106 protein-coding genes, 1 tRNA gene and 1 other RNA gene (2 of these 108 cut by a window edge) are annotated in these 114,285 nt (G+C 60.6%); 78 read left to right on the top strand and 30 right to left on the bottom strand.

Annotated elements, in window-relative coordinates:
* The 3 genes from D3870_RS02265 to ilvA all read right to left on the bottom strand — a co-directional run.
* Positions 1–304, bottom strand: partial view of a PTS sugar transporter subunit IIA gene (locus D3870_RS02265; protein WP_119736317.1) — the 5' portion only. 164 nt of this gene lie to the left of the window's left edge; the window shows 304 of its 468 coding nt (coding positions 1–304); it begins with the start codon at positions 302–304; the stop codon falls past the left edge of the window.
* 288 nt (positions 305–592) lie between these two features.
* Positions 593–1,432: an NADPH-dependent 7-cyano-7-deazaguanine reductase QueF gene (gene queF, locus D3870_RS02270; RefSeq protein ID WP_119736318.1), complete on the bottom strand. Its 840-nt coding sequence runs from the start codon at positions 1,430–1,432 to the stop codon at positions 593–595.
* Positions 1,433–1,574: 142 nt separating this feature from the next.
* The gene (gene ilvA / locus D3870_RS02275; RefSeq protein WP_119736320.1) at positions 1,575–3,098 is read right to left on the bottom strand and encodes a threonine ammonia-lyase, biosynthetic; all 1,524 of its coding nucleotides are present in this window, start codon (positions 3,096–3,098) and stop codon (positions 1,575–1,577) included.
* Positions 3,099–3,233: 135 nt separating this feature from the next.
* On the opposite strand from ilvA, the gene D3870_RS02280 reads away from it, so the two are divergent.
* The 17 genes from D3870_RS02280 (at position 3,234) to D3870_RS02360 (ending at position 22,798) form a co-directional block, all read left to right on the top strand.
* Positions 3,234–3,743 (top strand): YqaA family protein, encoded by a 510-nt coding sequence (locus D3870_RS02280; RefSeq protein ID WP_119736322.1) that lies wholly within the window; start codon positions 3,234–3,236, stop codon positions 3,741–3,743.
* 191 nt (positions 3,744–3,934) lie between these two features.
* Positions 3,935–7,936, top strand: a complete 4,002-nt coding sequence (locus tag D3870_RS02285; RefSeq protein ID WP_119736324.1) for a DUF3683 domain-containing protein — start codon at positions 3,935–3,937, stop codon at positions 7,934–7,936.
* A 6-nt stretch (positions 7,937–7,942) separates the two neighbouring features.
* Entirely contained in the window at positions 7,943–8,389 is a 447-nt protein-coding gene (locus tag D3870_RS02290) for an HIT family protein (protein WP_119736325.1), read from the top strand.
* A gap of 18 nt (positions 8,390–8,407) precedes the next feature.
* The gene (locus D3870_RS02295; RefSeq protein ID WP_119736327.1) at positions 8,408–8,842 is read left to right on the top strand and encodes a gamma-butyrobetaine hydroxylase family protein; all 435 of its coding nucleotides are present in this window, start codon (positions 8,408–8,410) and stop codon (positions 8,840–8,842) included.
* Between the two features lie 131 nt (positions 8,843–8,973).
* On the top strand, positions 8,974–9,708 hold the full coding sequence (ubiE, locus tag D3870_RS02300; protein ID WP_119736329.1) for a bifunctional demethylmenaquinone methyltransferase/2-methoxy-6-polyprenyl-1,4-benzoquinol methylase UbiE: 735 nt from the start codon (positions 8,974–8,976) through the stop codon (positions 9,706–9,708).
* An 8-nt stretch (positions 9,709–9,716) separates the two neighbouring features.
* Positions 9,717–10,655, top strand: coding sequence for a Tim44 domain-containing protein (locus D3870_RS02305; RefSeq protein ID WP_119736331.1), 939 nt, complete (start codon positions 9,717–9,719; stop codon positions 10,653–10,655).
* A 109-nt stretch (positions 10,656–10,764) separates the two neighbouring features.
* Positions 10,765–11,361, top strand: a complete 597-nt coding sequence (locus tag D3870_RS02310) for a ubiquinone biosynthesis accessory factor UbiJ (protein WP_242489835.1) — start codon at positions 10,765–10,767, stop codon at positions 11,359–11,361.
* Positions 11,362–12,927 (top strand): ubiquinone biosynthesis regulatory protein kinase UbiB, encoded by a 1,566-nt coding sequence (gene ubiB, locus D3870_RS02315; protein WP_119736332.1) that lies wholly within the window; start codon positions 11,362–11,364, stop codon positions 12,925–12,927.
* Between the two features lie 27 nt (positions 12,928–12,954).
* The gene (locus tag D3870_RS02320; protein WP_119736334.1) at positions 12,955–13,551 is read left to right on the top strand and encodes a methyltransferase domain-containing protein; all 597 of its coding nucleotides are present in this window, start codon (positions 12,955–12,957) and stop codon (positions 13,549–13,551) included.
* 103 nt (positions 13,552–13,654) lie between these two features.
* Complete coding sequence (locus D3870_RS02325) at positions 13,655–15,085, top strand: high affinity choline transporter 1 (RefSeq protein WP_119736336.1); 1,431 nt, start codon at positions 13,655–13,657, stop codon at positions 15,083–15,085.
* A 164-nt stretch (positions 15,086–15,249) separates the two neighbouring features.
* Positions 15,250–15,540, top strand: a complete 291-nt coding sequence (locus D3870_RS02330; protein ID WP_119736338.1) for an FmdB family zinc ribbon protein — start codon at positions 15,250–15,252, stop codon at positions 15,538–15,540.
* Between the two features lie 49 nt (positions 15,541–15,589).
* Positions 15,590–16,231, top strand: a complete 642-nt coding sequence (locus tag D3870_RS02335; RefSeq protein WP_119736340.1) for a DUF502 domain-containing protein — start codon at positions 15,590–15,592, stop codon at positions 16,229–16,231.
* Positions 16,232–16,315: 84 nt separating this feature from the next.
* On the top strand, positions 16,316–18,133 hold the full coding sequence (gene aspS / locus D3870_RS02340; RefSeq protein WP_119736341.1) for an aspartate--tRNA ligase: 1,818 nt from the start codon (positions 16,316–16,318) through the stop codon (positions 18,131–18,133).
* A gap of 173 nt (positions 18,134–18,306) precedes the next feature.
* A complete protein-coding gene (locus tag D3870_RS02345; protein WP_158590361.1) occupies positions 18,307–19,974 on the top strand; it encodes an Ig-like domain-containing protein in 1,668 nt (555 codons plus the stop codon).
* A gap of 193 nt (positions 19,975–20,167) precedes the next feature.
* Positions 20,168–20,659, top strand: coding sequence for a dihydroneopterin triphosphate diphosphatase (gene nudB / locus D3870_RS02350; RefSeq protein WP_422879633.1), 492 nt, complete (start codon positions 20,168–20,170; stop codon positions 20,657–20,659).
* Between the two features lie 72 nt (positions 20,660–20,731).
* A complete protein-coding gene (locus D3870_RS02355) occupies positions 20,732–21,529 on the top strand; it encodes an endonuclease/exonuclease/phosphatase family protein (RefSeq protein WP_119736347.1) in 798 nt (265 codons plus the stop codon).
* A 102-nt stretch (positions 21,530–21,631) separates the two neighbouring features.
* Entirely contained in the window at positions 21,632–22,798 is a 1,167-nt protein-coding gene (locus D3870_RS02360) for a phospholipase D-like domain-containing protein (protein WP_119736349.1), read from the top strand.
* A 127-nt stretch (positions 22,799–22,925) separates the two neighbouring features.
* On the opposite strand, the gene D3870_RS02365 is transcribed toward D3870_RS02360, so the two are convergent.
* Positions 22,926–24,227, bottom strand: a complete 1,302-nt coding sequence (locus tag D3870_RS02365; protein ID WP_119736351.1) for an NCS2 family permease — start codon at positions 24,225–24,227, stop codon at positions 22,926–22,928.
* A 327-nt stretch (positions 24,228–24,554) separates the two neighbouring features.
* Between D3870_RS02365 and D3870_RS02370 the strand changes: the two genes are divergently transcribed.
* The gene (locus tag D3870_RS02370; protein WP_119736353.1) at positions 24,555–25,067 is read left to right on the top strand and encodes a GNAT family N-acetyltransferase; all 513 of its coding nucleotides are present in this window, start codon (positions 24,555–24,557) and stop codon (positions 25,065–25,067) included.
* A gap of 68 nt (positions 25,068–25,135) precedes the next feature.
* Here D3870_RS02370 and gcvA read toward each other — a convergent pair whose 3' ends face one another.
* Positions 25,136–26,077 (bottom strand): transcriptional regulator GcvA, encoded by a 942-nt coding sequence (gcvA, locus tag D3870_RS02375; protein WP_119736354.1) that lies wholly within the window; start codon positions 26,075–26,077, stop codon positions 25,136–25,138.
* A gap of 138 nt (positions 26,078–26,215) precedes the next feature.
* Here gcvA and D3870_RS02380 point away from each other — a divergent pair, with 138 nt between their 5' ends.
* The 16 genes from D3870_RS02380 (at position 26,216) to D3870_RS02455 (ending at position 43,643) form a co-directional block, all read left to right on the top strand.
* Entirely contained in the window at positions 26,216–27,121 is a 906-nt protein-coding gene (locus tag D3870_RS02380; protein ID WP_119736356.1) for a DMT family transporter, read from the top strand.
* 30 nt (positions 27,122–27,151) lie between these two features.
* Positions 27,152–27,661 carry a GNAT family N-acetyltransferase gene (locus D3870_RS02385; RefSeq protein WP_199710488.1) on the top strand — a complete coding sequence of 170 codons (510 nt, stop codon included), beginning with the start codon at positions 27,152–27,154 and terminating at the stop codon, positions 27,659–27,661.
* A gap of 315 nt (positions 27,662–27,976) precedes the next feature.
* The gene (locus D3870_RS02390; protein WP_119736358.1) at positions 27,977–28,939 is read left to right on the top strand and encodes a LysR family transcriptional regulator; all 963 of its coding nucleotides are present in this window, start codon (positions 27,977–27,979) and stop codon (positions 28,937–28,939) included.
* A 21-nt stretch (positions 28,940–28,960) separates the two neighbouring features.
* A complete protein-coding gene (locus D3870_RS02395; RefSeq protein ID WP_119736360.1) occupies positions 28,961–29,956 on the top strand; it encodes an ABC transporter substrate-binding protein in 996 nt (331 codons plus the stop codon).
* Between the two features lie 76 nt (positions 29,957–30,032).
* Complete coding sequence (locus D3870_RS02400; protein ID WP_422879658.1) at positions 30,033–30,806, top strand: ABC transporter permease; 774 nt, start codon at positions 30,033–30,035, stop codon at positions 30,804–30,806.
* A 23-nt stretch (positions 30,807–30,829) separates the two neighbouring features.
* Positions 30,830–31,600, top strand: a complete 771-nt coding sequence (locus D3870_RS02405) for an ABC transporter ATP-binding protein (protein ID WP_119741565.1) — start codon at positions 30,830–30,832, stop codon at positions 31,598–31,600.
* 27 nt (positions 31,601–31,627) lie between these two features.
* A complete protein-coding gene (locus tag D3870_RS02410) occupies positions 31,628–32,959 on the top strand; it encodes an NAD(P)/FAD-dependent oxidoreductase (protein WP_119736362.1) in 1,332 nt (443 codons plus the stop codon).
* Between the two features lie 78 nt (positions 32,960–33,037).
* A complete protein-coding gene (locus D3870_RS02415; protein ID WP_119736364.1) occupies positions 33,038–33,406 on the top strand; it encodes a RidA family protein in 369 nt (122 codons plus the stop codon).
* A gap of 253 nt (positions 33,407–33,659) precedes the next feature.
* The gene (locus D3870_RS02420; protein WP_147375686.1) at positions 33,660–34,901 is read left to right on the top strand and encodes an MFS transporter; all 1,242 of its coding nucleotides are present in this window, start codon (positions 33,660–33,662) and stop codon (positions 34,899–34,901) included.
* 84 nt (positions 34,902–34,985) lie between these two features.
* Complete coding sequence (locus D3870_RS02425; RefSeq protein WP_119736367.1) at positions 34,986–35,363, top strand: RNA-binding S4 domain-containing protein; 378 nt, start codon at positions 34,986–34,988, stop codon at positions 35,361–35,363.
* A 232-nt stretch (positions 35,364–35,595) separates the two neighbouring features.
* Positions 35,596–36,252, top strand: a complete 657-nt coding sequence (locus tag D3870_RS02430) for a TetR/AcrR family transcriptional regulator (protein ID WP_119736369.1) — start codon at positions 35,596–35,598, stop codon at positions 36,250–36,252.
* A gap of 51 nt (positions 36,253–36,303) precedes the next feature.
* The gene (locus D3870_RS02435) at positions 36,304–38,094 is read left to right on the top strand and encodes an acyl-CoA dehydrogenase C-terminal domain-containing protein (RefSeq protein WP_119736371.1); all 1,791 of its coding nucleotides are present in this window, start codon (positions 36,304–36,306) and stop codon (positions 38,092–38,094) included.
* Between the two features lie 156 nt (positions 38,095–38,250).
* Positions 38,251–40,638, top strand: coding sequence for a 3-hydroxyacyl-CoA dehydrogenase/enoyl-CoA hydratase family protein (locus D3870_RS02440; RefSeq protein ID WP_119736373.1), 2,388 nt, complete (start codon positions 38,251–38,253; stop codon positions 40,636–40,638).
* Between the two features lie 18 nt (positions 40,639–40,656).
* The gene (locus tag D3870_RS02445) at positions 40,657–41,853 is read left to right on the top strand and encodes an acetyl-CoA C-acyltransferase (protein ID WP_119736375.1); all 1,197 of its coding nucleotides are present in this window, start codon (positions 40,657–40,659) and stop codon (positions 41,851–41,853) included.
* A gap of 77 nt (positions 41,854–41,930) precedes the next feature.
* Positions 41,931–42,845: an alpha/beta hydrolase family protein gene (locus tag D3870_RS02450; protein ID WP_119736377.1), complete on the top strand. Its 915-nt coding sequence runs from the start codon at positions 41,931–41,933 to the stop codon at positions 42,843–42,845.
* A 30-nt stretch (positions 42,846–42,875) separates the two neighbouring features.
* Complete coding sequence (locus tag D3870_RS02455) at positions 42,876–43,643, top strand: enoyl-CoA hydratase (protein ID WP_119736379.1); 768 nt, start codon at positions 42,876–42,878, stop codon at positions 43,641–43,643.
* Positions 43,644–43,702: 59 nt separating this feature from the next.
* Here the strand turns inward: D3870_RS02455 and D3870_RS02460 are convergent, their stop codons facing one another.
* Positions 43,703–44,731: a hypothetical protein gene (locus D3870_RS02460; protein WP_147375687.1), complete on the bottom strand. Its 1,029-nt coding sequence runs from the start codon at positions 44,729–44,731 to the stop codon at positions 43,703–43,705.
* Positions 44,732–44,743: 12 nt separating this feature from the next.
* On the opposite strand from D3870_RS02460, the gene D3870_RS22645 reads away from it, so the two are divergent.
* On the top strand, positions 44,744–45,145 hold the full coding sequence (locus D3870_RS22645) for a hypothetical protein (protein ID WP_119736384.1): 402 nt from the start codon (positions 44,744–44,746) through the stop codon (positions 45,143–45,145).
* Positions 45,146–45,222: 77 nt separating this feature from the next.
* Here D3870_RS22645 and D3870_RS22475 read toward each other — a convergent pair whose 3' ends face one another.
* Genes D3870_RS22475 through D3870_RS02485 form a run of 3 tightly spaced genes read right to left on the bottom strand, consistent with a single transcriptional unit; the run spans position 45,223 to position 47,508 of the window.
* Positions 45,223–45,390, bottom strand: coding sequence for a hypothetical protein (locus tag D3870_RS22475; protein ID WP_199710490.1), 168 nt, complete (start codon positions 45,388–45,390; stop codon positions 45,223–45,225).
* A gap of 11 nt (positions 45,391–45,401) precedes the next feature.
* A complete protein-coding gene (locus D3870_RS02480) occupies positions 45,402–46,517 on the bottom strand; it encodes a YeeE/YedE family protein (RefSeq protein WP_119736388.1) in 1,116 nt (371 codons plus the stop codon).
* Between the two features lie 10 nt (positions 46,518–46,527).
* Entirely contained in the window at positions 46,528–47,508 is a 981-nt protein-coding gene (locus D3870_RS02485) for a sulfurtransferase (RefSeq protein WP_119741566.1), read from the bottom strand.
* Between the two features lie 278 nt (positions 47,509–47,786).
* Between D3870_RS02485 and D3870_RS02490 the strand changes: the two genes are divergently transcribed.
* The 3 genes from D3870_RS02490 (at position 47,787) to D3870_RS02500 (ending at position 49,989) form a co-directional block, all read left to right on the top strand.
* On the top strand, positions 47,787–49,121 hold the full coding sequence (locus D3870_RS02490) for a hypothetical protein (RefSeq protein ID WP_147375688.1): 1,335 nt from the start codon (positions 47,787–47,789) through the stop codon (positions 49,119–49,121).
* A gap of 107 nt (positions 49,122–49,228) precedes the next feature.
* A complete protein-coding gene (locus D3870_RS02495; protein ID WP_119736391.1) occupies positions 49,229–49,777 on the top strand; it encodes a hypothetical protein in 549 nt (182 codons plus the stop codon).
* Entirely contained in the window at positions 49,777–49,989 is a 213-nt protein-coding gene (locus D3870_RS02500) for a hypothetical protein (protein ID WP_119736393.1), read from the top strand. Before D3870_RS02495 ends, D3870_RS02500 begins: the two co-directional genes overlap by 1 nt.
* Here the strand turns inward: D3870_RS02500 and D3870_RS02505 are convergent.
* From D3870_RS02505 to D3870_RS02510, 3 genes are read right to left on the bottom strand one after another with little or no spacing between them, the layout of a single operon-like run.
* Positions 49,986–50,372: a hypothetical protein gene (locus D3870_RS02505; protein ID WP_119736395.1), complete on the bottom strand. Its 387-nt coding sequence runs from the start codon at positions 50,370–50,372 to the stop codon at positions 49,986–49,988. The genes D3870_RS02500 and D3870_RS02505 overlap by 4 nt on opposite strands.
* Positions 50,369–50,494, bottom strand: coding sequence for a hypothetical protein (locus D3870_RS23010; protein WP_277986324.1), 126 nt, complete (start codon positions 50,492–50,494; stop codon positions 50,369–50,371). The genes D3870_RS02505 and D3870_RS23010 overlap by 4 nt, the downstream gene beginning before the upstream one ends.
* Positions 50,494–52,221: a thiamine pyrophosphate-binding protein gene (locus tag D3870_RS02510; RefSeq protein WP_119736397.1), complete on the bottom strand. Its 1,728-nt coding sequence runs from the start codon at positions 52,219–52,221 to the stop codon at positions 50,494–50,496. Before D3870_RS02510 ends, D3870_RS23010 begins: the two co-directional genes overlap by 1 nt.
* A gap of 86 nt (positions 52,222–52,307) precedes the next feature.
* Here D3870_RS02510 and rnpB point away from each other — a divergent pair.
* The 3 genes from rnpB (at position 52,308) to hmpA (ending at position 54,902) form a co-directional block, all read left to right on the top strand.
* An RNA gene (gene rnpB, locus D3870_RS02515) (RNase P RNA component class A) lies at positions 52,308–52,639 on the top strand.
* Between the two features lie 515 nt (positions 52,640–53,154).
* Positions 53,155–53,631 (top strand): RrF2 family transcriptional regulator, encoded by a 477-nt coding sequence (locus tag D3870_RS02520; RefSeq protein ID WP_119736399.1) that lies wholly within the window; start codon positions 53,155–53,157, stop codon positions 53,629–53,631.
* Between the two features lie 71 nt (positions 53,632–53,702).
* A complete protein-coding gene (gene hmpA / locus D3870_RS02525; protein ID WP_119736401.1) occupies positions 53,703–54,902 on the top strand; it encodes an NO-inducible flavohemoprotein in 1,200 nt (399 codons plus the stop codon).
* A 208-nt stretch (positions 54,903–55,110) separates the two neighbouring features.
* On the opposite strand, the gene D3870_RS02530 is transcribed toward hmpA, so the two are convergent.
* Positions 55,111–55,389 carry a DUF4148 domain-containing protein gene (locus D3870_RS02530; RefSeq protein WP_119736403.1) on the bottom strand — a complete coding sequence of 93 codons (279 nt, stop codon included), beginning with the start codon at positions 55,387–55,389 and terminating at the stop codon, positions 55,111–55,113.
* Between the two features lie 691 nt (positions 55,390–56,080).
* Here D3870_RS02530 and mraZ point away from each other — a divergent pair.
* The 24 genes from mraZ to D3870_RS02650 all read left to right on the top strand — a co-directional run bounded on the left by mraZ (position 56,081) and on the right by D3870_RS02650 (position 81,055).
* Complete coding sequence (gene mraZ / locus D3870_RS02535; RefSeq protein WP_119736405.1) at positions 56,081–56,509, top strand: division/cell wall cluster transcriptional repressor MraZ; 429 nt, start codon at positions 56,081–56,083, stop codon at positions 56,507–56,509.
* 9 nt (positions 56,510–56,518) lie between these two features.
* Entirely contained in the window at positions 56,519–57,490 is a 972-nt protein-coding gene (gene rsmH, locus D3870_RS02540; protein WP_119736407.1) for a 16S rRNA (cytosine(1402)-N(4))-methyltransferase RsmH, read from the top strand.
* Complete coding sequence (ftsL, locus tag D3870_RS02545; RefSeq protein WP_119736408.1) at positions 57,487–57,759, top strand: cell division protein FtsL; 273 nt, start codon at positions 57,487–57,489, stop codon at positions 57,757–57,759. Before rsmH ends, ftsL begins: the two co-directional genes overlap by 4 nt.
* Positions 57,759–59,513: a peptidoglycan D,D-transpeptidase FtsI family protein gene (locus D3870_RS02550; RefSeq protein WP_119736410.1), complete on the top strand. Its 1,755-nt coding sequence runs from the start codon at positions 57,759–57,761 to the stop codon at positions 59,511–59,513. Before ftsL ends, D3870_RS02550 begins: the two co-directional genes overlap by 1 nt.
* On the top strand, positions 59,513–61,048 hold the full coding sequence (locus D3870_RS02555) for a UDP-N-acetylmuramoyl-L-alanyl-D-glutamate--2,6-diaminopimelate ligase (RefSeq protein WP_119736412.1): 1,536 nt from the start codon (positions 59,513–59,515) through the stop codon (positions 61,046–61,048). The genes D3870_RS02550 and D3870_RS02555 overlap by 1 nt, the downstream gene beginning before the upstream one ends.
* Positions 61,048–62,442, top strand: a complete 1,395-nt coding sequence (locus D3870_RS02560) for a UDP-N-acetylmuramoyl-tripeptide--D-alanyl-D-alanine ligase (protein WP_119736414.1) — start codon at positions 61,048–61,050, stop codon at positions 62,440–62,442. Before D3870_RS02555 ends, D3870_RS02560 begins: the two co-directional genes overlap by 1 nt.
* Before the next feature lies 1 nt (position 62,443).
* Positions 62,444–63,613, top strand: a complete 1,170-nt coding sequence (gene mraY / locus D3870_RS02565; RefSeq protein ID WP_119736416.1) for a phospho-N-acetylmuramoyl-pentapeptide-transferase — start codon at positions 62,444–62,446, stop codon at positions 63,611–63,613.
* Positions 63,613–65,127, top strand: coding sequence for a UDP-N-acetylmuramoyl-L-alanine--D-glutamate ligase (gene murD / locus D3870_RS02570; RefSeq protein WP_119736418.1), 1,515 nt, complete (start codon positions 63,613–63,615; stop codon positions 65,125–65,127). Before mraY ends, murD begins: the two co-directional genes overlap by 1 nt.
* Entirely contained in the window at positions 65,124–66,332 is a 1,209-nt protein-coding gene (gene ftsW / locus D3870_RS02575) for a putative lipid II flippase FtsW (RefSeq protein ID WP_119736419.1), read from the top strand. The genes murD and ftsW overlap by 4 nt, the downstream gene beginning before the upstream one ends.
* Complete coding sequence (gene murG, locus D3870_RS02580) at positions 66,329–67,405, top strand: undecaprenyldiphospho-muramoylpentapeptide beta-N-acetylglucosaminyltransferase (protein ID WP_119736421.1); 1,077 nt, start codon at positions 66,329–66,331, stop codon at positions 67,403–67,405. Before ftsW ends, murG begins: the two co-directional genes overlap by 4 nt.
* Positions 67,402–68,787: a UDP-N-acetylmuramate--L-alanine ligase gene (gene murC / locus D3870_RS02585; protein ID WP_119736423.1), complete on the top strand. Its 1,386-nt coding sequence runs from the start codon at positions 67,402–67,404 to the stop codon at positions 68,785–68,787. The genes murG and murC overlap by 4 nt, the downstream gene beginning before the upstream one ends.
* A gap of 32 nt (positions 68,788–68,819) precedes the next feature.
* Complete coding sequence (locus tag D3870_RS02590) at positions 68,820–69,791, top strand: D-alanine--D-alanine ligase (protein WP_119736425.1); 972 nt, start codon at positions 68,820–68,822, stop codon at positions 69,789–69,791.
* A gap of 19 nt (positions 69,792–69,810) precedes the next feature.
* Positions 69,811–70,602, top strand: a complete 792-nt coding sequence (locus D3870_RS02595; RefSeq protein WP_119736427.1) for a cell division protein FtsQ/DivIB — start codon at positions 69,811–69,813, stop codon at positions 70,600–70,602.
* A 159-nt stretch (positions 70,603–70,761) separates the two neighbouring features.
* The gene (gene ftsA, locus D3870_RS02600) at positions 70,762–71,994 is read left to right on the top strand and encodes a cell division protein FtsA (RefSeq protein WP_119736429.1); all 1,233 of its coding nucleotides are present in this window, start codon (positions 70,762–70,764) and stop codon (positions 71,992–71,994) included.
* Positions 71,995–72,117: 123 nt separating this feature from the next.
* The gene (gene ftsZ, locus D3870_RS02605; RefSeq protein ID WP_119736431.1) at positions 72,118–73,305 is read left to right on the top strand and encodes a cell division protein FtsZ; all 1,188 of its coding nucleotides are present in this window, start codon (positions 72,118–72,120) and stop codon (positions 73,303–73,305) included.
* Positions 73,306–73,449: 144 nt separating this feature from the next.
* Positions 73,450–73,956, top strand: a complete 507-nt coding sequence (locus D3870_RS02610; protein WP_119741568.1) for a peroxiredoxin — start codon at positions 73,450–73,452, stop codon at positions 73,954–73,956.
* A 247-nt stretch (positions 73,957–74,203) separates the two neighbouring features.
* On the top strand, positions 74,204–74,650 hold the full coding sequence (locus D3870_RS02615; protein ID WP_119736433.1) for a hypothetical protein: 447 nt from the start codon (positions 74,204–74,206) through the stop codon (positions 74,648–74,650).
* 103 nt (positions 74,651–74,753) lie between these two features.
* The gene (locus tag D3870_RS02620) at positions 74,754–75,083 is read left to right on the top strand and encodes a hypothetical protein (protein ID WP_147375689.1); all 330 of its coding nucleotides are present in this window, start codon (positions 74,754–74,756) and stop codon (positions 75,081–75,083) included.
* Positions 75,080–76,498 carry a TolC family protein gene (locus tag D3870_RS02625; protein ID WP_242489837.1) on the top strand — a complete coding sequence of 473 codons (1,419 nt, stop codon included), beginning with the start codon at positions 75,080–75,082 and terminating at the stop codon, positions 76,496–76,498. The genes D3870_RS02620 and D3870_RS02625 overlap by 4 nt, the downstream gene beginning before the upstream one ends.
* 11 nt (positions 76,499–76,509) lie before the next feature.
* Entirely contained in the window at positions 76,510–77,907 is a 1,398-nt protein-coding gene (locus tag D3870_RS02630; protein ID WP_119736437.1) for a multicopper oxidase family protein, read from the top strand.
* A gap of 50 nt (positions 77,908–77,957) precedes the next feature.
* Positions 77,958–78,470: a cupredoxin domain-containing protein gene (locus D3870_RS02635; protein ID WP_242489838.1), complete on the top strand. Its 513-nt coding sequence runs from the start codon at positions 77,958–77,960 to the stop codon at positions 78,468–78,470.
* A gap of 55 nt (positions 78,471–78,525) precedes the next feature.
* Positions 78,526–78,867: a copper-binding protein gene (locus tag D3870_RS02640; RefSeq protein WP_119736439.1), complete on the top strand. Its 342-nt coding sequence runs from the start codon at positions 78,526–78,528 to the stop codon at positions 78,865–78,867.
* A 218-nt stretch (positions 78,868–79,085) separates the two neighbouring features.
* Positions 79,086–79,385, top strand: coding sequence for a hypothetical protein (locus D3870_RS02645; RefSeq protein WP_147375690.1), 300 nt, complete (start codon positions 79,086–79,088; stop codon positions 79,383–79,385).
* A gap of 146 nt (positions 79,386–79,531) precedes the next feature.
* Positions 79,532–81,055, top strand: a complete 1,524-nt coding sequence (locus D3870_RS02650) for an IS1182 family transposase (protein WP_119736442.1) — start codon at positions 79,532–79,534, stop codon at positions 81,053–81,055.
* Between the two features lie 1,222 nt (positions 81,056–82,277).
* Here the strand turns inward: D3870_RS02650 and D3870_RS02655 are convergent.
* The 3 genes from D3870_RS02655 to D3870_RS21920 form a co-directional block, all read right to left on the bottom strand.
* Positions 82,278–84,221, bottom strand: a complete 1,944-nt coding sequence (locus D3870_RS02655) for an acyltransferase family protein (protein ID WP_158590363.1) — start codon at positions 84,219–84,221, stop codon at positions 82,278–82,280.
* A 555-nt stretch (positions 84,222–84,776) separates the two neighbouring features.
* Positions 84,777–85,916 carry an ABC transporter substrate-binding protein gene (locus D3870_RS02660; RefSeq protein ID WP_119736446.1) on the bottom strand — a complete coding sequence of 380 codons (1,140 nt, stop codon included), beginning with the start codon at positions 85,914–85,916 and terminating at the stop codon, positions 84,777–84,779.
* Between the two features lie 316 nt (positions 85,917–86,232).
* On the bottom strand, positions 86,233–86,412 hold the full coding sequence (locus D3870_RS21920; protein ID WP_147375691.1) for a hypothetical protein: 180 nt from the start codon (positions 86,410–86,412) through the stop codon (positions 86,233–86,235).
* On the opposite strand from D3870_RS21920, the gene glpK reads away from it, so the two are divergent.
* Together glpK and lpxC are read left to right on the top strand one after the other, a co-directional pair.
* Positions 86,411–87,907 (top strand): glycerol kinase GlpK, encoded by a 1,497-nt coding sequence (glpK, locus tag D3870_RS02665; protein WP_119736447.1) that lies wholly within the window; start codon positions 86,411–86,413, stop codon positions 87,905–87,907. The two genes, D3870_RS21920 and glpK, sit on opposite strands and share 2 nt — an antisense overlap.
* 118 nt (positions 87,908–88,025) lie before the next feature.
* The gene (lpxC, locus tag D3870_RS02670; protein WP_119736449.1) at positions 88,026–88,964 is read left to right on the top strand and encodes a UDP-3-O-acyl-N-acetylglucosamine deacetylase; all 939 of its coding nucleotides are present in this window, start codon (positions 88,026–88,028) and stop codon (positions 88,962–88,964) included.
* 60 nt (positions 88,965–89,024) lie between these two features.
* Here lpxC and D3870_RS02675 read toward each other — a convergent pair whose 3' ends face one another.
* The gene (locus D3870_RS02675; RefSeq protein WP_242489839.1) at positions 89,025–89,525 is read right to left on the bottom strand and encodes a DciA family protein; all 501 of its coding nucleotides are present in this window, start codon (positions 89,523–89,525) and stop codon (positions 89,025–89,027) included.
* A gap of 51 nt (positions 89,526–89,576) precedes the next feature.
* Here D3870_RS02675 and D3870_RS02680 point away from each other — a divergent pair, with 51 nt between their 5' ends.
* A complete protein-coding gene (locus D3870_RS02680) occupies positions 89,577–90,527 on the top strand; it encodes a M23 family metallopeptidase (protein WP_119736451.1) in 951 nt (316 codons plus the stop codon).
* 138 nt (positions 90,528–90,665) lie between these two features.
* Here the strand turns inward: D3870_RS02680 and D3870_RS02685 are convergent, their stop codons facing one another.
* Complete coding sequence (locus tag D3870_RS02685; RefSeq protein ID WP_119736453.1) at positions 90,666–90,848, bottom strand: hypothetical protein; 183 nt, start codon at positions 90,846–90,848, stop codon at positions 90,666–90,668.
* A gap of 2 nt (positions 90,849–90,850) precedes the next feature.
* Here D3870_RS02685 and secA point away from each other — a divergent pair, with 2 nt between their 5' ends.
* The 4 genes from secA (at position 90,851) to D3870_RS02705 (ending at position 96,515) form a co-directional block, all read left to right on the top strand.
* Positions 90,851–93,616 (top strand): preprotein translocase subunit SecA, encoded by a 2,766-nt coding sequence (gene secA, locus D3870_RS02690; protein ID WP_119736455.1) that lies wholly within the window; start codon positions 90,851–90,853, stop codon positions 93,614–93,616.
* A gap of 256 nt (positions 93,617–93,872) precedes the next feature.
* On the top strand, positions 93,873–95,111 hold the full coding sequence (argJ, locus tag D3870_RS02695) for a bifunctional glutamate N-acetyltransferase/amino-acid acetyltransferase ArgJ (RefSeq protein ID WP_119736457.1): 1,239 nt from the start codon (positions 93,873–93,875) through the stop codon (positions 95,109–95,111).
* Positions 95,112–95,201: 90 nt separating this feature from the next.
* A complete protein-coding gene (locus D3870_RS02700) occupies positions 95,202–96,083 on the top strand; it encodes an ATP-binding protein (RefSeq protein WP_119736459.1) in 882 nt (293 codons plus the stop codon).
* A gap of 21 nt (positions 96,084–96,104) precedes the next feature.
* Positions 96,105–96,515 (top strand): NUDIX domain-containing protein, encoded by a 411-nt coding sequence (locus D3870_RS02705; protein WP_119741576.1) that lies wholly within the window; start codon positions 96,105–96,107, stop codon positions 96,513–96,515.
* Between the two features lie 160 nt (positions 96,516–96,675).
* Here D3870_RS02705 and yacG read toward each other — a convergent pair whose 3' ends face one another.
* From yacG to ispB, 9 genes are all read right to left on the bottom strand, one after another.
* A complete protein-coding gene (gene yacG / locus D3870_RS02710; protein ID WP_119736460.1) occupies positions 96,676–96,864 on the bottom strand; it encodes a DNA gyrase inhibitor YacG in 189 nt (62 codons plus the stop codon).
* Between the two features lie 124 nt (positions 96,865–96,988).
* Entirely contained in the window at positions 96,989–97,744 is a 756-nt protein-coding gene (gene zapD / locus D3870_RS02715) for a cell division protein ZapD (RefSeq protein ID WP_119736462.1), read from the bottom strand.
* A 104-nt stretch (positions 97,745–97,848) separates the two neighbouring features.
* Positions 97,849–98,481, bottom strand: a complete 633-nt coding sequence (gene coaE, locus D3870_RS02720; RefSeq protein ID WP_119736463.1) for a dephospho-CoA kinase — start codon at positions 98,479–98,481, stop codon at positions 97,849–97,851.
* Positions 98,482–98,495: 14 nt separating this feature from the next.
* Positions 98,496–99,362, bottom strand: coding sequence for a prepilin peptidase (locus D3870_RS02725; RefSeq protein ID WP_119736465.1), 867 nt, complete (start codon positions 99,360–99,362; stop codon positions 98,496–98,498).
* A complete protein-coding gene (locus tag D3870_RS02730; RefSeq protein ID WP_119736466.1) occupies positions 99,362–100,594 on the bottom strand; it encodes a type II secretion system F family protein in 1,233 nt (410 codons plus the stop codon). The genes D3870_RS02725 and D3870_RS02730 overlap by 1 nt, the downstream gene beginning before the upstream one ends.
* 15 nt (positions 100,595–100,609) lie before the next feature.
* A complete protein-coding gene (pilB, locus tag D3870_RS02735; protein WP_119736468.1) occupies positions 100,610–102,334 on the bottom strand; it encodes a type IV-A pilus assembly ATPase PilB in 1,725 nt (574 codons plus the stop codon).
* Positions 102,335–102,463: 129 nt separating this feature from the next.
* The gene (locus tag D3870_RS02740) at positions 102,464–105,355 is read right to left on the bottom strand and encodes an EAL domain-containing protein (protein ID WP_119736470.1); all 2,892 of its coding nucleotides are present in this window, start codon (positions 105,353–105,355) and stop codon (positions 102,464–102,466) included.
* A 338-nt stretch (positions 105,356–105,693) separates the two neighbouring features.
* A tRNA-Pro gene (locus D3870_RS02745) sits at positions 105,694–105,770 on the bottom strand.
* Positions 105,771–105,802: 32 nt separating this feature from the next.
* The gene (ispB, locus tag D3870_RS02750) at positions 105,803–106,792 is read right to left on the bottom strand and encodes an octaprenyl diphosphate synthase (RefSeq protein WP_119741578.1); all 990 of its coding nucleotides are present in this window, start codon (positions 106,790–106,792) and stop codon (positions 105,803–105,805) included.
* Between the two features lie 223 nt (positions 106,793–107,015).
* On the opposite strand from ispB, the gene rplU reads away from it, so the two are divergent.
* From rplU to proB, 4 genes are all read left to right on the top strand, one after another.
* Entirely contained in the window at positions 107,016–107,327 is a 312-nt protein-coding gene (rplU, locus tag D3870_RS02755) for a 50S ribosomal protein L21 (RefSeq protein ID WP_057290114.1), read from the top strand.
* Positions 107,328–107,362: 35 nt separating this feature from the next.
* A complete protein-coding gene (rpmA, locus tag D3870_RS02760; RefSeq protein WP_119736472.1) occupies positions 107,363–107,620 on the top strand; it encodes a 50S ribosomal protein L27 in 258 nt (85 codons plus the stop codon).
* Positions 107,621–107,721: 101 nt separating this feature from the next.
* Positions 107,722–108,831 (top strand): GTPase ObgE, encoded by a 1,110-nt coding sequence (gene obgE / locus D3870_RS02765; protein WP_119736474.1) that lies wholly within the window; start codon positions 107,722–107,724, stop codon positions 108,829–108,831.
* 124 nt (positions 108,832–108,955) lie between these two features.
* Positions 108,956–110,074, top strand: a complete 1,119-nt coding sequence (gene proB / locus D3870_RS02770) for a glutamate 5-kinase (protein WP_119736475.1) — start codon at positions 108,956–108,958, stop codon at positions 110,072–110,074.
* 48 nt (positions 110,075–110,122) lie between these two features.
* On the opposite strand, the gene D3870_RS02775 is transcribed toward proB, so the two are convergent.
* Positions 110,123–110,650 carry a CNP1-like family protein gene (locus D3870_RS02775; RefSeq protein WP_119741580.1) on the bottom strand — a complete coding sequence of 176 codons (528 nt, stop codon included), beginning with the start codon at positions 110,648–110,650 and terminating at the stop codon, positions 110,123–110,125.
* A 69-nt stretch (positions 110,651–110,719) separates the two neighbouring features.
* A complete protein-coding gene (locus tag D3870_RS02780; RefSeq protein WP_119736477.1) occupies positions 110,720–111,301 on the bottom strand; it encodes an RNA pyrophosphohydrolase in 582 nt (193 codons plus the stop codon).
* Between the two features lie 194 nt (positions 111,302–111,495).
* Between D3870_RS02780 and D3870_RS02785 the strand changes: the two genes are divergently transcribed.
* Together D3870_RS02785 and D3870_RS02790 are read left to right on the top strand one after the other, a co-directional pair.
* A complete protein-coding gene (locus D3870_RS02785) occupies positions 111,496–113,229 on the top strand; it encodes a proline--tRNA ligase (protein ID WP_119736479.1) in 1,734 nt (577 codons plus the stop codon).
* A gap of 26 nt (positions 113,230–113,255) precedes the next feature.
* Positions 113,256–113,861, top strand: coding sequence for a lytic transglycosylase domain-containing protein (locus tag D3870_RS02790; RefSeq protein WP_422879659.1), 606 nt, complete (start codon positions 113,256–113,258; stop codon positions 113,859–113,861).
* An 88-nt stretch (positions 113,862–113,949) separates the two neighbouring features.
* On the opposite strand, the gene D3870_RS02795 is transcribed toward D3870_RS02790, so the two are convergent.
* On the bottom strand, positions 113,950–114,285 hold the 3' portion of the coding sequence (locus D3870_RS02795) for an SWIB/MDM2 domain-containing protein (protein ID WP_119736481.1). Its footprint extends 180 nt past the window's final position; 336 of the gene's 516 nt are visible here — the last part of the coding sequence; its start codon lies off the right edge, out of view; the stop codon is at positions 113,950–113,952.

A 114,285-nucleotide genomic window follows, 5' to 3' on the forward strand; every position in this document is an offset into this window, starting at 1 on the left:
AGATCAGCAGGCTGACCGGCTGGGCGTCGGGCGACTCGAACGGGATCGGATCCTTCAAGCGCACGAAGGCGGCGAGCGGTGCCTTCAATCCCTTGATGCGGCCATGCGGTACTGCGACCCCATGACCGAGTCCGGTGGAACCCAGACGCTCGCGCGCGAACAAGTTATCCGATACGACGGAACGCGCGATGCCGCAGTTGTTTTCAAAGATCAATCCCGCCTGCTCGAATGCGCGTTTCTTGCTCGAGACCTCGAGATCGAGAACGACATTCTCGCGCAGCAGGATTTTAGCGAGGTTAGTCATGTTGCAAAGGGTATGGTGCGCCGCACAAAATGTGGTGTCGAGACGAATTATAGGCCTCTTTCCGCGTTGTGCAATGACCGGCCATGTGATGGATGTCAGGAAAGGCTAGTGATGAATATCAAGATAATGGACAAGACGACTGCCAAGGAGCTTGCTGCCGTGTTGGGTCATCCATTACATCCATTAAATGGACGTTGAGGGCCGGTTTTTCAATATCTCCGTTCAGTCGCGTGTCCGCGGCGATCGTGTTTCCGTAGTGCAATTAATCGCGAGCCGGCTGCATGTTTCCTATTGACGCGCATTGCGCAGATTCGATGGCCGCTGTCCGGTGGTGAAGTTGCTGCGCCACGGATTGATGTCCAGCCCGCCGCGTCGCGTATACCGTGCATACACCGAGAGCTTTTCCGGCCGGCACTGACGCAGAATGTCGATGAAAATCCGTTCCACGCACTGCTCGTGAAACTCATTGTGGTTGCGGAATCCGATCAGGTATTTCAACAAGCCTTCCTGGTCGATCTGCGCGCCGACATAGCGGATTTGCACCGTTCCCCAATCCGGCTGGCCCGTCACCAGGCAATTCGACTTCAACAGATGCGATACCAGCGTTTCCTCGACGACCGCTTCTTCGTGGTTGGCGCCGAGCAGCGATGCATTCGGCACGTATTCTTCCACTTCGATATCGAGCCGGTCGAGCAGCAAGCCTTCCAGTTCGCCCATCTGCAGCGACGAAAACGCGTCAGGCGTGGTCAGCTTGACGTGCACGGATGCGCCGAAACCGGCGGACAAGTCCGCGCGCAGCAGTTCGGTCAGCGCTTCGGGGCCAGCCAGTCGGGTTTGATTGAAGGAATTCAGATAGAGCTTGAAGGATTTCGATTCGATGATGCAGGGCGAATCGGCCGGCACGGTAATGCTGGCAATTGCGACCTGCGGCTTGCCGCGCAGGTTCAGCCACGACACTTCGTAGGCGTTCCAGATGTCAATGCCGAAGAAGGGCAGCGTGCCGCTGATGCCGATTTCATCGCGCTTGGGCTGGCGCGCGATCGGAAACAGCAGCGACGGCTCGTATTCGGATTGATAAGTTGTCGGTTTGCCGAGCGGTGATGCGTCCGGCGTGTCGGATGTAGTCATGCTGATATGGTTGAGATGTTGCAACCTTGACGCGGCCGGTTTTGAACCCGGTGCGCGCCACGGTTTGACAGCTTGTTCAGCCGGAGGTTTGTGTTCAGACTCCGGCTTGAATGGATTGAGGCCTGTTTCGAACGGCGCGCGATTACAGGAACAGCTTGTAGGCCGGATTCTCGCTCTCGTCCCAGTAACGGTGGCCCAGCGTGGCAAGGAAGGCGCGGAAGGACTTCATTTCCTTTTTCGGCACTTGCAAGCCGACCAGGATGCGGCCGACGTCGCCACCCTGATTGCGGTAATGGAACAGGCTGATATTCCAGTTCGGTGCCATGCTGTCAAGGAAGCGCATCAGTGCGCCAGGGCGCTCCGGGAATTCGAAGCGATACAGCAGCTCATCGTGCGCCAGCGGACTCTTGCCGCCGACGAGGTGGCGGATGTGCAGCTTGGCCAGTTCGTCGTGCGTCAGGTCGAGCGTCTTGAAACCGTGCTTCTCGAAATTCTTCGTGATCTTGCCGGACTCTTCGCGGCTGGTGATCTGGACGCCGACAAAGACGTGGGCGACTTTTTCGTCGCTGATGCGGTAGATGAATTCGGTCACGTTGCGCGGCCCGACCAGTTCGCAGAAACGCTTGAAGCTGCCGCGCTCCTCCGGGATCGTGACCGCGAACACTGCTTCGCGCGCTTCGCCCACTTCGGCGCGATCGGCGACGAAGCCGAGGCGATCGAAATTCATGTTGGCGCCGCTGGCGATCGTGACCAGGGTTTCGTTGCGGAGGGGTTTCTTCGCCAGCGCTGCGCGCTCGACATAGGCTTTTGCACCTGCGATCGCCAGCGCGCCGGACGGCTCGAGGATGCTGCGCGTATCCTGGAACACGTCCTTCAGCGCCGCGCATACCTCGTCGGTGTCGACCACCACGACTTCGTCCACGTACAGTTTCGCGAGGCGGAAGGTTTCCTCGCCCACCAGCTTGACCGCGGTGCCGTCGGCGAACAGGCCGACATCGTTCAGCGTCACGCGCCGGCCGGCCTTGAGGCTGCGCGCCATCGCGTCGGAATCGACGGTTTGCACGCCGATGACCTTGATGTCCGGTCGTACCGCCTTGACGTAGGCGCCCACGCCCGCGATCAGGCCGCCGCCGCCGATGGGAACGAAGATCGCGTGGATCGGGCCGGGATGCTGCCGAAGGATTTCCATGCCGACCGTGCCTGCGCCGGCAATGACGTAGGGATCGTCGAACGGGTGGACGAAGGTCAGCTTCTGTTTCTTTTCCAGCGTCAGCGCATGGTTGTAGGCGTCGGTATAGGAATCGCCGAACAGCACAACCTCGCCGCCGCGTGCCTTCACCGCATTGACCTTGACCTGCGGGGTCGTGGTCGGCATCACGATCACTGCGCGACAGCCCATTTTGGCTGCCGCCAGCGCCACACCCTGCGCATGGTTGCCGGCGGACGCGCAGATGACGCCGCGCTTGAGTTCGGTAGGCGACAGGTGCGCCATCTTGTTGTACGATCCGCGCAGCTTGTAGCTGAACACGCTCTGAACGTCTTCACGCTTGAAGTAAATCCTGTTGTCCATGCGCTGCGACAGCGTGGGTGCGAGTTCGAGCGGGGATTCAACGGCGACGTCGTAGACGCGGGCGGTCAGGATTTTCTGGAGGTAGTCGGTACTCATGAATTCGATGTTTTGAGCCTGTCGCAAGGCGGGCGAGGAAGCCGCTCATTATAATGGACGCCCCATTGATGTTTCTTCGTTGTCTTGTTTTCAAGTGCGTCGCGGCTTCAGCGCGCTAAATTCTCCGTCCCGCTCATGATCGAATCCGCAATCAGTTGGCTGCTGGGTGTGCTGGCAGTGCCGCAGGTCGGCCTGACATCAGTATTCCTGATCAGCCTCGTATCGGCCACCTTGCTGCCGCTCGGCTCCGAGCCGGCGGTGTTCGCGGTGGTCAAGGTCAACGGCGCATTGTTCTGGCCGGTGATCGGCGTGGCGACGGTAGGCAATACGCTGGGCGGCATGATCAACTACTGGATGGGCTACTGCGCCAAGCGGACGTTTGCGCGGGAGCGCGAAACCCGCTGGTTCGGCTGGCTGCAGCGATTCGGCGCCAGGACCATGCTGCTGGCCTGGCTGCCGGCGATCGGCGATCCGCTCTGCGCCCTGGCCGGCTGGCTCAAATTGCCATTCTGGGCATGCGTGGTCTACATGGCGATCGGCAAATTCCTGCGCTATGTGACCATGACCGCGATCCTGCTGCACGTGCCGGACGGCTTCTGGCACGAAATCGCCGTCTGGATGTCGCTGGGCGTCGATTTGCCGTGATGGTCGCCGGTGGCGAAGGACTGGCAACACGGATTTTCAAAAAGGCAACATCGCTGTTCCATGCCTGTCCGTGCCGGATCGGGTTGTGTTGCAAGGCCACCGGTTTTGGCCTCATCGGAAACAAGGCTGTTCCCGCTTGGTGCATCGCAATACGCTAAAATGCTCCTTTAGGGTCAGTCCGACTACTTCTGATGAACGCCCCCGCACAAATCCAAGCTCTTCTTTCCGACGCGCCCGCCGGTGCGCTCCCTGCGCGTTTGCGTGAAATCCCGTACAACTACACCTCCTTTTCCGACCGCGAAATCGTGATTCGCCTGCTGGGCGAAGAGGCATGGCGCCTGCTCGACGAACTGCGCAGCGCGCGCCAGACCGGTCGTTCCGCGCGCATGCTGTACGAAGTGCTGGGCGACATCTGGGTCGTGCGCCGCAATCCCTACCTGCAAGACGACATGCTCGACAACCCCAGGCGTCGCCAGGAGTTGATTGACGCGCTCAACCATCGTCTCGGTGAAGTTGAAAAGCGCCGCGTCAGCACCGATCAGGCCGAAGGGGATGGCCCGCAGGCGAAGCAACGCAGCGCCACGGTCGAAATCATGCTCAAGGCCGCGCGCAAGGCGGTGGCCGATTTCGGCGAGGAGTTCCGCCGCACGTACGATTTGCGCAAGCGCGCGAACAAGGTGCTGGGCCGCTACACCGCGAAAGACAACATCAAATTCGACGGCCTGTCGCGCGTGTCGCACGTCACCGACGCCACCGACTGGCGCGTCGAGTATCCGTTCGTCGTGTTGACGCCGGACGGTGAGGAAGAAATGGCCGGCCTGGTCAAGGCCTGCATCGAACTCGGCCTGACCATCATCCCGCGCGGAGGCGGCACTGGTTACACCGGCGGCGCGATCCCGCTGACGCCGCTGTCGGCCGTCATCAATACCGAAAAGCTGGAGCAGCTCGGCGCGGTCGAAATGACGATGCTGCCGGGCGTCGATCGTCCCTATGCGACGATTTTCTCCGGCGCGGGCGTGGTCACCAAGCGCGTGTCCGATGCGGCCGAAAAAGCCGGTTTCGTATTCGCGGTCGATCCGACCTCGGCGGAGGCATCCTGCATCGGCGGCAACGTCGCGATGAACGCGGGCGGCAAGAAGGCCGTGCTGTGGGGTACCGCGCTCGACAACCTCGCCAGTTGGCGCATGGTCGATCCGAACGGCGACTGGCTCGAAGTCACGCGGCTCGAACACAATCTCGGCAAGATCCACGACGTGCCGGTGGCGAAATTCAGGCTCGAATGGACGCATCCGGCCGAGAAGGGCAAGAGCAACGCGCCGTTCAAGACCGAGATTCTCGAAATCAAAGGCCGCACTTTCCGCAAGGAGGGGCTTGGCAAGGACGTTACCGACAAGTTCCTCGCCGGCCTGCCCGGCATCCAGAAGGAAGGCTGCGACGGCCTGATCACATCGGCGCGCTGGATTCTGCACAAGATGCCGAAGTCCACACGCACGGTTTGTCTCGAATTCTTCGGCCAGGCGCGAGACGCGATCCCATCCATCGTCGAGATCAAGGATTACCTCGACAGCGAAACGAAAAAGGGTGGCGCGATCCTGGCCGGTCTCGAACACCTCGATGAACGCTACCTGCGCGCGGTCGGCTACGCGACCAAGTCCAAGCGCGGCGTGTTGCCGAAGATGGCCTTGTTCGGAGATATCGTCGGCGACGACGAGGATGCGGTGGCGCGTGCGGCGTCCGAAGTGATCCGCATCGCCAATACGCGCGTCGGCGAAGGCTTCGTTGCGGTCAGCCCGGAAGCGCGCAAGAAATTCTGGCTGGACCGCGCCCGCACGGCGGCGATCGCCAAGCACACCAACGCGTTCAAGATCAACGAAGACGTCGTGATCCCGCTGAACCGCATGGGCGAATACACCGACGGCATCGAACGCATCAACATCGAGCTGTCGATCAAGAACAAGCTGCAACTGGTCGACGAATTGCGCAGCTTCTTCGCCGCCGGCAATCTGCCGCTCGGCAAGAGCGATGACGCGGAAGGCGAGGACATCCCCGCTGCCGAACTGCTGGAAGACCGCGTCAGTCAGGCGGAACTGCTGCTGAGCGCCACGCATGCGCGCTGGTCCTATCTGCTGACGCAACTCGACAAGCCGCTGCGCGAGGCGAAGGATGACTTGATCGCCTTCGGTCTCGACAGGCCGGCCGGAACCTTCGCGGATCGACTGGCGAAGCAGCCGGATGCCACGGTATTCCATGTGGTGCAGGATCGCACCGTGCGCGTGTCATGGAAGGCGGAAGTACGCGCGCTGTTGCGACAGATTTTCAATGGTGCAGCATTCAAGCTGATCCTCGACGAATGCAGCGCGCTTCACAAGCGCGTGCTGCGCGGCCGCGTCTTCGTCGCGCTGCACATGCATGCCGGCGACGGCAACGTGCACACCAATCTTCCGGTCAACTCCGACCATTACGAGATGCTGCAGGATGCGCATGCCGCGGTGGCGCGCATCATGACGCTGGCGCGCTCGCTCAACGGCGTGATCTCGGGCGAGCACGGCATCGGCATCACCAAGCTGGAATTCCTGACCGAAGACGAAATCGGCGATTTCCGCGAGTACAAGAAACGCGTCGATCCGCAAGGCCGCTTCAACAAGGGCAAGCTGCTGAACGATCCCGACATGCCGTCCGATTTGCGCAATGCCTACACGCCGTCGTTCGGCCTGATGGAGCACGAATCGCTGATCATGCGGCAGAGTGATATCGGCGCGATCGCCAACAGCGTCAAGGACTGCCTGCGCTGCGGCAAGTGCAAACCGGTGTGCGCGACCCACGTGCCGCGCGCGAATCTGCTTTATTCGCCGCGCAACAAGATTCTGGCGACCTCGCTGCTGGTCGAAGCCTTCCTGTACGAGGAGCAGACCCGGCGCGGCGTGTCGATCAAGCACTGGGAAGAGTTCGAGGACGTCGCGGATCACTGCACGGTCTGCCACAAGTGCGTCACGCCTTGCCCGGTCGATATCGACTTCGGCGACGTGTCGATGAATATGCGCAACCTGCTGCGCAAGATGGACAAGAAGTCCTTCAACCCCGGCACCGCGACCGCGATGTTCTTCCTGAACGCGACCGATCCTGCGACCATCAATGCGACGCGTGCGGCGATGACCGGCTTCGGCTTCAAGGCGCAGCGCCTCGCGAACGACGTATTGAAGAAGTTCGCGAAGAAGCAGACCAAGGCGCCGCCGGCCACGCACGGCAAGCCACCGATCAAGGAACAGGTGATCCACTTCATCAACAAGAAGATGCCGGGCAACCTGCCGAAGAAAACCGCGCGTGCCTTGCTCGACATCGAAGACGACAAGATCGTGCCGATCATCCGGGATCCGAAGAAGACCACCGCCGACAGCGAAGCGGTGTTCTACTTCCCCGGTTGCGGTTCGGAGCGGCTGTTCTCGCAGGTCGGTCTGGCGACGCAGGCGATGCTGTGGAATGTCGGCGTGCAAACCGTGCTGCCGCCGGGCTATCTGTGCTGCGGCTATCCGCAGCGCGGCGCGGGCCAGTATGACAAGGCCGAGAAGATGATGACGGACAACCGCGTGCTGTTCCATCGCGTCGCCAACACGCTGAACTACCTCGACATCAAGACCGTCGTGGTGTCCTGCGGCACCTGCTATGACCAGTTGCAGAGCTATGAATTCGAGAAGATATTCCCGGGTTGCCGCATCATCGACATCCACGAATATCTGCTGGAAAAAGGCGTGAAGCTGGAAGGCGTGACCGGTACCCGCTACATGTACCACGACCCTTGCCACAGCCCGATGAAGCAGCAGGATCCGATGAAGACGGTGAATGCGCTGATCACCACCAGCGATGGCCAGAAGGTCGAGAAGAACGAGCGCTGTTGCGGTGAATCCGGCACCTTCGGCGTCAGTCGTCCCGACATCTCCACGCAGGTGCGCTTCCGCAAGGAAGAGGAAATGAAGAAGGGGGCCGACAAGCTGCGCACCGACGGTTTTTCCGGCGACGTCAAGATTCTGACGTCCTGCCCCTCGTGCTTCCAGGGCTTGTCGCGCTACAACGAGGATTCCGGCACGACCGCCGATTACATCGTGGTCGAAATGGCGCGTCATCTGCTGGGCGAAGACTGGCTGCCGGACTATGTGGCGCAGGCCAACAATGGCGGCATCGAGCGCATCCTGGTATAGGGAAATATGGCGAAAACCTCCTGCGAACTCTGTGCCCAATTGGGCGGTGAGGTCGTCTACCGGAACGACCAGTATCGCGTCGTGCTGGTGGACGACGCGCACTATCCCGGCTTTTGCCGCGTGATCTGGAACGGGCATGCGCAGGAAATGACCGACCTGCCGGCTGCGGACCGCACGGTGCTGATGGATGCGGTCTGGCAGGTCGAGGATGCGGTGCGAGAGATCATGCATCCCGACAAGATCAACGTGGCAAGTCTGGGCAATATGGTGCCGCATGTGCACTGGCATGTGATTCCGCGTTTCACCAGCGACGCGCATTTTCCGAACCCGATATGGGGGGAAGTCAGGCGCACGCCCGATTCGGCCGACCTGTCGCGGCGACGCGCCTTGCTTCCGCGCTTGCGCGCCGCGATCGTCGAGCGGCTGGATCAGTCTGCTCAATCCGTTTTCTAACCTGTCCCGGATGTCATCATGGCTGACTTGAAGAATGCAATACCGAACCCGACTGCGCTGACCCTGCGCACCCAGTCGCGCGTGCTGGAAATATCCTTCGACGACGGTTCCGACTTTTCCCTGCCGTTCGAGCTGCTGCGCGTGTATTCACCCTCGGCGGAAGTGCGCGGTCATGGCGCCGGGCAGGAAGTCTTGCAAACAGGCAAACGCGATGTGCTGGTCACGGCGCTGGAGCCAGTGGGCAACTATGCGGTGCAACCCCATTTCTCCGACAGCCACAACACCGGCATTTATTCTTGGGACTACTTGTATTGGCTCGGTGCGAACCAGGCACAGCTGTGGGAAGACTATCTGCAGCACCTGGAGGCTGCCGGTTACACGCGGGAAACCGGACGCGATATTCCCATGTCCACTACGCAGTCTGGCGGTCACGGCTGCGGACACCATCATTGAAGATTCGAACTTCCCGCGCTACCGAGGTGCGGATCGAAGCGCGCCGCCTATACTGAAGCCATGGGAACCATGGCAATAGGGCCATAGTCGGATTTGTATAATGTGCGACTCATTTCAACAAGGCCGCAAACATGACCAACACAACCCATTTCGGCTATCAGACCGTCGCTGAAGACGACAAGGTCCACAAGGTCGCCGAAGTATTTCATTCCGTTGCCGCGAAGTACGACGTGATGAACGACTTGATGTCGGGCGGACTGCATCGCATCTGGAAGACATTCACGATCGCGCAGGCCGGCGTGCGGGCCGGGTTCAAGGTACTCGACATCGCCGGCGGCACGGGTGATCTGGCAAAGGCGTTCGCCAAACAGGCAGGGCCGAGCGGCGAAGTGTGGCTGACCGATATCAACGAGTCAATGCTGCGTGTCGGGCGCGACCGGCTGTTGAACAAGGGACTGGCGACCCCCACCTTATTATGTGATGCCGAGAAGCTGCCGTTCCCGAATAATTACTTCGACCGCGTGACGGTTGCCTTCGGCCTGCGCAACATGACGCACAAGGATGCGGCGCTGGCGGAAATGCGCCGTGTGCTGAAGCCGGGCGGCAAGCTGCTGGTGCTGGAGTTTTCGAAGGTCTGGGATCCGCTGAAAAAGCCGTATGATGTGTATTCCTTCTCTGTGCTGCCGTGGCTGGGCAAGCGCATCGCCAATGATGCCGACAGTTATCGTTACCTGGCGGAATCGATCCGCATGCACCCGGATCAAGAAACGCTCAAGAGCATGATGCAGGAGGCCGGACTGGAGCGAGTCGAGTATTTCAACCTGACGGCGGGTGTGGCCGCGCTGCACACCGGGATCAAGTTTTAGGAGGCTATATGAAGAGATTATTTGTTGCGATGCTGGTGGCCGTCTCGGCCTTGTCGCTTGTCGTGACCGAAGCTGAAGCCAAGCGCATGGGCGGCGGCGGTTCGCTCGGCAAGCAGTCGCAGAACTACAGCCGTCAGGCACCGGCGCAATCGCCGAACCAGCAGCTGTCGAACCAGAACCAGGCCAAACCGGCGGCTCCTGCGGCTGCGCCGCAATCCGTTCCACCGAAGCCGGCCAGCCCGTGGAAGAACATCCTCGGCGGCGCCTTGCTGGGTCTGGGACTGGGCGCGCTGTTGTCGCACCTCGGTCTGGGCGGCGCGCTTGCCAACGTGATCGGTGCGGTATTGATGATCGCCTTATTCGCGCTGGCGGCGATGTTCATCGTGCGCCTGCTCCGCCGCAACAGCGGTAGCGCCGGCAACGCTGACGTGCAACCCGCCTACCCGGGCGGCTACGACGCAAGCCGCACGCCGGATATCGGTTCCCGTCTTGAGGCATCCGCGCAACCGGCGGCATTGCAGGCAGCGAGCCCGGTGTCGGGCGCAGCAGCCGTTGCGCCGGGCAACGTGCCCGCCGATTTCGACGTGCCGGCCTTCCTGCGCAATGCCAAGACCTACTTCATCCGCTTGCAGGCGGCGTGGGACAAGGCCGATGTCAATGACATCCGCGAATTCACCAGCACCGAGATGTTCGCCGAACTGAAGCTGCAATTGCAGGAGCGCGGCGCATCGCCCAACCATACCGATGTCGTCTCGCTGGATGCCGAACTGCTCGGCGTGGAAACCGTGGGTGAGGAATACATGGCCAGCGTCAGGTTCTCCGGCATGATCAAGGAGGCCGAGAATGCGCCGACCGAGCCGTTCACCGAAATCTGGAACCTGACCAAGCCGCTTTCGGGTCAGGGCGGCTGGCTGCTGGCAGGCATTCAGCAATTGTCGCCAGCCTGATGAAATAAGCTTCGGCAAGCTGTTAAACTTGAGGCCGCCCGTGAACCGATTCACGGGCGGTTTTGTTTTTGCGCGGCCCTTCTTGTCCGCATTTCTTGTCACAGTTGAAATGAGTCCCCTGATTCCTTCCCCGCATTTGATCATGCTGCCCGCCGCGATCAATCACTTGCTGGCCCACGAGCCGTGGGCACGCGAAAAGCTGGCCGCGCACGCCGGCAAGGTCGCCTGTGTGGACGCCGGCATGATGGCGTTCAGGCTCAAGGCGACCGCCGACGGCATGGTGCAGGCAGCGGATAAAGATGACGCGACGGCGGTGACTATTCGTGTCCGGCTGGCGGATCTGCCGCTGATCGCGCAGAACCGCGAGCGCGCATTTTCGTACGTCAAGATCGAGGGAGATGCCGACTTCGCCAACACGATTTCGCAGTTGAGCCAGTCGCTGCGCTGGGAGGCGGAAGAAGATCTCGGCAAGCTGATCGGCGACGTCGCCGCCACGCGGCTGGTTGCCGGTGCGCGCACGGCGATCGACACCGCCAGATCGACGCAGCAGAAGCTGGCGGAAAACCTGGCCGAATACTTCCTCGAAGAGAAGCCGATGCTGGTGCGGCCGCAAGCCGTGAGCGATCTTGGCGGCGATGTCGCGCGGCTGCGCGACGATGTCGAACGCCTCGCCAAGCGCATCGAGAAACTGGAAGGACGTCGCTAAATGCTATTCAAGGTACTGCGGCTGTTCAAGATCACGCGGGTGGCGGTTCGTTACGGCCTCGACAATATCGCCATCTCCGGATTGGCCCAGCCGCGTCTCGCGCGGCTGCTCGATACGCTGATTTTCTGGCGCGACATCTCGGCGCCGCGCGGAGTCCGTCTGCGCCAGGCGCTGGAAGACCTCGGTCCGATTTTCGTCAAGTTCGGACAGGTGCTGTCGACCCGGCGCGATCTGCTGCCAGCGGATATCGCGGACGAACTGGCGCGCCTGCAGGACCGCGTGCCGCCATTCGACCCCGACCTTGCGATCGCGCAAATCACCAGGTCGTTGCGCGCGCATCCGGATGAGTTGTTCGCGAGCTTCGAGCGCGATCCGGTGGCATCCGCCTCGATCGCGCAAGTCCATTTCGCCACGCTCAAGGACGGACGGGATGTCGCGGTCAAGGTGCTGCGTCCCGGCATGAAGCGCACCATCGAGGAAGACCTTTCGCTGATGCAGATCGCCGCCGAATGGGTGGAGCGGCTGTGGGCCGATGGCAGGCGCCTGAAGCCGCGCCAGGTGGTGGCCGAATTCGACAAGTACCTGCACGACGAACTCGATCTGATGCGTGAAGCGGCCAACGGCAGCCAGCTGCGGCGCAACTTCAACGGCTCGGACCTGCTGGCGATCCCGGAGATGCACTGGGATTACTGCTCGACCGCGGTGATCGTGATGGAGCGCATGCGCGGCATTCCGATTTCGCAGACAGAGCGCCTGATCGAAGCGGGCGTCGACTTGAAGAAACTGTCACGCCATGGCGTCGAGATTTTCTTCACGCAGGTTTTCCGCGACGGCTTCTTCCATGCCGACATGCACCCCGGCAATATCCAGGTATCGGTCGAGCCGGAGACCTTCGGCCGCTATATCGCGCTCGACTTCGGCATCGTCGGCACGCTGACCGATTTCGACAAGGATTACCTGTCGCAGAATTTCCTCGCCTTCTTCCGGCGCGACTACAAGCGCGTGGCCGAAGCGCATATCGAGTCCGGCTGGGCGCCGAAGGACACGCGGGTCGATGAACTGGAGTCGGCGGTGCGCGCCTGCTGCGAACCGATCTTCGACCGGCCGCTGAAGGACATCTCGTTCGGCCAGGTGCTGCTGCGCCTGTTCCAGACCTCGCGCCGCTTCAATGTCGAGGTGCAGCCGCAACTGGTGCTGCTGCAAAAGACGCTGCTCAATATCGAAGGCCTGGGACGCCAGCTCGATCCCGACCTCGATCTGTGGAAAACCGCGAAGCCCTACCTGGAACGCTGGATGAACGAGCAGGTCGGCTGGCGTGGCCTGATCCAGCGCTTCAAGGAAGAAGCACCGCGCTACAATCATCTGATCCCGGAGTTGCCGCGCTTGGCGCATGAGGCCCTGCAGGCGCATATTGCGCAGCCGGAAAGGCAGAATGCCGAACTGCTCAGGCAGTTGATCGTCGAGCAAAGGCGCACCAACTTGCTGTTGAGCATTCTCTTGTATTTCGGCGGCGGCCTGATCGGCGGTGTGCTGATCATGCAATTGCTCGAGCGCTGGCTGCACTAGACTGGACGCGTATTAGGGCAGAAAGCGATGCCGACTTTTGAAACCCGAGACCCTTCCGCTTCGGCGTTCTGGACCGAACGCTTCGCGCACCAGTTCACGCCCTGGGATCGCGGCGGCGTGCCGGCGGCGCTGCGGCGCTTCGTCGCGCAATCATCACGACCCCTTGTCACTCTGATTCCCGGTTGCGGTACCGGCTATGAAGTCGCCTGTCTGTCCGAGGCGGGTTGGGATGTGATTGCCATCGATTTTTCGCCGGCTGCCGTGCAGGCTGCACGCGCGGTGCTCGGCGGTTTGGCCGAACGGGTGGTGATGGCGGACTTCTTCGAGTTCGAGCCGCCACGGCCGCTCGACTGCATCTACGAGCGCGCCTTCCTGTGCGCTCTGCCGCGTGACAAATGGCCGCTGGTGGTACGGCGCTGGTCGGAGCTGCTGTCGCCCGGCGGTTTGCTGGCGGCCTTTTTCTACTTTGACAATTCGCCGAAGGGCCCGCCGTTCGGTGCCGATGCCGGCGAACTGGCGATGCTGCTCGCGCCGCATTTCGAGATGATCGACGACCAGCCGGTCGAGGATTCCGTTCCGGTGTTCGAGGGTAGGGAGCGCTGGCAGGTGTGGCGCAGGATCTAGTCTGGATTGCGCTTCCGACATCATTGAAAGCGAGAGGAGTGCCGCTATAATGCGCAATCTTTTCACCGTGACCGTCGATCATTTTTCGCGCTAGGACGATCCCATGAACGCTCTTCTCTGGTTTGTTGTTCTCTACTGGATCATCTCGGTCGGGATCGGACTGTATGCCGCCCGGTACGTGAAGAATTCCAAGGATTTCGCGGTGGCCGGACGCTCGCTGCCGATGTATGTCGTCACCGCCACGGTGTTCGCAACCTGGTTCGGCTCCGAAACGGTGCTCGGCATTTCCTCCACCTTCGTCAAGGAAGGATTGAGAGGTGTCATATCCGATCCGTTCGGTTCGTCGCTGTGCCTCATCCTGGTCGGTCTGTTTTTCGCGCGGCCCTTGTACCGCATGAATCTTTTGACCATCGGCGACTTCTACCGCAACAAATTCGGCCGCACCGTTGAAGTCCTGATCACCATCTGCATCGTCATCTCCTATCTCGGCTGGGTCGCGGCGCAGATCAAGGCGCTTGGTCTGGTGTTCAACGTCGTGTCCGGCGGCTACATCTCAATGAACGGCGGCATGATCATCGGTGCAGCCAGCGTGCTGGTCTACACGCTGATGGGCGGCATGTGGTCGGTCGCGATCACCGACTTCCTGCAGATGATCATCATCGTGATCGGCATGCTGTACATCGGCTGGGAGGTTTCCGACATGGCCGGTGGTGCCGGCGCGGTCATCGCGCATGCGGCCGCGGCCGGCAAGCTGGAACTCTGGCCGGAACCGACCGGCAGAGAACTCCTGTGGTTCATCGCCGCATGGATCACGATGATGCTCGGGTCGATTCCGCAGCAGGACGTGTTCCAGCGCGTCGCGTCCTCCAAGAATGAAAAGATCGCCGGCAACGCATCGGTGCTGGGCGGCGTGCTGTACTTCTGTTTCGCCTTCATCCCGATGTTCCTTGCCTATTCGGCCACGCTGATCGATCCGAAAATGGTTGCCGAGCTGATCGACAAGGATTCGCAACTGATCCTGCCGACGCTGATCATGACCAAGGTGCCGGTGTTTGCGCAGGTGATGTTCTTCGGCGCGCTGCTGTCGGCGATCAAGAGCTGCGCCAGCGCGACGCTGCTCGCGCCATCGGTGACCTTCACGGAAAACATCCTGAAAGGCATGCTGCCGAAGCAAACCGACAAGCAATTCCTGTTCTCGATGCGCGTCGTCGTCGTGATCTTTACGGCAATCGTCACGACGTTTGCGATGAATACGGAGTCGAGCATTTTCAAGATGGTCGAGAACGCCTACAAGATCACGCTGGTTGCCGCTTTCGTGCCGCTGGCTTTCGGCTTGTACTGGAAGCGCGCGACACGGCAGGGCGCACTGGCGGCGATTTTTCTTGGCCTGACCACCTGGCTGTCTCTTGAACTTGCCGCGCCGGAAGGGCTGTGGCCGCCGCAGCTGGCCGGTGTGCTGATGAGTCTGGGCGGGATGATCGTCGGCTCGCTGATGCCGCAAGTCGTTGACCGTCCGGTCGTGGCGCAGCGCTGACAAAATTGCAAGCCGGCTCGCTTGCCGGAATCGACTCCGGTCCGCTGCGATCGCTTTGGCAAGACATTGCTGCAAGCAATGCGCGCCATCAATGCCGGCGCGCAAAAACGGCAGGAAAACCTTTATAATTCAGGGTTTTGGATGATTTTTGCGGAGATTTTTTCATGCCGATTTACGCTTATCGTTGCGACGCCTGTGGCTTCGCCAAGGATGCACTGCAAAAAGTGTCCGATGCGCCTTTGACCGTCTGCCCATCCTGCAATCAACCCGCATTCAAGAAGCAAGTGACTGCCGCCGGTTTTCAGCTGAAAGGCAGCGGCTGGTATGTGACGGATTTTCGTGGCGGTTCGGGCGGCACTTCCGCTCCCGCCACATCGAACGCCAACTCTGCTTCGAGCGCCAGCGCGCCCGCCGCAGCGAGCTCATCGGACGCAGCCACCGGCACCTCAAGCTAAACTTTGCCTTCCCGGAATCTGCCGCGCAGATTCACACTCAAAGAAACCGATGCGTAAATACTTCATTACCGGCCTGCTGATTCTTGTTCCGCTCGCCATCACGCTGTGGGTGCTGAATCTGGTCATCGGCACCATGGACCAGTCGCTCCTTCTGCTGCCGGAACGCTGGCAGCCAAGAAACGTGTTCGGCTTCCACATTCCGGGGCTGGGCACGATACTGACGCTGCTCGTCATCTTCCTGACCGGTCTGCTGACACGCAATTTCATCGGCAACAAGCTGGTGCGTGCATGGGAAGGCCTGCTCAAACGCATTCCCATCGTCAATTCGATCTACTCCAGCGTCAAGCAGGTATCGGATACGCTGTTTTCCTCTTCCGGCAATGCCTTCCGCAAGGCGATGCTGGTGCAGTATCCGCGTCAGGGCTCATGGACGATTGCATTCCTGACGGGCGTGCCGGGTGGCGACGTGCGCAATCATCTGGTTGGCGATTACATCAGCGTCTATGTGCCGACCACGCCGAATCCGACTTCCGGCTTCTTCCTGATGATGCCGAGGGCCGATACGATCGAACTCGACATGACCGTTGATGAAGCGCTGAAATACATCGTATCGATGGGCGTCGTTTCACCCGAGCATCTCGTACCGGTGGCGAAGCCTCTGAGCGCCGTTTCCACCCAGACCGGCACCTGACGGTTTTCCATAAAGAACACGACTCACGCGCAAACATCGATTCGCCGGAGTCATCACTGAAGAATTTGAAACTGGAACCTGACTATGTCTATGCGAACTCACTACTGCGGCCTCACCACTGAGGCGCTCCTCGGCCAAACCGTCAGCCTGTGCGGCTGGGTGCATCGCCGCCGCGATCACGGTGGGGTGATCTTCATCGACCTGCGCGATCGCGAAGGCCTGGTGCAGGTTGTGTGCGACCCCGATCGCGCCGATGTGTTCAAGACTGCGGAAGCCGTGCGCAACGAATTCTGCCTGCGCATCACCGGCGTGGTGCGCGACCGTCCGGAAGGCACGACCAACGCCAACCTGCAGTCCGGCAAGATCGAAGTGCTGTGCCACCAGATTGAAGTGCTCAACCCATCGGTCACGCCGCCGTTCCAGCTCGACGACGACAACCTGTCGGAGACGACGCGCCTGACGCACCGCGTGCTCGACCTGCGCCGCCCGCAGATGCAGCAGAACCTGCGCCTGCGCTACAAGGTGACGATGGAAGTGCGCAAGTTCCTCGATGCCAACGGCTTCATCGACATCGAAACACCGATGCTGACCAAGTCCACGCCGGAAGGCGCGCGCGACTATCTGGTGCCGTCACGCGTGAACGCCGGCCACTTCTTCGCGTTGCCGCAGTCGCCGCAGTTGTTCAAGCAGCTGCTGATGGTCGCCAACTTCGACCGCTACTACCAGATCACCAAGTGCTTCCGCGACGAGGACCTGCGCGCAGACCGTCAGCCCGAGTTCACGCAGATCGACTGCGAAACCTCGTTCATGGGTGAGCAGGAAATCCGCGATCTGTTCGAGGGCATGATCCGTCTCGTGTTCAAGAACACGCTCGACATCGAGCTGCCGAACCCGTTCCCGGTCATGGATTACGCGACCGCGATGGGCCTGTACGGTTCGGACAAGCCGGACATGCGCGTGAAGATGGAATTCACCGATCTGACCGCGGTGATGAAGGATGTCGAGTTCAAGGTATTCTCCGGTGCCGCCAACATGGAAGGCGGGCGCGTGGTCGGCCTGCGCGTGCCGGGTGGTGCGAAGGAAGGCACCGGCATGCCGCGTTCCGAGATCGACGCCTACACGCAATTCGTCGCGATCTACGGCGCGAAGGGTCTCGCCTACATCAAGGTCAACGAGAAAGCGAAGGGTCGCGACGGCCTGCAATCGCCGATCGTCAAGAACATCCACGACGCCGCGCTCGCGCAGATCATCGAGCAGACCGGCGCGCAGGACGGCGACCTGATTTTCTTCGGCGCGGACAAGGCGAAGGTCGTCAACGACGCGATCGGCGCGCTGCGCGTGAAGATCGGCCACAGCGATTTCGGCCGCAAGAACGGCCTGTTCGAGGAGACGTGGAAGCCGCTGTGGGTGATCGACTTCCCGATGTTCGAATTCGATGAAGACAACCAGCGTTACGTCGCCGCGCACCACCCGTTCACCTCACCCAAGGACGGCCACGAAGACTTCCTCGAAACCGATCCGGGCAAGGCCATCGCGAAGGCCTACGACATGGTGCTGAACGGCTGGGAACTGGGTGGCGGCTCGGTGCGTATCCACCGCGCCGACGTGCAGAGCAAGGTGTTCCGCGCGCTCAAGATCGATGCCGAGGAAGCGCAGCTCAAGTTCGGCTTCCTGCTCGACGCGTTGCAGTACGGCGCGCCGCCGCACGGCGGCCTCGCCTTCGGCCTCGACCGCATCGTCACGATGATGACCGGCGCCGAATCGATCCGCGACGTGATCGCATTCCCGAAGACGCAGCGCGCGCAGTGCCTGCTGACGCAAGCACCGTCGGAAGTCGACGAGAAGCAGTTGCGCGAGTTGCATATCCGCTTGCGGAATGTGGAGCCGGCGGTGAAGGCGTAAGTATTCGGCGGTTGCAGCACACAAGAAAAAGGCGCGGATGTCCGCGCCTTTTTTCATTTCATGCACATCACATTGGATTCTGACTGGAATAGCATGCGCCCATGCTACATTTTCAATATGGCAATATGTTGCCGAAATGCTTCCTGGCGTGGCTTACCAATAAAGGATCTTCAATGAAAAAAATCCCTGCATTTTTCAGAATTGACACGTGTCTTGTGGTGACCAGCCTGTCGGCCGGTCTGCTGTTGGCAGGCTGCGGCGGATCGACCAGTGTGCAGGATGCGCCCACACCTGCCTTGACCATGGCGAGCAGCACGGTTGCCAACGGGGCAGTCGCCGTGGCGCGCAACGTCAAGCCGCAGCTGACCTTTTCCGCAGGGCTCGACGGTGCGACCGCCACCACGGCCAATGTCACTCTGATGGGTGCCGGCCGCAGCGTGCCCCTGTCGTTGACCGTGGCCGGCACCCGGCTCACGGTGAATCCGGCGCAGCAATTGCGTCCGCTGACAGCCTATACCTTGAGTGTGGGCGGGAGCCTGCTTGGTGCGTCCGGCGAGAAGCTTGCCGGTGCTCAATCACTCAGCTTCACCACCGGCGACGGCAACTGGCAAACAGCGCAATTGATCGAGACCAACAATGCGGGCCCTGCGATCATTCCCCAGATCGCCATCGATGCCAATGGCAATGCGCTGGCGGTGTGGAGCCAGCACGACGGCGTGCAAATCAGCATCTGGTCCAACCGCTATACGGCAGGATCGGGCTGGGGGACTGCGCAATTGATTGAGACCGATGCTGGCCTCGCAAGCGAACCTGCCATCGCTTTCGACGCCAAGGGCAATGCGCTGGCGGTATGGCGGCAGCACGATGGAGCGCAAAACAGCATCTGGTCCAACCGTTATACGGCGGGATCGGGCTGGGACACTGCGCAATTGATCGAGACCAATAACGCAGGACTCGCGACATCTCCGCAAATTGCGGTCGACGCCAATGGCAATGCGCTGGCGGTATGGATCCAGCGCGACGCTACGCGATACGATGTCTGGTCCAATCGTTATACGACGGGTTCGGGCTGGGGCACTGCGCAATTGATCGAGTCCGACAATGCGGGCTCCGCGGACTTTCCGCAAATTGCCGTTGATGCCAATGGCAACGCGATGGCGGTGTGGCGCCAGTCCGACGGCGTGCGAACCAACATCTGGTCCAATCGCTATACGGCAGGCACCGGCTGGGGCACGGCGCAACTGATCGAAACCGACGATACAGGTGATACGCTCCTTCCCAAGATCGCCATCGATGCCAACGGCAATGCATTGGCGATATGGTCGCAATTCGACGGCACGCGGAACAACATCTGGTCCAATCGTTATACGGCAGGCACAGGTTGGGGCACGGCGCAACTGATCGAAACCAACGACATCGCCGGCGCCGACGCTCCTCAAATTGTCTTCGATGCCAAGGGCAATGCGTTGGCAGTATGGGTTCAGTCCGATGGTGTGCGAAACAACATCTGGTCCAATCGTTATACGGCAGGATCGGGTTGGGGCGCGGCGCAGTTGATCGAAACCGACAACGCCGGCAGCGTATCCCTTCCCCGGATTGCCATCGATGCCGACGGCAATGCACTCGCGGTATGGCCACAGTCCGACGGTGTGCGAAACAATATCTGGTCCAACCGCTATACGGTGGGGGCGGGATGGAGCACGGCGCAGTTGATCGAGACTGACAACGCCGGCGATGCGGCTTTTCCCGCGATCGCCATCGATGCCAGCGGCAGTGCGTTGGTGGTGTGGCAGCACTCCGACGGCGCGCGAAACAACATCTGGTCCAGCCGTTTTGAATGAGTGTCCAGCGGCGCAAGGGGCGCAATGGCTGTGCCCATGCGCGTCGGCGGCACTCCGTATTCGGTCCGGGTCAGGCAGTCAAAAGGCGCGATATCCCGCGCCTTTTTTCATCTCGCGCACATGAAGTCGGATTCCGATTCACATGTGATTACAATGAGCGGGAAGCAACCGCATCTTCCTTGACATGACCCTGATGAACTACAAGATCCCCGAATCGGTCCTCGTCGTGATCCATACCGCCGATCTCGAGGTGTTGCTGATCGAGCGCGCGGACAAGCCGGGCTATTGGCAGTCGGTGACCGGTTCGAAAGACAGTGTGGATGAACTCCTGATCGAGACGGCGAGGCGGGAGGTGTTCGAGGAAACGGGAATCAGGGTTGGCACATTGTCATTGAATAAAGAAGCGGATTGTGGCGACGTACCTGCGGACAATCTGCGCGATTGGCATGTTTCCAATATCTATGAAATCTATCCGGTGTGGCGGCATCGCTACGCGCCTGGCGTGACAAGAAATACGGAGCATGTTTTCGGCTTGCGGGTGCCGAGCGATATTTCAATCAAGCTTGCTCCGCGCGAACATCTCAACCATATGTGGCTGCCTTATCAAGAGGCTGCCGACAAGTGCTTTTCGCCATCCAATGCGGAAGCGATTTTGCAGCTGCCGAAGTTCATCGATGCATCTTGAATTATCTTGCGTACGAACAAATCTGCGTATCAGGTGTCCATACAAACATAGATAACGAATTACATTGTTCGAATGAAACTTCGCATTGCCACTTATAACATTCACAAGGGTGTTTCTTCTTTCCGCAGTCAGCCGCGTGTTCACGCGCTGAAGCAGGCGCTTTCCACCATGGAAGCGGACATCACGTTTTTGCAGGAAGTGCAGGGGCGGCATGACCGCTTTGCAATGCGACATGCGGCGAGGTGGCCGGAGCAGGCGCAGCATCAATTTTTCGCCGGCGAGAAGCTCCATTCCGCCTACGGCATGAATGCGATCTACGATCATGGCCATCACGGCAATGCATTGCTGAGTTGCTATCCGATTGCATCGTCGCGCAACCAGGATGTATCCGATCACGCCTATGAATCGCGTGGCATCCTGCATTGCGTGGTGGACACGCCGCATGGCCCGGTGCATTGCTTTGTGGTCCATCTGGGCTTGTTCGCCGGCAGCAGAAAGCGGCAGACCGACGCGCTGATCGAGGCAGTCGAGAATTCCGCGCCGCGCGGTGCGCCGATCATCATCGCCGGCGACTTCAACGACTGGACAAACAAATTGAGCGAAACGCTGAGGATGCAGTTGAGCGTGACCGAGGTGTTTGATCACAACCTGCCGTCGCGCGGCTTCGGCGCTTATCTGCACCGGCTCGCCGGGCGAGGCACGAAGGTGCAGCCCGCGCGGACCTTTCCGGCCGCGTTGCCGTGGCTGCGGCTGGACCGGATCTATGTGCGCGGCTTCAAGGTCGAGACGGCGCAGGTGCTGCATGGCGGATTGTGGGCCAGGCTGTCCGATCATGCGCCGATCGTGGCCACACTGGAACTGGCAGCGTAGCCGAGCCTTTTGCGGCCGCGTGAAGCTCCTGCGCCGGAGTGTCGCAGGGGCGACGATGTCGGATGATTCTCCGAATTGCATTGAGAGGAAACTTGTTGCCCCATGCGTCCGGTCGACTTTACCGCTCACAACCAGATCACGCTGCTCTTTCGCGGCGCCGAGTTCTTTCCGGCGCTGATCGCCGCCATTGACGCGGCGGAATTCGACATCTATCTGGAGACCTATATCTTCGCGCTGGACCCGGTCGGGAACGCGGTCAAGGATGCGCTGCTGCGGGCCGCCGCGCGCGGGGTCGCGGTGCATGTCATCAGCGACTGGCTGGGCACCGGTCATGCTCAATCCGTCATTCTGCAACGCGAGTTCCGCGCGGGGGGCGTGCAGCATCGCATCTTCAATGCCTGGTTCCGACGCGGTGTCGCGCGCACGCACCGCAAGCTCTGCGTGATGGACCGCAAGCTTGCCTTCCTCGGCGGACTCAACATCAATGACGACATGATTTCCGACGATGGCTTTGACGATCCGCTGCCGGCACCGCGCTGGGATTTTGCCGTGCGCATTGCGGGGCCGCTGGTGTTCACCATCCATGAGGAAGCGCGCGCGCAATGGCGGCTGCTCGAAGGCTTGCATCTGCGATATCGATGGGAGACGTTTCGCGAGCGGCGTTCGACGGCGCGTCATGTACTCGACGGCACCGCATTCGCCGGCCTCGTCGTGCGCGACAACCTGCGCAACCGCCGCACCATCCAGAAGGCCCTGCTCAAGGCGCTGGGCGGCGCGCGCAAGAGCGTGCTGCTGGCGAATCCGTACTTCGCGCCGGGGCGCAAGGTGCGCGACGGCCTGGCGTCGGCAGCGGCGCGCGGCGTCGACGTGACGCTCCTGATCGGCGTCGGCCAGTTCCGCATCCAGGATGCGGTCGCGCATTCCTTCTATCCGAAGCTGTTGAAGAGTGGTGTGAAGGTGCTGGAGTACAGGAGAACGCAGTTGCACGGCAAGGTCGCGGTGGTCGATGACGACTGGGCCACGGTCGGGTCGAGCAACTGGGATGGACTGAGCCTGTTCGTGAATCAGGAAGCCAATGTCGTGGTCAAGGACAGGAAGTTCGCCGAGGCGCTGCGGGCGCAGATCGAGAATGCGGTGGCCGACAGCGTGATCATCCGGCCGGAGGATTTCGCGAGCATGCCGTGGTACGAGCGCGCGTGGCATCGCGCGGCCTACCTGTTCTACAAGAACGTCTTGCGGATCATCACGCTGGGTCGGTACACCGAGTGAATCGCGGCCGCAGCGCGATGTCGCTTCGGAATGTGCGCGAGGACATCACGATGGCCTGATGTCCGGATCGGCGTGTCAATCGGTGCAGGGTGCGCCGCGCGCACCCTGCCGTCATCGACAATTCGCTCTAGTGCGCCCCGATATACACGTACATGAAAATGAACACCGCCGCGATGATCCACACGATCGCCGGCACTTCCTTCGCGCGGCCGGTCAGCAGCTTCAAGCCGGCATAGGCGATGAAGCCGAATGCGATGCCGTTCGCGATCGAATAGGTGAAGGGCATCAGGAGCGCGGTGACGACGGCGGGCACGCCTTCGGTGGTGTCGTCCCAGTCGACGTCGGCCAGCTCGCGCAGCATCAGGCATGACACGTAGAACAAGGCGGGCGCGGTGGCGTATGCCGGCACGGCGCCGGCCAGCGGCGCGATGAACAGCGCGGCGAGAAACAGCATGGCGACGGCCACTGCGGTCAGACCGGTGCGCCCGCCCGCCTGCACGCCGGCGGCGCTTTCGATGAAGGCGGTGGTGCTTGAGGTACCGAGCACGGAGCCGGCGACGATCGCGCTGCTGTCAGCCAGCAGGGCCTTGTTCAGACGATCCATTTTCCCTTCCTTCAGCAGTCCGGCGCGGTTGGCCACGCCCATCAGCGTGCCGGTCGCATCAAACAGTTCGACCAGGAAGAACACCAGCACCACATTGAGAATCCCGACCGACAGGGCGGTCGAGATATCAAGCTTGAACAGGGTCGGCGCGATCGACGGCGGCAGGGATACGATGCCGCCGAACTTGTTGCCGGCAAAGACGAAGCTCAGCGCGGTGACGACGACGATGCCGATCAGGATCGCACCTTTTACCTTCAGCCGGTCCAGCGCGACGATCACGAAGAAGCCGACGATGGCGAGTATCGCCTCCACCTTGTGCAGGTCGCCCAGCGCGACCAGCGTGGCCGGATGGGCCGTGACGATGCCGGCATTCTTCAGCGCGATGATGCCGAGGAAGAGGCCGATGCCGGCCGTGATCGCCGAGCGGATCGAATGCGGGATGCCGTTGACGATCATCGCGCGGATGCGCGTCAGCGTCACGATCAGGAACAGGCAGCCGGAGATGAACACGGCACCGAGCGCGGCTTCCCAGGTGTAGCCCATGCCCTTGACCACGCCATACGCAAAGTAGGCGTTCAGGCCCATGCCGGGCGCCATCGCGATCGGGTAATTCGCGTACAGGCCCATCACCAGCGTGCCGATCGCGGCGGCCACGCAGGTCGCGACGAACACGGCGTCCTTGGGCATGCCGGCGTCGCCGAGGATGGAAGGGTTGACGAAGATGATGTAGGCCATCGTCAGGAAGGTGGTCAGGCCGGCCAGCAACTCGGTCCGCACATCCGTTCCCTGTTCTTTCAGCTTGAAGAGTCGTTCCAGCCAGCTCATTTTTTTCTCCTTGTTGGGTGCGGACAGGTGGCGAAGGTATTAAAAGCCATTTCGGAATCCCTATGTTTGCGCACGTTTTTGCATCGTTCGTGGCGAAGGGAGCTTACCGGTTTTTGTGCAAACCGGAAACATCGACAGGGAGCTTGCGGCCTGTTGAGGAAACGGTGCAGTACTAGCGCGGCATGCGGTGTTGCAAGAGTGATATCGCATCGTGCTGCGCCGCCTCGTTATCGTCGCTTTTGATACGATATGCACGCCGTGCCCGCAGCGATGATGCAATCGTCTGCGGGCCATCCCTCATACCAATTCCTCACACCAGGTGCATGCATGACAAAAGAAATCGTCCTGAGAAAAGCGAACGCCGGCGACGTGGCGGCGATGAAGGTTTTCATCTTCGAACATGGCGCCAACCAGTGGAATTTCCTTCCCGAGGCGGAAGTGTCCGCGCATCTCGCCGCCATTGCGCGCGACAAGACGCATGCGGCGATCGCCGAGATCGACAAGGAGCTGGTCGGATTCGTGACCTATCTCACGAGCCGCGATCTGGCGCGCTATCAATCGCTGGCACATGCGGGGCAGCTGCACGGCTACATCTGCGAAGCGGTGGTGCATCGCCAGCATGCGGGAAAAGGCATCGGTGCGCGATTGCTGGGTGAAGCCATTGCACAGCTCGCCGCCCACGGGTGCAAGGAAATCTACATCGAGCGGCACGAGGAAAACCTTGCATCCGGCGGCATGATGCGCAAGGCCGGTTTCATCGAGATCGATACCTTCGACGACCCGGAGCGCAGGAGTTCGGGATCGCGCCGGACCACGGTGTGCAGAATCGTCATGGAATGACAGCGCGAGAAATCACGCGCAACTGTCATTCCGCGTTGCCCCCGGACTGACAGGCATAAGGGACGGCGTCACTCTCCTGCGCCACGCATGGCGCTTGCCTCACCCGCATGTTCGGCGCGCGCTTCCTCGATAATCCAGTCGCAGAACGCCTTGACCGCAGGCCGCGCCTCCGCCTCCGGCAGACGCAGCAGGTGAAAACGGTAGGGGCCGGTGACCAGTTGCGGCAGCAGGCGCACCAGCCGACCCGTACGCAGGTCTTCGCTGATGAAGGGTTCGGGGGCGAGGGCCACGCCCTGGCCGTTCGCCGCCGCTTCGAGCGTGAGATAGGTGTGTGAAAAGCTGGGCCGCGTGCCGCCGTGATACGGGATGCCTAGCGCACGGAACCAGCGCGGCCAGGTGATCTCGTCCGGGATGCGGATTTCCACTTCGTCGTGCAGCAGCGGATGGCGCAGCAAGTCCGCCGGCTCGCGAATGTCCGGTGCGCCCGCCTGGAAGGCGGGGCTGCACACCGCCGAGAACGATTCCTCCATCAGCAGATCAGCCTTGAGTCCTGGATAGGGGCCGGTGCCCAGCCGTATCGCCACATCCACGCCATCGCGCAGGAAATCGACCGGATGCAGCGAGGCCAGCACGCGCATGTCGATGTCGGGATGCTGGCGCTGCAGGCGCCCGAGACGCGGCATCAGCCAGCGCGCCACCAGCGACGGCACCGAGGTCACCGTCACCACGCGTTCGTCGCTGTGGCGCTTGATCGATTCGGAAACATCGGCCAGTCCGTCCAGCAGCGGTTGCAGCGCCTGCGCATATTGCCGGCCTGCCGCCGTGAGCGCCACGCCGCGCGGCAGGCGATGGAACAGGGCGACACCCAGCCACGCCTCCAGTTGCTTGACCTGATGCGCGACGGCACCGGCCGACACGTGCAATTCCTCCCCGGCATTCTGGAAGCCGCCGAGACGCGCGGCCGCTTCGAAGGCGCGAACGGCGGGCAGCGGCGGCAAGCGGTCTGGCATGGCGGTGAGCCTCAATAGGATTGGGTCTATCCAGCAAGAATATTGATTTGTCCGGCTGCCTGCAAGGACATAGACTGAGTTTGCATCAATGCATCGTGCTTTACCCCCAATTCAATTCGCTCTTTCCGGATATCCGCCATGCCCCGCCACTACGCCATCGGTCTCGTCCTGCTGTCTGCCCTCGGCTTCGGCAGCATGGCCTTGTTCGCCAAGTACGCCTACGCCGGCGGCGTCAGCCCGACCATGCTGCTGGCGTTGCGCTTTTTGCTGGCGGTCGCCATCCTTGCGCCGGTGGTCTGGGCCATGCGCTTGCGGCTGCCGCGCGGACGTGCGCTGGCCGGATTCGCCTTGATGGGAATGCTGTACACCGCGCAATCGCAAAGCTATTTCACCGCGTTGATGCATGCGAGCAGCGGACTGGTCGGCTTGCTGTTGTATGTCTATCCGGTGCTGGTCACGCTGCTGGCGGTCACTTTCGGCTGGGAGAAGCTGGATCGCCGCACCCTGGTGCTGATGGCGCTCGCGATTGCCGGTATCGCGATCACGCTCGGCGGCAATCTCGACGGCAAACCTCTCGGTATCGCGCTCGGTCTTGCGGCGGCGGCGATCTATGCGATTTATATCCTGATCGGCGGCAGACTGACGCAAGACACCGATCCGCTCGCAGCTACTCTGGTCGTCATGGCAACCGCGGCGCTTGGCAACGGCACGCTCGCATTCGCCGGCGGCCATGCTCTGCCTCCAAACGCGTCGGTGTGGCTCGCCATCGCGGCGATTGCATTGGCAACGGTGATCGCCATCGCGACCTTCCTGATCGGGATCAAGCATATCGGTGGTGCGCAGGCGTCGATCATTTCCACGCTGGAGCCGGTCGTCACGATCTGTCTCGGCGTCGCGTTGCTGGGCGAATCCGTCGGCATGGGGCAGATGGCCGGCGGTGTCATGGTGCTGGCTGCCGTGATACTGCTCGCGCAAAAGCCGCAGCGGCAATCGGTATCCGATGCGACCGAGACGACCGAGACGGCAGGGGCGTCCGCCAAATAACGCAGCGCGTATTGCAAGGGAAAGTCGAGAATGACCGTGGTGATTCGTGCAGAGGAAGAAAAGGACAGGAGTGCGGTGCATGCCGTGAATGCGGCCGCGTTCGACACTGCGGCAGAAGCCGACCTGGTCGATGCGCTGCGCGTGCAGGCACAACCCGCGATATCGCTCGTTGCCGAAGACGGCGGCGAGATCGTTGGCCACATTTTGTTTTCGCCGGTATCGCTGTCGGGACGAACCGATCTGCGCATCATGGGGCTGGCCCCCATGGCCGTCGCGCCTGCGCATCAGCGCACGGGAGTCGGGTCGGCGCTGGTACGCACGGGGCTCGAACGATGCAGGGAGCAAGGCTTCGGCGCAGTCGTCGTGCTCGGCCATCCCGGGTTTTATCCCCGTTTCGGATTCCATCCTTCCACGCGTTTCGGCATCGATAGCGAATACGATGTGCCGGAAGACGCATTCATGGTCGTCGAGCTGCGCCCCGATTATCTGCGTGGCGCTTCCGGCACGATCAGCTATCACGCAGCATTCGGCAGCGTGTAACGCGGCTCAAGTCACTGCACGCGCATCCGCATGCAGTGAACTTTTCAGCGCCATCCTTCTCGAAAAAGCGCCGATCCGATTTGCTGATGGACATGCATGCGCCCGTCGATCATCGCCCATTGCAAAAACGATCAGCTTCGCGTGCAAATTCGATCATGCATTCATGTCACATGCATCACATCCAACGCATGGGCGCGGCATGTTTTCAGAATTATTTAAATGCACTATTAATTTTACTTAAGAGATGGCGATTTCTTCGCTTTTGCGGGGTGAATCGTTAGTATCTGCTCATAATCATTCGAGACAAGAAGCATCGTGAAGGATGTTGCAACTTTAGATATTCGGGCACTCAGAATCTTTGAGGTGGTCGCAGCAAGCGGAAGTCTTTCAACCGCCGCAGCGCAGCTCCAGATCACGCAATCCGCAGTTTCCCAGGCCGTCACGCAGATCGAACAGATCCTCGGCACGAAGGTGCTGGATCGGTCGCGCCGTCCCTTCAAGCTGACGGCGGCGGGAGTCGCCCTCAGCCGCCGCGCGCGCCAGATCGTCGACGACATGGATCGTCTCATCGCGCAGGTGCATGAGGCCGACATGGCGAACCGTCCGAAGATCCGCGTCGGCATGATCGACTCCTTCGCCGCGATGGTGGGGCCGGCCATCATGAAGAAGGTCTCCGTCAATGCCAGCCAGGTATTGCTGTGGTCCGGGCTTGCGCACAGTCATGCGCAATCCCTGCTCAACCGGCACGTGGATCTGATCGTGACCTCCGACCTGCTGGAAGACATGGATGGCCTGGTGCGCCGGCCCTTGTTCACCGAGCCTTTCCTGGTCGTGCTGCCGAAATGCCGGCAGGAGCAGTTCGAGGACGCCGATCTGGGCAAACTGGTGCAGGAAATGCAACTGGTCCGCTTCAGCGCCCGCTCGCATTTCGGCGCGATGATCGAGCGTTACCTGCGCCGGCGCGGCATGTCGGCGCCGCACTATCTTGAAATCGATACCTCCGATGTCGTCATGGCAATGATTGCCGCAGACCTCGGCTGGACGATCACGACCCCACTGTGCCTGTTGCAGGGACGGGTCTACATGAAAGACGTGGTGGCCATTCCGCTCCCGGGCGCCGCGTTGACCAGAACCATCTACCAGATTTCGCGCGAAGACGAATACGAAGAGATGGCGGAGCATTTTTATCAAACCAGCCGCAGGGTGCTGGAGCAGGACGTCTTCCCGGAAATGAAGGCGCATGTTCCATGGCTCGGCGCCAAGGTTTACCTCAATTAATACAAACGAGATGGAGATCACATGTTCAATACCCGTCGCACATTCCTGAAAGGCGCAGTATCGCTGGCAGGCGCAGCCGCATTGCCGGGCATCGTCAAGGCCGCCGATGCGCAGGTCATCAACTACGGCGGCTCCGCATGGCTGGGCCACTATCCCGCCTACATCGGCATCAAGTCGGGCCTGTTCGCGGCGAAGGGCCTCGACGTCAAATGGCAGTCGTTCGGCACCTCGTCGGCGCGCATGAGCGCGATGCTTTCCGGCGGCATCGACGTCGCCTGCACCGGCATCGTCTCCGCGCTGGCATTGATGGCGCGCGGCTCGAAGCATTTCTCCATCGTCGGCGTGCCGGAAGACTTTGGTCGCGTGGAAGGATTGTTCGTCCGCTCCGGCATCACGTCGATACAGGGACTGAAGGGCAAGAAGATCGGCGTCACCTTCGCTTCCAGCAGCCACATGCTGGTGCTGGACCTGCTGGCCTCGGCGGGACTCTCGCCGGACCGGGATGTGTCGCTGCTCAACGTGCCTGCGCCCGAATTGCCGGCCGCCTTCCAATCCAACCAGATCGATGCCGCCGCGGCATGGACGCCGCAGTTCAACAGGATTCGCAGCATGCCGGATATCAAGCTGCTGGCCGACGATACCGGCTTCAGCCTGTACAAGCAGTACGGCGTCACGCCCGGACCCGACGTGCTGGTCATGCGCCGCGACTTCGCCGGCAAGAATGCGGATGCCGCGCGCAAGTTCCTGCAAGCGTATTTCGAAGCCTGCACCATGTTGCGCGACAAGCCGGACCAGGCGGCCAAGTATCTGACCGAGCTGACGAATCTGACGTTGCAGGATCAGATCGCCACGATCAAGGACGCCACGTGGTACGACGCGGCGCAGCAGAAGGCGCTGCTGACCACGCCGGGGAAGTACGTGGACGGCTTGCAAAAGCTTGCCGAGATGCTGGTCACCCACAAGCAGATCGACAAGGCGCCTGCCGTGCGCGACTGGACGAATGTGAATTACCTGTGATGCATGACGCATGGAGCATGGACGCGCCGGGCGGATTTTTCGCCGCCCGGCGGTGATGCCGGCAACCGAAGGGGAGATGGTTTTGAACAAGCAACAAGGGCGGCATCCGGGATTCCTGGTCATCAGCTGCATATCCGTATTGGTATTTTTATTGATCTGGGAAGCGGCCTGCCGCTTCGAACTGGTCGATCAGATTTTCCTGCCGTCGCCGAGCGCGGTTCTGGAACGCTGCGCCAGCATGTTCCGCGAAGGAACATTGATGGGCCATGTGCTGGCATCGACGCGGCGCGTGATGATCGGCTTCCTCGTCGCGACGCTGCTCGCGATTCCTCTGGGCATCGTGCTCGGCACTTCGCGTGTCGCACGCGCCGTGTTCGATCCGATCCTGTCGTTTCTGCGTCCGCTGCCGTCGATGAGCTGGATTCCACTTTCACTGCTGTGGTTCGGCATCAGCGAAACGCAGAAGTACAGCATCGTCTTCATGGGCACCTTCGCACCGGCGCTGTTGTATGTGATTGATGCCACGCGCAACATCGACCCGCTCCTGATCCGCGCCGCGCGCAATCTCGGTGCCAACCGCTGGCAGGTCATGCGTGAAGTGATCCTGCCGGGCAGCCTGCCGCAGATCATCAGTGGCTTCAAGGTCATCCTCGGCTTGTCATGGACCTGCGTGATTTCCGCCGAACTGGTGGCGGCGAAGGAGGGCCTCGGCTTCCTGATCATGAACGGCAAGGAATTCTTCCAGACCGACGCGGTGGTGCTGGGCATGGTGATGATCAGCGTCACTGTCCTGATCACGGACATCGTGTTGCGCAAGATTGAAAACAAGGTACTCGCATGGCAGCGATGAAGGAAGCAGCGATGAAAGAAACAATGATTTCCATTGAAGGCGTCTCCAAATCCTTCGGCGACTTCAAGGCGCTTGATCGCGTCGACATGAAGGTGGCGAAGGGTGAATTCCTGGTTCTGCTTGGAGCCTCCGGCTGCGGCAAGTCGACGCTGCTGAACCTGATCACCGGCTTCGAAAAACCGTCGACCGGACGCATCGTGGTCAACGGCCGCGAGGTCAAGGATATCGACCCGCACTGCGGCATGGTGTTCCAGCAGTACGCGCTGTTCCCGTGGCTGACGGTGGCGGAAAACGTCGCCTTCGGCTTGAAGATGAAGGGCATCGGCGCCGCCGAGCGGCGCGCGACGGCGCAGCGTTACATCGAGATGGTCGGTCTGAAGGATTTCGCCAATGCCTATCCGAAGGCGCTGTCGGGCGGCATGCGCCAGCGCGTGTCGATCGCCCGCGTGCTGGCGAACGATCCTGATGTCATCCTGCTGGACGAACCGTTCGCCGCGCTCGACGCCATGACGCGGCAGGTGTTGCAGGAAGAACTGGTGCAGATCTACGAGAAGAGCGGCAAGACGATCGTCTTCATCACGCACTCCATCGACGAAGCGCTGATGCTCTCGACGCGCATGGTCATCATGAGCGCGCGCCCAGGCCGCGTCGCATGCGACATCGTGAACGACCTGCCGCATCCGCGCAACGCGGACGTGCAACTCTCGGCGCGCTTCAACGAGCTGAAGACGCAGATCTGGAGCACGGTGCAGGCCGAGGTCATGCGCAGCATGGAAAGCCGCGCGCCTCATTGATTCCCTCAACAAGAAAACAAACGCGTCATGAATAACTCAGGCTCGCCGGCTGGCGATAGCTATCCTCGCAGTTTTCCCGTCTACCATAGCGGCTCCGGTTGGAATGCCATGCTGCCGGCGCGGCAGCCGCGCACCGCGCTGCCCTCTGATACGACGTTCGACACCATCGTGATCGGCGCTGGCTACACCGGCCTGGCCGCCGCAAGGCGCCTCGCCGAACTGGAACCGGGCAAGTCGGTTCTCGTGGTCGACGCGGCACCGGTCGGCGAAAGCTCGGCCGGCCGCAATTCCGGCTTCCTGATCAACCTCCCGCACAACACCAACATGGGCGGCCATGTCAGCCCGCTCGAAGTCGCACGCAAGCAGATCCGGCTGTACGACTTCGGCCTGGAATGGCTGAAGCAGTTGATCGACTCGCACGGCATCGATTGCGGCTGGAGCCATCGTGGCAAGTATCATGCGGCAGCGACCGACGGCGGCATAGCGAATCTGAAGGCGACCTTGCAGCAATATCGCGACTGGGGCGTGGAATTCACCGAGCTCGACCAGGATGCGCTGGTGCAAAAGTTCGGCACGCGTTATTACAAGTACGGCTATCACTCGACGCACAACGTCTTCATTCAGCCGGCGGCGCTGATTCGCGGACTCGCCGACTCGCTGCCTGCGAACGTGCAGCTGCTGGAATGCGAACCCGTACTGGCCTTCGATGGCAATGGTCCGTTCCGCGTGCACACCGCGCGGAGCACCTTCCGCGCCGGCCGCATCATCCTCGCCAACAATGCATTCGCCAAGAAGCTGGGTGTGCTGCGCGACCGCCTCATCACCATCTACACCTACGCCGGCATGACGCCGCGTCTGCCGGAAGAGGAGCTTGCCAAGCTGGGGCAGGAAAACGAATGGGGCATCATCCCCGCCAACCGCCTCGGCACCACGCTGCGCCGCACGCAGGATGGACGCTTCATGGTGCGCAGCGCCTATTCGTACGAACGCGAACAGACGCTGGAGCAGACCAGGGCGCTGTTGACCGACTGCTACAAGCGGCGCTATCCGAACATGGCGTCGCACAAGTTCGAGTACCTGTGGGGCGGCACCACGGCGCTCACTCGCAACGGCGCGACCTTCTTCGGCGTGGTGCGGCCCGGCATCTATGCATCGCTCGGATGCAACGGCGCCGGCGTGCTCAAGGGCAGCGTGTACGGCAGGCTGCTGGGCGACATGGCGGCGGGCAGTCAGTCGGAGTTGCTGAGCGACGTCCTCAGCCTGGAACGTCCGACATGGCTGCCGCCGGAGCCATTCAGAAAGATCGGCGTCGTATCCGCGATTCTTTATCAGGCGCAGAAGGCGGGACTGGAACGATAGTCAGACAGACCGATTGCGCGCGCATGGAGGAATCCGTATCCTCGCGCGCAATCTCTCAACCACGAAAGGAATGAAATCATGACAGACATACAGCGCAGCCACGTAGGAAAACGGCTTTCGGAAATCGCCGAATACAACGGCGTGATCTACCTCGCCGGACAGATCGCGGACGACGTGGAACAGGACATGCGCGGCCAGACCGCGCAAGTGCTGGCATGCGTGGACCGCCTGCTGGCGGAGAAGGGCAGCGACAAGAGCCGCATCCTGCAATGCCAGATCTACATCTCCGACATGTCCCTGTTCTCGCAGATGAACGAGGTGTGGGACGCCTGGGTGGCACCCGGCAATACGCCGCCGCGCGCGACGGTGCAGGCGCAGCTCGCGTCGCCGAAGAAGCTGATTGAAGTCGTGGTAACGGCAGCATCGGCACCGCGCAAGACCGCGTAACCACCGGTTCGAATATCCGCTGCGTCTGCCCCACGGGCTTGCGCAGCGGGTCGTAGGCGTGATGCAAGCATGATGACGCTTCGCGACAAGGCCTGAAAGCCACAAAAAATCTTCCCCACTCCCTCATGTGCAATGCAGACCTGCATTGCCAATTTGATCATTGATGTGTGTGCCATGCGATGACGCGGACGTTGACGGATAATGACGGTCTCTTGCAAGACCGCACATTGTTCCCGTCACGCTCAGTCGCAAATTGAAAAACCTCGCACAACACGCCGCTCATTCCACTTCCGTAAATTCCCCCGCCCCGCGCGCTGCGCTTGCGACGAACTGGTACGCTGTGCTGGCGGCGGTTCTGTGCGGCGTCGCGGTTGCGATGAATGTCGGCAAGGTCTCCATCGTGATGCCGCAGCTGCGTGCGGAGTTCGGCATGTCGATGGTGACGGCGGGTTGGGTGTCGTCCATGATCAACATGCTGGCGGTGACGACGGCATTGCTGTTCGGTCTGGCGGGCGATCGCGTCGGCGCATTGCGCATGTGCTTTTTCGGACTGGGAGTCAGTGCGGCTGGCACCCTCGGCGCGTTCTTTGCCAGCGGCGAAACCGGCCTGCTGATCTCGCGCTTTGCCGAAGGCGCTGGCATGGTCTCGGTGGCAGTGTCGGCTCCCGCCTTGCTGACCGCAGCCAGCGATCCGAAGGACCGCCGTTTCGCCCTCAGCATGTGGAGCGCATACATGCCCGGTGGTGTCGGGCTGGTCATGCTGGCCGCGCCGCTGATGATGCACCTGGATGGCTGGCGCGCCGTATGGATGCTGACGCTGGCGGTGATCGCGCTGGCCGCGCTGGCCATCTACCGGTCCCGGCATGCCTATCACGTCCCCGCGCCGGCCAACGCGGAGACCGGCATGCTGGCGACGGCGAAGGAGGCACTCGCGCAACCGGCGCCCTGGCTGCTGGCCTTTGCGATGGGATGCTGGACGGTCCAGCACTTCGCCCTGATCATCTGGTTGCCGACCTTCCTGCGCGAGCAGCGCGGTTTCGGCGCACTGGCGGTATCGCTGCTGTCCTGCTTCATGGTGCTGGTGAACGTGCCCGGCAATCTGCTCGGCGGCAAATTGCTGCAGCGGGGATATCGCCGCGGCAATCTGATTCTGGCGGCAAGCATCGTGACCGGACTGTCGGGCGCCGGAATTTTTCTTGATGTATTTCCCGACATCGTGCGCTATGCCCTGTGCCTCACGCTCTCGTTCGTTGGCGGTCTGATGCCGGCTTCCGTGCTGTCGGCATCAGCCACCCTGTCGCGCACGCCGAAGCAGATCGCGACCCTTCAGGGGTTGTTCATGCAATGCGGCAATCTGGGTTCTTTCATCGGACCGCCGATCATCGCCATGCTGGTCGCATCGAGCGGACTGTGGCGCGATGCGCTGTTCGTGACCGGTACCGCCGCGCTGCTGGGCGTCGCTGCGGGCCTGGCAATCCGGCGTTACCGGGTTTGACTGTCTCCGGCCATTCTTCGTCCGCGCAGGGCCCTTGGCGCACGGACGGCGTCTACAATATCCATTTGCAGACTGTGTGCAATCATGAGTGACTCCGTTCGTATCGACAAATGGCTTTGGGCCGCACGATTCTTCAAGACGCGCTCGCTGGCGACGGATGCCGTGGACGGCGGCAAGGTGCGATTGAATGGCGAACGCGTCAAACCCGCGCGCAGCGTCAAGGCGGGCGATACCCTGCAAATCGATAACGGCTCCACCGAATGGGAGGTCGTGGTGCAGGGCATTGCCGACAAGCGCGGCTCGGCAGCGATTGCGCAGACCCTCTACGCCGAAACCGAAAACAGCATCGCCAAGCGCCAGCAGCAGGCGGAGCGCAACCGTTACTTCCGCGAACCCGCCTCCGACATCAAGGGACGTCCCACCAAGCGCGATCGCCGCCTGATCGACAAGTCGCACTCCTGAAAAGCCCTTCCCGGAAGCCGGCAAAAGCCGCGCACTCGCTGCGGTTTTCCTCTGGTTTTCCGCATGGCACAAATAGAATCTTCTCTCTAAGTTCCTGTTTGACTTTTGCAATCTGGTGGATAATAGTACGAGCGTTCGAATATGCTGTGGGCGCTGATACTTGACGAGTTCCAGATTCATTGACAGGACGATTGCTGTGGCTACCCATTCCAACGATTCAACACCGAAATTCATGCGCAAAGGCGAGCTGACACGTGCCGCCATTCTCGATGTGGCACTCGACCTTGCGAGCCGCGATGGCCTCGAAGGACTGACGATCGGCTTGCTGGCCGACAAGATGAACATGAGCAAATCCGGCGTGTTCGCCCACTTCGGTTCGCGCGAGGATTTGCAGATCGAGGTGGTGAAGCTCTATCACCATCACTTCGAGCAAGAGGTGTTTTATCCAAGCATGAAAGAACCGCGCGGCCTGCCGCGCTTGCAGGCGATGTTCGCGCGCTGGATCAAGCGCGTGTCGGTCGAGATCGCGTCCGGCTGCATCTACATCAGCGGCGCGGTGGAGTACGATGACCGGCCGGGTGCGGTGCGCGAGGAACTGGCGACCATGGTGCGCGCGTGGAAGTCCGCGCTGCTGCGTTGCGTGAAGCAGGCGATCGAGATGGAACACTTGCGTGCCGACGCCGATCCGGACCAGGTGGTGTTCGAGATGTACGGCCTGATCCTGGCGCTGCATCACGATGCCCGCTTCCTGAAGATGCCGGGTAGCGTGAGCCGCGCGGAAGTCGGGTTTGAACGCCTGCTCGCGGCATATCAGATTGCGCAGCAGGAGCCGCAACCGAAACAGGCCGCAAAGCAAGGTGGCAAATCTGCTGCAAGAAAGACCGCCTGATCGTTTATCAAATTCGTGTTTATTCAATTCGTCTAGTTTCGGGAGAAAATCATGGGTCAATACATCGCTCCGCTGCGTGACATGCAGTTCGTGCTGCACGAACTGCTGAACGTCGAGGAAGAGCTGAAGCAATTGCCGGCGCACGCGGAAGTCGACGCCGACATCATCAACCAGGTGCTGGATGAAGGCGGCAAGTTCACCTCGCAAGTCGTGTTCCCTCTGAACCATTCGGGTGACCGCGAGGGCTGCCGTCTCGACAAGGAAACGCACGTCGTGCAGACCCCGAAGGGCTTCACGGAAGCGTATCGGCAGTACGTCGAAGCCGGCTGGCCCTCACTGTCCGCCGATCCGGAATATGGCGGCCAGGGTCTGCCGATCGTGCTGAACAATTCGTTCTACGAAATGCTGAATTCGGCCAACCAGGCATGGACCATGTACCCCGGCCTGTCGCACGGCGCGTACGAGTGCCTGCATGCGCATGGCACGGAGGAACAGAAAGCCCTGTATTTGCCGAAACTGGTGTCCGGCGAATGGACCGGCACCATGTGCCTGACCGAACCGCACTGCGGCACCGATCTGGGCATGCTGCGCTCGAAGGCGGAACCGCAGGCGGATGGCTCCTACAAGATCACCGGCGGCAAGATTTTCATCTCTGCCGGCGAGCATGAAATGTCGGGCAACATCATTCACCTCGTGCTGGCACGCCTGCCGGATGCACCGACGGGAACCAAGGGTATCTCGCTGTTCCTGGTGCCGAAATTCCTGCCGAAGGCGGACGGCACGCCGGGCGAGCGCAACACCATTTTCTGCGGCGCGATCGAAGAAAAGATGGGCATCCACGGCAACTCGACTTGCCAGATGAATCTGGACGGTGCGACTGGCTGGCTGATCGGCGAACCGAACAAGGGCTTGAACGCGATGTTCGTGATGATGAATGCGGCGCGTCTTGGCGTCGGCATGCAATCGCTCGGCCTGACTGAAGTCGCTTATCAAAACGCCGTGCTGTACGCGAAGGATCGTCTGCAGATGCGCAGCCTCTCCGGCGTGAAGGCACCGGACAAGGCCGCCGATCCGATCATCGTGCACCCGGATGTGCGTCGCATGCTGTTGACCGCAAGAGCCTATGCCGAAGGCGGCCGCGCATTCAGCTCGTACGTGGCACTGCAGATCGACAAGGAACTGAACCACCCGGATGAAGAGGTGCGCAAGGATGCGGCCGACGAAGTCGCGCTGCTGACGCCGATCATCAAGTCCTTCCTGACGGACAACGGCTGGATCTCCACATCGGAAGCGATGCAGGTATTCGGTGGCCACGGCTACATCTCCGAATGGGGCATGGAGCAATACGTGCGCGATGCCCGCATCAACATGATTTACGAAGGCACCAACACCATCCAGTCGCTCGACCTGCTGGGCCGCAAGATCCTGATGGACAACGGCGCGAAGCTGCGCAAGTTCGGCGCGAAGGTGCAGGCATTCGTCGAAGAGAACGGCACCGATGAAGCGATGTCCGAATTCATCACGCCGCTGGCCGACATCGGCGACAAGGTCACCAAGCTGACGATGGAAATCGGCATGAAGGCATTCCAGAACCAGGACGAGGTCGGCGCGGCTGCCGTGCCTTACCTGCGCGTGGCCGGTCACCTGGTGTTCGCCTACTTCTTCGCGCAAATGGCGAAGATTGCGCTGGCGAAGCAGGATGCCGGCGACAGCTTCTACAAGGCAAAGCTGGCAACCGCGCGTTTCTACTTTGCACGCCTGTTGCCGGAAACCGCGATGCTGATTCGCCAGGCGCGTTCGGGATCGGCAAGCCTGATGGCGCTGGAAGCGGATTTGTTCTAAGAAGTACGCAACTTCCTGTTGTTCCGCTCCTCCCCCTTCAAGGGGGAGGTTGGGTGGGGGATGGGTTTCAGTCGCGCTGAAAGAAAACCCATTCCCACCCTAACCCTCCCCTTGAAGGGGAGGGAATATTCGCTCCGAATTTAAAGGAATAATCCCATGTCCAACTTCATCGTCAAAAAAGTCGCCGTGCTCGGCGCAGGCGTGATGGGTGCGCAGATCGCCGCCCACTGCGTGAATGCAAAAGTGCCCGTCGTGCTGTTCGACCTGCCTGCCAAGGAAGGTCCGAAGAACGGCATCGTCTTGCGTGCCATCGACAACCTGAAAAAGCTCAGCCCTGCGCCGCTCGGTAACAAGGATGACGCCGCGCTGATCGAAGTCGCCAACTACGAAGACAATCTCGATGTATTGAAAGGCTGCGACCTGATCATCGAGGCGATTGCCGAGCGAATGGACTGGAAGCACGACCTGTACAAGAAAGTCGCGCCGCACATCGCGCCGAACGCGATCTTCGCTTCCAACACCTCCGGCCTGTCGATCACGGCATTGTCCGAAGGCTTCGACGTCGACCTGCAGGCGCGCTTCTGCGGCGTGCACTTCTTCAATCCGCCGCGCTACATGCATCTGGTGGAATTGATCCCGACCGTCTCGACCCGCCCGGAAATTCTCGATCAGCTCGAAGGCTTCCTCACCACGACGCTGGGCAAAGGCGTGGTGCGTGCAAAAGATACGCCGAACTTCATCGCCAACCGTGTCGGCATCTTCGGCATGCTGGCAACCATTCATGAAGCGGAAAAATTCGGCCTGTCCTATGACGTGGTCGATGACCTGACCGGTGCCAAGCTGGGGCGCGCGAAGTCCGGCACATTCCGCACGGCGGACGTGGTCGGCCTCGACACGATGGGCCACGTGATCAAGACCATGCAGGACAATCTGCAGAACGATCCGTTCTTCCCCGTCTACAAGACGCCGGATACGCTGGCGAAACTGATTGGTGCGGGTGCGCTCGGACAGAAAGCCGGCGGCGGTTTCTACAAGAAAGTCGGCAAGGACATTCAGCGCTTCGATCCGGCCACCGGCACGTATGTCGCCGCCGGCAAGAAAGCGGACGACATCATCGCTCGCATCCTGAAGGAAAAAGACCCGGCCAAGCGCATGAAGGCGCTGCGCGATTCGACCAATCCGCAGGCGCAATTCCTGTGGGCGATCTTCCGCGATGCATTCCACTACATCGCCGTGCATCTCGAATCCATCGCCGACAATGCGCGCGATATCGATTTCGCGTTGCGCTGGGGCTTCGGCTGGAAGACCGGCCCGTTCGAAAACTGGCAAGCCGCCGGCTGGCAGCAGGTGGCGACATGGGTGCAGGAAGACATCGAAGCGGGCAAGGCATTGTGCAACGCGCCGCTGCCGCAATGGGTGTTCGACGGCCGCGATGCCGTGCATACGCCGGACGGTTCGTGGTCGCCGGCGAAGAAGTCCTATGTGCCGCGCTCCGATCTGCCGGTATATCAGCGTCAGGCATTCCGCGCTGCCGTGCTCGGCGATAACGTCGCAAACGGCGCGACTGCAGGCACGACCATTCTTGAAGACGAGTCCGTGCGCATCTGGCATCAGAACGACGACGTGCTGATTCTGTCGCTCAAGACCAAGATGGGCGTGATCGGCCAGGGCGTGATCAACGGTCTGGCAAAGGCGATCGACGAAGCGGAAAAGAATTTCAAGGGGCTCGTGCTCTGGAACGCCAATGCGGCCGACGGCGGTGCATTCTCGGCCGGTGCCGACCTGCAATCCATGCTGCCGGTGTTCATGTCCGGCGGCGTGAAGGCGATCGAGCCGGAAGTTGCGAAACTGCAGAATGCGCTGCAGGGACTCAAGTATGCGAACGTGCCGGTCGTGGCTGCGGTTGCCGGCCTCGCACTGGGCGGCGGTTGCGAGCTGATGCTGCACGCGGCCAAGCGCGTGGCATCGATCGAGTCCTACATCGGCCTGGTCGAAGTCGGCGTCGGCCTCGTGCCGGCAGGCGGCGGCCTGAAGGAGGCTGCAGTGCGCGCCGCCAACGACGCGAAGGGCAACGACATCCTGCAATTCCTGAAGGTCTACTTCACCAACGCGGCCACTGCCGCGGTGTCGAAGTCGGCGCTGGAAGCGCAGCAGATGGGCTACCTGAAGCCGACCGACACCATCGTGTTCAATCCCTACGAATTGCTGCATGTCGCCAAGGTGGAAGCACGCGCGCTGTTCGACGCCGGCTATCGCGCCCCGCAGCGCAAGCTGGTGCCGGTCACCGGCCGCTACGGTCTGGCGACCATCAAGGCGCAACTGGTCAACATGCGCGATGGCGGCTTCATCTCGGCGCACGACTTCAAGATCGCTTCGCTGATCGCCGAGATCGTCAGTGGCGGCGACATCGAGCAAGGCAGCCTGGTCAACGAGCAATGGCTGCTCGACCTCGAGCGCAAGGCTTTCATGGAGCTGCTGAACAATCCGAAAACGCAAGAGCGCATCATGGGCATGATGCAGACCGGCAAACCCGTCCGCAACTAACCGGACCAGGAGCAGAAAATGACCAAACAACTTCAAGACGCTTACATCGTTGCCGCTACTCGCACCCCGATCGGCAAGGCGCCGCGCGGCATGTTCAAGAATGTTCGTCCGGACGACCTTCTGGTGCGCGCGATCCAGTCCGCTGTGTCGCAAGTGCCGAACCTCGATCCGAATCTGATCGAAGACGCGATTGTCGGCTGTTCCTTCCCGGAAGCGGAGCAGGGCTTGAACCTCGCCCGCATGGCGGTGCTGCTGGCAGGCCTGCCGAAGTCGATCGGCGGTGTGACCGTCAACCGCTATTGCGCATCCGGCATCACGGCGGTGGCGATGGCAGCAGACCGCATCCGCGTCGGCCAGGCCGATGTGATGATCGCCGCCGGTGCCGAGTCGATGTCGATGGTGCCGATGATGGGACACCATCCATCGATGAACATGGGCATCTTCAAGGATGAAAACATCGGCATGGCCTACGGCATGGGACTGACTGCCGAGAAGGTCGCGCAGCAGTGGAAGGTGTCGCGCGAAGCGCAGGACCAGTTCTCTCTGGAATCGCACCGCAAAGCCATTGCCGCGCAAGAGGCCGGCGAATTCAACGATGAAACGACATCGGTCGAGATCGTCGAACGCTTCCCCAATCTGGCAACCGGCCAGGTCGATATCAAGACCCGTACCGTCAACAGGGATGAAGGTGCGCGCCCCGATACCAGCCTCGAAGGCTTGGCGAAACTCAAACCCGTGTTCGCCGCCAAGGGCAGCGTCACGGCAGGTAACAGCTCGCAGACTTCCGATGGCGCAGGCGCATTGATCCTGGTCAGCGAAAAAATCCTGAAGCAATTCAATCTGACGCCGTTGGCGAAATTCTCCTCGTTCGCGGTGCGCGGCGTGCCGCCGGAAATCATGGGCATCGGTCCGAAGGAAGCGATTCCTGCCGCCTGCCGCGCCGCCGGTATCACGCAGGATCAGATCGACTGGTTCGAACTGAACGAAGCGTTCGCCGCGCAATCGCTGGCAGTGATCCAGGACCTCGGACTCGACCCGGCCAAGGTCAATCCGATGGGCGGTGCGATCGCGCTCGGTCATCCGCTCGGCGCAACCGGCGCGATTCGTGCCGCCACCGTCGTGCACGCGCTGCGCCGCAAGAATCTGAAGTACGGCATGGTGACGATGTGCGTCGGCACCGGCATGGGCGCGGCGGGTATTTTCGAGCGCATGTAAACAAAAGCAGGCTTGCTCTGGAAATTCAAAAAACCGTACGGCCACAAGCTGTGCGGTTTTTTTGTTTGGAGGAGGACATGGAGACAATCAGATTCAACACGAGCGACGGCGCAACGCTGACCGGCACGCGCTTCGCTCCGCAAGGCAAGGCGAAAGCCGTCGTCGTGCTGCCCGCTGCGATGGGCGTCAAACAGGACTTCTACATCCCGTTCGCGCAGTTCCTCGCCGAGCAGGGCATGGCGGTGCTGACCTTCGACTATCGCGGCATGGGGCAATCGACGCCACCCGAATACCGGCATTCGCTGCGCGGCTTCAAGGCCGACCTGTACGACTGGGGCGAGCGCGATTACAACGCCGCGCTGCATGCTGCGAAAGGATGGCAACCCGATGTGCCGCTCTTTATCGTCGGCCATTCTCTCGGCGGCCAGTTGCCGGGCCTGCTGCATGACACGCAACTGATCGACGGCATCCTCACCGTTGCCGCCGGCAGCGGCTACTGGCGCGACAACGCGCCGCAGTTGAGGCGCTTCGTCTGGTTCCTGTGGTATTTCGCGGTGCCGGTGTACACGCGGCTGTTCGGCTACTTCCCCGGCAGGCGCGTGCGCAAGATCGGTGATCTGCCCAGGGGGGTGATCTACCAATGGGCGCGCTGGTGCAAGAGTCCGCACTACATGGTGGACGACAGCGGCAAGCCGCTGCGCGCCGGCTTCGAGCGCATCAGCGTGCCGCTGCTCAGCATGAGCTTCACCGACGACGAGATGATGAGCCGGCGCAGCATCGACAGCCTGCACGACTGCTACAAGAACGCGCCGATGGAGCGCCGCTACATCAGGCCTGCCGACGTGAACGCCAAACGCATCGGCCACTTCGGCTTCTTCCGCCCGCAATTCAAGACCACGTTGTGGCAGCAGGCGCTGGATTGGCTCGATCAACACGCGAGAATCGAACATCCCGCACAATCTGAACAATCGGCGACTCGCAGCATCGCCTGACGATCAACATACATTTCACAAGGAGACAACATGGACATCACCACCGGCAAGGCCAACGGCATTCTCACCATCGAGTTCAACCGCCCCGACAAGAAGAACGCGATCACCTCGGCGATGTACCAGATGATGGCCGATGCGTTGAAGGATGCCGAAAGCGACGCGGCAGTGCGCGCCATCATCATCCTCGGCAAGCCGGAAATTTTCACGGCCGGCAACGACCTCGAGGACTTCATGAAAAGCCCTCCGACCATCAGCGGCGACCGGCCGGTTGCGCAATTCATGCGCGCCCTCAGCACGGCGACCAAGCCCGTCGTTGCGGGTGTGGCCGGCGCGGCGGTCGGCATCGGCACCACGCTGCTGATGCACTGCGACCTCGTGTATGCGGCGGACAATGCAAAGTTCTCGATGCCGTTCACCCAGCTCGGCCTGTGCCCCGAATTCGCCTCCAGCATGTTGTTTCCGCAGATGGTCGGCTACCCGCGCGCGGCGGAAAAACTGCTGCTTGGCGAAGCGTTCTCCGCGCAGGAAGCGTACGAGATGGGACTGGTCAGCAGGGTCGTGCCGGTGGCGGAGCTGCCCGCCTATGTGCAAGGCCAGGCCGCCAGGCTGGTTGCATTGCCGGCATCGTCGCTGCGCACGACCAAGCGTCTGATGAGAGCCGCGCAAGCCGAGGCAATCCATGCCCGCATGATGGAAGAGAACAAGCACTTCGGCGAGATGCTGAGCGCGCAGGAGGCGAAGGAAGCGTTTGCTGCCTTCTTTGAGAAGCGCAAGCCGGACTTCACGAAGTTTGCGTGACCGGTGTTGTGCGCATGGCGGGAGCGCAGAGGCGACCGTCGCGACGAGTCGCCCCCTGCTTATTTTGGTTGTTGCGTGTGCTCCTGATCGACCTTGTCTTTCGCGACCTCCCACGCACCGTCGAAGCCGCCTTCGCCGAACAAATACCTGCCCGCGTCCTGCGCGGCGGAGTTGCCTGCACTGGAAATCGGGACTGGAAGCTGCGTGAATGTCGCTCTCGATGAGCCCGACGAAGTTGCCTGGGGCGATGGTGGGGAACGCCGCGGCCAGTCGCCGAATTTCTTTTGCATATGGTCGGCCGTGAAGAACTTCCTGGTTTGGCGGGTGACTTCTTCCCTCAGCAACTTCGCTGTGCCGTATTGCCCGAGGTCTTTGATGGCATCCCAGCCTTTCTTGTCGCCGAGGCTTCCCAGCTTTTCTCCTGACCTGCTACCCATCGCCGCGTCTGCATGGGCAAGCTCCGGATGGCGGTTCAGGGCGGCATGGACCTCGTTTGCCAAGGTTGCAGCCTCATCGATCAGCTCTGCAATCCTCTGCCTTTGCTCCGCCGAAAAGGGGTTTGTATGTCCGCTCGCATCGCCCAGCGATTGGAAAGTCATTTCTGCCGTGATCACGGTTGAGAGTAGTTGGCGTGCACGCTGTCCGAATCCCGCGTATTGCGGATAGCGTGCGAAGAAGTCGGCATTTGGAGCGTGTGGTTTGGATGGATCGCTTTTAGATGGATCGTTCATTCCTAGTCCCATCAAGGCAGTCGTCATCTGGCGCAGCGGATGATTCCCTACCACCTTTCTCGCTTCTATCGTCCCGGCCTCAAGCTGCGCAATCAGCTGTTGTCGTCGAGCTTCATCGCGAAGCGCGGCGAAACCACGGTCGGCGCTCAAAAGGACAGCGGCAGTCATTTTCATGGACGGCGATGACAATTTGTTGCCCTGCAAGAATGGATTGCGCAAGGCTTTTCGAGCAAAGAGGCGGGGGCCTGTCGGCTGGGGTTCCGGGGTGGGAGTGGACAGACGCCCCTCGTCCTCGCGAATGCTTGCAGTGCCGCCAGAAACGCGCGAGAAAATGTTCAAGTTGATGAATGACTTCATTATTAAAACGCTTTGATCGAAGGTGAATTTGCGGCAACGTACACTGCGCATGTGTGGCGGGATCGGTGCCACGGGTTCCATGGCGCGGTGGAAATTCCGGCGGCGTCCGATGCGTTGTCGAACGACAAAGAGCAACGGGCGTTTCAGCTCGCCCCCGAAAAGAGGGGCAAGGCTGGAATTCGTCAGCGCGGGAGGTTTTTGGCGGTTGCGATTGACAGGCTGGTAGAGGAAGCGATCCAGCATTTCGAGCAGGAGGCGGATTGGAAAACGATCGATATCGGCTTCGAACTGCAACCGACACAGGTGATGGGCGACCGTTTTCTGTTGCGCGACTTGATTGATAAGCTTTTCGATAGCACGGTATCTACGTTGCTGCCTTGCTGCATCCGACGCGAATCCGCGCCCGCTTGTTGATGAAATGCGTTCGGTGAACTACTGAAGACGGGGTGCCGCAGACAGGAGCCGCGACACCACCAGATGGGACGACGGAATCACCGTCCCGAACAATGTCCCCCGCTGGCAGCCTGGCCGCTGCCGAGCGCAATCAGGGGAGGCTCGACCCGGCTGCCGTCGGCGTGCGTGCTGTCGAGGGCGATCAGCCCTGCAAACAGCAGCCAGAACAGCGCGGTGATCAAACCGAAAATGCGTTTGCTAGTCATGCTTTTCTCCATCAGGCGCTGACGCGCTGGCGCACGCGCACGCCAAGCAGCGATCCGGCAAAGGCCAGTGCGAACCATACCCAGCCATGCACGCTGGCCGAAGCGATGCCGTCAAGGAAGGCACCGACATTGCAGCCGAAAGCCATGCGCGAGCTGTAGCCCATGACCAGGCCGGCAACAGCGGCCGCCAGCAGGCGCCTGGCCGGCGGGATGCGGATATCCGCCGGACCATTCCAGCGCGATGCGGCCAGCGCGCCGAAGATGAGGCCGATATTGGTGACCGAGGTGATGTCGGCCAGGATGGGATCGACCAGGCGCTGGGCGTGCGGTGCCGCGCCCCAGAAGGCGTCGCCAACCGGACTCCAGCCCGTTGCGGCTGCCGCCTTCGCGCCCCACAGGCCGATGCCGTAGACGATGCCCCATGGCTGTCCGGCCACGATCAGATGCAGCACATACAGGATGGCGAGCAGGATCGCGCCTATCCACCAGCGTTTGGCCCAGCCGGTCGCGGCCGGCTGTTCCGTGCCGGCATTCATGGCGCGATGCTTGCGCGCGCCACGCGCCGCCAGCCACGCAACAAGGCCGCAGCCTGCCACGGTGATGGCCAGCGCAACCGGCCAGCCGAATTGCAGCATGTCGACCGGCGGCAAGCCGCCGAGCGCCACCCAGGCCGGCTGGTGCGATGCGCCGAGGAAACTGCCGATGGCGAAGGTGGGCAGCACTGCGAACGAGATCGGCGCACCGGCACCGGCCTTGTACAGCGTGCCGGAGCCGCAGCCGTCGGCCAGCTGCATCGCCGCGCCGAACAGAAATGCGCCCAGCACCAGACTGAAGGTCAGCGGCGCGACCGCACCGACCAGCTCGCCGGGGTTGCCGGCGATGAGCGGCAGCGTGAGAGCGGCCGCCAGCACCAGCAGCAGCATCTGGGCCCACAAGCCTTGCGGGTCGCGGTTTTCGATGTAATTGCGCCAGCCGGTGGTGAAGCCGAAGCGGGCGCCTTGCAATACCGCGCCGAAACCGATGCCGAGCAGAGCCAGCAAGCCCTGCCGCAGACCTCCGACCAGCGTCACGGCGAACACGATCGCCAGCCCGCCGGCGACGAGCGCCAGGCGCGTCAGGAAACGCATGATCCGATCCTTATTTCTTCAGCGAGCGCTTGGCATCCTGCACGAGGGCAGTAACGCGGGACGGCTGATTATCCATCGGCAGATCGGTCTTGCTCCATTCGACCACCGATTCCGGATACAGCTTGACCTCCTTGTTTCCGGCCAGCTCGGACAGCACGAACCAGTTCGTCGCGGCCCAGTGGCCGGTATTGCAGAACGACACGGCCGGCTTGTTTGCCAGATTGGCTTGTTGCACGATCTGCAGCAGTTCGCCGGCCGGCTTCAAGGTCTTCTTGTCCGCGTTGAAGAAGCTCGCGTTATCCAGGGTTTGCGCACCCGGCAGCGTGCCGTAGCGCGCCGCCGCATCAACCCGTTGTTCACCCTTGAAGAAGTCGAGCGGACGGGCGTCGAGCAGCAACGGTGCCTTGCCGGATTTGACGGCAGTCGCCACTTCCTCGGTGTCGGCGATCATGGCCTTGTTGTAGTGGTAGCTGAACTGGCTGGGATTGACCTTGGGCGCGACAGTGTCGAGCGCGCCGCCGGCGGTTTTCCAACCCAGCGTGCCGCCATCCAGCACCGACAGGCGGGTCAGGCCGCCCGCCTTCAGCGTCCAGTAAACGCGGGCGGCAGCACCGAAGTCGGTATGGTCGCTGCCGGCATGGGCAACGATCACGCGGGTGTTGGTGTCGATGCCGGCCTGGCGCAGCACTTCGGTCAGCTTGCTTTCCGCCACCAGCGAGCCCGCGTTGTCTTTCGGACCACGGTAGGCTGCATAGGGCGTGTTGATCGCGCCCGGGATATGCCCGGCCAAATAGTCCTTCTCGGCACGGATGTCGAGCACGCGCACGTCGGGCTGGCCGAGCAGCGATTTCAGGTCCTCGGCTTTCAGCAATGGCGAGGAACCGGCCGCCGCAGCGGCACCGGGTGCGCCGGCCAGTGCGACGGACGGCAGGGAAACGGCAAGACTGCCCGCCAGCAGGGCGGCAGCGAAGGAAAATTTTCTTCTCAGCATGGGATTTCTTTTGAATGGAAGGCCGGCGCGGATCGCCGAACAGGGGAAAATGTTGACTGTAAGCATTAAAATCGATCGACCATCATTTTAAAACGATTGATTCTCCATATCCATATGAGTTTTTGTAATAAGGGATTGTGGCCGAGGTGGTGTGCGGAGGGCGAAAGTGGCTGGGAAAGCCAGGGTGATTCAAAGGTCGCTGGCGCTGCCCGGCAATCCGGCAGATCGGAAAAACCGCCTGCGTGCGGACAGGGGATTTCTCATGGAGGATGAAGCGGATGAATGAGGTGGGTGAGTTTATGAGAACGCTGGGCTTTGCGATCCGACCAGCCGTGCTATCGGCGCTGCTGATTGCGATCGCACAATTGCATGGCAATGTCGCGCATGCCGCTTCCGGCTATTTCGACAAGGCCTATTTCGAAAGCCAGTTGCCGCCGGGGTGTACTGCCGATCCGGCGATCGATTCGAGCTACATCAAGCCGCCACCGCCGCCGTATCCGCCGCGCGACCCGAAGCGGCGCGGATTTCTGCAATCGGATGCGCGCAACCAGATAAGCTGCCGCGATTACGTTCCTCCCGCCGTATGGCCGCACGCGCATGCCAAGGAGCCGGCATGGCCGGAACCGGTCACGCCGGCGAGGCCGCAGGATTTCGACTTGAAGAACGGGCGGGCCACAGGAACCGATCCGGTCGCCAGCGCCTGGTTCGATCATTTGTGCGAGAAGGAGGCCGGGGAGTTCTATTACAGGAAAATCAGCGATGACCAGCAGCCGGTATCCGTCATCAACCTGCGGCCGCGTCAGGTCTACATCGATAACGCCTATCTGTTTGACATGTACTGGATCGAGGCGAAGAGCAGCTATTTTGCCGATCAGACGCTGGTGGATGTGAAGTACAGAGGAGGGCGTCAGTATTTCAGCGCATCCCAGAATCGAGCACCGGGCAAGCCACATCATTTGACCTTGACGACGGATGACAATGGATTCACGACATACAAATTCATTGCCGAGTCGGGCGAGGAATACTCGTTGCGTGAATGGGGTTTTTTTGAAATCAAACGGTCCAGCCAACCTCTCTTTGTGGAGCGGCCGCTGACCGTAGATGAGCAGAAGAAGTATCCCGATGCCCGACTCATGCGATTCGAATACGAGGCGTTGCCGCCCTCGACACGGGTTACCTTGATCAATGGCAGGGAAGTGTTGATGGTGCGGCGCACGCCCGGACCAAAATCTGGCTGCTCGCGCTATGACTATGACTGTCAGCAGGCATACAACGACAAGTACGGAGAGCAACGCCCCATCGTTACGCCGACGAACGAGTCCAGGGCGCAGTACGGCTATGTGTGGCGGGAGATCACCCGTTCGCCGGAAGACCTCCGCCTCGGCATCACCGGGTCGGAAACGATGGTGGTCGATATGCGAACCGGCGAAGTGATCGCCTTGCGGCGAAATTTCATGCGGCAGTTCGTGCCGGACAAACCTTTCATCGTGGTTCGGGATATGAGAAGGGCGGCATTCGCCGGCAATTGCACGAATGTGACGCGCCGCCGGCTGGGCGACTTCATCGAGATCGCGCTGGGCTTGCATCCGGATCGCGGTCCCAGCCCGCGTTGATCGGATAACGGCAGGAGCGGACCATCATGCCGCCAGCCATACATGCTGAAGTGCGGCACAACATCCATATTCGCGTCTGCCAATGGCGGCCACAGGAGAACAACGACATGAACAGACTCAATTACAAGCAACTGAATTGGCTAGTTCTCTGGCTGTGGCTGGGTTTCGTGGTCGGCATGTCGGTATTTGTGACGCGCGACATCGCGGCTCTTCAGGGAGCGCAGGCGTTTGCCGACTTTATGTCGCAGTTCATTCCCATGCTGGACAACATCGGCAAGATTCCGGGTGCGACGGAATGGGTGCGGTTTTACTATGCGGTGTTTTGGGCCGTATCGCCGGTGTTTGCGTATGTCGGGTGGCTGCTGCGCAAGCAGCAATGTGTCGAAGGCAAGTATCTGCGACACCTGTCAGATATCAAACTGGTTATCTTTACTTTGGTCCTTGCCGGCTTTATCGGACTTGCATTGATATGGCCAGTCGCGGATGGGAGTAGCTGGCGGGATCAGGGCGTCGTGTCAAACATTTTCGGAATTGCGCATTTCACTTTTGTCTGCGTCGGCATGATATTTATTGTTGGTTTGTATATCAGGATTTGGTATTCGCGAATCAAGTTTGGCTCAACCATCGAGCCTACAAATAGACTAAGGGAGGCTTGATGGCAACCCCACCAAACAATTTGCAAACCAGACCCCGCTTCATCGAAGGCTTCATCGCCGACCTGAAAAGCCAGTACGTCACTACCGCTCCGGAAGGTGGCATCCGCATCAAACGGAAGAACGCGGCAAGCGACGATGCCAACCCCGGCATCCCTCGCCAGCGTGATGGCAGGCGGCTGTCATTGCCGCTCCAGAACTTGCGGCAAATCTAGCGGCGTTGATCGCGATATCCCCAGTGCGGCTGCGGATTGCTGCGGCCGCGGTTCCAGTCATTGTGTCCATGCCACCGGTCGTGACCGCGATGTTCCCAGGTACCGCGTCCCCAATCATGGGGCCGTTGCGGGACATAGATCACCGCTGGCGGTTGCACGTAGATCGGTGGCGGCGGGTAGAACGCGGAGGGCGGCGTGCCGTAGTAGAAGGGGGATGATTGCGGATACACCACGGCCGGCGGCGGATAGACAACAGCCGGCGGCGGACCGTAGTAGCCCGGCGTGCCGACGGTCACCGACCACTGCACGCTGCCGTGCGCCATGGCCGGCGCGGCACATGCCAGCATGACAAACGCGATGGCGAAGGCAATGGGCCTGTTCATGGCGTGCTCCTTGGCTGCTTGTTTTGCTTTCCCTTGCTTTCATTAAAGAACAAAAGCGCCTGCTTCGCCATGTCTTGCGCGAAATCCTTGTAACAATGTGTGTATTGTTGCTGGTCGGACATCAAGCCTCCTTGCCGCCGTCTTGATGCATCGCCGATGCAGCACGTTGCGCCGCATGCCGGATCACCTCCAGCGTCGCATTCGGCGTGATCAGATTCGCGTCGTAGCGCAATTCGATCAGGGCGGGCAGCCCGGTCGCGTGCATGTGCTGCCGCGCCCGCTGCAATGCCGGCGCGAATGCGGCGGTGTCTTCGACCGCTTCGCCATGCGCGCCGCAGGCCCGCGCCAGCGCGGCGAAGTCGGGATTGCGCAACGTCGTGCCGTACACGCGGGCGGGATAGTCGCGCTCCTGGTGCATGCGGATCGTGCCGTAGGCACTGTTGTTGAACACGATGAACAGGACCGTGGCGCGGTACTGCACGGCGGTCGCGAGCTCCTGCCCGGTCATCAGGAAATCGCCGTCGCCGGCAACATTCAGGACGGTGCGGCGATTGTCTTCCACGATCGCGGCGGCGACTGCCGCCGGCACCCCGTAGCCCATCGCGCCCGAGGTCGGCGCCAGTTGCGTCCTGAGTCCGCCATAACGCCAGAAGCGGTGCGCCCAGGTGGCGAAGTTGCCCGCGCCATTGGTAACGATGGTGTCGTCCGGCAATGTCGATTGCAGCGTTTGCATGACTTGCCACAGGTTCAGTTTCGCGGTGCCGTCCTTGAACACCGGCGGCTCGTCCTGCCATGCAGCGAGTTCCGCACGTGCCTGCGCGATGCTGTCTGCCCATGCCGCCGTATCGATCGCCGGCATCGCAGCAAGCGCGGCGGCGATCTGCGGCATGCCGCTGTTGATCATCAGGTCCGCCTGATAGACGCGGCCCAGTTCCTCCGCGCCGGCATGCACGTGAATCAGTTTCTGCTTCGGCTGCGGCGCTTCCAGCAGCGTGTAGCCGCCGGTGGTCATCTCGCCCAGGCGCGGACCAATGGCGAGGATCAGATCGGCATCCTTGATGCGCGCCGCCAGCTTCGGATTGATGCCGATGCCGACATCGCCGATGTAATGCGGATGCCGGTTGTCGAGCAAGTCCTGGAAGCGAAACGCGCAGGCGACCGGCAGCGTGTTGGCTTCGGCGAAGCGGCGGATGTCATCGCAGGCTGCGCGGCTCCAGCCGCCTCCGCCAAGCAGCACGATCGGCCGCTGCGCCGCCGCCAGCATGTCGCGCAACTGCGTCATCTGCGCCGTCGACGGCGACGCCTGCACCGGCTGGTAAGGCCTTGCCTCGGCCACCGTCGCGGTCGACGCAAGCATGTCCTCCGGCAGCGCCAGCACCACCGGACCGGGGCGTCCACTGGTGGCGACCTGGAAGGCGCGCGCGACGTATTCCGGCACACGCTCGGCGCGGTCGATTTGTGCCACCCATTTCGTCATCTGGCCGAACATGCGGCGATAGTCGATTTCCTGAAAGGCTTCGCGCTCGACGAAGTCATTGCCGACCTGGCCGACGAACAGGATCATCGGCGTCGAATCCTGATAGGCGGTGTGCACGCCGATCGCGGCATTGGTCGCGCCCGGCCCGCGCGTGACGAAGCAGATGCCGGGGCGGCCGGTCAGCTTGCCGTATGCCTCCGCCATGAACGCCGCGCCGCCTTCCTGCCGGTTGGTGATGAAGCGGATCGGCGCATCATGCAGCGCGTCGAGCACCGCGAGATAGCTTTCTCCCGGCACGCCGAACACGATGTCGTTGCCGTGGGTTTGCAATGCATCGACCAGTATCCGGCCGCCGGTTCGGGTTTTCAGCATGACGGTTCCTCGTACAGGGAAAGCATAAACGTAGCAGAAAAGGGGCGGCACGGCTGATATCGGACCGCTGCGATACAATGACGTCTGAAGCAAGCCAGACAGCCGCTGGCCGTCGCAAGACGGCGGGAGGAAGGTCCGGACTCCATAGAGCAGGGTGACGGTTAACGGCCGTCCGCCGAAAGCCTGGTGCAAGCCAGGTATAAGGCGAGGAACAGGGCCACAGAGACGAGCGTATTCAGTTACGGTGAAACGCGGTAACCTCCACTCGGAGCAATTCCAAATAGGCACGCATTGATGTTGCTCGCGGAGCGTGCGGGTAGGAAGCTTGAGCCGTGGAGTAATTCACGGCCTAGAGGAATGGCTGTCATAGCAGGGCAACCTGCCGTAACAGAATCCGGCCTATCGGCTTGCTTCACTTTTCCTTCATGCCTGCAATCGCAGTGCAGCAAACAATTGCAATCGATACTCAACTCAGGCTTGCCGTTCTCGTGAACCAGAGCAATTGAGGCACCTCAACGCACGCAATTCCCGCTCGGGTAAATTCGGATCAAAGCCCGTTGGCCGTGGGATGGAGACCGCGAAATGTGGTGGATCGTGCGACCGGATGAACACCGATTTAGCGGCCGCTAAGAAGTCTCTGCGTGGAACCGGAACCGCTTTCCCCCTTCCAGAATTTCATCCCACGACCAACGGGCTTTATCTCTTCCGGCGCGCATGACGGCCAGCCCTTGCGGCGACATGGCTGCGTCGCCGAATCCCCGACGATGAAGACCCGACTCGAGCAGCTGTGCGCCGCGTTATTGCGCGCGCCAGAACATGTCAGTCAGGTCATTTTGTACATCAACCCACACGGGAAAAAAGGGCTCGAGTTAATATGCATTTAAAATGCGTATTTTGGTAGAATGCCTCTGCCGAACACACATGCCTTGAACAATGCGCATCACCCGCTACGCAGACATCGGTCTGCGTGTCCTCATCTACCTGTCGAAAGCCGACGCGCATCGCGCACCGGCGACCGTTGCCGAAATCGCGAGGCAATTCGACATCCCGGTCAATCACCTGGTCAAGGTTGCGGGACAGCTGGCGCGCGTCGGCTGGGTGCAGTCGCTGCGCGGCCGCAACGGCGGCCTTCTGCTGGGAGTGGATGCATCAACGCTGCGCATCGGGACCGTCTTGCGCGAACTCGAAGGGGATGCCGAGCTGGTCGACTGCGAGGGGCTGCAATGCCGCTTGAGCCATGACTGCCGTCTGCGCGGGGCGCTGGCTGCGGGCCTGCGCGCATTCTACGAGGCGATGGACCGCTACACGCTGGCCGATCTGACGCGCGGGGCGAGCGGCGAACAAATCATCAGGATGCATCGGAATTTTCTGCGCTCGTCGAAGGAGCATGACGACAGCGCAACTACGTGAATCGGCGCTCACCGAGTGAGCATTTTTTTTGATCTTTATTATGCATTTTAAATGCCTATTTTGGAGGAAGAATGGTTTCTGCAACAGCCCGTCCCTATATCGATGCGAGCGTTCCCGTACTGCGTGAACACGGTCTTGCCATCACGCGCACGTTCTACCGGAACATGTTCGCGGCCCATCCTGAGCTGACCAATCTGTTCAATATGGGCAACCAGGCGAGTGGCGTCCAACAGCAATCGCTTGCCTCGGCGGTGTTCGCCTACGCCGCCAACATCGACAATGCGGCGGCGCTCGGCCCTGTGGTCAGCCGGATCGTGCACAAGCACGCATCGGTCGGCATCAAGGCCGAGCACTATCCGATCGTCGGCCGCCATCTGCTCGGAGCGATACAGGAAGTGCTGGGCGAGGCGGCAACGCCGGCGCTGATCGCGGCCTGGGATGAGGCATATTCCGAGCTTGCTGCCGCGCTGATTCAGGCGGAAAAGGCCTTGTATGCGCAAGCCGGAACCGAGCCGGGCCAGCTGCGCGACATGCGGGTGATCGACGTCCGCACCGAGAGCGAGGATGTCAGGTCATTCGTCTTCGAAGCCGCAGACGGAGGCGCAGCCCCCGCCTTCAAGCCGGGGCAGTATGTGAGCATCTCGGTCACTTTCGACGACGGCACGACGCAACTGCGCCAGTACAGCCTGTCCGACGCGCCGCATCCCCGCTCCCTGCGGATTTCGGTCAAGCGCGAGCGCACCGAGGGAGACAAGCCGGCTGGCCGCGTCTCGAACTGGCTGCACAATCATGTGAGAGTCGGAAGCATCATCAAGGTGACCGCCCCGTTCGGCGACTTCACGCCGGATACCGAGTCGGCTGCGCCCATCGTCCTGCTTTCGGCCGGCGTCGGCATCACGCCCATGATCGCCATCCTCAACCGCATCGCGCAGGCCAACCCGGCGCGCGAGATTGTGTTCGCTCATGCCGCGCGGGGCAAGGCCTGGCATGCGCACCGTGCGGACATCGCCGCCGCCCGGAAAGTGATGCCGAATTTGCGTACCGCGACTTTCTATGAAGAAGCGAGCGGGGATGATGACGCGGCGACGCATCCAGGTCGCATGGAGGTTTCCGGGCTCCCGGCCTGGTCCCTTGCCGATGCCGGGGTCTATCTCTGCGGTCCGGTCGAGTTCATGCAGACGCAGTGGCGTGCGTTGCTGGACGCCGGCGTGCCGGCGGTCCGCCTGCATCGCGAGGTTTTCGGTCCCGAACTGTTGAATTACTTGAACTAAGACTGGCTCACCCCTTGATGCGGATGCGTTTCAAGAGGTGAGCCATCTCATCTCGTCATGTAGCGCTGCAATGAAAAACGCCCCGGGTCACGGGGCGTTTTTCACATCGTTCGTGACACACGCAAGTCTTGCTGTAACAAGGCTTGCGCCGCGATCACTTTGACGCCGCTGCATGAGCGGCGTTTTGTACTGCGGTGCTGCGTAGCGATCAGTTACCGCCGGCGGCAGCCGGTGCGGCCGGCTTGGCGGCAAGGGTCGCTTCGTTGCGCGCCTTGGCCGCGGCCAGGTTCGGATATTCGACGAACTCGGTGTTTTGCTGTGCCGCGAGTTGGCCTTGCGCGTAGGCCTGCTCGACTTCGGCGCGCACTTGTGCACGAGTCTTGGTTGCCTGGACGCCAGACTGGTCAATCTTCGCATCATTGGCGGCCATGACGGAACCGGCGGCAAACAGTACGGCAACAGCAGCGATCATTTGTTTCGTTTTCATTTTTTATCCCCAGCTAGGTTAGGTAATGGATTCCGGGCTCGGCGGTCAAGGCAGCTTGTAATGCCCGTCGGGTCCTGCCTCGGTGAAGCACTTGTGTGCCCATCGATGAAGCACAGTCTAATCGCTACCTAATCTGCAAAAAACGGGATTGTGTGCAATGAATTATTTCTGTTTATGGAATAATTGGGTTGCGCATTGCACCCTGCTCGGGTGCGGAATCTGCATTCGCATCCATAAAAATGGGCCTGATTGAAGGACTGAAGAAACTAAATCGAAAGTGGATGGTCTTTACCGGCAGGAAGCATTTTCTTGTCGGTAAATCGGGCATTTCGAGGTCATTCAAGCAAGTCTGGTAGCCAACTTCCAACGGTATTTCAGGCGCACGCTGCCTTTCAGTCCACATTGAAACACATGTGTACTTCTCAGATGCAACCTTCAATATCCTCCGTAAGTGCTTAATAAATCTAGGAAATCATCCTTCAATACGCATGAATGAAATGCGCTAAGTCATTGACTTAATTGGAAAAAATCAAATTCTTTCCCCTGAATATTACTTGACCGCAAATAGGGCATCCTCTAAAGTGGGCAATAGTGTGAAAAAGTGTATTTTTGTGGGGGGAATCAGGCCGAACAGCGCTTTCTCACTACGTAAAATCGCAACGCAAAAACCACGGGCAAGGGGACTTTCAAGGTGTTTCAGGGAGCGTCAGCGCTGAATCTCGATGCAAAGGGACGGATGTCGATTCCGGCCAGGCATCGTGACGCCCTGACACTTCAATGCGAAGGCCGCGTCACCCTGACCAAGCACCCGCACGGCTGCCTGTTGTTCTTTCCCCGCCCCGTCTGGGAAACCCATCGCGAACAGATCGCCGCCTGGCCGATGTCGGCGCGCGCGTGGCAGCGCATTTTCCTGGGCAATGCCTCCGATGTCGAAATGGATTCCGCCGGCCGCATCCTGATCGCGCCCGAGCTGCGCAGCGCGGTCGGCCTGTCGCGCGACGTGATGTTGCTCGGCATGGGCAGCCATTTCGAGATCTGGGATGCCGGGAAGCTCGCGGAGAGCGAGTCGCAGGCAGTTGCGAACGGCATGCCCGACGTGTTGAACAATTTTTCATTCTGACGGCGGCCCGTGAAAAATTCGCAAGCGGTGCCAGAGTTGCAGCACCGTACGGTGCTGCTGGAGCAGGCGGTCGACGCGCTGGCGATCGAGGGCGTGCGCGCCGATGGCATTTATGTTGATGGCACGTTCGGTCGCGGTGGTCACAGCCGCAGGATTCTGGAGTGCCTGTCCGCGCGCGGACGCCTGATTGCCTTCGACAAGGATCCGCAGGCGATCGCGACTGCGGCAGCGATTGCGGACAGCCGGTTCGAGATCGTGCATGACAGCTTTGCGACGATGGCCGAGGCGCTTGCCGCGCGCGGCGTGGCGCAGGTGGATGGCGTGCTGCTCGATCTGGGCATCTCCTCGCCGCAGGTCGACGATGCGGCAAGGGGCTTCAGCTTTCGCCTGGATGGCCCGCTCGACATGCGCATGGATACCACGCGCGGCATGTCGGCGGCAGAGTGGCTGGCGACGGAAACCGAACAGAACATCGGAAAGGTGATTAAAGACTATGGGGAAGAACGGTTTGCTTTTCAGATTGCAAAGGCGATTGCAGCTCGCCGGGCAATCGAGCCAATTTCAGGCACACGACAGCTTGCCGAGATCGTGGCACACGCCGTTAAAACCCGCGAGAAGGGCAAAGATCCGGCCACTCGTACCTTTCAGGCTATCCGGATTTTCGTCAATCAAGAGCTTGAAGAACTCGAAGTAGGTCTCAACGCGGCATTTCGACATCTGGCCCCGCACGGGAGATTGACTGTGATCAGCTTTCATTCGCTGGAAGATCGCATCGTCAAGCGCTTCATGGCCTCCAAGGCCAACGCGCCGCAGCCCGACCGTCGCCTGCCGATTCGCGCAGTCGATCTGCCGCAGCCGGAACTGAAACTCCTGTCGAAGATGAAGCCGGCCGAGGCCGAAATCGCCGGCAATCCGCGCGCCCGTTCCGCCATCATGCGCGTGGCCGAACGCATCGGCGCACAGAGCGGAGGCGCGCAGTGAGCGGGCGCATCAACTTCGTGCTGACCGTGTTCCTGGTCGCCTGCGCGCTGTCGCTCGTGAATGCGCAATACCAGTCGCGTCGCCTGTTCATCGAACTCGAACGCGCCCAGGCCGCGGCGAGGCAGCTCGACATCGACTGGGCGCAGCTGCAGCTTGACCAGTCCACGCTTGGCAAGCATGCCCGCATCGAAGACAACGCGCGGCGCGACCTGAAGATGGCCGCGGTCACGCCCGCCCGCACCCAGTACCTGACGCAGGGGACGAAATAATGGCGGCGCCGCGCACCGCTGCCGCCAGGGGAGTGCCGTTTTCCGCCAGTCCGGTGCTGGCGGTGAAACTGCCCGTATGGCGCTCGCGCATCGTTCTGTTCGGCTTGTTTTCCGCGTTCGCGGCGCTGGCGGCGCGCGCGCTCTGGCTGCAGGGCATCTCCACCGAATTCCTGCAGAAGCAGGGCGAGTCGCGTTATGCGCGCACGCTTGAATTGCCGGCCACGCGCGGCAAGATCACCGACCGCAACGGCCAGGTGCTGGCTTCCTCCGTGCCGGTGAAGGCAATCTGGGCGATTCCCGAGGACGCGCTCGAAGCGCCACCGGAAAAACTGCGCCAGCTCGCCAGGCTGCTGGACATGAACGAGCGCGACCTGCACAAGAAGCTCGACTCCGATCGCAGCTTCGTGTATCTGAAGCGGCAGGTCGAGCAGGACACCACCGACAAGATCGTCAAGCTCGGCATCCCCGGCATCCAGACCCGCAAGGAGTACAAACGCTTCTACCCGGAAGGCGAAGTGATGTCGCATGTCGTCGGCTTCACGAATGTCGAGGACGCGGGGCAGGAAGGCATGGAACTGGCCTTCCAGAAAAATCTCGCCGGCGTGAACGGCAGTCGCCGGGTGATCAAGGACCGGCTCGGCAACATCGTCGAGGATATCCAGTCGGTGCGCGATCCGCACGACGGCAAGGATCTGACCCTGTCGATCGACCGCAAGATCCAGTACATCGCGTTTTCGCAGCTGAAGGAGGCGGTGGACAAGCACAAGGCGAAAGCGGGTGCCATCGCGGTGCTGGATGTGCAGACCGGCGAGGTGCTGGCGCTGGCGAACATGCCGACCTACAACCCGAACGACCGCGCGCGGCTGACCGGCGCGCAACTGCGCAATCGCGTCCTGACCGACACCTACGAACCCGGCTCGACCATGAAGCCGTTCACCGTGGCGCTGGCGCTGGAGAACGGACTGGTCAGGCCGGCCACCACCATCCAGACCGCGCCGGGACGCATCACCATCGGCAGGGCGACCATCGGCGATTCGCATGCCCACGGCCTGCTGACCGTCGAGCAGGTCATCGAAAAGTCGTCCAACGTCGGCACCACCAAGATCGCGCTGCAGATGCAGCCGCAGCAGATGTGGGACATGTTCACCTCGGTCGGATTCGGCCAGCAGCCCAAGCTGGGCTTCCCGGGCGCGGTCGCCGGCCGCCTGCGCCCGCCCAAGTCGTGGCGGCCGATCGAGCAGGCCACCATGAGCTACGGCCACGGCATCTCGACCTCGCTGATCCAGATGGCGCATTCCTACATGATCTTCGCGCGCGACGGCGAGATGATTCCGCTGACCTTCCAGAAAAGCAGTGACCATCCGATCGCCCAGCGCGTCATTTCCGAGAAAACTGCACGCGAGATGCGCGCGATGCTGGAAACCGCTGCCGGTCCGACCGGCACCGCGCCCAAGGCACAGGTGCCGAGCTATCGCGTTGCCGGCAAGACCGGCACTTCGCACAAGCTGGTCGGCGGTCAGTACGCCAACAAATACGTCGGTTCGTTCGTCGGCTTTGCGCCGGTCTCCAATCCGCGCATCATCGTGGCGGTCATGATCGACGAGCCGTCCAACGGATTCCACTATGGCGGCGAGGTTGCGGCTCCCGTATTCGCCGCCGTCACCGCCAATGCATTGCGCGCCATGAACGTGGCACCGGATTCGTCGGTTACCGACATCATCATCCCGGCCAATGGCGTGCAGGAGAGCATGTGATGCAAGACACAATCCTCGCTTCGGCAGAAATCATTGAATGGCTGCGCACCGCGGCGCCGGCGGCGCAATTGTCGTCGGATTCGCGCAGCATCGCCAGGGGCGACGTCTTTTTCGCCTATCCTGGAGATGCGGGCGACGGCAGGCGATACATTGCGCAGGCGATCGAAAGCGGTGCACAGGCGGTCGTGCACGAGGCGGACGGTTTCGCATGGGACGATGCCTGGGGCGTGCCGCACCTCGCCGTGCAAGACCTGAAGCAGATTGCGGGGCCGATTGCCAACGCTTACTACAACCAGCCGGATGCCGCCATGTATTCGGTTGCCGTGACCGGCACCAACGGCAAGACTTCGTGCACGCAGTGGCTGGGCAAGGCTATTTCGCTCCTTGGCGAGGCGACCGCGGTCGTCGGCACGCTCGGCGTCGGCGTGTTCAAGCGCGGCGCGCACGAGGGCTTCGAGGCGACCGGCTATACCACCCCCGACGCAGTGCTGTTGCAGCGCAGGTTGGCGGAGATCCGCAACGCCGGCGCAAAGGCGCTCGCGATCGAGGCATCGTCGATCGGCCTGCATCAGGGGCGGTTGAACGGCCTGCATATCGATGTCGCGCTGTTCACCAACTTCACGCGTGATCATCTCGACTATCACGGCGACATGGACGCCTACGAGGCGGCGAAAACCATGCTGTTCGACTGGCCCGGCCTGCGGCATGCCGTGATCAATCTGGACGACGAGATGGGGCTGCGCCTGGTGCAGCATCTGAAGCGGACACGTCCTTCGCTGCCAGTGACCGGCTACACCGTCTCCGGGAAAACGGTGCCGGGCATCGCGATCCTGCGCGCCACCGACATTCGCGCCAGCCATTGCGGCACCGTGTTCCATCTGGATGCGCCATGCGGTCCGGCGCAGGTGAAAACGCAACTGATCGGGAAATTCAACGTCAGCAACGTGCTGGGCATCATGGGTGTGCTGCTGGCAAAGGGCGTGGCCCTGAAAGCAGCGATCGATGCGGCGGAAGAGTTGACTGCAGTGCCCGGGCGCATGCAGCAGTTCGGCGGGCAGGAAGCGCCGCTGGTCGTGATCGACTATGCGCACACGCCGGATGCACTGGAGAAAACACTGGCGACCCTGCGTCAGGTCGCCGCGCAGCGCGGAGGGCAGCTATGGTGTGTGTTCGGCTGCGGCGGCGACCGCGATCCGGGCAAGCGACCGCAGATGGGTGCGGTTTCCGAAGCGGCGGACCATGTCGTCATCACAACCGACAATCCGCGCAGCGAGGAGTCTGCCGCAATCAACGCACAAATCATCAAGGGGATGAGCGCCGCGAGAATGGCAAAGACCACGCCGCAGCTCATCGAGGACCGCGCTGCCGCCATTCTGTGGGCGGTGCGGCATGCGGCAAAACAGGATGTGGTTCTGGTGGCCGGCAAGGGCCACGAGACATATCAGGAGATCAAAGGCAAGAAATTGCCGTTTCTGGATGCAGACCATGCTGCGCTTGCGCTGGCTGCACGGGCAACAATGAAGGGGACTATTTGATGAAATCATCACTGGCCGGTATTCAGCCGTGGATTTCAGGAACCGTCGCGGTGAATGCGGCGGTTGATGTGGAATTCGACGGCGTGTCGACCGACAGCCGCAACGTCGCTGCGGGCAACCTGTTCGTCGCCCTGCGCGGCGAGCGCTTCGACGCGCATGACTATCTGAACGAAGTGGCGGCCAGGGGCGTCGCCGCAGTAGTGGTGGAACGCGTGCCGGACGGCCTGACCGTGCCGGCGCTGGTGGTGCCGGACACGCGCATCGCGCTGGGCGACATCGCGCGCGGCTGGCGGCGGCAGTTCGCCATGCCGGTGATCGGTGTCACCGGCAGCAACGGCAAGACCACCGTCAAGGAAATGATTGCGGCGATTCTCTCCGCGGCCTTTGGCGGCGAGCACGCTCTCGCCACGCGCGGCAATCTGAACAACGACATCGGCGTGCCGCTCACGGTATTCCGCCTGAATGCATCGTGCAAGGCGGCGGTGATCGAACTCGGAATGAATCACCCGGGAGAGATTGCGACGCTGACCGCGATCGCGTTGCCGGTGGTGGGTCTGGTGAACAACGCGCAACGCGAGCACCAGGAATTCATGGAAAGCGTCGAGGCGGTCGCGAAGGAGAACGGCGCGGTGATCAGCGGCTTGCCGGCGGACGGCGTTGCCGTGTTCCCGGCCGACGATCCGTTCACGCCGCTGTGGCGCGCCTATGCGGCGGGTTCCGGCCGGCGCGGGACGATGACATTCGGCCTTTCCGCGGATGCGGACGTGACTTGCACTTTTGCGGCGAACGATTTCGGCAGTGATTTGTCCATTGTCGCCGGTGAGCAGCGTTTCCAGGTCAGGCTGTCCGCTGCAGGCGTGCACAACGTGCGCAATGCGCTGGCGGCGACGGCATGCGCGCTGGCGATCGGTGTCGCGCCGGAGGCGGTCATTCGCGGCCTGGAATCGTTCGCGCCGGTTGCAGGCAGATTGCAGCGCAAGCAGGCAAAGAGCGGCGCGCTGGTGATCGACGATACCTACAACGCGAATCCGGATTCGGTGCGGGCGGCGATCGACGTGCTGTCGCATGCGAGTGCGCCGCGAGTGCTGGTGCTGGGCGACATGGGTGAGGTGGGCAGTGAAGGCCGCCGGTTCCATGAAGAGATCGGCGCCTATGCGCGCGAGCGCGGCATCGAACATCTGCTGACGCTGGGCGAACTCGCCCGTCACACCGCCGGCGCGTTCGGCACGCAGGCAAGACATTTCGACGACATCGGATCGCTCAATCAGGCGGCCGATGCGCTCGCCACGAAGGGCGCGACAACGCTGGTGAAGGGCTCCCGCTTCATGAAGATGGAGCGCGTGGTGCAGCACCTCGTCAGCACGGTAACAGAACAAGTACAGGAATCTCACTAACATGCTGCTTTGGTTGGCACAATACTTTCAACAGGATCTCGGCCCGTTGCGGGTCTTCAACTTCATCACTTTCCGCGCCGTGTTCGCCACGCTCACCGCATTGGCGATCGGGCTCTTCGCGGGTCCGGCCGTGATTCGCATGCTGACGCGCCTGAAGGTCGGGCAGGCGGTGCGTACCAACGGTCCGCAAACGCACCTGATCAAGTCCGGCACGCCGACGATGGGCGGTGCGCTGATCCTGCTCGCGATCGGCATTTCCACCTTGCTGTGGTCCGACTGGAGCAACCGCTTCGTCTGGGTGGTGCTGGTCGTGACGCTCGGCTACGGCGCGATCGGCTGGGTCGACGACTACCGCAAGGTGGTCTACAAGAACCCGGACGGCATGTCGTCGAAGGAAAAATACTTCTGGCAATCGCTGATCGGCATTGCCGCAGCGCTGTATCTCGCGTTCTCGGTGTCCGCGCCGACCAATACGCAGGTATGGAATCTGTTCATTGAATGGGTGCAGTCCGGCTTCAATCTCGACCTGCCGCCGAAGGCCGACCTGATCGTGCCCTTCTTCAAGACCATCAGCTATCCGCTCGGCGTGTGGGGCTTCATCGCGCTGACCTACTTCGTCATCGTCGGCACCAGCAATGCGGTCAATCTGACGGACGGCCTCGACGGACTGGCGATCATGCCGACCGTGATGGTCGGTTCGGCGCTGGGACTGATCGCCTACCTGACCGGCAGCGCGATCTATTCGAAGTACCTGTTCATTCCGCACATTCCGGGGTCGGCAGAGCTGCTGATCTTCTGCGGCGCGATGGCGGGTGCGGGGCTGGCCTTCCTCTGGTTCAACGCGCATCCGGCGGAGGTGTTCATGGGTGACGTCGGCGCGCTGGCGCTGGGCGGCGCGCTCGGCACGATCGCGGTCATCGTGCGGCAGGAAATCGTGCTGTTCATCATGGGTGGCATCTTCGTCGTCGAGACGCTGTCGGTCATGCTGCAGGTCGGCTATTTCAAGTACACGAAAGCGCGCTTCGGCGTCGGCCGCCGCATCCTGCTGATGGCGCCGCTGCATCATCATTTCGAACAGAAGGGCTGGAAGGAAACGAAGGTCGTGGTGCGGTTCTGGATCGTCACGATGATCCTGGTGTTGTTCGGACTCTCAACCTTGAAGCTGCGCTGATGAACTACGACGGCAAACACGTTCTCGTTCTCGGGCTCGGCGAATCCGGGCTGGCAATGGCGCTGTGGCTCGCACGCTGCGGCGCGACCTTGCGCGTGGCCGACACGCGCGACGAGTCGCAACTGATGCAGCGTCTGGCGGACCTGCGCGCAGCGGTGCCGGACGCCGCATTCGTCGGCGGCGCATTCGGCGCCGGCCTGCTGGAGGGAGTCGATTTCGTGGCAGTCAGCCCGGGCCTTGCGCCGACGCGTGAACTGACGGACATCATTCCCGCCGCGCAGGAAAAGAACATTCCCTTGTGGGGTGAAATCGAACTGTTCGCGCAGGCGCTCGCCGCACTGCGCGCCGAGCGCGAGTATGCGCCGAAGGTGATTGCGATCACCGGCACCAACGGCAAGACCACCGTCACCAGTCTGACCGGTCTGCTGTGCCAGCGCGCCGGACTCAAGACGCAAGTCGCCGGCAACATCAGTCCCGCCGCGCTCGATGTGCTGCGCGCCGCGCTCGATGGCGGCGAGCTGCCGCAGGCGTGGGTGCTGGAGCTGTCGAGCTTCCAGCTGCACTGGACGCGCAGCCTGCAAGCCGACGTGGCGACCGTGCTCAACGTCACGCAGGACCATCTCGACTGGCATGGCGACATGGACGCCTATGCCGAGGACAAGGCGCGCATCTTCGGCGCGCACACCATTCGTCTGCTGAACCGCGATGACGCGAGAGTGATGCAGATGGCGTCGCCGCTGGCATCTGTGATCACGTTCGGCGCGGATGAGCCGGACCGTCACGACAGCTTCGGGCTGGTCGACGACAACGGCATGCAATGGCTGGCGGTTGCGGCCGCAGCCGAGGATGGCACAAGTGGCAACGACAAGCGTCGCCGCAAGAAGGACAGCGTCGAGTTGCCGATCATGGTCAACCGCCTGATGCCGGTCGATGCGCTGAAGATTCGTGGCCTGCACAACGCGATCAATGCCGTGGCCGCGCTGGCCCTGTGTCGCGCGATCGGTCTGCCGCTCGCGCCCTTGCTGCACGGCTTGCGCGACTATCACGGCGAGCCGCACCGGGTGGAAATGGTGGCGAACGTCGGCGGCGCGGATTACTACGACGACAGCAAGGGCACGAATGTCGGCGCGACGGTGGCCGCCTTGAACGGACTCGGTCCGATGCTGGGCGGCTCCAGCCGCCTGGTGCTGATCGCGGGAGGCGAGGGCAAGGGCCAGGATTTTTCACCGCTGGCCGAGCCGGTTGCGAAGTATGTGCGCGCGGTGCTGCTGATCGGTCGCGATGCACTGGTGATGCGCGTCGCGCTTGCGCAGTCCGGCATCGCGCTGATCGATTGCGAGACGCTGGAAGCGGCGGTGCACAAGGCCGCCGAACTGGCGCAGGCCGGAGATGCGGTATTGCTGTCGCCCGCCTGCGCCAGCTTCGACATGTTCCGCAACTATGCGCATCGGGCACAGGTATTCGTCGATACAGTGCGCGAGATTGCGCTGTCGCGCGGCGAGGTGATCGCATGAGATTCGCACTGCCATCCTTTTCTTCCGCAACGGCGCGCCAGCCGGTGGGCACGCTCGCCCAGCGTTCGAAGATGATGGAATACGACCAGCCGCTGGCCTGGGTCGTGGTGCTGTTGATGCTGTTCGGCATGGTGATGGTGTATTCGGCATCGATCTCGCTGCCCGATTCGCCGAAATATGCGAACTACAAGAACTCGCATTTTCTGATGCGGCAGGCCACCTTCATCGGCGTCGCGCTGTTCGCCGCTCTGCTGGCGTTCCGCGTGCGGATCGAGACGTGGCAGCGCCTCGCGCCTTATCTGTTCGTCGCCACCATGGTGCTGCTGGTGCTGGTGCTGGTGCCGGGTATCGGCAAGGGCGTCAACGGCGCGCGGCGCTGGCTGTCGTTCAAGGTATTCAACCTGCAGCCGTCGGAAATGATGAAGCTGTTCGTGGTGCTATACGCAGCCGACTACACCGTGCGCAAGCAGCAGTTCATGCACAAGCTGACCAAGGGCTTTCTGCCGATGGCGGCGGCGATCGGCTTTGTCGGGCTGCTGTTGCTGCTGGAGCCGGACCTCGGCGCATTCGGCGTGATCGTGTGCATCGCGATGGGCATCCTGTTCCTGGGCGGCATCAACGGCATCTGGTTCGGCGGCATCGGCGTGACCCTGGTCGGCATGTTCTCGATGGTGATCCTGCTGTCGCCCTGGCGGCGCGAACGCATCTTCGCGTACCTGAATCCGTGGCAGGAGGAAAACGCGCTCGGCAAGGCGTATCAGCTTTCGCATTCGCTGATCGCCTTCGGCCGCGGCGAACTGTTCGGGGTCGGACTCGGCGGCAGCGTCGAGAAACTGCATTACCTGCCGGAAGCGCATACCGACTTCCTGCTTGCGGTGATCGGCGAGGAGCTCGGCTTTGCCGGCGTGCTGGTGGTCGTCGTCATGTTCTACTGGATCATCAAGCGCGCATTCGAAATCGGCCGTCAGGCCATTGCGATGGACCTCACCTTCGCGGGCCTCGCAGCGAAGGGCATCGGCATCTGGATCGGGGTGCAGGCGTTCATCAACATGGGCGTCAACCTCGGCCTTCTGCCGACCAAGGGATTGACCCTGCCGCTGATGAGTTACGGCGGATCGGGCGTGATGATCAACTGCGTCGGCCTGGCTATCTTGCTGCGCATCGACTATGAGAACAGAGTCCTGATGCGGGGAGGGCGCGTATGAAACGTCTCCTGATCATGGCAGCCGGCACCGGCGGTCATATCTTCCCCGGCCTCGCGATTGCGCAGACGATGCGCGAGCGCGGCTGGCAGGTATCGTGGCTCGGCACCATGCACGGCATGGAGCGCGACATCGTGCCGAAGCACAAGGTCGAGATGGATTCGATCGACTTCGCCGGACTGCGCGGCAAGGGCTTGATGCACACGGTGCGCGGCGTGTTCAAGATGGCGGCCGGTTTTGTCCGCTGCTTCAACATCATCGGACGCCGCAGGCCCGATGTCGTGCTGGGCATGGGCGGCTATGTCACCGTGCCGGGCGGTGCGATGGCGAAGTTGCGTGGCGTGCCGCTGGTGCTGGTGAATGCGGACGCGGCTCTGCTGCTGTCGAACAAGACGCTCGCGCCGCTGGCAAAGCGCGTCCTGTTCGGCTTTCCCGCTGATTTCGGCAGTGCTGCCGGCAAGGCGATTGTCACCGGCAATCCGGTGCGCCAGGAAATCATCGCGCTGCCATTGCCGGCGCAGCGTTATCCGGGCCGCAGCGGCCCGTTGCGCTTGCTGGTGGTGGGCGGCAGCCTCGGCGCGAGAGTGCTGAACGAGTCCCTGCCTGCCGCGCTGGCGCGCATTCCGGCGGAGTTGCGACCGACGGTCACGCACCAGTCGGGCAAACAGCACATCGACGCCTTGCGCGCCGCGTACGCAAAAGCGCAGGTGCAGGCCGAGGTGCTGGATTTCATCGACGACATGCCGCGCCGCTATGCGGACGCGGACCTGGTGATCTGCCGCGCCGGCGCGATCACCGTGTCGGAACTGACGGCGGCCGGCGTCGCCAGCGTGCTGGTGCCGCTGGTCGCATCGACCACTTCGCATCAACGCGATAACGCGCAGTGGATGGCCGGCCAGGATGCAGCCATCCATCTGCCGCAAACGGAACTGACGCCGGAAAAACTGGCGGATTTGTTGCAGTCGCTGACACGCGAACGCTGCCTGGCAATGGCGGAGGCAGCTCACGCCATCGGAAGGCGGCAGGCGAACGAGGCGATTGCGGATGTATTGGAAGAATTGAGTAACAAGACATGAAACACAAGGTAAAAAACATTCACTTCGTCGGCATCGGCGGTTCCGGCATGAGCGGCATCGCCGAAGTGCTGCTCAACCTCGGCTATACCGTTTCCGGTTCCGATCTGGGCAGCAACGCGGCCACGCAGCGTCTCGCGCAACTGGGCGCGAAAGTGACGCAGGGCCATGCCGCGCAGAACATCGAGGGCGCGGACGCGGTCGTGACCTCGACCGCCGTCAAGCAGGACAACCCGGAAGTCGTTGCTGCGCGTGCGAAACGCATCCCGATCGTGCCGCGCGCGATCATGCTGGCGGAACTGATGCGCCTGAAGCAGGGCATCGCGATTGCCGGCACGCATGGCAAGACCACCACCACCAGCCTGGTGGCGAGTGTGCTGGCCGAAGGCGGGCTCGATCCGACTTTCGTCATCGGCGGACGCCTGAACAGCGTCGGCGCGAACGCACAACTCGGCGCGGGGGACTTCATCGTCGCCGAAGCCGACGAGTCCGACGCCTCGTTCCTGAATCTGTCGCCCTGCATCGAGGTCATCACCAACATCGATGCCGATCATATGGAAACCTATGATCACAGCTTCGCCAAGCTCAAGCATGCGTTTGTCGATTTCACGCAGCGGCTGCCTTTCTACGGCGTGGTGATGCTGTGCATCGACGACGCGAACGTGCGCGAGATCATGCCCTTCATCTCCAAGCCCATTCTCACCTACGGCTTCCGCGAGGATGCGCAGGTACGCGCGGTCGATGCGAAGGCGGTCAACAGCCACATGGAATTCACCGTGCTGCAGGATGGTTACGAGCCGATGACGGTGCGCCTGCATCAGCCCGGCATGCACAACGTGCAGAACGCCTGCGCTGCGATTGCGATTGCGCGCGAAATCGGCGTGGCCGACAGCGCGACGCAAAAGGCGCTGTCGGAGTTCCGCGGCGTCGGCCGGCGCTTCACGCGCTACGGCGAAGTCAACCTTCCGGGCGGTGGCGCGTTCACGCTAGTGGACGACTACGGACATCATCCGGTCGAAACCGCCGCGACGCTGGCTGCCGCACGCGGTGCCTTCCCGGGGAGGCGGCTGGTGCTGGCGTTCCAGCCGCATCGCTACACCCGCACGCGCGATCTGTTCGAGGATTTCGTCAAGGTGCTGTCAACGGCCGATGCCTTGGTGCTGGCCGAAGTCTATGCCGCCGGTGAGCAGCCGATCGTCGCTGCCGACGGCCGCGCCCTGGCGCATGCGCTGCGCGTGGTGGGCAAGGTGGAGCCTATTTTCGTGGAAGACATCGCCGACATGCCGGACGCGATCATGAACACGGCGCGCGATGGCGATGTCGTGATCACGATGGGCGCGGGTTCGATCAGCGGCGTGCCGGGAAAACTGGCGCAGGCAAGTTGAGTAATGCAGGTTCAATCATGAGTGCAAAAGCAATGACAAGTGAATTCGGAAAAGTCGGCGTGCTGTTCGGCGGCCGTTCCGCCGAGCGTGAAGTGTCGCTCATGTCGGGCGGCGGCGTGCTGGCAGCCTTGCAGAGCAAGGGTATCGACGCGCACGGATTCGACCCTGCGCAACGCAGCCTGGCAGAGCTGGCCGCGGAAAAGTTCGACCGCGTCTTCATCGCACTGCATGGTCGCTACGGCGAGGATGGCACCTTGCAGGGCGCGCTGGAACAGCTCGGCATTCCCTATACCGGCTCGGGCGTGATGGGGTCGTCGATCGGCATGGACAAGGTGATGTCCAAGCGCATCTGGCTCAGTCACGGCCTGCCGACGCCGCGCTTCATCGTGCTCGATTCGAAGACCGCATCCGTCGAGGAGTTGCGCAAGGTGCCGGACGAACTCGGCCTGCCCCTGATGCTGAAAGCGCCGCATGAAGGCTCGACGATCGGCATCAGCAAGGTGACCAGCGCTGCTGATATGCAGGGCGGTTTCGAACTTTGCGCCAAATACGATGAGGTCGTGCTGGCGGAGGAGTTCATCGCCGGACGCGAACTGACCGTGCCGGTGCTCGGCGCGGGGCGCAATGCGCGCGCCTTGCCGATCGTGGAGATCCGCGCGCCGCAGGGCAACTACGATTATCAGAACAAGTATTTCAGCGACGACACGCAGTACCTGTGTCCCGCGCCGCTGGACGATGCGCTGACGCAAAAGATTCAGACGCTGGCGGTGCGCGCCTTCAATGCGATCGGCTGCACCGGTTGGGCGCGGGTGGATTTCATGCTGCGCGCGACCGACAACGCACCGTATCTGCTAGAGATCAATACCTCGCCGGGCATGACGGGGCATTCGCTGGTGCCGATGTCGGCCAAGGCGGCGGGAGTCAGCTACGAGGATTTGTGCGTGGAGATCCTGAGGTCGGCGGATCTCGATCTGCATTCGTCGAAAGACTGGAAACCAGTCTAGCAAGGGATAGCCAACGACCATGTGGCATGACGTTCGAATGCTGAATGCAACAACCAACGCCCTGCTGGGTCTGCTCGCCTTGAGCTTGCTGGCATCCGGCGTGTGGTGGTTGACGCAGCGTCCGATATTCACGCTCAAGGTCATCACGATCCAGGGCATGCAGCAGGGGGCAGAGTTGCAGGAATTGCGCCACGTCAGCGCATCGACCGTCAGGAATACGGCAGTACCGCACATCAAGGGCAATTTCTTCACGACGGACCTGAATGCGGTGCGTCAGGCGTTCGAGGCGGTGCCCTGGGTGCGCAAGGCATCGGTGCGGCGCGAATGGCCGAACCGGCTGATCGTGTCGCTGGAAGAGCACGAGCCGCTCGGCACCTGGGGCGACGATGGACGCCTGTTGTCGGCGAAGGGCGATGTGTTCACCGCCAATCTGGCCGAGGCGGAAGAGGATGGCGAACTGGTCGAATTCCGCGGGCCGGAAGGCAGCGAAAAGGAAGTGGTGGTGCGGTACCGGGAATTGCAGCAATGGTTTGCGCCCGTCAAGCTGGAGCCCGAGTCGTTGCAGCTGTCCGGCCGCTATGCATGGACCGTCAAGCTCAACAACGGCATGACGGTCGAGCTTGGACGTGAACAGAGCAGCACGACATTGAAGGACCGCGTCGACCGGCTGGTCGGGATTTATCCGGAACTGGTCGCGCGGCTGCAGGACAGGATTGAAAGCGTGGATATGCGTTATCCGAACGGGTTGGCTCTGAAAGCGCATGGACTGGTGTTCGGATTGGACAAAAAGGGACTGCCACGAGGTAACTGACACATTTTTTCCGGGCATGACCGGCGCGCTGCGGCGTTGTCCGCTGTTTGCAGTGCTCGCACTGCGGCACATCGGACGCCTTGCATCGCATCCGGCCATGCCCGCCAAAATGCACCAGTTACCCCGTGACAGCCCCTCAAAAAAAGTAAGCGGAACGACATGACAAAAGACGCAAAAAATCTGATCGTCGGCCTCGACATCGGCACTTCGAAAGTGGTGGCGGTGGTGGCGGAAGTCATGCCCAACGGGAGGCATGAGGTCATCGGGTTGGGCCAACAGGAATCCAAGGGGCTGAAGAAAGGTGTCGTCGTCAACATCGAGGCGACGGTCGAATCGATCCAGCGCGCGCTCGAAGAAGCCGAATTGATGGCCGACTGCAAGATCCGGAATGTCTACACCGGCATCGCCGGCAGCCATATCCGCAGCTTCAATTCCAGCGGCATGGTGGCGATCAAGGATAGGGAAGTTACTTCCACCGACGTTGCGCGCGTGATCGAGACAGCCAAAGCGGTCAACATTCCGACCGACCAGCAACTGTTGCACACGGTGCCGCAGGAATTCATCGTCGATAGCCAGGAAGACGTGCGCGAGCCGATCGGCATGAGCGGCATCCGCCTCGAAGTGAAGGTGCACATCGTCACCGGCGCGGTATCCGCAGTGCAGAACATCGTCAAGTGCGTGCGGCGCTGCGGGCTGGAAGTGTCGGACCTGATCCTGCAGCCGATGGCATCCGCCGATTCGGTCCTGACGCCGGACGAGAAGGAGCTGGGCGTCGTGCTGATCGACATCGGCGGCGGCACCACCGACGTCGCGATATTCACCGAAGGCGCGATTCGCCACACGGCGGTGATCCCGATCGCGGGCGACCAGATCACCAACGACGTGGCGATGGCCTTGCGCACGCCGACGGCGGAAGCGGAAGAGATCAAGCTGCGTTACGGCGTATCGAAGCAGGTGCTGGCCGATCCGAACGAGACGCTGGAAGTGCCGGGGCTGGGCGATCGCGGCACGCGTACCCTGTCGCGCCAGGCGCTGGCGGCAGTGATCGAGCCGCGCGTGGAAGAGTTGTTCGCGCTGGTGCACCAGGTGGTGCGCGAGTCGGGCTACGAAGAAGTGCTGTCGTCCGGCATCGTGCTGACCGGCGGCACGGCAATGATGCCCGGCATGGTGGAGCTGGCGGAAGACATCTTCCTGAAGCCGGCCCGCCTGGGTGTTCCCGAATACAACGGCCAGCTCGCGGATGTCGTGCGCAGCCCGCGTTATTCAACGGTTCTCGGTCTGTTGCTGGAAGCGAAGAAGCAGTATCTGCGCGGTCATATCGTCACACGCCAGGATGGCTCGGTGAAGGCGATCTGGCAGCGCATGAAGGAGTGGTTTTTAGGTAATTTTTAAGTCGTATCTGGTTCATTGCATCAAAACAATAATGTCTGTAACAAACCGCAGTTTGCAGTTGCTAGTCGCCACACCGCGTGGTGACTAACGACTGACAACTGCATCTTTGATAAGGGAGTCATCATGGAAATCGATATGCTCGACAATGCATCACAAGGCACCGTGATCAAGGTCGTCGGTGTCGGCGGCGCAGGGGGAAATGCCGTGCAACACATGATCAACAAGGGTGTTTCCGGCGTCGAGTTCATCGCCGCCAACACCGATGCGCAAGCCCTGGCCCAGTCCAAGGCGAACAACGTGATCCAGATCGGCGAAACCGGCCTGGGCGCGGGCATGAAGCCGGAAGTCGGCCGCAAACTGGCGGAAGATTCCCGACCGCGCATCGAGGACGCATTGCGCGGCGCGCACATGGTCTTCATCGCGGCCGGCATGGGCGGCGGTACAGGCACGGGCGCGGCACCGATCGTTGCGCAAGTGGCGAAGGAGCAGGGCGCGCTGACCGTGGCCGTGGTGTCCAAGCCGTTCTCGTACGAAGGTGCGAAGTGCATGGAACTCGCCGACGAAGGTCTGGAAGCGCTGTCCCAGCACGTCGATTCGCTGATCGTGATCCTCAACGAAAAACTCGAAGAGATCTACGAAGACGACAGCATGATCGAATGGCTGCAACACGCCGACGACGTGCTGAACAACGCCGTTGCCGGCATCGCGGAAATCATCAACGTGCCGGGCCACATCAACGTCGACTTCAACGACGTCAAGACCATCATGGGCGAGCAGGGCAAGGCCATGATGGGAACAGCGACCGCCTCTGGCGTCGATCGCGCACGCATCGCAGCTGAACAAGCTGTGGCGTCGCCGCTGCTGGACGGCATCGACCTGTCCGGCGCGCGGGGCGTGCTGGTCAATGTCACTGCCAGCCGCAGCCTGAAGGGCAAGGAAATCAAGGAGGTCATGGCGACCGTGCGTGCCTTCGCCGCACCCGATGCGTCAATTGCGCAAGGCATCGCGTACGACGACAAGATGGGCGACGACATCCGTGTGACCGTGGTAGCGACCGGTCTCGGCCGTGCGCGCAAGAACGTGCAATTGGTGCAGACGCCCGTACTGCGCACCGGCACGCACAACGAGCCGATCATGGCCGGCGGCATGGCACAGGGCATCGGCCACGCTGCGCCTTCCCCTTCGTTCGAAGGATTGAAGGCACCGGCGGTATGGCGTCGCGAATCCGCGTCCGATACCGTGCGCGCGCTGGAAAAGAACGGCATGGAAACCTACGACATTCCGGCCTTCCTGCGCAAGCAGGCGGATTGATGGAGAGCCCCTTTCCGTAACGAGGGAATGGGGCAACATCACTGCAAAGCCGGCAAGAAAAAGGCATACTGCGGTTTGTACGCCGCACCATCGGTGGTGCGGCGTTTTCTTTTGGAAATTCCATCTAGTTCAAAGGACCTCACCATGACAATCAACATCGGCGACCGCCTGCCGGAAGGCGCACTTTCTGAATTCATCGAAGTCGAAACGGAAGGTTGTTCGCTCGGCCCGAACAACTTCAACGTCAGCGAACTGACCAAGGGCAAGAAGATCGCGATCTTTGGCTTGCCGGGCGCATACACACCGACCTGCTCGGCCAAGCACGTACCTGGATACGTCGCGCACGCGAAGGAACTCAATGCCAAGGGCGTCGATGAAATCTGGTGCATCTCGGTCAACGACGCCTTCGTGATGGGCGCATGGGGTCGCGATCAAAAGGCGACCGGCATCGTGCGCATGATGGCTGACGGCAATGCCGCATTCAGCAAGGCGCTCGGCCTTGATGCGGATTTCAGCAAGTTCGGTATGGGCACGCGTTCGCAGCGTTACTCGATGCTGGTGGAAGATGGTGTCGTCAAGCAGTTGAACATCGAAGCGCCGGGCAAGTTCGAAGTGTCGAATGCGGAAACGCTGCTGAAGCAACTGGGGTAATGGCTCCAGCATGTACAGAAAACGGCGCGGCAAGCGCCGTTTTTTTTCGCGCAGTGCCGGAACATTGTTGCAGTGCGTACAGGATCCCGTATCTGGAATGGACTGCTCATCGAATGCGGGAAAGTTCCTCAGACGGAATTTTCTGCAAACATTTCGTCGAAACGCTTGACCTTCCCTGCATGGGAAGGCTTAAAGTATTGCCAGATATCGTGGCAAACACGCACTGCATCCGTATCCGATAACCGAAATGATCCGCCTCCTCAAGACAATGCTGCTGCTGTTCATGGTCCTTGCACTGCCCGTGCAGGGACTGGCTGCAGCCATGAAGGCATCGTGCGGCCCGGGACATCACAGCGCATTGTCCGTTACCGTTGCGGAGGATCATCATCACGATGCCGATGCGGCGCAAGAGCATCACCACCATGACGGTGGGCATGAATCTTCGGTCCAACACGCATCGATTGATTCCCAGCCTGCGCCGGATGACGAGGCATCATCCGGCAAAACCGCAGGACAAAGCGCATATTGCAGCGCTTGTGCCGCTTGCTGCGTCGGCGCAGTCGCGCCACCCTCGGTTTCATTCCTGACTCCTGCGTACAGCAGTTCGGAGAACGTCGTCGTTTCTCCATCACCGCTGGTCACCGGCCATGTTCCGGCCGGCCTCGAACGTCCTCCCAAACCCATTTCCGCCTGATCGACAGAGCGCACGAACTGCATCGGACTTCACTCGTCCGCTGCCCATGCCGCTCGCATGAGTTGCGTGCCTTCGCACGCCCCTAATCGATTTCGAGGAAAGCATGTCATTTTCACACTGGCTCGCAGTAGCGGCGTTGGCGTTGTTGGCGTCGTTGCCGTTCTCCGCTGCTGCTCAACAAAAACAGCATCAATCAGATCCGGCCGATGCGGACGCTTCCGTGCCCGCGACGGCCTATGAGTCCGCATTCAAGAACTATCAAACCGCAAGCGAAGAACAGGAGTCGCCGGACAAGGCATGGCGTGCCGCCAACAATGAAATGGAAAAACTCCGAGGACACGCCGGTCATGTCAACGGAGGTGCGCCCGCGCCAACCAGGGAGATGCCCGCACACCACGGCGGACACCACTCGAACAAAGGAATGGAACGATGATTTTTCAATCAATCATGTCAGGCGCGAGGCCGCTGTCCATTGGACTGACAGCCGTCGTGCTGACCGGGTGCGCGACTTTCTCCAAGGATGGCGGGCTCGATGCCGTGTCAGCCATGACAGCCGAGCGCACCGGCCAGACGGTGCAGTTCGCCAGGCCGGGCAGCAATACGGAAACCATCGAGAACAATGTGCATCAGTTGTTGAGCAAGCCTCTGACGCCCGACACGGCTGTGCAGATCGCGCTACAGAACAACAGGGCACTGCAAGCCTCGCTCGCCGAACTGGGCATTGCCGAATCCGATCTGGTGCAGGCCGGCCGCATGCGCAACCCCGGCTTTTCCTTCGGAAGGATGCGCGGCGGCGATGAACTCGAAATCGAACGCGGCATCATGTTCGATATTGTCGGTTTGCTGACCATTCCGATCCGCCGCGATATTGAAGGCCGACGCTTCGAGCAAGCCAGGTTGCAGGCTGCATCGCAGGCGGTACGCCTCGTTGCGGAGACGCGCAAGGCGTATTTCAATGCAGTCGCAGCGCAGCAGACCGCGCAGTACATGGAGCAAGTCGGCATGGCGGCCGAAGCGAGCGCCGAGCTTGCAAAGCGCATGGCGAAGGTCGGCAACTGGAGCAAGCTCGACCAGGCCCGCGAGCAGGCGTTCCACGCCGATGCCACTGCGCAGATCGCGCGTGCGAAGCACAATGCCATCGCCGCGCGCGAACAGTTGGCGCGCCTGATGGGCGTGTGGGGTGCGGGGACTGCGTTTCAACTGCCCGACAGATTGCCGGACCTCCCGAAAGAAGTCGGTGCCATCAACGATATCGAAGCGCAAGCGATGCGACAGCGACTCGATATCCAGATGGCGAAGTACGACACCGAGGCGACAGCCAGTGCGTTGGGGCTGACGAAAGCGACCGGCTTCATCAACGTCCTGCACGCCGGCTACGCCAACAAGAGCACGACCGATGCGCCGCGTGAAAACGGTTATGAAATCGAGCTGGAGCTGCCGATCTTCGATTGGGGCGGCGCGAAGACTGCACGGGCGGAAGCGGTGTACATGCAATCGCTCCATCGCACGGCGGACATCGCGGTGCGCGCCCGTTCCGAAGTGCGCGAATCCTATTCCGCCTATCGCACTTCCTACGATCTTGCGAAGCATTACCGCGACGAGGTCGTTCCGCTGCGCAAGAGGATTTCGGATGAAATGCTGCTGCGCTACAACGGCATGCTGGCCAGCGTGTTCGAGCTGCTGGCCGATGCGCGCGACCAGATCAACAGCGTCAATGCCGCGATCGAAGCACAGCGCGATTTCTGGGTGGCCGACACCGATTTGCAGTCAGCTGTGAATGGCACGGGCGGCGCTTCCACACCAATGCGAGGTCAGGCTTCCAGCCAGACCGCTGCACAAGCACATTAAGGGGACAAGCAATGGTTTCACGCAGAGATTTTTTCATGGGTGCCGGTGCACTCGTCGGCGCGGGACTCGTCACTCGCGCGGGCGCGGCGTCGCTCCCCGAAGCGCCGGTGATGAGCAGCGCAGCCACGCAACCGCCGCTGGCCCCACCCAACGGCCGGCCGTACAACCCGGTCGTCACGCTGAACGGCTGGTCGCTGCCATGGCGCATGAACAATGGCGTCAAGGAATTCCACCTCGTCGCCGAGCCGGTCGTGCGAGAACTCGCGCCCGGCATGAAGGCAAACCTGTGGGGCTACAACGGCCAGTCGCCCGGCCCGACCATCGAGGTGGTCGAAGGCGACCGCGTGCGCATCTTCGTGACGAACAAGCTGCCGGAACACACCAGCATCCACTGGCACGGTCAGCGCCTGCCGAACGGCATGGACGGCGTTACCGGCTTGACGCAACCCGGCATCCAGCCGGGCAAGACCTTCGTCTACGAATTCGTCGCCAGGCGCCCCGGCACCTTCATGTACCACCCGCATGCGGACGAGATGACGCAGATGGCGATGGGCATGATGGGCTTCTGGGTCACGCATCCGAAGAATCCGGGCTCCATGCGCGTCGACCGTGATTTTGTTTTCCTGCTGAACAATTACGATATCGATCCAGGCAGCTACACGCCGAAAGTCAACACGATGCTCGACTTCAATCTGTTCACCTTCAACAGCCGCGTCTTCCCCGGTATCGACTCCATGAACGTGCGTCAAGGCGACCGCGTGCGCATCCGCGTCGGCAACCTGACGATGACCAATCATCCCATCCACCTGCACGGCCACGAATTCGTCGTCGCCGGCACCGATGGCGGCTGGACCCCGCCCGCATCACGCTGGCCGGAAGTCACCACCGACATCGCCGTCGGCCAGATGCGCGCCATCGAATTTGACGCGACTGACCCCGGCGACTGGGCCTTCCACTGTCACAAGTCGCATCACACCATGAACGCGATGGGGCACAACGTGCCGACCATGATCGGCGTCGATCAGCGCGGCATCGTCCAGAAGATCAACAAGCTGGTGCCCGACTACATGGTGATGGGCGAACGCGGCATGGCCGACATGGGCGAGATGGAAATGCCGCTGCCCGACAACACGCTGCCGATGATGGGCGGGCAGGGGCCGTTCGGCAGCGTCGAGATGGGCGGCATGTTCACCGTCGTCAAGGTGCGCAAGGATCAGAAGCCAGGCGATTACAAGGACCCCGGCTGGTACAAGCATCCCGCCGGCACGCTTGCCTACGAATGGAAGGGGGAAACACCGCAAGCGGCGCGCAGCGATTCGGCGGGCGGTCAGTCGATGCCGGCCGAGGGCAGACAAGGAACGATTGAAATGAACGTGCGCAAGCCATCCGGCCACGCTGGCCATCATTGAAAACCGTTTTCATCAATACGACATTACTTAACGAGGATCACATGGATCACATGAAAAAACATGCAATGCGCATCAATCGCCTGACCACAGCCACATTCGCGACCGCCCTCGTCCTTGCCGCACCGGTGGTGTTCGCTCACGGCGATGCGCACAAGAAGGAGAGCTCAGCCATCTCGACGGAAGAACATCCGTTCGGCAAGGAAGGCGATCCGAAGCGCGTCACACGCACGGTCTCGATCGACATGAACGACACCATGCGCTTCACGCCGTCCGAGCTGCAGATCAAGCAGGGAGAAACCGTCCGCTTTGTCGTGAAGAACAACGGAAAAGCCCTGCACGAAATGGTGCTTGGCACGATGGACGAGCTGAAGGCGCATGGCGAACTGATGAAAAAGCATCCGGGCATGGAACACGACGAGCCATACATGGCGCACGTGAAACCAGGGGCAAAGGAAGAAATGATCTGGCAGTTCACGAAACCGGGCGATTTCAACTTCGGCTGCCTCGCGCCCGGACATTTCGAAGCAGGGATGATCGGCAGGATTCGCGTCGTCGCCAGATAAACACTCGTGCTATTCAGGACTCATCCAATGCAGCACAACATCAGAAAGGACTCACATGAAACATCTATCCGCTATTGCGCTGGCGGCCCTGCTCGGCCTCGCGACCCCATTGATTGCTGCCGCAGCGACCGACACCACCGGCTCCGCCGAAACAAAACCGACGCAAGACAGCGCCGCCATGTCGGACGGTGAAGTCAAGAAGATAGACAAGGACGCCGGCAAGGTCACCATCAAGCATGGCGAACTGAAGAATCTCGACATGCCGCCGATGACGATGGTCTTCCGCGTCAAGGATGCGAGCGTGCTTGATCAGTTAAAGGCTGGTGACAAGATTCGCTTCGTCGCCGACAAGTCAGGCGGGCAGTTTACAGTCACGCGTGTCGAGGTAAGGAAGTAGTCGGATAGCTTGGGCATGGCGTGTCCAAGCGACCTTGCGGCTCTTGTAAACGAAGGTATAAACTGGCTGACGCTTTTCACGGTTATTTAGTGCTGTGTTTTTGTTCAGTGCAATTCTGAAACGGCCATGTGACAACGGTTTGCGCCCGTCCGGCTTCCCAGGTTAGATGTCACGGAGCCGAGTTAGGCGGACAGGAAATGACATCTAAATCAAGTTAAATGCATATGGCGATCGACATTGCAATTGCTGCGCTCCTCTTGGTGGTTGTATTGGCCATGAGCATAAAGGCGACACTCTTCGTCCTGCGTGATGACTTATCAGAACCTGTTCAGCGAATTGCACAGTTGGGATTGGTTTGGCTTCTACCGATACTTGGGGCAATCATTGTATTTGCTGTACATCGCCGTACGGAACCGCCGTCGAGAAAGTACCGGGAGGAGACTGACCATGGTGATTATGATTTGTCGCCACGCGCAGGAAACAAAGGGCGATCATTTGACGGGGCGGACGATGATTGATTCAACATTTAACTTTTCACTCGACTCGGGCGCTTCGCGCCGGTCACCTTAAACGTTGAGGTTGTAGAAAAACCCGAATTGCTCAAAAACCGGATCGGCAGAGCCGGCATACTTTGTTCATGGCGTAACACACGAATGGGTGCGACATGGCGCGATTCAAACCGATCCACCAAGGCTTGAAACTGCTGCCGGTCGACTTTGACCGGCAAGTCATTCCCGGCAGTTTCGAATACGCGTTGTGCCATCTGGTCGATCATGAACTCGATCTGTCCGCCTTCCATGCCCGCTACAGGAATGATGTCGATGGCGCCTCTGCCTTCGCCCCGGCGGTGCTGATCAAGATCATCCTGCTGGCCTACAGCCGGGGCATCATCAGCAGCCGCAAGATGGAAGCGGCGTGCCGCGAGAATGTGCTGTTCATCGCCGTCTCGGGAGACAGCCAACCCCACTTCACCACACTGGCCGCCTTTGTCTCGAGCATGGGCGATACGGTTGCCCGACTGTTTGCGCAAGTTCTGCTCATTTGCGACCGTCAGGGCTTGATTGGACGCGAGATGTTCGCCATTGACGGCGTCAAGCTTCCGGCCAATGCGAGTAAAGCGAAATCAGGTACGCGCGCCGACTATCAGCGCCAGGTTGACAAGATGGAGCACGCGGCCAAACAGCTGCTGGAGAAGCACCAGAGCGCCGACAACGCCCCCACCGACGAGGCATTGGCAAAGCGCGAAGCGCAGAAACTGGAACGCCTGCAAAAGGAAGCGCAGCAGCTGCGCGACTGGCTCAACAAGAACCCGGAAGATCGCAAGGGAAGCAAAGGCAGCATTCGCCTATCCAATCGCACCGACAATGAATCGGCCAAGATGGCCACCGGCAAAGGCGTGATTCAAGGCTATACCGGTGTGGCCGCAGTCGATGAGAAATCCCAAATCATCGTCGATGCGCAGGCGCACGGCACTGGCTCGGAACAAGAACTGCTGCTGCCGGTGATTCAGGCCACAGAGGCACTACGCAGCGTCGAGACGGTGATCACCGCCGATGCCGGCTATCATTCGCAAGCCAATCTGAAGGCACTGGCCCAACTGCAGATCAATGCCTATGTGCCAGACAATGGTTATCGCAAGCGGGATGAGCGGTATGCGGACCGGCATGTCCATGCTGCCAAGCCTGACCCGCTGTGGAACAAAGCCAAACCACCAAAGAAATCCACATGCTTCAAGACGGCGGATTTCCGGCTGGCAGAGGATCGCTCCCACTGTCTTTGTCCGGCAGGCAAGCGGCTCTACAGCAACGGATCGAATTGCACCATCAATGGCTATGCGGCGATGAAGTTCAGTGGCGCCAAACAGGATTGCGTGCCGTGCGAACGGCGCAAGGAATGCTTGCGCACACCCGAGAAGACGGCAACCCGGCAGGTCTCCTTCTTCCAGGGAAAACGAGACATCCACGAAAATCATGTTGACCGGATGAAGGTGAAAATCGATTCGGATGCGGGTCGGGAAATGATCACGCGCCGCTTTGCGACGGTGGAGCCGGTGTTTGGCAACCTGCGCGGCAACAAGCGGCTGCACCGCTTTACGCTACGGGGAAAAGCCAAGGTGGACGGACAGTGGAAACTGTACTGCCTGGTACATAATGTTGAAAAACTGGCGAACCACGGTTATGCGCAATAAAGAGGCCGGAAGAATGCCGGCTCGCCGCGGTATCGCGCGAACAGGCTTGTCAGACAAGGCCTGTTTGCAGCGACGATGTTCGATAAAAACAGGAATCCGAAAATGAAAATCGCGGAATGGTTTGAAAAAATGCCGCCGCAGGCTGAACCGGGTGTTCAGAATGGGGTTTTTCTACAGCGTCGTTAGGGCCCAGGCCATCAACACAGAATGTCAAAAATGCGAACTTCATTGCTTGTTCTGGCAACCTGCGTCTCGGTCGTAGGCTGCGCAACTCCAAAATCTCGCGGCGAGATGCTCGCTTCAGTTACGACCCACAACCGCGTTTGTTCTTCCGAACTTAGTCCAAGCACGGCGGCGCAGCGGCTTCAATCAGCGTGGTCGGCGTGCTTTGTGAGTCCCAGAGGCATCGGCGTTGTTCCGATGGGGCAGACGACCGTCGTATACGAGAAGTCACGGTTAGTCCTGTCCGCCGAGCAGCTCGGGGCTACTACTGTGCTAATAGCTCGTCTTGCTCCATCGTCAATGGGAATTCCTACCCCGCTAAGTAACTCGGTCCTCCTGATGGCCGATATCCGAGAGACGTCCGAGTGCCGCTCGGAAGTCGTCGTGCGAGCAGCAAACAGTCATTGGGAGAAGCGCTCAGCTCTAACTGCCGCTTGGCTTGCGAACCCCTCTGAAATGCCGGCCGAGGCTGCCTGCAATCGATGAGCGCTGAGCCCTAACCAGTCATTGCAGCGGACTGCCTGCGGCAGCCGCTGAACTCCAACGTTAGAGGTCGCGTGAAAACGAATCACCAATCACAATTTCGAGCGCTCATTTGGGGTGCAATCGTTTTTTTTACCATTTCATTAGGATGTTGGGCGACCGTAGAGGAAAGGGAGCGTAGCGGAGCAATGAAATTTGGTGGCCGTTCCTTAACCGTAGTTGTACGTACTGCGGAACCCGCTAAGTATGAATGGTGGGCGACATTCTTCAATTATTCAGCTGTTATTTTGGCCGCGTTGGGTTGTGCTGTCTTGGTATTCGCTTGGAAGCGCAGAAAGTTATGATTAGGGACGTAGGGCGGAAAAGCGTAGCGCCTTCCGCCGCATGCTATGCCAAACGTCAGCTTCGATACGCTTCATCAATGGATATGCAGTCGACACGATAACGGAAAGGACATCACGTAACGTGCACATACGGCGGAAGGCGCTGCGCTTTTCCGCCCTACCGGGCTACCGTTCTAGCGCAGCTCGGACAATTGCGTGGGCCCGGTCCGTTCCAGGATTGTCGCTGCATCGGAGAATCGTTCGCCGAGCGCCACGCTGCCGTGCAGGTTCAGGTGTTCGGCATCCAGATACATCGGCAGTCCGCCATGATCGGGGAAGCGGTCGAAGCCGGCGAGAGGCGCCGCGATGTCGATCCAGTGCGCATTGGGCACGGCGAGCACGATCTGCCTGATGGTCTCGTTTGCGCGTGCGTATTCGCGCGATTGCGGGCGCTCGACGTGCAGTCGCAGCGTGGAAAAATGCGCCGACCTTGCCGGCGTGATCGCCAGTCGCGGCACGTCGGAGAAAACATAGACCGGCTTGCTGTGCGCAATGGTTTCGAGCGTGTTCTTGAACTTCCGCACATAGTCCTTGTCGGCGGACGTATCGGTCCAGCCCAGGTGGAACGGCCAGTAGGATGCAATGAACACCGCGTCGTATTTATGAAGGTTGTCGACGACGAACTTCTTGAGATTCGCGCAGGGCTCCCTCGAATAATCCGGCAGCACGCCTTCGTCGAATCCGAACACCGGCGAACACGAGCTTGCGCTGACCATCATGGCGGACCAGTGCTCGCGCCGGCCCACGACATCGATGAAGCCGTTGAGCGAGGCGGCATGCGAGTCGCCGAACATCAGAATGCGCGGAGCCGTTTCGGGATCGCCACGCACGCAGCGCATGTCGAAGTTGCCGTGACAGACATCGGTGCCGTAGGTCGTCAACTGCTCGTTCTGCGTGTTTTGCGCGTTCGTCGCTTCGCCGGTTCCGTAGATACTGATCACTGTCAGGCAAGCGACCGGAACGAGAAAGACGGCGACGACGACGCGGCCGAACGTCATCGTCATGCGCTTGAATTTCCTCTCCAGCAGCAGATACGACAGGCAGGACAGGGCCAACATCAGTGCGACCGCGGCGACACTCCAGGTCAATGGCAGTGCGTAGCGCCCGTACACGTAGCGCATGAACGCAAGGATCGGCCAGTGCCACAGGTAGATCGAATAGGACAGCAGCCCGATCTGCACGAGCGCGCGCGAGCCCAGCATCCGCGATGCGATCGTGCCTTCCCCGTGCGCGGACTGGCCCGAATGGAGCAGCAAGGCCGCGCTCAGGCAGGGCAGCAGCGCGTTGTAGCCGGGGAAGGCATCGTGCCGGTCGATGGCAAACAAGGCGAGCAGGAGACCGGACATGCCGCAGACGGCAAGAACATTCGCGAGCGTTTTTCGGTCACGCGGGAGGGGGGGAAGCATTGCCGTCAGCGACCCGATCATCAGTTCGCCGAACCGGGCATGAAGCAGGAAATAGAGACGTTCCTTTGCCGCATGGGTTTCAATCGCGTGCTGCGTGAAGACGAAGCCTGCCACGGTCAGCGCAGCGGTGATGCCGATGATGAGTTTCTGCTGCGGTGCCTGCCCGGACAGCCGTCTTCCCGTCGCATAAAGCAGCACGAGCAGCAGCGGCCAGATGAAGTAGTACTGTTCCTCAACCGACAGCGACCACAGATGCAGCAGCGGCTTTTCCTCGGATGACAGGTCGAAATAACCCTGGCTCTTCGAGAAATAGATGTTCGCGCCGAACCGCAGCGCGAATTGCACCGATTTCAGCAATGCGTTCCGGTCTTCCGGAAGCAGCAGGATGCTGCCCGCGGCGATGGTGGCGGCGACGACCAGAAAGAACACCGGCAGGATTCTGCGAATGCGCCTTGCATAGAATTGCCTGAACGAGAACGTGCCATCCGCGATCTCGGCGGCAATGATCTTCGTGATCAGGAATCCGGATATCACAAAGAACACATCGACGCCGACGAAGCCGCCGGGCAGCGCGTTGAAATCCAGATGGAACAGGACCACCGACATCACTGCAATGGCGCGCAGGCCGTCGACGTCGGGTCGGTAGGAGATCTTGCCTGTGCTGCCTGTCATGGATAGTTGCCTGGTGATTCGCCGCTGTCGAGGCGGTGTGGATGCGGATTGGCGGTGATGATACCCGCTGCGAGCGGAGCGCGAGGGGATGCTGCCGTCAACCGGCATGCAATGGAGGACGTCTTGCATCCCATATATGCAGGATTGTCAACCTTGCTTGAGCATGGCGGGCCGTAGGGGGAGGAGTCCATTCCATTGCCCTACCGAGCTGCCATATTTATGGCATGTGTTTCATACAGACTTTGTAGTGTAATGCGCCTGACATGCGGTTCGTTCATCGAAATACATTTGGATAGGAAGCACGTTGGACATTGTTACTAAAGTTCTAGGCTTAGGCGTAATTTTCTTTGTTATCAAGGGGGTACTTGGTCGTGCCAAAGAAGGCGACTTAACGAAGTTTTTTATCGTGCTTGGAGCATATTTGCTCTTGTCGTTCAGTCACATACTTTTTAAGGCATAGCCAAGTAGGGTGGACACGTAGTGCCCACGCGAACAGAGTTGGAAATTTGTGCAGTGAGCGGAGTAAGTTTGCTGCATGTCCACCGCGACAACCCCTCAAAACATCAGCTTGCAGTCATTGCTGATGATGCCGATATCGACGAATTCGGAGCCGGTATGCTTGGTCGGCGAATAATCGACGACGAAACCGCCGATATCCGTCTTCCTCATCGACTCCAGTGCGGCAATCAGGGACTTGCGGGTAGGCGTGCCGTTGATGCGCCGCAGGCCTTCGGCCAGCACTTTGACGGTCACGTATCCTTCGAATTGCAGCACGTTCGGCTTTGCATCCTTCGGGCCGTATTTCTTCAACTCCGTCTGATAGGAGCGCACGATCGGCAGCGTGGTGTTGCGGATATTCGGCATGACCTGCGCGACGCTGACGCCACGCGCGCGTGCCGCCGTCGCCACGTTGCACAATGTGTCCGGATTGCCGTACGACGGCGTCGTGAGCTGCATTTTCAGTCCGCGGTCGCGATAGGCGCGCAGGAACTCACCCGCGATCTGCGCCGGTATGACCATCACCACCAGATTGGGCTGGGTCTTCTCCAGCAACGAGAGCGTCGCCGAGTAGTCCGTGTTTGACGCTACCGGAATCGGTGCACGCACCGCGACTTCCAGCTTCTGCTCCTTCAGCATGGACTCGATCATGGCAAGCCCGGATTTGCCGAAAGGGATGTCCGCGTAGACGACCGCGATGCGATTCAGGCCGATCGTCAGGGCATTGCGGACCAGCTTGCGGTACTGGTCGGCGTCACCGGCGCGCACGTGGAACAGATACGGATTGAGCGGATGACGCAGCGGTTCGGCGCCCGGGATGACGCCGACCACAGGGATTCCGGTTTCTTCCAGCACCTTGTCCTGCAACACCTTGGTCATGGCCGGCGATCCGATCGGCGACAGCATCGCGACGGTATCCGTGCGTGCCAGGCTGCGAATGATGCTGATCCGCTTTTCCGGCTTGTATTCATCGTCTTCGGTGCGCACGACGAGTTTGTTCCCCGCGATGCCGCCCTCCGCATTGATCGCGGCGATGGCCACGTTGATGCCGATGTCGTATTCCCTGCCCTCGACGCCGATGGGGCCGCTCATGGGTGTGACGTGCGCGATGTTGATGTCAGCCCATGCAGGGGCGGTGCCTGCCATTGCAGTGAACAGGCTTGCGTAGCAAAGAACTTTTCGTGCGGATGCAATCATGTATATCTCCCTTCCGGGGTTATCTTTTGTTTAACTATCGTTGCATCCAGAGCAGGGTGGTCGGAGCCGACGTCGCTCATCAAGACGGTTTCAGAAGAACGAGGGGCGGAAGTTCGGCGAATCAAGTCGCAGGACGCAGGAATGGTGAACTGAAGTAGACATCATCCTTTGTATTGCCGTCAAGAAACAATGTGGCATATTTGCCGAGGATTGTCCCGTTTTTGACTGTCGTCGGAGCGCGGCTAGCACTTGGCAAGTCCGTGTACGGAAATGGTTGGCCGCCATCATCCGAGATGAAGTGGGCTTGTGCCTGTTCTCAGACCACACCTTGTCGGAGAGATGAAGCCGTCACTTCGCGCAGGTCGACGTCGCGCAGGGTGCCGTCGGGTAGCAAGTCGCATGACGGTGATGCACGCAGGCTCAGGCCACGCTTTTTCCATTTCACCTGCCGGTACAATGCAATGCGTTCACATGACTCCTGTTCAAGGAAGCCCATGACTCAATACATCCTCGCGCTGGATCAAGGCACGACAAGTTCACGCGCAATTCTGTTCGACCATTCCGGTAACATCAAGGGAACGGCGCAGCAGGAGTTTCTGCAAATCTTCCCGCACTCCGGCTGGGTCGAACACGACGCCAGCGACATATGGCGCAGCCAGCTTGCGGTGGCGCGGCAGGTATTGCAGGAGCAGGGTGTCGGCGCGAAGGACATCGCCGCCATCGGTATCACCAACCAGCGCGAAACGACGGTACTGTGGGACCACAAGACCGGCGAGCTCGTCGCTCATGCGATTGTCTGGCAGGATCGTCGCACCGCCGCCTTGTGTGATGCCTTGCGCGAACAAGGCAAGGGGCCGCTGTTCCAGCAAAAGACCGGCCTGGTGATTGATTCCTACTTTTCCGGCACCAAGCTCAAATGGCTGCTCGACAACGTGCCCGGCGCGCGCGCCAGAGCCGAGCGCGGCGAACTTGCGTTCGGCACGGTGGACAGTTGGCTCATCTTCAAGCTGTGCGGAGGACTGCATGTCACCGACACCAGCAATGCCTCCCGCACGCTGCTGTTCAATATCCACACCCTGCAATGGGACGATGAATTGCTGGCACTGCTCGACATACCGCGCAGCCTGTTGCCGCAGGTCGTCGCCAGCAGCCAGGTCATCGGCCACACCGAAGCCGCATTGTTCGGCGCGCAGATCCCGATTGCCGGCATCGCCGGTGACCAGCAAGCCGCCACCTTCGGCCAGGCCTGCCATCAGCCTGGCATGGCGAAGAACACCTACGGTACCGGCTGCTTCATGCTCATGCACACCGGCAAGGATGTGGTCGCATCGCGCAACAACCTGCTGACCACTGTCGGTTGGACGCGCGACGACCAGACTGACTATCTGCTCGAAGGCAGTGTGTTCATGGCGGGCGCTGCCGTGCAATGGCTGCGCGACGGACTCGGCATCATCCGGCAATCGTCCGATGTCGAAGCGCTCGCTGCGAGCGTGCCCGACACCGGCGGTGTGGTGTTCGTGCCGGCCTTCGCCGGACTCGGCGCGCCCTACTGGGACGCTTACGCGCGTGGCACCATCGTCGGCATGAGCCGCGGCACGACCCGGGCGCATATTGCGCGCGCGACCCTGGCCAGCATCGCGTATCAGAGCGCCGATGTGCTGGAAGCGATGCAGAAGGATTCGGCGGTCGGTCTGACCGAATTGCGCGTCGATGGCGGCGCTGCCTGCAACGATTTGTTGATGCAATTCCAGGCTGACGTGCTCGGTGTGCCGGTCGTGCGGCCCATAGTCATAGAAACAACGGCATTGGGCGCTGCCTATCTTGCCGGTCTTGCAGTCGGCTTCTGGCAATCGCAGCAGGAAATCGTCGCGCAATGGCAGGTGCAGCGCCGCTTCGAACCGGCGATGTCCGTCGATGAGCGGCAGCAACGGCTCACCACATGGCGACGTGCGGTCGAAAGGGCGCGCGATTGGGACGAACACACGCGGTAGCGCCGCTTGCAAGTCAAGGTATTCATTCCGGAAAGTGTCATGAAATCAATGTGGTACAAGCCCCACAGGGTTACATCTCCAAACAATTGACCCGTCGGTTAGTTGCTATACTTCCACAATGCTCAAACAACGTACCGTCAAACAACTCATCAAGACCATTGGCGTCGGCCTGCACTCCGGCACCAAGGTTGAGCTCACGCTGCGCCCGGCCGCGCCCGATACCGGCATCGTGTTCCGCCGCGTCGATCTGGACCCGCCGGTGGATCTGCCCGCCAGCGCGACCGGCGTCGGCGATACGCGCATGGCCTCCGTGCTCGACAACAAGGACGGCGCGAAGGTCTCGACCGTCGAACACCTGATGTCAGCCTGTGCCGGTCTCGGTATCGACAACCTGCATGTGGACGTCACGGCGGAAGAAATCCCGATCATGGATGGCTCGGCGTCGTCCTTCGTGTTCCTGCTGCAGCAGGCCGGTCTGGAAGAGCAGAACGCACTCAAGAAATTCATCCGTGTCAAAAAAACGGTGGAAGTCCGCGAGGGCCAAGGTGCGCAGGAAAAATGGGCGCGCCTCGATCCGTACAACGGTTTCAAGCTCAAGTTCTTCATCGAATTCAATCATCCCGCCGTCGACGGCACCGGCCAGACTGCGGAAGTCGATTTCGGCAACGAGTCCTACGTCAAGGAAGTGTCGCGCGCCCGTACCTTCGGCTTCATGCAGGACGTGGAAACCTTGCGCGGCATGGGCCTGGCACGCGGCGGTTCGCTTGAAAACGCGATCGTGATGGACGAGTACCGCATCCTGAACCCGGATGGCCTGCGCTACGAGAATGAATTCGTGCGCCACAAGATCCTGGACGCAATCGGCGATCTCTATCTGGTCGGGCATCCGCTGCTGGCCGCCTACACCGCGCACAAGTCGGGCCATACCCTCAACAATCAGTTGCTGCGCGCATTGCTGGCGCAGCCGGATGCATACGAGATCGTGACTTTTGACTCCGTCGATGCCGCGCCTCGCGCCTACGCAGGGCAGGCCGGACAAGAGTGGGCGCTTACCTGAATCTGCTGCCGGTCTGCACCTTGCCTTGGCCGGCCTCCAACTTCCTTCCGCGTGAAACGGCTAGCGCGCTTGGCGATGGTGCCTCAGCATCGCATTGATCGCGGCTTTCAATGGCTCGTTTTGCGGCGAATTTTCGAGCGAGCTGCTCAGTGCGTCAAATGAAGAAATTGCTTGCGAAGGCAGCACTAACTGCTTGATCTTGCGTGACTTTTCGTCAATCTTTCTCGGTTGCAATTTGAGTCGGATTGCGTTAACCTGCCAGCCTCGCTGCACCAGATTGTCTTGCAGTTTTGGCAATTGCTGTTTCAGTTTTGCGGAAAGCGCTGCGTTCGGCACCGTCAATACCAGCTGATCCGCTTCGAATTTCAAGACCGAACATGTGTCAAACACGGCGGGCAGAATGGTCGAGCAATCCTTCTGCAACGCGGCCATGCGCGTCACCGCGGGCAACAGGGCGGACATTTTGTCGTGTGCCCGCAAGAAGTCCGCAGCGCCTTTCGTCGTTTGTGCAGACCGGGTACCCCTGCGGGGTGAAGACTGGAATGAGGACGAGCGCATCATGCGCGAACCTTATCACACCTCATCCACGGCGGACGAGTCAGAGGAAGCGATATGCAAATTATTCTGCTGCACCCCCGTTTCAATGCCAGGACGCTGACCCTGACGCATTGGCACCTCATGCTTGGTGCCATTGGTCTGGTGTTGTCCGTGATCCTGGCGGCCTCCTTGCTCTATTACCTCACGTTCCGCTATGCCGCCGAACTCAAGCTGCCGTTCGTCAAGAATTTTGTTGCGACCGCCAGCCAGGATGAGGCCAGCAAGAAAGACCGGTACGTGAAAGAAAACCTTGCCGCGATGGCGATGAAGCTGGGCGAGATGCAGGCGCAATTGATGCGACTGGATGCCTTGGGGGAGCGAGTGCAAGGGCTGGCCGGCGTCAAGCCGCAGGAATTCAATTTCAAGGAAATGCCGGGGCGCGGCGGCGCAGAGCCGTCGAGCCTGAAGGACGAGCCCTTGAGCATGAGCGAGTTTCAAAAGGCGCTGGACGTCATGTCCAGGAATGTCGAGCATCGCGCCGATTACATGAACGTGGTTGAAACCACGCTGATGAGCTACAAGATCAAGTCGAAGCTGTTGCCGACCATCCAGCCGGTGAACGTCAGCTACAACGCGTCCGGTTTCGGCTGGCGTTTCGATCCCTTCAATGGACGTCAGGCTTTCCATGAAGGCATCGATTTCCCCGCGCCGGTCGGCACGCCCATCGTTGCGGCTGCCGGCGGCGTCGTGATCACGGCGGAATATCATTACCAGTTCGGCAACATGATCGAAATCGACCACGGCAACGATATCGTCACGCGCTATGCGCATTCATCGCGGCTGCTGGGCAAGGTCGGCGATATCGTCAAGCGCGGTCAGCATGTCGCCGATATCGGCACGACAGGGCGCTCCACCGGCCCGCATCTGCACTTCGAAGTGCTGGTCAAGGGGGTGCACCAGGATCCGAACAAGTTTCTGGCCGCCGGCGCAAACCAGCAGCGGATGGCGACGTTGGCAGGACGGTGACCTTGTTGCATCGCGATTCGGGCAGACGAACGAATTTCACGCAGGCATGTCTCATGCACCGTGCTGCACCAAAATTCGACGCGATTCATTCCGACAGGCATTGTTTGTTCGGAGACAATCCCCACTTTGCAAAGATGCTCAGACGGGAAAATCAAGGACGGCAACCTCTCGAATCTTCACCGATGCTGGCATGGAAACAGTTTTCCGGGCGCGCAGCCGCTTCAGGGGCGCATGATAAAATTCGCCATTTGGCTCTGCCTCGACCACCGTGCGGCTGATGTAATCGCACAGTTTTTTTACGGCGTCTTTTTTAGAATCCAAGCATGTCATTACTGACTCAGATCTTCGGCAGTCGCAATCAACGGCTGATCAAGCAATACCAAAAAACTGTCCGCGAAATCAACGCGCTCGAGCCGGCGATGGAAAAGCTTTCCGACGCCGAGTTGCAAGCCCGGACGCCGGAGTTCAAGGAACGCATCGCCAAGGGCGCAAAACTCGGTGACATCCTGCCGGAAGCATTTGCCGTTTGCCGCGAAGCCAGCAAGCGCGTTTTGAAAATGCGTCACTTCGACGTTCAGCTGATCGGCGGCATGGTCCTGCATGACGGCAAGATCGCCGAAATGGGTACAGGCGAGGGCAAGACCTTGATGGCGACGCTGGCCGTGTACCTGAACGCGTTGAGCGGCAAGGGCGTGCATGTCGTGACCGTCAACGATTACCTCGCGCAGCGCGATGCCGAATGGATGGGCCGCCTGTACGGCTGGCTCGGCCTGACCACCGGCATCAACCTGTCGCAGATGGAGCACGACGTCAAGCAGACCGCTTACGCTGCCGACATCACCTACGGCACCAACAACGAATTCGGTTTCGACTACCTGCGCGACAACATGGTCTACGACTCTGCGGAACGCGTGCAGCGCAGCCTGAATTTCGCGATCGTCGATGAAGTGGATTCGATCCTGATCGACGAGGCCAGAACGCCGCTGATCATTTCCGGCCAGGCCGAAGACCACACCGATCTCTATATCAAGATCAATGCCCTACCGCCGCTGCTGACTTTGCAGATCGGCGAGGAAACGCCGGACGGCAAGGGCAAGATCGAAGTGCCCGGCGATTACACCAGGGATGAGAAAGCGCATCAGGTGCTGCTGACCGAAGCCGGACACGAGAAGGCTGAGGACATCCTGACGCGCATGGGCCTGTTGCCGGAAGGCGCCTCGCTCTACGACGCCGCCAACATCACCCTGATCCACCACCTGTACGCCGCATTGCGCGCCCACACGCTGTATCACAAGGATCAGCATTACGTCGTGCAGAACGGCCAGGTTATCATCGTCGATGAATTCACCGGTCGTCTGATGGTGGGCCGCCGCTGGTCCGACGGCTTGCACCAGGCAGTCGAAGCCAAGGAAGGCGTCAAGATCCAGAACGAGAACCAGACGCTGGCCTCGATCACGTTCCAGAACTACTTCCGCATGTACGGCAAGCTGGCGGGCATGACCGGCACGGCGGATACGGAAGCCTACGAATTCCAGGAAATCTACAGCCTCGAAACCGTGGTGATCCCGCCGAACCGGCCGAGCCAGCGCAAGGACCGCCACGATCAGGTCTACAAGACCGCGCAGGAAAAATATAACGCGATGGTCATCGACATCCAGGATTGCCATGAGCGCGGCCAACCGGTGCTGGTCGGTACGACGTCGATCGAGAATTCCGAATTGCTGTCCAGCGTCCTGACCCAGGCGAAGCTGCCGCACAACGTGCTCAATGCAAAGCAGCACGCCCGCGAAGCGGAAATCGTCGCGCAGGCCGGCCGTCCGAAGATGATCACCATCGCCACCAACATGGCGGGTCGCGGAACCGACATCGTGCTCGGCGGCAACGTGGACAAGCAGGTTCAATTCATTGAAGCCGATGTGAGTGTGTCCGATGACGACAAGCAGCAGAAGTCGCAGCAATTGCGCGACGAATGGCAGTCGCTGCATGATCACGTGGTCGCACAAGGCGGTCTGCACATCATCGGCACCGAGCGCCACGAATCGCGGCGCGTCGACAACCAGTTGCGCGGCCGTTCCGGCCGTCAGGGTGATCCGGGATCGTCGCGTTTCTATCTGTCGCTCGACGATCCCCTGTTGCGGATTTTCGCCGGCGACCGCGTGCGCGCAATCATGGACCGCTTGAAGATGCCGGAAGGCGAGCCGATCGAAGCCGGTATCGTGTCGCGCTCCATCGAATCTGCACAACGCAAGGTGGAGGCGCGCAACTTCGACATCCGCAAGCAATTGCTGGAATACGACGATGTTGCCAACGACCAGCGCAAGGTGATCTATCAGCAGCGCAATGAACTGCTCGAATCGCTCGACATCTCCGAACTCATCGCATCGCTGCGGCACGGTGTTCTGACCGAGCTGTTCCGCACGCATGTGCCGGCGGAATCGGTGGAGGAACAGTGGGACATCAAGGCGCTGGAAGCAGCGTTGGCCGGCGACTTGCAGCTGGAGGTGCCGCTTTCCGGGATGCTGGCAGCCGAGCCCGACTTGACCGACGAGGAATTGCTGGAGCGGGTGCTGAAGGCAGCCGACGACGCCTACAGCGCGAAGGTCGGCGTGATCGGCAAGGATGCCTTCTCCGGCTTCGAGCGTAGCGTCATGTTGCAGAGCATCGATACGCATTGGCGCGAACACTTGGCGGCGCTGGATCATCTGCGTCAGGGCATTCATCTGCGCGGTTATGCTCAGAAGAATCCGAAACAGGAATACAAGCGCGAAGCCTTCGAACTGTTCGGCCAGATGCTGGAGCTGATCAAGAACGAAGTGGTGCGGGTCGTGATGACCGTGCGCATCCAGACGCGCGAGGAAATCGATGCGGCGGAGGAGCAGCTTGCACAGCCGCACGTGGCCAATGTGCATTATCAGCACGCGGACTTCAATCCAAACGCGGCAGCGGAAGAGTTGCTGGCGCCTGCCGTGGCTGAGGAAGATGCGCATCCGCACCCCGTGGTCAACGCCTTGCCCAAGGTTGGCCGCAATGACCCATGCCCCTGTGGCAGCGGCAAGAAGTACAAGCAGTGCCACGGCAAGCTGGCATAACCTAACTGACTGGAACGATGAAAGGGCGGGGTAACCGCCCTTTTGTCATTGTTGGCCTGGCAAGGCCGCCGCCCACCGTCATTCCGGGCGACGAGGGGAATCTGAAGCGTCGATGCAATGGCATCCGATCGAGCCACCTCGTTCCGCTCGAAGTGATGTGGCACAAAAGAAGCATCGGATGGGCGCAATCCAGACATCTTTCACCGAACGATTACAATAACGCCTTACCTCCACGACACTCACCAATTCAATCGCCATGGCTGTCAATCTTCCTCTTCCCATCGCCGCCAACCTGAAACCCGTCGCCGGCATCGAACTCGGCTACGCTGAAGCCGGCGTGCGCAAAGCCAATCGCAAAGACCTGCTGGTAATGAAGCTTGCTCCCACCGCAACGGTGGCTGGCGTATTTACCACCAACCGTTTCTGCGCCGCTCCGGTCCAGGTATGCAAGGCGCATCTGGAAGCCGCGCGCATGTCGGGCGCGCCGATACGTGCCCTGGTCATCAACACCGGCAATGCGAACGCAGGCACGGGCGAGGCAGGATTGGCCAATGCGAATGCGACTTGCCTGGCATTGTCGGAATTGCTCGGTTGCGATGCGGCGCAGATCCTGCCATTTTCCACCGGCGTGATTCTCGAACCGCTGCCGGTAGACCGGATCAAGGCCGGCATGCCGCAGGCGATTGCGAATCTGAAGACCGACAACTGGTACAACGCCGCGGAATCGATCATGACCACCGACACGCAGCCGAAGGCGGCATCGCGCAGCGTCACGATCAATGGCAAGACCATCACGCTCACCGGCATCAGCAAGGGGGCAGGCATGATCAAACCGAACATGGCGACCATGCTCGGTTACCTCGCGATGGATGCGAAGGTTGCGCAGCCGGTACTCGACCATCTGGTGAAGGAGGCGGCGGACAAATCCTTCAACTGCATCACGATCGATGGCGACACTTCGACCAACGACTCCTTCATGCTGATCGCGACAGGTGCCGCCGGATTGGAAGTGAACGAGATCGATACCCCTGAATACAAGGCATTGGCCGAAGCGGTGATCGGCCTGTCGCAGGAGCTGGCGCAAATGATCGTGCGCGACGGCGAGGGCGCGACCAAGTTCATGACCATCACCGTGGAAGAGGGCGCGAACGTCGAGGAATGCCGCAAGATCGCCTACTCGATCGGACATTCGCCGCTGGTGAAGACGGCCTTCTATGCATCCGACCCGAACCTGGGCCGGATCCTGGCGGCGATCGGCTATGCCGGCATCGACGATCTCGATGTGTCGAAGCTGAACCTGTATCTCGATGATGTGTGGGTCGCAAAGAACGGTGGACGCAATCCCGATTACCAGGAGACGGATGGACAGCGCGTGATGAAGCAAAGCGAGATCACCATCCGCGTGAAGCTCGCGCGCGGCACTGCGGCGGCCACCGTATGGACTTGCGACTTGTCGCATGACTACGTGAGCATCAATGCGGATTACCGCTCCTGAATCGCCCGGACTCGCGCGGTTCACAACAACAATGCCCCGCGGGATTCCGGTCTACGCCTGAATCACCGCAGGCAAGCAAGCATTTCCGACATGACCCAACTCGACCAATTCCTCGTTCGTGCCGAAGCCCTGCTCGCACGCATTGAATCGATCCTGCCGCAAAGCGGCGCCGCCCCGGATTGGAATGCCGGCATCGCCTTTCGCTGGCGCAAATCGAAAGGCGGCAACCACGGTTACCTGCAATCGGTGTCGCACATCTCGCACATCGCACTCTCCGATTTGCGCAACATCGAGGCGCAGAAGCAGCAGATTGACCAGAACACGAAGCAGTTCGTGCACGGACAACCAGCCAATAACGTCTTGCTGACCGGAGCGCGCGGCACAGGCAAGTCATCGCTGATCAAAGCATGTCTGAACCAGTATGCAAAACAGGGACTGCGCCTGATCGAAGTGGACAAGGATGACCTGTCGGATCTGCCAGATATCGTGGAATTGGTGGCGGGGCGGCCCGAGCGCTTCGTCATTTTCTGTGACGATTTGTCGTTTGAGGAAGGCGAGAGCGGTTACAAAGCATTGAAGGTCGCGCTCGACGGCAGCATCGCCGCGCAGTCGGACAACGTCCTGATCTATGCGACCTCCAACCGCAGGCACCTGATGCCGGAACGCATGTCCGACAACGCGTCCTACACGCATACCGAGGACGGCGACCTGCATCCGGGCGAAACCGTCGAAGAGAAGATTTCGCTATCCGAACGTTTCGGCCTGTGGGTCTCGTTCTATTCGTTCAAGCAGGACGACTATCTCGATATCGTTGCACACTGGCTGGCGCATTTCGGCTGCAATGCTGAACAGATCGCGGCGGCACAGCCGGACGCATTGCGCTGGGCCTTGCAGCGCGGTTCGCGCTCGGGCCGCGTGGCGTGGCAGTTCGCAAGGGACCATGCCGGCAAGACCGCCGAAGCGAAAAGATAACTGCCTCTACGTTGCATGAACATGTCCGGAACAATGTCCTCCCCGATCGATGTCGCAGTCGGTATTCTGATGAAGCCGAACGGCGATGTGTTGCTCGGGCAACGGCCTGACGGCAAACCCTACGCCGGGTATTGGGAGTTCCCGGGAGGCAAGGTCGAGCGTGACGAATCCATCCTGAATGCGCTCAAGCGCGAGCTGATCGAAGAGCTTGGCGTCGAAATCATTTCGGCCGAGCCCTGGTGTGGCGTCGAGCATGTCTATCCGCATGCCCATGTGCGCTTGCATTTCTATATCAGCCGCGATTGGCGCGGCGAACCGCAAAGTCTGGAAGGGCAGGCATTTGCGTGGCAGGGCAGCGTGGACGTGGAACCGTTGCTGCCGGCGACGATTCCATTGATCGAATGGCTGGACAAGCTGCGTTACGCGGCTTGACCGACGGCCAGTAACGCCGGTCTGGGATGTACCGGCGATCACGGGCGAAATCGTTGTGCATCCTCAGCGCAGTCCTGCCGCGACTTGTCGGCGCGCCTGCGCAATTTCCGCCAATCGTATGCCGCTGCATGTCATCTTGCCGCTGGCACATGATCGACAATTACCGCGATGGAATATCGTCGTCGTCCGCTTCTTGCGGCGGCGTAACGGCGGGAATTGCATATTTTTCTTCAGCCCACGCGCCGAGATCGATCTGCTTGCACCGCTCGGAGCAGAATGGGCGGAACCTGTTTTCCTCGGACCATTCGACTTTCTTGCCGCAGGTGGGGCAATCGACAATGGTTGCCATGTGAGATACCTCCAGAATCATCAGCGCGATTGATGCCGCTGTTTGGATATTTGTGAATTGTAGCGCTGCAGGAGTGGACTTCGCGCGCAGAAGAGTGGCTGACAATGCTTCCGTGAACCGGGCTTCAGAAGTTGCAGAGCGTGAGCTCGAACGGAACGTCGCTCTCGAATGCTTTCGGCTTCATGTCGCCATCCTGTGACGTGAAGCGAACCCAGAGCATGTATTTGTTGGCGGAGATTTCGGGAATCGCACCCAGCGTTTCATCAATTGCGAGACGCAACATTTGATAGGCCTTGCCCTGAAGCATTTGCTGATAGCTGCCAGCTTGCGCAATGGTTCGGGTGGCGCGGCCGGACTCGCGCAGCAGGCGCAGCACGACACCGATCGCGTCGAACAGTGGAGTCAGCGGCGCAAACCAGTTCGAAATATCGTTGAAGCGTTGCTGTGACGAGCGCTGCTGCCACGCATGGTAGGACGGGAGGTCGAATTCGCATGCGCCGCCCGGGATGATGGTGCGGCCGCGAATGCTCATCAGCCATTCATTGTCGCGCACGTTCTGACCTGTCTTGCCCTGTGCCGCCATCAACGCGGTGCTGCTGCGATCGACATCAGCCAGTACCGCATCCAGCCGATCGGTCTCGACGTTGGGATTGGCGCGGAAACTCAAGAGCATCTGCTTCTGCCGTTCCAGTTCCTGCAGCAGGTCGGATTTCAGATCGGCACGGCCAGCCACTTCCAGCATTTCGAATATGGTCGCGAGCGCAACATGATGTTGCTGCGGATGTTCTTGATGCAAGAAAAAGACGAATTTCTCGAACAGGTCTTCCAGCCGCAACAGAGTGCGAATACGCTCATTGAAAGGGTATTCGTAGATGATCAAAATGGCATCCCTCGGTAGTTGAGCCGGGCAAGTGTCGAACAAAAAAGTGTCGGGCGATAATTACGTGATTCTGAACGAAGCGATGGAAAATTACAAATGCCGACCTAGGTATTTTCCACTGCCAACGCAGCATAGAGCGCATGCAGCCGGTCCACCTGCGATGTCAGTGCCTCCGCGCTGCCGTCGTTCGTGATGATGTCATCTGCCGCCGCAAGCCGCGTTGCGCGCGGCACCTGCGCCGCCATGATGGCGCGCACCTGCGACTCGCTCAATCCGCTGCGAGTCATCACGCGGCTGATCTGAAGTTCTTCCGGGCAGTCGATGACCAGCACGCGCGACACGCGCGTTTTCCATGAGCCCGACTCGACCAGCAGCGGCACCACGAACATGAGGTAAGCGCTTTTGGTCACGGCTGCGGCGCGTTCGGTTTCGATGCGGATCAGCGGATGCAGAATCGCCTCCAGACGCGTCTTTGCCTCGGGCTCGGCAAACACATGCTCGCGCACCTTCGCACGGTTCATCGCGCCGTCAGACGTGATGAATGCATCGCCGAATTGCGTACGGATGGCCGCGATGGCTGCGCCGCCTGGAGCAGTCAGCTGGTGGGCAATCAGATCAGTGTCGATGACGGCGGCTCCGCGTGCTGCGAACAAGTCCGCGACAGTGCTCTTGCCGCTGCCTATTCCGCCGGTCAGTCCGATTGAAAATCGGACGCGCGAATGAGCCGGATGTGACATCGATTGTTACTGAGTTATACGGCGAAGCCGAGATAGGCTTCGGTAATCGTCTTGCCGTAAAAGAGTGCGAGCATCCCGGCAGCCGCCAGATACGGGCCGAAGGGGATCGGATTTTCGCGTCCGCGTCTTGCAAACACGATCAAGGCAATACCGACAATTGCACCGACCGCCGACGACAGCAGGATGATGACCGGCAGCATTTTCCAGCCGAGCCATGCACCGAGTGCCGCGAGCAGCTTGAAATCGCCGTATCCCATGCCTTCCTTGCCGGTGGCGAGCTTGAACAGCCAATATACACCCCACAGCGTCAGGTAACCGGCGGCAGCGCCGATCACGGCATCGGACAGCGGCACGAAGGCGCCGTTCAGGTTGACGAGCAAGCCGCACCACAGCAGCGGGAAAGTCAGGTCATCCGGCAGCAATTGCGTATCTGCATCGATGAAGGTCATTGCGATCAAGAGGTAGGCAAACACAAGGGTCGCGAGGCCGGCAAGCCCGCTGCCGAAATGCCAGACGAGAACGGCAGATAACGCGCCGGTCACGAGTTCGACAATTGGATAGCGTGCCGAGATGGGTGTCTTGCATTTCACGCACTTGCCGCGCAAGAACAGATAGCTGATGACCGGAATGTTTTCCAGCGCAGTGATCGGATGTCCGCAATGCGGGCACGCGGAGCGCGGCACCACCAGGTTGTAACGGTCGGTATGCGGCAAGGGCTTGCCGCTTTCATGCGCGACATAGTTGTCCGATTCGCGCTGCATCATTTTCGGCAGGCGATGGATCACCACGTTCAGGAAACTGCCGATCAACAGACCGAATACTCCGGCGCATAGTGCGACAACCGCATTGCCCGGCGGGGCAAACAAGACTCCATCAAGCATCAGACAACAGACCCCAGTTTGAAGATAGGCAGATACATCGCGACGACCAGGCCGCCGATCAGCACGCCCAGGATGACCATGATGATCGGCTCCATCAGGCTCGACAGCGATTCCACTGCATCGTCGACTTCCTGTTCATAAAAATCGGCGACCTTGCCCAGCATCTGGTCCAGCGCGCCGGATTCCTCGCCGATCGCGACCATCTGCGTCACCATGTTCGGGAAGACATCGGAATTCTGCATCGCCGCCGTCAGGCTGGTGCCGGTGCTGACCTCGGTCTGGATCTTTTTCGTGGCGTCGATATAGACCGCGTTACCCGATGCGCCGCCGACCGAATCGAGCGACTCGACCAGGGGCACGCCCGCCGCGAACATGGTAGCCAGCGTGCGCGTCCAGCGCGCGATCGTGGCCTTGCGGATGACGTCGCCGAAGACGGGAACCTTGAGCAGCGTCCGGTCCATGAAACGCTGCACGTTGAGCGAACGCCTCCATGACTGGAAGAACAGATACAGCGCGCCGAACAGCGAGCCGAAGATGATGTACCAGTAGCTGACAAAGAAATCCGAGATCGCCATCACGAACAGGGTCGGTGCCGGCAGATCCGCGCCAAAGCTCTTGAACACTTCCTTGAACGCCGGCACCACCCAGATCATGATGACCGAGGTGACGACGAAGGCGACCACCAGAATGGAAATCGGATAGAACAGGGCCGACTTGATCTTGCCCTTGATGGCGAGGGTCTTTTCCTTGTAGACCGCGAGGCGCGTCAGCAGATCCTCGAGAATGCCGGCCTGTTCGCCGGCGGCGACGAGGTTGCAGAACAGGTTGTCGAAGTACAGCGGGAATTTGCGGAATGCCTGGTTGAGACTGCTGCCGGTTTCGACGTCGGCGCGGATATCCTGAATGAGCTTGGAGACGGAGGGGTTCGCATTGCCTTTCGAGACGATATCGAAGGCTTGCAGCAACGGCACGCCGGCCTTCATCATCGTTGCAAGCTGACGCGTGAAGAGCGTGATGTCCTTTTCCGTGATCTTCCTGCCGCTGCGGAAGGTCTTTTTCTTGACCTTGGTGACGAGGATGCCTTGCCGCCGCAAGTTCGCGTTGACGCTCGCTTCGCCGTTCGCGCGCAACTCGCCTTTGACGATCTTGCCGCTCCTGTCCTTGCCTTCCCATGCAAAGATGGCTTCCTTGATCTGGCCTGCGCCTGAGGTTCTACGCGCTGCAGTTGCCATGGTCTCCCTCTTTCCTTATTCGTTGGTGCAGCTCAGTACTTCTTCAAGGCTCGTCAGGCCTTGCTTGACCTTGACCAGACCGGCCTCGCGCAGCGTTCTCACACCGTCGCGCCGCGCCTGTTCCTCGATTTCCAGTGCAGTGCCGTGCGCAAGGATGATGCGCTCGATTTCTTCCGAGATGGGCATGACCTGATAGATGCCGACGCGGCCCTTGTAACCGGAGCCGTTGCAGCGCTCGCAGCCGACCGGCTTGTAGGGCACCCATGTGCCGTCCAGCTCATCTTCGGTGAAGCCGGCTTCGATCAGCGCCTCGTCGGGGATCGCCGCGGTCTGCTTGCAGGAACAAAGGCGGCGTGCGAGGCGCTGCGCCGTGATCATGATGACTGACGACGCGATGTTGAAAGGCGCGACACCCATGTTCATCAGGCGCGTCAGCGTCGAGGGGGCGTCATTCGTGTGCAGCGTCGAGAACACCATGTGACCGGTCTGCGCGGCCTTGATTGCGATATCCGCCGTTTCGAGGTCACGAATTTCGCCCACCATGATGATGTCCGGATCCTGCCGCAGGAAGGCCTTCAATGCCACGGAAAACGTCAACCCGGCGCGGTCGTTCACATTGACCTGGTTGACGCCTGGAACGTTGATTTCGGCCGGGTCTTCTGCGGTGGCGATATTGATGCCCGGCTTGTTGAGGATGTTCAGGCAGGTGTACAGGGACACCGTCTTGCCGGAGCCGGTCGGGCCGGTCACCAGCACCATGCCGTAGGGGCGCTGAATGGCATTCAGCAGCAGCTCTTTCTGGTCGGCGTCGTAACCGAGCGATTCGATGCCCATCTGCGCCTGCGTCGCATCGAGAATACGCATCACGATCTTCTCGCCGAACAGGGTCGGCAGGGTGCTGACGCGGAAATCGATGGCGCGGTTCTTCGACAGCACCAGCTTCATGCGGCCGTCCTGCGGCACGCGCTTTTCGGAGATGTCCAGCTTGGAAATGACCTTGATGCGGGAGGCGAGCTTGTCCTTGATCGCCAGCGGCGGCTGGGCGATCTCGCGCAATACGCCGTCGACGCGGAAACGGATGCGGTAAAACTTTTCGAACGGTTCGAAATGCAAGTCCGATGCGCCCATGTTGATGGCATCGATCAGGATCTTCTGCAGGAACTTGACGACCGGCGCGTCGTCGATGTCGGTGGTGGCCGCATCGACCGGTGCGCTCATCTCCTCCGCGGAGAGGTCGATGTCGAGGTCGTCGCCAATCAACTCATCGAGATTCTGCTCCGCACTCTGGTTGAGCTTGTCGATCAGTTGCAGGAGGGCGGGGTGCTCGACGATCACCGGCTCAACCGTCAATTCGGTCTGGAACTTGATCTGATCGAGCGTCTGCGTATTGGTCGGATCGGAGATCGCGACCGTGACCTTGTTGCCGCGTCTGGCGAGTGCGACGGCCCGATGCTTTTGCATCAGCTTCGGGTCGATGACGTTTTCCGCCAGGTAGCCGGGATTGAATACCGAAAAGTCGAGGAAGGGATAGCCGAAGGTTTCAGAACAGAAGGTGGCCAGCGCCCGCGCATTCATGCTGTTGCTGTCCAGCAGCACATCGATGAAGGGCGCTTTGTCCGTGACGGCTTTCTTGTTCAGCGTCTCGGCCTGTTGCGCGGACAGGCGGCCGGCTTGTACCAATGCGCGTGCAAGCCCTGACACGGCTGTCTGTGGAGCTTGATTGGGAAGAACTGCCGCCATGTTTTCGCGCCGAAAAGACCATCAAAAGTATCTAAAGTGCATTAGATAATGCACATAGGCATCTGATTTGTAAAGGTATTGTGACTCTTTGTTATCTCTTTATTCATCTTGTGTTGCACTTTTTGCCGGTCAATGATTTGGCTCGTGCGCCGGCAGACGCGACAAAAATTCTTCCAGCGCGTTGAACGGCAAGGGCCGGGCGAACAGATAACCCTGCGCCTCGTCGCAACTGGCTTCGCGCAGGCATTGCAGCGTCTCCTTCGTCTCGACGCCTTCCGCGACCACCGACAGGTTGAGGGCGTGGGCCAGATCGACGAAGGCCTTGATGAACTTGAGGCTGTCGATTTCGCCGTTCTCCTGATTCACGAACGAGCGGTCAAGCTTCAGCGTGTCCAGCGGGAAGCGCCGCAAATAGGCCAGCGCCGAATATCCGGTGCCGAAATCGTCGACCGAGAGCGATATGCCGAGAGTCTTCAGTTCCTTCAGGACAGCCGTGGAAATCTCCATGTCCTCGATCAGTGCGCTTTCAGTGAGTTCCAGTTCCAGCAAATGCGCAGGCAACCCGGTCTTGTTCAGGCACGCGGCCACTTGCTGCGGCAAATCGGCGCTTCTCAGCTGGCGTGCGGACAGGTTGACCGACAAGCGCAAGCTGCGGCCGAACTTGTCCATCAACCGCCGCGTCTGCGTGCACGCTTCTTCCAGCACCCATTGCCCGATCGCCTCGATGAGTCCTCTTTCCTCGGCGATGGGGATGAACTGCAGCGGCGACACGCGTCCGAGTTGTGGGTGGTTCCAGCGGATCAGCGCCTCCATGCCGACGATCGCCATGGTCTTCAGGTCCAGCCGAGGCTGGTAGTGCAGCTCGAATTCGCCGCGCTCGAGGGCGCGGCGCAAGGCATGTTCGAGTGCCATCCTGGTTTTTGCCTCGACGCTCATTTCCGCCTCGAAGAAACGGTAGCCATTGCGCCCGGCCGCTTTCGCGCGGTACATCGCGGTGTCGGCATTCTGGAACAGCAATTCCTTGGTTTGTCCGTCCTGCGGGAACATGCTGATGCCGATGGAGGCGCCGACGAACACTTCCTGGCCCGCGATATCGACAGGCGCGGCGAGCGCCGCGAAGAGTTTTCCCACGATTTTTGCGGCCGATTCTGCACCCTTTGAACAAGGCGCCGCCACCACGAATTCGTCGCCGCCAAGCCGCGCGACGATATCGTTCGGCCGCGTGCTCTTTTGCAGCCGGCATGCTACCTCGCGCAGCAGCACGTCGCCCGGCTCATGACCCATCGAGTCGTTCACTTCCTTGAAGCGGTCCAGGTCGATGAACATGATCGCCACCGATTGCTGCTGCGAGGCGTCGAGCATGGATTGCAGCTGCTCGTTGAGCGCGGCGCGGTTCGGCAGGCCGGTGAGGACATCGCGGGTCGCGAGTTGCTCAAGGCGCGCCTCCGCCTGCTTGCGCTGCGTGATGTCGGTGACGAAGGCCGTGAGCGACAAGGTGTTCTTTTCGGCGTCGCGGAAGGTGTTGGCGTTGATCAGCACGTAGCAAAGATGGCCGTGCTTGTGTCGGAGCGTGGCTTCCATGCCGTGGGCCGACGCGGCGTTCTCCTGGACGGACGCCGCGGATGCGCCGGGGTATGAGGGAAACAGCCTCGTCATGCTTTCGCCGATAAGCTCTTCCTCGCTGTAGCCGGAGAGATCGCAAAGTGCCGGATTGACGGCGACAAGCCGGGACTGCGCATCGGCAAGCAGATAGCCGGCCGGCGTCAATTCGATGACTTCCCGCAAGCGCTGTTCGCTTTGGCGAATCGTCCGCTCCGCCGCGCGCCGGGCGGAGATATCGTGGAAGAAGACCGACAGCCCGCCGTCGTAGGGATAGGCGCGTACTTCGATCCACGTGTGCGCAGCTTCGTAGTAGACCTCGAAGAAGGTGTTCCTGCGCGTTTCCATCGCTTTGCGGCAGTACGCGAATACGGAGGAGGTCAGCAATTCCGGTGCAGCTTCCCACAAGGTCTTGCCGATCAGCGCGTCGCGCCTGCGACCGATGAAGCGGGCCGTCCTGCGGTTGACGTAGGTGACCCGCCATTCCCGGTCAATGGCGACGAATGCATCGCCGATACTCTCAAGCATCGAGAACAGGCGTTTGTTGGACTTGTCCAGTTCGGCGCGTGCGCGGTATCGCCCGGTGAGATCGCGCGCCGTCGCGTAGGTCAGCCGCCGGTCGTCGGACCAGCGCACGGACAGCGAAAGATGGACGACACGGCCATCCTTGCAAGCGCAACGGAACTCAACATCGCGGATGGTATTCGTGTCTCTATTCAGGCGGGCGCCAATCGTTCTCGTTTTCTCCCGGTCTTCCGCGACAATGAAATCCAGGTAACGCTTGCCGAGCACTTCCACCGGTTGGTAGCCGAGCACGTCCATGACTGCTTCGTTGACGCGCAGTATTTTTCCCGTTTTATCGAACAGCATCATGATGTCGAGCGAGTTCTCGACCAGCGCCTTGTTCTCGGCGGCGAGAAGCGAAAGCTGCGTCGCCACGTCGACTTCCGCTGTCACGTCGCGCCCGACGCCGCGATATCCCCTGAACACCTCGTCTTCGAACACCGGTTCGCCAGAGATGCTCGTGTAGCGCATCACCCCGTTGGCCGACAGATTGGTTGCATACTGGATGTTTCTGAACGGCTCGCGCCTTGCGACCTTTTCGCAGCATTTCACCAGGTCCGGGTGGCTGTGGTCAATCGCCAGATCAAGCCGCGTTTTTCCAATGATGATGCTCGGGTGCAACCCAATCAAACGCTGCATGCTATCCGAGATAAACGTGAAGCGGTCATCTTCATCCGTCTCCCAGTACCAGTCGGTGGACAAGTCCATCAGGCTGCGTAAGCGTTCCTCGCGCCTCCGGAGTTCTTCCTCGGAGCGAGGCTCTGGCATCCACGCCAGCATACTTGCCGAATCGGCGAGTTGTCGCAGTGCGGTCTGCGGGCCGTTTGAACCTGGCTTGGGCTGAGGATTAGTGTCCATTCTTGTCGTCTGCCTGTTGCTGGTGGCAATGCGTCACCCTGTAACAAGCCGGTTCATGATTGACGGGTTGAGTCAACAAAAAAGCTGGCTGAAATGCAAAATTTGTTGTTATACGGAAATTTTATATCAGAAACAAGAACAACTCTTGTTCCGTCACAATTATTGAAATCTTTTCTGTTGAAAGGGGTGTGGCGTGACAACGGCGGACTTTGCCGGTCCGAAGCGCATGGATTGGCCGCCGCACGAATGCAGTGACTTGATACGGAAAGAAGGGAAGGCTGAAGCAGGAAGGCGATTTGTCACATCTTCACATCAAATCGCCGAATGGATTGAAAACCTGGTCGGGGTGAGAGGATTCGAACCTCCGGCCTCTACGTCCCGAACGTAGCGCTCTACCAGGCTAAGCTACACCCCGATTAATTCGTCGGCAGCCGAGCAGGAAACTGTTCAATGATTACGGCCAACCGCGAAAGCGCATAATTCTAGCAAAGAATCCTTGAATTGACTATCAGGCAGGTCGGCGATCGACGCTGCAGCGCGTTGAGCCGCTTGCGCTGCCTCGCGCCTGGTGTAGTCAAGCGCGCCGGAACTGGTGATCGCTGCCAGCACGTCGTCGAAGTGCTTTTCATCGCCGCTTTCAATGCAGGCACGGACCAGCATGCGCTGCTCCGGTGTGCCATGCTGCATCAGGTAAATCAGGGGCAACGTCGGCTTGCCTTCGCGCAGATCGTCGCCGACATTCTTGCCGATGTCCGTTGCGTTGCCTGAGTAGTCCAGCACATCGTCGATCAACTGGAACGCGGTTCCCAAAGAGCGCCCGTATTCGGCGGCGGCCTCGATTTCCTCGTCCTGTGCGCCGGCGATCAATGCGCCCAGTTGGGCCGCCGCCTCAAACAGCTTGGCCGTCTTCGACCGAATTACCTGCAGGTAGCGTTCCTCGGTCACGTCGGGATCGTGCATGTTCAGGAGCTGCAGCACCTCGCCTTCGGCGATCACGTTGGTGGCGTCCGCCAGGATCTGCATCACGCGCAACTCACCGACTGCGACCATCATCTGGAAGGCCCGCGAATAGACGAAATCGCCAACCAGAACCGAAGCTGCGTTTCCAAACAGCGCATTAGCCGTCTGGCGCCCCCGGCGCAAGGACGATTCGTCCACGACATCGTCGTGCAGCAGGGTCGCGGTATGGATGAACTCGACCACGGCGGCGAGGTTGTGGTGGTGAGTGCCGCGGTAGCCGAACGCGTTCGCCACCAGCAGCACCAATACAGGGCGAATCCGCTTGCCGCCAGCGCTGATGATGTAGTCCGCGATCTGGTTCACCAGGGGAACGTCGGAATGCAGCTGCCGGCGGATTACCGTATTGACGGCATCCATATCGGCGGCAATCGATTCAATGATGGTGGTTTGGGTGGCGGATGAAGGGGCGGCAGACAAGATAAAACCTGCAAAAATCGTCAATTGCGTGAATTATACGATGACAAGGCATCCGGGAATTGGGCCGATACCTTGGGCAAAGAACTGTTTCTGCTCTTTGCCCAAGTGCTTTGACGGAGAAGCTAAGTCTATGTATAATTGGAAGTTTTCCTGATTTGCTTGTTTGCAACAAGGGCGTTTCGGGGAAAGAGAAAGTTCCCTTAATTATTCGATGAGGTTTCACATGTACGCGGTCATAAAAACCGGCGGCAAACAATACAAGGTTGCTGCTGGTGAAAAACTCAAAGTAGAACAGATACCGGCTGACATTGGTTCCGAAATCACCCTTGATCAAGTGCTCGCAGTGGGCGCTGGTGACACCATCAAATTTGGTGCGCCGCTGGTTGAAGGTGCCAAGGTCCAGGCTACGGTAGTGGCGCACGGTCGCCACGATAAGGTCAAGATTTTCAAGATGCGTCGTCGCAAGCACTACCAGAAGCGTCAAGGCCATCGTCAAAATTACACCGAATTGCAAATCGTCTCGATCAACGCCTGAGCGTTTCGAGCTAACCGGATACCAAGGAGTCTGAAATGGCACACAAAAAAGGCGGCGGCACTACGCGCAACGGTCGCGATTCCGAGTCGAAACGACTGGGCGTCAAAGTTTACGGCGGCCAGGCTATCAACGCAGGCGGCATCATCATTCGTCAGCGCGGCACGCGTGTGCACGCTGGTGAGAACGTCGGCATGGGCAAGGACCACACTCTGTTCGCACTGGTCGACGGCAAGGTGCAGTTCACCACCAAGGGCGCAGCGCAGCGTCACACTGTGATGGTCGTGCCTGCTTGATAAGCAGTATTAGCAGCGCGCACCACGCAGCGTAAGGCGAAAGCCTTCCATCAAAAGGCTCTGCCAACGGTAGGGCCTTTTTAATTTTTTGGCGGCAAAACATGAAGTTCATCGACGAAGCAAAAATCGAAGTCATTGCGGGAGACGGCGGCAACGGCGTCGCGTCGTTTTGCCGCGAAAAATTCCGTCCGTTCGGCGGCCCCGACGGCGGCGACGGCGGCAAGGGCGGCAGCATCTGGGTGCTCGCCGACCGCAACATCAATACATTGGTGGATTACCGCTACGCGCGCTTGCACAAGGCGAAAAATGGCGAAAACGGCCGCGGCTCCGATTGCTACGGCAAGGGGGCGGACGATATCGAATTGCGCATGCCTGTCGGTACCCTGATTACCGACTACAACAACGGTGAAATCATTGCCGATCTGACCGAGCACGGCCAGATGGTGCTGCTCGCCAAAGGCGGTGAAGGCGGCTGGGGCAATATCCATTTCAAATCCTCCACCAATCGTGCGCCGCGCCAAAAGTCGGATGGCAAGGAAGGCGAGCAGCGTGAATTGCGTCTTGAGTTGAAAGTCCTGGCAGACGTTGGCTTGCTTGGCATGCCAAACGCGGGCAAGTCGACTTTCATCAGCGCGGTGTCAAACGCTCGGCCAAAGGTCGCCGACTATCCATTCACGACTTTGCATCCCAATCTTGGCGTGGTGCGCGTCAGTCACGAAAAGAGCTTCGTGATCGCTGATATTCCAGGTCTGATTGAGGGTGCGGCCGAAGGTGCCGGTCTGGGGCATCAATTCCTGCGCCATTTGCAGCGTACCCGGCTGCTGCTGCATATCGTCGATCTGGCACCGTTCGAAGACACAGTCGATCCGGTCAAGGAAGCCAAGGCGATTGTCAAGGAACTGAAGAAATACGACGAATCGCTCTTTGAAAAGCCGCGCTGGCTGGTGTTGAACAAGCTGGATGTGGTGCCGGAAGATGATCGGAAGAAACGGGTCAAGGATTTCGTCAAGCGCTTCGGCTGGAAGGGCCCGGTGTTCGAAATTTCCGCGTTGACGCGTGACGGCTGCGAAGATCTGGTGGTCGCGATCTATGAGTATCTGGCTGAACAGCGCCAGCAGGAACACCGCTCGGAAGAAACGCAGATGGTGGAAGAGGCGCGCAGCATCACCTCCATCGATCCGGACGATCCGCGTTTCAAGGTTTTTGAATAACAGGGATCCCGGCCGTCATTGCATCATGGCATTGCTTCGAGGGCGATGAAATTCTTCCCGGGATGACAGCAACGTCACCAACCTTGCCGCGTTCCGCGTCGCGGTGGCAGTATCAGAAAAACACATGAACTCCGTCATTCAAAGCGCCAAGCGTCTCATCATCAAGGTCGGTTCATCGCTCGTCACCAATGACGGCAAGGGGCTCGACAATGCCGCCATCGCCAAATGGGCGGAGCAGATTGCCCAGTTGCGTGCGCTGGGCAAGCAGGTGGTGCTGGTCAGTTCCGGTGCGATCGCGGAAGGCATGCAACGTCTCGGCTTCGAGAAGCGGCCGACAGCCATCCATGAATTGCAGGCTTGCGCAGCTGTAGGACAGATGGGGCTGGCGCAGATTTACGAAACAAGCTTCCGGCAACATGACTTGCGTACTGCGCAGGTATTGCTGACGCATGCCGATCTGGCGGATCGCGAGCGCTATCTGAATGCGCGTTCGACGTTGTTCGCATTGCTGAACCTGGGTGTCGTGCCCATCATCAATGAAAACGACACGGTCGTGACCGACGAAATCAAGTTCGGCGACAACGACACGTTGGGCGCACTGGTTGCCAATCTGATCGAAGGCGATGCGCTGATCATCCTGACGGATCAAAAAGGACTCTATACGGCGGACCCGCGCAAGGATCCGGGTGCCGAATTCGTTCATGACGCAAAGGCCGGCGATCCTGCGCTCGAGGCCATGGCCGGCGGTGCCGGTAGCGGCATCGGCCGTGGCGGCATGCTGACAAAGATTCTTGCAGCCAAGCGTGCGGCGACTTCGGGCGCACATACGGTGATTGCCTGGGGGCGCGAGGAACAGGTATTGACGCGATTGGCGAGCGGCGAAGCGATCGGGACACAACTGACTGCGCAAACCGCCCAGTTGACTGCGCGCAAGCAATGGATGGCCGACCATTTGCAGACTGCGGGCAAGGTCATTCTCGACGCAGGTGCGGTGCAAAAATTGACGGCAGAGGGCAAGTCGCTATTGCCGATCGGAGTGACCGTGGTTGCCGGTGAATTCGGGCGCGGCGACGTCATTACCTGCACCGACGAAGCAGGACGGGCAATTGCACGCGGCATCACCAACTATGCCAGTTCCGACGCGCGCCGCATCATGCGCCACCCATCTTCTGAAATTCAGGCGATTCTTGGATTTGTGGAAGAGCCGGAACTGATACATCGCGGCAACATGGTATTGCTTTAAGCGGAGCGGGCAGCGGCGTCAAGCGCGACACCCGCCGGCTTCACCGCTTCAGGAGGGGGAAAGGGGACGCTGGTTGCGCAGGCGGTCCACCATGTCGCCGACCTTTCCCGCCACCGTCTTTTCCTGACAAAAATAATCCTTCGCCAGCGCGGCATGTTGACGATTCGCGGCATTGAGCGTGATGCGTTCCCACTGGTCGCGCCGCGAGCGTGACCATGTGCCGTCGGGGCGCCCGAATGCATAGAGTTTCTTTTCAAACGATTGGCAGCGAATGCCTTCATAGCTGATGTTGGTCGCGCCTTCCGCGCTCTTGCTCACCAGCGTATAGCGAATCACCCCGTCGCTTCCCAGCGATAGTGATTTGGCGTCAATGGCAAAGGTCTGCGTCGCGGTGGCGCTCACGTAGAACGGCAGCAGGTTTTCTGCCGTTGGCGGTGACGGCATTTGAACCGCGATTTCCGTCCAGGGTTTGTCCTTGTCGTCGAACTCCTCGTCAAATCGCGATTGCGCGCTTGCTGCCGCGGCGGTCGTCGATAGTGCAATCGTGAAAATGACCGAGGAAACCTGTTGGTGCATGCGACGATGCGCGTGCGCTGCCGGCTTCGTGGCAGCAGGCGAAGGATGTGTTAACGACATGTGCAATGCTCACTTGTTATCAGGTTTCACCGCCGGTTCGGTCGGCGCTTCGACGGTACGCGTCGGATGATGATGGCGCAGATAACGCGCGTTCTGGCGTTGTCCACCGCTCCGTGCCGGCCGCGTCAGGAAGCGTGACAATTCCTGCAGCGCCTTCTGGTAGACCTCACGCTTGAACTCGATGACGACGTCGAGCGGTACCCAGTAATCGTGCCAGCGCCATGCATCGAATTCGGGATGGTCGGTCAGGCGCAGGTTGATGTCGCTATCGCGACCGACCATGCGCAACAGGTACCAGATCTGCTTCTGGCCCTTGTAATGACCGCGGATCTCGCGCTTGATGAATCGGTCGGGCACCTCGTAGCGCAACCAGTCGCGGGTGCGTCCGATGATCTTGATGTGTTCCGCCTTCAGGCCGACCTCTTCCTCCAACTCCCTGTACATGGCTTGTTCGGGTGTTTCGCCGAACTTGATCCCGCCTTGCGGAAATTGCCAAGAATGCTCGCGCACCCGTTTTCCCCACCACACCTCGTTATTGGTGTTGAGCAGGATGATGCCGACGTTCGGGCGAAAGCCTTCACGGTCCAGCATGTTGCACCTCAAAACTTTCTGCGGCTAGACGGCCTGTATTTCCAATTTTGCACGCGCCTTTTCAGGCATGCCGTACCCGCGTTCTCTTGCGTCGGGCAGCGTGAATCAATTGTATGAAGAATGGGCGCATCAGCCAGCTAATCCTTTAAAATTGAGTCGATTATAACTCTCTCTTTTTAAAAAGAATTATCGCCATGCGCGCCTCACGATTTTTTATTTCTACGCTTAAAGAAGCCCCGTCCGACGCCGAAATCGTCAGCCACAAATTGATGCTGCGCGCGGGAATGATCAAACGGCTCGGCTCGGGAATTTACAACTATCTGCCGATGGGTTTGCGGGTCATCCGGAAGGTGGAAAACATCGTTCGCGAGGAAATGAATCGCGCCGGCGCGGTCGAGCTGCTGATGCCGGTGGTGCAGCCCGCCGAGCTGTGGCAGGAAACCGGGCGCTGGGACAAGATGGGGCCGGAACTGATGCGGGTCAAGGATCGCCACGGCCGCGACTTCGCGATCCAGCCGACTTCGGAAGAAGTCATTACCGATATCGTTCGCACCGAAATCAAGTCGTATCGTCAGCTGCCGATCAACTTCTACCATATCCAGACCAAGTTTCGCGACGAGCGCCGCCCGCGTTTCGGCCTGATGCGCGGCCGCGAATTCACGATGAAGGATGCGTATTCCTTCGATCGTGACGTCGCAGGCATGCAGCAGTCGTATCAGATCATGTACGACGCTTATGTGCGCATCTTCAGCCGCTTCGGATTGCAGTTCCGTGCGGTGGCGGCGGACAACGGCGCTATCGGCGGATCCGGCTCGCACGAGTTTCACGTGATTGCCGACACTGGCGAAGACGCGCTGGTGTATTGTCCGACTTCGGATTATGCGGCCAACATGGAGGCTGCCGAGGCGGTCGCCCTGAGCGTGACGCGCGGCGCGGAGACCCAGTCCTTGGTCAAGACACCGACCCCCGGCAAGGCAAAGTGCGAAGACGTCGCGGAACTGCTGGACCTGCCGCTGTCGCAGACCGTGAAGTCCATCGTGCTGACCGTAGAGAAGGAAGACGATGGCGCCATCAACAAGGAAGTTTGGCTGCTGCTCCTGCGCGGCGATCACGATCTGAATGAAGTGAAGGCGAGCAAGGTGCCGGGTCTGGCGGATTATCGCTTTGCGAGCGAAGCAGAAATCGTCGAATGGTTCGGCACGCCGCCCGGCTACCTCGGGCCGATCGGAACCAGAAAGCCGGTCAAGGTCGTGGCCGATCGCACCGTCGCCAACATGCACGATTTCGTGTGCGGCGCCAACGAATTGGACTACCACTACACAGGCGCGAACTGGGGTCGCGACTTGCCCGAGCCGATCATCGTCGACCTGCGCAACGTGGTCGAAGGCGATCCTTCGCCCGACGGCAAAGGCGTGCTGGCAATCCAGCGCGGCATCGAAGTCGGCCACGTGTTCCAGCTTGGCACCCGCTATTCGGAAGACATGAAGGCCACTTACCTTGACGAAGGCGGCAAGCCGCAGTTGATGCAGATGGGTTGCTACGGCATCGGTGTCACGCGCATCCTCGGCGCGGCCATCGAGCAGAATTTCGACGACAAGGGCATCATCTGGCCGACCGCGATTGCGCCGTTCGAGGTGGTGCTGTGCCCGATGGGATACGACCGCAGCGAAGCCGTCAAGGCGGAGGCGGACAAGCTGTACGCCGCGTTGCAGGAGGCGGGCGTGGATGCCATTCTGGACGATCGCGGAGAGCGACCCGGCGTGATGTTCGCCGATTGGGAATTGATCGGCGTGCCGCATCGCATCGTGATCGGCGAACGCGGCCTGAAGGAGGGAAAGCTCGAATACCAGGGGCGGCGCGACACTGCCGCAACCGCCGTGCCCCTTGCCGAGATGGCCGAATTCATCAAAGCTAAAGTGCGTGCGTGAGAGTGTATAAGCGCACGTCTGTGGTGATTCGTCGATTATCGAGCCGCGCTCTCATCTGCGCGGCAGTCGTTCTCGGCGCACCATCGCATGCGGGCAATCAGAAGGAAGAGGCGATTGCCGACTCGGTGCGTATTGCATTGTTCAATGCCATCAAGGACGCGCGCCCACCGCGGCCGCAGTTTGCCAATATCGATGATCGCATCAAGTACCTGCGCTGGCTGGGCGAGATGTCGGAGCGCTTGAAGAAGAAGCTGCCCGACTGGCAGGTGCGGCGCGAATTTCTCGAAACGGCCTGGTACGAATCGAAGCGCGCCGGACTCGATCCGGCCTTGGTGCTGGGATTGATCCAGGTCGAGTCGGCGTTTCGCAAGTATGCGGTGTCGCCGGTCGGTGCGCATGGCTACATGCAGGTGATGCCGTTCTGGACGCGCGTCGTGGGCGACGGCGATCGCAGGAAGCTGTTTCACATGCAGACCAACCTGCGTTATGGATGCGCGATCCTGCGCATGTACATCGACATGGAGGCGGGCAATCTGTACCTCGCCTTGGGGAGGTACAACGGCAGTCGCGGTCAGCCGCAATATCCGAATGCAGTGCTCGATGCGTGGAAGAGGTGGGAGTTCAATATTTGACGCGGTTTGACGCCTCTGCGGCGGACGGCCGCACAAACAAAAACGCCCGCGCGATGCGGGCGTTTTTGTTTGGCCTTTGGAAAGACGATTATTGCAGGTGATTGGAAATGAGTTTCGTCATTTCGAACATCGACACTTGCTTCTTTCCGCCAAACACGGCTTTCAGCTTGTCATCCGCATTGATCATGCGCTTGTTGGCATCGTCTTGCAGCTTGTTCTTCTTGATGTAGTCCCAAACCTTCTTGGTGACTTCAGTGCGCGGCAGCGGATTCGCGCCGATCACTGCGCCCAGCGTGGCGGACGGTGTCAACGGTTTCATGAATGCTGCATTCGGCTTGCGCGGTGTCTTCGGTTTTGCTGCGGCTTTCTTTACTGCCGGCTTCGCTGCTGCCTTCTTGGCCGGAGCGGCTTTCTTGGCTGGAGC

Origin of the sequence: Noviherbaspirillum cavernae, assembly GCF_003590875.1 — a bacterium.
Taxonomy (GTDB): Bacteria; Pseudomonadota; Gammaproteobacteria; order Burkholderiales; family Burkholderiaceae_D; genus Noviherbaspirillum; species Noviherbaspirillum cavernae.

What these genes read in the sequence shown, in the direction of transcription:
- D3870_RS02650 (WP_119736442.1), top strand. Translation starts at nt 79,532, where the DNA reads ATGGCGCGATTCAAACCGATCCACCAAGGCTTGAAACTGCTGCCGGTC.
- D3870_RS02355 (WP_119736347.1), top strand. Translation starts at nt 20,732, where the DNA reads ATGAAACTTCGCATTGCCACTTATAACATTCACAAGGGTGTTTCTTCT.
- D3870_RS02635 (WP_242489838.1), top strand. Translation starts at nt 77,958, where the DNA reads ATGAAAAAACATGCAATGCGCATCAATCGCCTGACCACAGCCACATTC.
- pilB (WP_119736468.1), bottom strand. Translation starts at nt 102,334, where the DNA reads ATGGCGGCAGTTCTTCCCAATCAAGCTCCACAGACAGCCGTGTCAGGG.
- D3870_RS02495 (WP_119736391.1), top strand. Translation starts at nt 49,229, where the DNA reads ATGAACAGACTCAATTACAAGCAACTGAATTGGCTAGTTCTCTGGCTG.
- D3870_RS02410 (WP_119736362.1), top strand. Translation starts at nt 31,628, where the DNA reads ATGAATAACTCAGGCTCGCCGGCTGGCGATAGCTATCCTCGCAGTTTT.
- D3870_RS02490 (WP_147375688.1), top strand. Translation starts at nt 47,787, where the DNA reads ATGAATGAGGTGGGTGAGTTTATGAGAACGCTGGGCTTTGCGATCCGA.
- D3870_RS02435 (WP_119736371.1), top strand. Translation starts at nt 36,304, where the DNA reads ATGGGTCAATACATCGCTCCGCTGCGTGACATGCAGTTCGTGCTGCAC.
- D3870_RS02325 (WP_119736336.1), top strand. Translation starts at nt 13,655, where the DNA reads ATGAACGCTCTTCTCTGGTTTGTTGTTCTCTACTGGATCATCTCGGTC.
- lpxC (WP_119736449.1), top strand. Translation starts at nt 88,026, where the DNA reads ATGCTCAAACAACGTACCGTCAAACAACTCATCAAGACCATTGGCGTC.
- D3870_RS02530 (WP_119736403.1), bottom strand. Translation starts at nt 55,389, where the DNA reads ATGAAAACGAAACAAATGATCGCTGCTGTTGCCGTACTGTTTGCCGCC.
- D3870_RS02415 (WP_119736364.1), top strand. Translation starts at nt 33,038, where the DNA reads ATGACAGACATACAGCGCAGCCACGTAGGAAAACGGCTTTCGGAAATC.
- D3870_RS02365 (WP_119736351.1), bottom strand. Translation starts at nt 24,227, where the DNA reads ATGAGCTGGCTGGAACGACTCTTCAAGCTGAAAGAACAGGGAACGGAT.
- D3870_RS02330 (WP_119736338.1), top strand. Translation starts at nt 15,250, where the DNA reads ATGCCGATTTACGCTTATCGTTGCGACGCCTGTGGCTTCGCCAAGGAT.
- D3870_RS02705 (WP_119741576.1), top strand. Translation starts at nt 96,105, where the DNA reads ATGTCCGGAACAATGTCCTCCCCGATCGATGTCGCAGTCGGTATTCTG.
- coaE (WP_119736463.1), bottom strand. Translation starts at nt 98,481, where the DNA reads ATGTCACATCCGGCTCATTCGCGCGTCCGATTTTCAATCGGACTGACC.
- D3870_RS23010 (WP_277986324.1), bottom strand. Translation starts at nt 50,494, where the DNA reads ATGTCCGACCAGCAACAATACACACATTGTTACAAGGATTTCGCGCAA.
- D3870_RS02370 (WP_119736353.1), top strand. Translation starts at nt 24,555, where the DNA reads ATGACAAAAGAAATCGTCCTGAGAAAAGCGAACGCCGGCGACGTGGCG.
- ubiB (WP_119736332.1), top strand. Translation starts at nt 11,362, where the DNA reads ATGCTATTCAAGGTACTGCGGCTGTTCAAGATCACGCGGGTGGCGGTT.
- ftsZ (WP_119736431.1), top strand. Translation starts at nt 72,118, where the DNA reads ATGGAAATCGATATGCTCGACAATGCATCACAAGGCACCGTGATCAAG.
- yacG (WP_119736460.1), bottom strand. Translation starts at nt 96,864, where the DNA reads ATGGCAACCATTGTCGATTGCCCCACCTGCGGCAAGAAAGTCGAATGG.
- D3870_RS02305 (WP_119736331.1), top strand. Translation starts at nt 9,717, where the DNA reads ATGAAGAGATTATTTGTTGCGATGCTGGTGGCCGTCTCGGCCTTGTCG.
- D3870_RS02655 (WP_158590363.1), bottom strand. Translation starts at nt 84,221, where the DNA reads ATGACAGGCAGCACAGGCAAGATCTCCTACCGACCCGACGTCGACGGC.
- D3870_RS02450 (WP_119736377.1), top strand. Translation starts at nt 41,931, where the DNA reads ATGGAGACAATCAGATTCAACACGAGCGACGGCGCAACGCTGACCGGC.
- D3870_RS02560 (WP_119736414.1), top strand. Translation starts at nt 61,048, where the DNA reads ATGAAATCATCACTGGCCGGTATTCAGCCGTGGATTTCAGGAACCGTC.
- queF (WP_119736318.1), bottom strand. Translation starts at nt 1,432, where the DNA reads ATGACTACATCCGACACGCCGGACGCATCACCGCTCGGCAAACCGACA.
- D3870_RS02660 (WP_119736446.1), bottom strand. Translation starts at nt 85,916, where the DNA reads ATGATTGCATCCGCACGAAAAGTTCTTTGCTACGCAAGCCTGTTCACT.
- ubiE (WP_119736329.1), top strand. Translation starts at nt 8,974, where the DNA reads ATGACCAACACAACCCATTTCGGCTATCAGACCGTCGCTGAAGACGAC.
- D3870_RS02425 (WP_119736367.1), top strand. Translation starts at nt 34,986, where the DNA reads ATGAGTGACTCCGTTCGTATCGACAAATGGCTTTGGGCCGCACGATTC.
- proB (WP_119736475.1), top strand. Translation starts at nt 108,956, where the DNA reads ATGAACTCCGTCATTCAAAGCGCCAAGCGTCTCATCATCAAGGTCGGT.
- murD (WP_119736418.1), top strand. Translation starts at nt 63,613, where the DNA reads ATGAACTACGACGGCAAACACGTTCTCGTTCTCGGGCTCGGCGAATCC.
- D3870_RS02700 (WP_119736459.1), top strand. Translation starts at nt 95,202, where the DNA reads ATGACCCAACTCGACCAATTCCTCGTTCGTGCCGAAGCCCTGCTCGCA.
- D3870_RS02555 (WP_119736412.1), top strand. Translation starts at nt 59,513, where the DNA reads ATGCAAGACACAATCCTCGCTTCGGCAGAAATCATTGAATGGCTGCGC.
- glpK (WP_119736447.1), top strand. Translation starts at nt 86,411, where the DNA reads ATGACTCAATACATCCTCGCGCTGGATCAAGGCACGACAAGTTCACGC.
- D3870_RS02775 (WP_119741580.1), bottom strand. Translation starts at nt 110,650, where the DNA reads ATGCACCAACAGGTTTCCTCGGTCATTTTCACGATTGCACTATCGACG.
- D3870_RS02445 (WP_119736375.1), top strand. Translation starts at nt 40,657, where the DNA reads ATGACCAAACAACTTCAAGACGCTTACATCGTTGCCGCTACTCGCACC.
- D3870_RS02500 (WP_119736393.1), top strand. Translation starts at nt 49,777, where the DNA reads ATGGCAACCCCACCAAACAATTTGCAAACCAGACCCCGCTTCATCGAA.
- ilvA (WP_119736320.1), bottom strand. Translation starts at nt 3,098, where the DNA reads ATGAGTACCGACTACCTCCAGAAAATCCTGACCGCCCGCGTCTACGAC.
- D3870_RS02520 (WP_119736399.1), top strand. Translation starts at nt 53,155, where the DNA reads ATGCGCATCACCCGCTACGCAGACATCGGTCTGCGTGTCCTCATCTAC.
- D3870_RS02645 (WP_147375690.1), top strand. Translation starts at nt 79,086, where the DNA reads ATGCATATGGCGATCGACATTGCAATTGCTGCGCTCCTCTTGGTGGTT.
- D3870_RS02785 (WP_119736479.1), top strand. Translation starts at nt 111,496, where the DNA reads ATGCGCGCCTCACGATTTTTTATTTCTACGCTTAAAGAAGCCCCGTCC.
- D3870_RS02320 (WP_119736334.1), top strand. Translation starts at nt 12,955, where the DNA reads ATGCCGACTTTTGAAACCCGAGACCCTTCCGCTTCGGCGTTCTGGACC.
- D3870_RS02505 (WP_119736395.1), bottom strand. Translation starts at nt 50,372, where the DNA reads ATGAACAGGCCCATTGCCTTCGCCATCGCGTTTGTCATGCTGGCATGT.
- D3870_RS02385 (WP_199710488.1), top strand. Translation starts at nt 27,152, where the DNA reads ATGACCGTGGTGATTCGTGCAGAGGAAGAAAAGGACAGGAGTGCGGTG.
- D3870_RS02780 (WP_119736477.1), bottom strand. Translation starts at nt 111,301, where the DNA reads ATGCTGGACCGTGAAGGCTTTCGCCCGAACGTCGGCATCATCCTGCTC.
- murG (WP_119736421.1), top strand. Translation starts at nt 66,329, where the DNA reads ATGAAACGTCTCCTGATCATGGCAGCCGGCACCGGCGGTCATATCTTC.
- gcvA (WP_119736354.1), bottom strand. Translation starts at nt 26,077, where the DNA reads ATGCCAGACCGCTTGCCGCCGCTGCCCGCCGTTCGCGCCTTCGAAGCG.
- obgE (WP_119736474.1), top strand. Translation starts at nt 107,722, where the DNA reads ATGAAGTTCATCGACGAAGCAAAAATCGAAGTCATTGCGGGAGACGGC.
- D3870_RS02335 (WP_119736340.1), top strand. Translation starts at nt 15,590, where the DNA reads ATGCGTAAATACTTCATTACCGGCCTGCTGATTCTTGTTCCGCTCGCC.
- D3870_RS02455 (WP_119736379.1), top strand. Translation starts at nt 42,876, where the DNA reads ATGGACATCACCACCGGCAAGGCCAACGGCATTCTCACCATCGAGTTC.
- D3870_RS02510 (WP_119736397.1), bottom strand. Translation starts at nt 52,221, where the DNA reads ATGCTGAAAACCCGAACCGGCGGCCGGATACTGGTCGATGCATTGCAA.
- D3870_RS02295 (WP_119736327.1), top strand. Translation starts at nt 8,408, where the DNA reads ATGGCTGACTTGAAGAATGCAATACCGAACCCGACTGCGCTGACCCTG.
- D3870_RS02460 (WP_147375687.1), bottom strand. Translation starts at nt 44,731, where the DNA reads ATGAAGTCATTCATCAACTTGAACATTTTCTCGCGCGTTTCTGGCGGC.
- rplU (WP_057290114.1), top strand. Translation starts at nt 107,016, where the DNA reads ATGTACGCGGTCATAAAAACCGGCGGCAAACAATACAAGGTTGCTGCT.
- ftsA (WP_119736429.1), top strand. Translation starts at nt 70,762, where the DNA reads ATGACAAAAGACGCAAAAAATCTGATCGTCGGCCTCGACATCGGCACT.
- secA (WP_119736455.1), top strand. Translation starts at nt 90,851, where the DNA reads ATGTCATTACTGACTCAGATCTTCGGCAGTCGCAATCAACGGCTGATC.
- D3870_RS02405 (WP_119741565.1), top strand. Translation starts at nt 30,830, where the DNA reads ATGATTTCCATTGAAGGCGTCTCCAAATCCTTCGGCGACTTCAAGGCG.
- D3870_RS02740 (WP_119736470.1), bottom strand. Translation starts at nt 105,355, where the DNA reads ATGGACACTAATCCTCAGCCCAAGCCAGGTTCAAACGGCCCGCAGACC.
- D3870_RS22475 (WP_199710490.1), bottom strand. Translation starts at nt 45,390, where the DNA reads ATGACTAGCAAACGCATTTTCGGTTTGATCACCGCGCTGTTCTGGCTG.
- aspS (WP_119736341.1), top strand. Translation starts at nt 16,316, where the DNA reads ATGTCTATGCGAACTCACTACTGCGGCCTCACCACTGAGGCGCTCCTC.
- D3870_RS02360 (WP_119736349.1), top strand. Translation starts at nt 21,632, where the DNA reads ATGCGTCCGGTCGACTTTACCGCTCACAACCAGATCACGCTGCTCTTT.
- D3870_RS02730 (WP_119736466.1), bottom strand. Translation starts at nt 100,594, where the DNA reads ATGGCAACTGCAGCGCGTAGAACCTCAGGCGCAGGCCAGATCAAGGAA.
- D3870_RS02625 (WP_242489837.1), top strand. Translation starts at nt 75,080, where the DNA reads ATGATTTTTCAATCAATCATGTCAGGCGCGAGGCCGCTGTCCATTGGA.
- D3870_RS02485 (WP_119741566.1), bottom strand. Translation starts at nt 47,508, where the DNA reads ATGCTGAGAAGAAAATTTTCCTTCGCTGCCGCCCTGCTGGCGGGCAGT.
- D3870_RS02430 (WP_119736369.1), top strand. Translation starts at nt 35,596, where the DNA reads ATGCGCAAAGGCGAGCTGACACGTGCCGCCATTCTCGATGTGGCACTC.
- ftsW (WP_119736419.1), top strand. Translation starts at nt 65,124, where the DNA reads ATGAGATTCGCACTGCCATCCTTTTCTTCCGCAACGGCGCGCCAGCCG.
- D3870_RS02725 (WP_119736465.1), bottom strand. Translation starts at nt 99,362, where the DNA reads ATGCTTGATGGAGTCTTGTTTGCCCCGCCGGGCAATGCGGTTGTCGCA.
- mraY (WP_119736416.1), top strand. Translation starts at nt 62,444, where the DNA reads ATGCTGCTTTGGTTGGCACAATACTTTCAACAGGATCTCGGCCCGTTG.
- D3870_RS02440 (WP_119736373.1), top strand. Translation starts at nt 38,251, where the DNA reads ATGTCCAACTTCATCGTCAAAAAAGTCGCCGTGCTCGGCGCAGGCGTG.
- D3870_RS02550 (WP_119736410.1), top strand. Translation starts at nt 57,759, where the DNA reads ATGGCGGCGCCGCGCACCGCTGCCGCCAGGGGAGTGCCGTTTTCCGCC.
- nudB (WP_422879633.1), top strand. Translation starts at nt 20,168, where the DNA reads ATGAACTACAAGATCCCCGAATCGGTCCTCGTCGTGATCCATACCGCC.
- D3870_RS02595 (WP_119736427.1), top strand. Translation starts at nt 69,811, where the DNA reads ATGTGGCATGACGTTCGAATGCTGAATGCAACAACCAACGCCCTGCTG.
- D3870_RS02675 (WP_242489839.1), bottom strand. Translation starts at nt 89,525, where the DNA reads ATGATGCGCTCGTCCTCATTCCAGTCTTCACCCCGCAGGGGTACCCGG.
- D3870_RS02620 (WP_147375689.1), top strand. Translation starts at nt 74,754, where the DNA reads ATGTCATTTTCACACTGGCTCGCAGTAGCGGCGTTGGCGTTGTTGGCG.
- D3870_RS02400 (WP_422879658.1), top strand. Translation starts at nt 30,033, where the DNA reads ATGGTTTTGAACAAGCAACAAGGGCGGCATCCGGGATTCCTGGTCATC.
- murC (WP_119736423.1), top strand. Translation starts at nt 67,402, where the DNA reads ATGAAACACAAGGTAAAAAACATTCACTTCGTCGGCATCGGCGGTTCC.
- rpmA (WP_119736472.1), top strand. Translation starts at nt 107,363, where the DNA reads ATGGCACACAAAAAAGGCGGCGGCACTACGCGCAACGGTCGCGATTCC.
- D3870_RS02395 (WP_119736360.1), top strand. Translation starts at nt 28,961, where the DNA reads ATGTTCAATACCCGTCGCACATTCCTGAAAGGCGCAGTATCGCTGGCA.
- D3870_RS02380 (WP_119736356.1), top strand. Translation starts at nt 26,216, where the DNA reads ATGCCCCGCCACTACGCCATCGGTCTCGTCCTGCTGTCTGCCCTCGGC.
- D3870_RS02630 (WP_119736437.1), top strand. Translation starts at nt 76,510, where the DNA reads ATGGTTTCACGCAGAGATTTTTTCATGGGTGCCGGTGCACTCGTCGGC.
- hmpA (WP_119736401.1), top strand. Translation starts at nt 53,703, where the DNA reads ATGGTTTCTGCAACAGCCCGTCCCTATATCGATGCGAGCGTTCCCGTA.
- D3870_RS02615 (WP_119736433.1), top strand. Translation starts at nt 74,204, where the DNA reads ATGATCCGCCTCCTCAAGACAATGCTGCTGCTGTTCATGGTCCTTGCA.
- D3870_RS02280 (WP_119736322.1), top strand. Translation starts at nt 3,234, where the DNA reads ATGATCGAATCCGCAATCAGTTGGCTGCTGGGTGTGCTGGCAGTGCCG.
- argJ (WP_119736457.1), top strand. Translation starts at nt 93,873, where the DNA reads ATGGCTGTCAATCTTCCTCTTCCCATCGCCGCCAACCTGAAACCCGTC.
- D3870_RS02640 (WP_119736439.1), top strand. Translation starts at nt 78,526, where the DNA reads ATGAAACATCTATCCGCTATTGCGCTGGCGGCCCTGCTCGGCCTCGCG.
- D3870_RS02590 (WP_119736425.1), top strand. Translation starts at nt 68,820, where the DNA reads ATGACAAGTGAATTCGGAAAAGTCGGCGTGCTGTTCGGCGGCCGTTCC.
- D3870_RS02290 (WP_119736325.1), top strand. Translation starts at nt 7,943, where the DNA reads ATGGCGAAAACCTCCTGCGAACTCTGTGCCCAATTGGGCGGTGAGGTC.
- D3870_RS02310 (WP_242489835.1), top strand. Translation starts at nt 10,765, where the DNA reads ATGAGTCCCCTGATTCCTTCCCCGCATTTGATCATGCTGCCCGCCGCG.
- D3870_RS02680 (WP_119736451.1), top strand. Translation starts at nt 89,577, where the DNA reads ATGCAAATTATTCTGCTGCACCCCCGTTTCAATGCCAGGACGCTGACC.
- D3870_RS21920 (WP_147375691.1), bottom strand. Translation starts at nt 86,412, where the DNA reads ATGGGCTTCCTTGAACAGGAGTCATGTGAACGCATTGCATTGTACCGG.
- D3870_RS02345 (WP_158590361.1), top strand. Translation starts at nt 18,307, where the DNA reads ATGAAAAAAATCCCTGCATTTTTCAGAATTGACACGTGTCTTGTGGTG.
- D3870_RS02480 (WP_119736388.1), bottom strand. Translation starts at nt 46,517, where the DNA reads ATGCGTTTCCTGACGCGCCTGGCGCTCGTCGCCGGCGGGCTGGCGATC.
- D3870_RS02610 (WP_119741568.1), top strand. Translation starts at nt 73,450, where the DNA reads ATGACAATCAACATCGGCGACCGCCTGCCGGAAGGCGCACTTTCTGAA.
- D3870_RS02285 (WP_119736324.1), top strand. Translation starts at nt 3,935, where the DNA reads ATGAACGCCCCCGCACAAATCCAAGCTCTTCTTTCCGACGCGCCCGCC.